This is a genomic window from Streptomyces sp. NPDC050703, from assembly GCF_040654435.1.
In the GTDB taxonomy this organism is placed as follows: domain Bacteria; phylum Actinomycetota; class Actinomycetes; order Streptomycetales; family Streptomycetaceae; genus Streptomyces.
Window position 1 is genome coordinate 57,672 of record NZ_JBFAHX010000011.1, and the last position, 115,343, is coordinate 173,014.

Below are 115,343 nucleotides of genomic sequence, written 5' to 3' on the forward strand. Positions count from 1 at the left end.
GGGCGTGGAGGGACCACCCGGAGTCGGGTGTCCCGCGCGCCATCGACCAGACGTGGTGGCCGTAGAGCCGGGTGACGCCGTCGGAGGCGTCCAGGCGCGCGCGGAGGCCGGCGAAGACGTGCCAGTCGTGGTGCAGCGCCTCGGGGCGGGTGGCGCCCGTGGCCGGGGCCGGGTGCCGGTAGTACTGGCCGCCGGGGCGCGGGGCGGCGTCCAGCAGCGCTACGGAGAGGCCGTGTGCGGCGGCCGTGACCGCCGCGGCGAGGCCGGCCGGGCCCGCGCCGACGACGGCCACGTCGTACGGGTCACCGGGGCTCGGCACGGCCGTGGCCCTTCTGTGTGGTGACCGTGTCGCCCGGCCGGGCGGTCACCAGGCAGGCGCGGCGGTTGGGGCGGCCGTTGACGGTGGCGAGGCAGTCGTAGCACTGGCCGATCCCGCAGAAGGCCCCGCGGGGTCTGGCGGCGCCCCGGGTCTCCCGCCAGGCGAGGATGCCGGCCGTCCAGAGGGCGGCGGCGATGGACTGGCCGGGCCGGGCCGGGACGCGGCGGCCGTCGAAGGTGAAGAAGTGGGTGGCGTCGACCGCGCCCGCGAGCTCCGCGGGCGTCGTCCTGTCGGCTTGCCCCATGGGGGCGGCTCCTCTCGTACGGCGGCTTCTGTCATCGGGCGGCCACGGGTGCGCTCGCCTACGGGGCCTGTCTTGTCTCCGGGGTGCGTGTCGTTTGCGAGGTGGGCTTCGTGTCGGGGGCCGTGTCGTTTCCGGGACGTGCTTCGTCTCCGGGCCCGTCTCGTCTCCGGGACGTGCTTCGTCTCCGGGCCCGTCTCCGCTCCGGGACGCGCTTCGTCTCCAGGGCCCGCCTCGCCTCTGGGACGAGCCTCGCCTCCAGGGCCCGCCTCGCCTCTGGGACGCGCTTCGTCTCCAGGGCCCGTCTCGCCTCTGGGACGTGCCTCGTCTCCAGGGCCCGTCTCGCCTCTGGGACGAGCCTCGCCTCAAGGGTCCGCCTCGTCCCCCGGGCGCGGCTTCGTCGCGGCGAGCCCTGGAGCGGAGGGAGCCGGGCCGCACGGTGGCGTCGCCTCGCGGGCGCAGCGCTGCGGGGCGAAGCGTTCCGGGGCGAACGGGGACGGGTCGAGCGGGGGCGCGGTGCCCGTCAGGAAGCCAGTGATCAGCAGGCCCGTCGCCGGGGCGAGGCCGATTCCCGCGCCCTCGTGGCCGCAGGCGTGCAGCAGACCGGGGACCCGGGGATCGGGGCCGATGGCCGGGAGGTGGTCGGGGAGGTAGGGGCGGAAGCCCGCGTAGGCGCGGATCGCACGGGCCCGGGCGAGGGCCGGGAACAGGCGGGTGGCCTGGGACGCCAGGCGCCGCAGCGCCTCCACCGAGAGCGTACGGTCGAAGCCGACCCGTTCCCTGCTCGCGCCGATCAGGACCGGCCCCGCCTGGGTGCCCTCCACCACGGCGGACGTCTGCAGGGCCGCCGATCCGCTCGCCACGTCGGCGACGTACTCCGCGGAGTACACCTTGTGCCGCACCAGGCGCGGCAGTGGTTCGGTGACCAGGACGAAGCCGCGGCGGGGGCGTATCGGCAGCTCCACGCCCGCCATGCGGGCCAGTTGACCGCCCCAGGTGCCCGTCGCGTTGACCACGCGGGGGGCCCGGACCTCGCCCCTCGTGGTCCGTACGCCGCGCACCGCGCCGCCCGCGTCCGTCAGTACCGCCGTGACCTCCTCGCCGAGCCGCAGCGTCAGGCGTCCCGCGTCGGCCGCCGCGCGCAGCAGATGTGCCGCGGCCAGGGCCGGTTGCACCTGTGCGTCCTGCGGGTAGTGGCAGCCGCCGGCGAGGCCGGGCGCGAGGTGCGGTTCGTGGTCGGCGAGGCGGTCTGCCGGGATGTCGGCCACCGTCACGCCCGCGCGCCGCTGCTCCGCCGCGAAGGCCCGCAGCGCCGTGAGTTCCGCCTCGGTCGAGGCCACGACCAGGCCGCCCTTCCGCTCGTACTCGATGTCCGGCGGGGTCTCCGCGGCCAGCTCGGTCCACAACCGGGCGGAGAGCAGGGCGAGTCGGAGCTCCGGGCCCGGTTCCTTGTCGGACACGAGGAGGTTGCCCTCGCCCGCGCCCGTGGTGCCGCCCGCGACGGGGCCGCGGTCGACGACGGTGACGTGGAGGCCGGCGCGGGAGGCGTAGTGGGCGCAGGCAGCGCCGATCATCCCTGCTCCCACGACGATGACGTCCGAGAGATCCGGTAATCCGGAGGGGTGTCTCGTGAGCACGGCAGTAATATTTCACATGGCACTAAGCCTGCCAAGGGGGCGTGCGCGGCGAGGAGTTGGGGGAGCAGGTGGACGAGAAGTTGGGCGGCAAGGCCGGCGTTCAGTCGCCTCGGTGGTGGGTGCCCGGGGTGTAGCCGAGGGAGCGGCGGAACACGTCGATGAACGCGCTGGCCGACGCCCAGCCGCAGCGGTGCGCGACCGTGGTGACGGGCGTGCCGTCGGCCAGCATGCGCAAGGCGTGGTAGAGCCGGAGCTGGGTGCGCCACTGGGGGAAGGTCATGCCGAGTTCGCGGCGGAAGAGGCGGCTGAGGGTGCGTTCGCCCGCCCCGGCGGCCGCGGCCAGTTCGGCGAGGCCGCGCGCGTCGGCGGGGTCGCGGTGCAGGTGGCCGCAGACGGCGGCGAGGCGGGGGTCCTTGGGGGTGGGCAGCTGGACGGGCTGCTGCGGGGAGACGCGGAGCTGGTCGAGGAGTACCGCGCGCAGGCGTCGGCGCTCCGGGGTGTCGTCGTGCGGGGCGCGCGTGCAGGCGAGGATGAGTTCGCGCAGCAGCGGGCCGACGGTGAGGACGGCCGGGGCGTCGAGGCCGAGCGGGTTGGTGTCCGCGGGCAGGCCGAGCAGGTGCAGCGCGAGGTGGCCGTGGGCGCGGTGGGCGTGGACGCAGCCCGCCGGGACCCAGATGGCCCGGGTGCCCGGCGCGAACCAGGTGCCGGCGTCGGTGGTGACGGCCACGACGCCGGAACCCGCGTAGATGATCTGGTGGTTGTCGTGGCGGTGCGCGTCGATGGACTCGCCGGGTGCCAGTGACCGGGTGTCCGTGGGGGCCTCGGGGGTGTGGCGGATCTTCGGCATGGGTCGGCACTTTATCGGAAGCGCGCCAGGGGTCCGCGTGGCGACGATGGGGCGATGTCAGCGAAGGAATCCACGAACGAGCGCCCGTGCCCGGGGGCCGCGGGGTCCGCTCCAGCCGTGGCGGGAACGGAAGCCACGGCCCCCACACCTCCCGCACCCCAGAGCAAGGCCCCGCCGACCCGCAACCCCATCATGCTCCTCGCCCTGGCCCACGCCTGCGTGGACCTCTACCAAGGGGCCGTCGCCGCCCTCGTGCCGTTCTTCGTGGCCGAGCGCGCCTACACCTACGCCGCCGCCTCCGGCGTCGTGCTCGCCGCCTCGCTGCTCTCCTCCGTGGTGCAGCCGGTGTTCGGGGCGCTCACCGACCGGTGGGCCCTGCCCTGGCTGCTGCCCCTGAGCACGCTGGTGGGCGGAGCGGGGGTCGCTCTCGCCGGGCTCAGCGGCAGCTACGCCCTGACGCTCCTCGTCGTCGGCCTCTCCGGCATCGGCGTGGCCGCGTACCACCCCGAGGCGGCCCGCGTCGCGCGGCGGGCGAGCCGTGGCAGCCACACGGCCATGAGCTGGTTCTCCCTCGGCGGCAACCTCGGCTTCGCGACCGCGCCCCTGCTGGTCGCCGCCATCACCGCCACCGGCGGCCTCGGCGCCTCCCCGCTCCTCGTGGTGCCCGCCCTCGCCGGGGCCGTGCTCTGTGTCGCCGCGCTGCGCGGGGTCAGCGCCATCGAGGCGGCGGCGCCCAAGGGGCCCCGCCGGGAGCCCGGCCCGGACGACTGGCCCTCCTTCCTCCGGCTCTCCGGTGCCATCGTCTGCCGCTCGGTCGTCTTCGTCGGGCTCGCCACCTTCATCTCGCTGTACGCGAGCCGGCGCACCGGCGGCGGCGAAGCCGCGGGCACCGCCGCCCTGTTCGTGCTCTACCTCGGCGGCGCCGTCGGCACCGTCGCGGGCGGCAGGCTCGCCGCACGGTTCGGCCGCATGCCGGTGGTGCGGTGGTCGTACGCCCTGACGGTTCTCGCGGTGGCGGGCGTCGTCCTGGTACCCGGGCCTTCGCTCTACGCCTTCGTCGTGCTCACCTCCGCCGGGCTCTATGTGCCGTTCTCCCTGCACATCACCCTCGGCCAGGACTTCCTGCCCCGCCGGGTGGGCACCGCGGGCGGCGTCACGCTCGGACTCACCGTGAGCGTGGGCGGCCTCGCGAGCCCGCTGATCGGCGCCCTCGCCGACGCCACGTCCCTGCGGACCGCCCTGGCGCCGCTCATCGCGCTGCCCGCGCTCGGCTGGCTCCTCCTGCGCACACTGCGCGAACCGGACGGCGGGGCCGCACCGCCCCGCCCCTGAGGCGCCACGGGAGCCCCTCGGAACTCCGGGGGGCTCCCGTGATTTCGGCGTCTGAGGGGTTGTCAGTGCAATTTCACATTACTACGTTACGCATCACATGGCCCGGACGGCCCACCGTGAGACCGCCGCCCCGGAGCCGCCAACAGCGCGCCCCGGTCGGCCAGTTGAGCCGCCCGGGCCGTCGCCCTCACACCCCACATCCCACCCAGGAGCCCGGATGTTCCGGTTACGCCCAAGAACCCTGCGCAGATCCGTCCTCGCCGGCGTCCTCGCCGCGAGCCTCTGCGTCACGGCCGCCCCACATGCCGCTCAGGCGGCAGAAGGCACCGCATCCCCCCGTGCGTCCGCCGGGCCCGACCCCCGCGACGTCGTCGAGCGCAGGGCGTCCGCCCCCGAGCCCGGCGCCCGCGCGCTGCCGGCACCCGGTGGCCTCAGGGACGGCCACCTCCCAGGGCCCCGTACACCGAGACCCAAGGCGAAGGACCGGCCCAAGGCCCGGCCGGCGACCGCCCCCTGCACCCTCGACGGCGTCACCTCGCTCGGGCCCGAGGCGTTCGCCGACTTCCTCGGCGATCCGGCCGTCACCGCGGAGGGCTGTCTGCGGACGCTCATATGGACCTGGGACCGGCGGCTCGCCCCCGTGATGTCGGACGCGCACGTGCAGGCCGTGTCCGCGCGCGTCAGCCGGCTCGCCGCCGCGCACGACGGCAGGAACGGGAGCAACCTCCTGGAGCTGCTCACGTACCTCCACGCGGTCGCCTACCAGGACTTCTCGCACGACGAGATCGACGTCACCGACGGCCCCACCGTCGACGCCATGCGCCGCGCCGTCGCCTCCTTCGGCGACGCGCCCCGCACCTTCGAGGTGACGGACACCAACGCCGACTCGCTGCGCGAGGCGCTGTACGCGGCGAGCGCCCCGGGGCTGCGGCAGCATCAACTGCCGCTGGTCAAGAAGGTGCTGGCGACCATGGACGCCGCCCACCCCGACACCGCGAAGGACGCGTCGTGGGGCGGGTCCGCGCTCGCCGCGCTCTCACTCAACTACCTCGGCGTGTACCCCGGCAACCGGGACACCGCCTACCGCGCCGCGGTCGAGGCGGACCCCGCCTACCGTGCGCTCTTCAAGGCGTTCGCCGGACACACCCACCTCAAGGGCACGGGCAACGCCTGGGTGGTGCGGGACGCCCTCGGCGAGTACGGCAGGTTCGGGCAGATCGACGGGGTCAGGAGCGAGATCGTGAGCGGTCTCGGCGGTCTCGTCGCCGTGACGGCACGCGACTTCGGCGAGGGCAGCGGGCCCTGGGTGAAGGTCGCGACCTGGCTGAACGAGTACGACGCCTGCGCGCCGTACGGCGTCTGCCGCGCGGACATCGAGCGGCGGCTCTTCCCGCACACGTACACCTACGACAAGGGCGGCATGAAGGTCCGCACGGCGCTGGATCGGGGCACCGTCGACCAGCTCTACTACGCGAGCAAGCAGGTCAAGGCCCAGTTCCACCGCGTCGTCGGCACCGAGGAGCCGTTGGCGGGAGACCCCAACACCGGCCTGACGACCGTGCTCTACGCCTCCCGCGCCGACTACGAGAACTACCACCCCCTGCTCACCGGCATGGGCACCGACAACGGAGGCGTGTACATCGAGCGGGGCGCGACCTTCTACACCTACCAGCGGCGCGTGCCCCAGGACTCGACGCTCACGCTGGAGGAACTCTTCCGCCACGAGTACACCCACTACCTCAACGGCCGTTGGGCGGTCCCCGGGTTCTTCGGCGAGGGCCCCTGGTACGAGAACGACCGGACCACCGCCATGGACGAGGGGACGGCCGAGTTCTTCGACGGGGCGACGCGCGACGACGGCGTGAAGGTCCGCAGATCGCTGGTACGGGGCATCATCGACGACACGGCGAACGACGGGCCCCGCATGACCGTCCGGCAGATCCTGCACGCCACGTACGACGGTGACGGCTTCCGCTTCTACGACTACGCCGGGACGTTCTTCGAGTTCCTGTGGACGGAACGCCCCGGCCTGCTCAAGGAGATGTACCGGCACCTGCGCGCGGACGACCCGGCGGCCTTCGACGCCTGGCGGGACCGGCTCGGCGGCGACAGCGCGGTGCAGCGGGCGTACGACGCCTTCCTCGACGAGCAGATCGCGCGCGTCGACGACCTCTTCGTGCCGGACACGAAGTACGTCCCGGTCGGCGAACTGCGGGACAGCACCGCCGCCCAGGTCGGCGCCTCCTTCAGGGCGGCGACGGGCATCACGCCCACGTGCCGCTCCAACGGGGCGCAGGAGAGGCCGCGCTACGTCTGCACCGGCCGCGTCACCGCGAACCTCAGCGACTCCGGCGACCCGGACGCCGTCTTCGAGGACATGTCGGAGACGGTCGACTACTACCTGCTCGACCGGTCCGCCGCGGGTGCGCGCCACAACAACCTCACCGACATGAACTGCTCGTTCGGTGAGGTGGACATCTGGAGCGACGGCCGCGCGGGCAGCGCCGGCTTCAGCTGTGAGGGCCCGCTGCGCGGCTGACGGTCCCCCGTGGGCGGCGCACGGGCCGGCGTCAGGCGGTCGCGCCGCCCACGAGCAGTTCGGCCGCCGCGATGCCCGAGACCCGGGTCGCCCCGTGGGTGATCAGGTGGGCGGCTCCCGGCGAGTCGCCCGCCGGTACGCCCATCTCGACGACCAGGGCGTCGGGGCGGCTGCGCAGGAGCCGCGTCAGCGTGTCCGTCATCCAGCGGTGGCGCGCCGCGTCCCGGACCACGACCACCAGGGGCCGGCCGGCCGCGGGGCCGAGGACCTCGCGGTCCAGGAGGTCGCCCGCGGGGGCGACATCGGGCTCCGTCAGGCGGACGGAGGTGGTGCCGGGGCGCAGGTCGCGCAGGGGTCCCGCGACGCCCCAGGGGGTGCGGCCGTCCACCGCGAGGTTCATGGTGGGGGAGAGCTCCACCACGTGCGGTGCGCCGGTCAGGGGCAGCGCTGCCGCCGAGCGGTTCCGTACGCGGATCGCGCGGCGCGCCGCGGCCAGGCCGATCCCGGAGTCCTCCGCGGCCGGAGCCACCGCCCGCGAGCGCTCACCCGACCAGGCCGCGAACTCCCGTACGCGCCCGCTCGCCTCGGCGAGGCGCTCCTCGGGGAGCGTGCGCTCGTGGACCGCCTTCACCAGGGCGGTGGAGAGCAGGTCGGCCGTGGCCTCGTCGGCGCTCTCGCCGCCCACGCACACCGCGTCGACGCCGCCCGCGAGCGCCCGTACGGTGGCGCCGTCGATGCCGTAGCGGTCGGTGACGGCGCCCATCTCGATGCCGTCGGTGACGACGAGGCCGTCGAAGCGGAGTTCGCCGCGGAGCAGGTCCACCAGGATGCGGTGGCTGAGGGTCGCGGGCAGGTCCGGGTCGTAGGCGGGCGCGAGCAGATGGGCGGTCATCACCGCGCGGACGCCCGCCTCCATCGCCGCGATGAACGGCGGCAGGGCGGTCAGCGCGATCTCCTCCGCCGAGCCCTGCACCTGCGGCAGGCCGTAGTGCGAGTCGACGACCGTGTCGCCGTGGCCGGGGAAGTGCTTGGCGCAGGCGGCGACGCCCGCCCCCTGGAGGCCGCGTATCCAGGCGGCCGTGTGGCGGGAGACGATGTCGGTGCGGGAGCCGAAGGAGCGGACGCCGATCACCGGGTTGAGCGGGTTGGAGTTGACGTCGGCGCTCGGCGCGAAGTTGAGCGAGACGCCCGCGGCGTGCAGGTCGCGGCCGATGTCGTGCGCGACGCGCTCGGTCAGGTCGATGTCGTCGACCGCGCCGAGGGCGAGGTTCCCCGGGCGCGACGAGCCGGTCCAGGCCTCCATGCGGGTCACGTCGCCCGCCTCCTCGTCGATGGCGACGATGAGGTCGGGGTTCTCCGCGCGCAGGGCCGCGGTGAGCCGGCCGACCTGCTCGACGCTCTCGATGTTCCGTGAGAACAGCACGACGGAGCCCAGGCCCTCGGAGATCTTGCGGCGCACCCAGTCGGGGGCCGTCGTGCCCTCGAAGCCGGGCTGCAGCACGGAGTTGGCGAGGTGCTCCAGAGTCGGGTCACTGCTGGATGCCATGGCGCGACCTCCGAAGTTGCGGTACGTGACTGATGGCGGACGGCGGCTCGTGGTGCGGGTGAGGGGGGTGGGTCTCCTGCTGATTGGTCCAGGCCAATCGGATAGTGGATATTGGCTCGTACCGATCGGGGCTGTCAAGGAGTCCGAACCGGCCGAGGCGCGCGAATTCCGCATGGCGGCCGGGCACTTGCGTAATCCTGGTGACGTCCGCGATCGGTGAGAGGAGAGCCATGCGCAGGTATGAGCTCGTCGGCAGGCGCGACATCAGACTGCGCACCGAGGTGGCGGTGCCCGAACCCGGACCGCTGGAGGTCGTCGTCCGGGTGCGCGCCTGCACCGTCTGCAACCGCAGCGACCTCGCCTACTTCCACTACTACGGACTGCGCGAGCACTGCTCCCAAGGCTGCTTCGGACACGAGATCGCCGGGGTCGTCGAGGCCACGGGCGCCGGGGTCAGCAGGGTCGTGCCGGGTCAGCGCGTCTTCGTGCGCACACCGCTCACCACCGGGTACGCCGACTACGCGCTGGCCCGCGAGATCGCCGTGGGCGTGCTCCCCGACTCCGTCCCCTTCGAACAGGGCGCGATCCTGCAGCTCCTGCCGCTCGCCGTGCACGCCACGCGCGGCGTCCGGCTCGGCGACCGCGTCGTCATCGTCGGGCAGGGGCCCGTGGGACAGCTCGCGCTGCGCGTCGCCGTGGCCCGCGGCGCCGCCGAGGTCGTCGCCGCCGACCTCGACGCCTGGCGGCTCGAACGGTCGGCCGCGGCGGGCGCCGACGCCGTACGGCGCGTGGACGGCGGGAGCGAGCAACTCGCGGCCGTCGGAGCCGACTTCGACGTCGCGGTCGACGCCGTCGGCACGCCCACGACCCTCAACGCCTGTGTGGGCCTCGTCCGCCAGAACGGCCTCGTGGTGCTGCTGGGCACCCACCACATCGACACCCGCGTCTCCGTCGACCTCGTCACCTGGGAGCGCAAGGGGCTGCGCGTGCACAGCTCCGCCGAACCGCTGGACACCGCGCGCGCCGAGGCCCTCGCCGTCGCCGAACGCCTCGCGCACCGCCGCCCCGGGGCGCTGCGCCTCCCCGAACTCCTCACGCACACCTACCCCCTCGAAGAGCTGCCGAAGGCCATGGAGCAGCTCTCCGCGAGCAGCGCGCTGTACCCGGACGCGGAGAACGCCCCCTACGACGGCCCGCCGCGCGAGACCCTGAAGGTGGCGATCGTCCCCTGAGCGGGGTACCGGTGAGAGGGATACCCGTGAGCGGGGCGCCGGCGTGAGGTGGGGCATCGCGGGATACGGCGACATCGTGACGCGCCGGGCCCTGCCCGCCCTGCGCGCACTCGGCGAGGAGCCCGCCGTCCTCTGGGGCCGCGACGCGCGGCGGGCGGCGCGCGTCGCCGAGCGGTTCGGGGTACCGCGGTCGGGCGCCGACCCCGGCGTAATCCTGCGGGGCGTCGACGCCGTGTACGTGGCCACGCCCGTCGCCACCCATGTGCCGCTCGCCGCGGCCGCCCTGGCCGCGGGCCTTCCCGTACTCGTCGAGAAGCCGCTGGCCGGGGGCCTCGGCAGCGAGGACCCGGCCGCCGGGCGTACCGGCACCGGTGGCACGCTCGAACCGGCGGGGCGGTGCGCGGGAGTCGCCTACTACCGCAGGCTCGCGCCCGCCGTCCGGCGCCTGCGCGAGGAGCTGCGGGACCGGCCGCCGGAGCGGGTGGAGGTGCGGTTCCGCTGTGCCTTCGCGCCGGGTCCCGCCGACCCGATGCGCTGGCGCACGGACCCGGCCGTCTCGGGCGGCGGCGTACTGGCGGACGCGGGCAGCCACCGGCTCGACCTGCTGCTCCACCTCTTCGGCCGCCCGTCGGAGGTGAGCGCCCGCCTCACGGACCGCTTCCCCGCCGGCGCGGAACGCCGGGCCGACCTCACGGTGCGCTGGCCGCGGGGACTCTCGGCGCACTGCGTCATCGAGTGGGGGGAGGGCGCGCCGGTGGACCGGATCGAACTCCGGGGCCCCGGCCGCACCGTCGTACTCGACCCGCTGGACGCCGGGCGGCTGACGGGGCTCGGCCCGCGTGGTGACGGGTGGTCGGCGGGGCCCGGCCCGCGCGGCGAGGACAGGCCGGCGGGGACCGACGCGGCGCCGCTGCTCCTGCCGCCGGCCGCCAACCCCCACCAGCCCCTCTTCGCCGACTTCGCCGAAGCCGTCGCCGAGGGGCGTCCGCCGGTCTGCCCGCTCGCCGAGGCCCGCGTCGTCGACGACCTGATCATCGCGGCCGGGCGGTCCAGCGCGGCCGGGGGTGAGCCGGTGCGGCTCGGCGGCGCTCGACGTTGACACCCGTGTGCGCGGCGAGGGCCGGGCTCTCCCCGGTCCCGGAACACACGCGGTCACCGGCGGCGCGGCACGTCCGGCGGCCCGGCCGGATTCCGGGCACCCCGGCACGTACCCGGACGGTGTCTCACGCCCCGTCGTCCGCCGACCACGGCCGCAGCCAGCGGGGGTCAGGGGTGTCGTCGGCGCGGACGAAGCGGACGTCGACGGAGAGGCGCATCGCGTCCGTCGTCGTGTCCAGGGACGCGTGGATGATGCGGGGCAGGTGCACCAGCACGTCACCCGCCGCGAAGTCCGCCCACAGCCAGCGGCGGCCGAGGGCCTTCGCCGTCAGCTCCAGGTCGTGGCAGATCTGCCGGCGGTCGTCCGGGCGGTCGGTGATGCCGCGCAGCGGCTCGTACTCCGCGGGCGGCAGCCGGTGCGAGCCCTCCAGGTACACCAGCGCGCCCGTCCGCGGCGGGCAGTCGCCCACGGGTATCCAGAAGGTGACGACCCGCGGCGAGCCCTCGTCCATGTAGTCGAAGTCGGTGTGCGCGCGGGACGCCCGCCGGGTGCCCCGGTGGAAGTGGCGGAGTATGCGGCGGGGCAGCATGCGCGCCTCGGCGCCGAGGAGCCGGGAGGCCAGCGCGGTCAGCGCGGGATCGCCCACGAAGTCGTCGAAGGGCGCCGAGCGGACGAAGGCGTACGCGGGGTGGCCCGCCACTCCGTACTCCGGGACGCCCTGCGGCACCCGGCCGGAGAACACGCCGTCCTCGGGCTCGCTGCCCTCGGCGAGCAGCCCCGGCGGGAAGAGCGAGAAGTAGCGGCCCCGCAGGCGCAGGACGTCCGCCCGGTCGAGCAGCCCCGGCAGGTACAAGTAGCCGTCCCCGTGCAGCCGTCGGCGCAGCGCGGCGGGGTCCCGCGCCGGCAGCAGGTCCGCGCTGGGGCGCAGCGGGCCGAACAGCTCCGGCGTGAAGGGTACGGGTACGCCGTTCGACGACAGGTTCACGGTGTGTGTCCTTCGGTCGGGAGACGTCAACGGCGGCGGGGGCGGACGTCAGTAGACGCCTTCCACGGCCCCGCCGGTGGCTTCGCCGTCCTCCTGGAAGGGGCGCACCGCGGCCACGCCGTCCCACGGGAACCACGGGTGCGGCCCGGTCCTGACGGCGCTGTCGCGTTCCAGGAGGTTGGGCAGGAAGAGGTCTTCGAGGAGGGTGGTGGCGCGCACCCGGCCGCGCTGTCCGACGGCGACCTCGCGCCAGGGGTCCGCGGGATCGACCACCTTGAGGACCGCGAAGGGCGGCGGCAGATGGTAGGAGTGCCCGGTGCCGCCGGGCACGTCGGGGGCGCCCGCCACCGCGTCGGCCTGGAGCGCGTGCCCGACCAGGGTGTTCCCGTACGTGTCGATCCACTGCACGCCCGGCAGGTGCTCCTCGCGCAGGAACTCCGCCTCGGCCGCGGTGCACGAGGTGCCGCCCGTGCACACCGCCCTGATGCCGTACGTGTGCAGCGGGCGCGGGAGCCGCATCGCCAGTTCGATGAGCAGCCGCGAGGTGGTGAAGAGCAGGGCGGGGCGCTCGGCGGCGAGCAGGGCGAGCGTCTGGTCGAGGAGGTGCGCGGTGTACGCGTCCGCCTCGCCGCCCGCGCGCAGCGCCGCCTTCACCCAGCGCGGGTCGAAGTCGATGGCGTGCACGGCACCGTGCCAGCTGTCCGCGAGGCCCTCCACGAAGTGCCCGTAGGCGTGCGGTCCGCCCGGTGTCATCGCGAGCACGTCACCACCGGCCACTCCGCGCGCCTCCAGCACGGTGCGGTAGATCTCCACGTCGTACGCGAGGCGCGTGACGTTGACGATCCGGCACGGCGGGCCGGTCGTGCCGCCGGTCTCGAAGACGCGGAAGGGGCGGTCGCGGTAGCCGCGGGGGCGCAGGTCGCGGGCGCGCGCGGCACGCAGCTCCGCCTTGTCGAACAGACCGAACAACTCCAGGGCGGCGAAGCCGTCGACGTCCTTGAGGGGGTCGAAGCCGAGCGTCGCGCGCCGGGCGGCCCAGAAGGGGCTCGCGGTCTCCGGCTCGAAGTGCCAGCGCATCATGCGGCGCGTCCAGGTGTCGAGGTCGACCGCCAGCTCGGGCACGCGGTCGCGCAGCAGGCCGGGCAGCGTGCCGAAGGCGGTCGTCATACGGGCCTCACTTCGCTGGGCGGTACACGAACAGGGAGTCGGCGGTGACGGCCCGCACGGTGTCGGGCGTGGCGGTGAGCACGGCGGCGAAGGGGAAGGGCACCTCGTGACCGAGCAGCGGGTGCCCGTCGCCGTCGGCCGGCAGCACGAGGCGGGGCAGGACGCACGGGGCCCCGTCGATCTCGGTGACCGCGGGGCGGCGGGTGAGGAGCCGGTCGCCGGGGCGCATCCGCTCGTGGACCGAGCGCAGGGCCCGGTGTGCGGCCTCCGGCTCCCGGAAGACGGTGAGCGGCCAGGCGGGGCCCGTCGGGTCGGCGGCCACGGCGTCGAGCGCGGCGGCGAGCGCGGACGCCAGGGCCGCGCTCCGCGCACCGGCCACGCCGCCGTCCATGCTCAGGACCGTGCGTACGTTGCTGCAGAACCGTCCCGAGTCGGCCGCGACGAGCGGCAGCAGCCACGCCACGGCCTCGTCGACCGGCATCCCCTCGGGCACCAGCGCGCAGCCGCGGCCGGGGCCGTGCAGGGTGAGCGCGGGGGAGCGGCGCACGGACGCGGCGAGGCCCGCGCCGCCGTAGACGATCTGGCGGTCGGTGCGTTTCACCAGGCCGTGCAGGGTGTGCTGGTCGCCCGGGTACAGGCCGATGCGGGGCGCGGGCCAGCCCGCCGCGAGGAGGGAGGCGACGAGCCGGGCGGCGGAGAGCGGCTCGCGGCGGCTCGGGCGCACCCAGACGCCCGCCGAGCGTTCGGCCTGGTCGAGCACGGAGTCCAGGCAGGTGAAGGTGTTGCCCGGCAGCGCGACGAGGGCGAGCGCGTCGTCGGCGGCCGGCTCCCCCCGCTTGAGCAGGCCGTCCCCGAGCATCCCGCACCAGCGGTCCACCAGCGGTCCCGGGAGGCCGGCCGTCTCCCACAGGGCGGTGCGGAAGTCCTCCGGGCCCTGCGCGCCGAGCCCGCCGACCGTGACGGTGCCGCGGTCGAACAACTCGACCGCCCGGCACAGCAGTTCGCGGCGGCCGGTGAGCGGGGGCAGTCCGCCGCGCGTCGCGTCCCAGCCGCGGCGGTCGGCGTGGACGACGATCTCGGGCACCAGCGCCAGACCGTACGGCGCGCCGCGCGGTCCCGGCAGCGCGGCGGTGTCCGGGGACGTCCGCCACTCGCCCCCGCGGAAGGCGTGCACGACGACGGGGCCCGTGGTGTGCGCCGTCACGACAACTCGTCGCGCAGCGCGTCGACCACCCGTACCTGCTCGGCCTCCGTGAGGGACGGGTAGAGCGGCAGGGCGATGTGGTGGCGGGCGAACCAGCGGCCACGCTCGTACGGTTCACGGGCGGACGCCGGTGCCCCGGCGGCGAAGTAGGGGTGGTCGCAGAGCAGGTGGTCGTAGACCTCACCGGCCAGCGACACGCCGTGCCGCTCCCGCAGCCGCCGCTTCAGCTCCGCCCGGTCCAGCGGGCCCTCCGGGTCCACGTACGCGAGGTACTTGTAGTAGTTGCCGCCCGCTCCGGGGGGCAGGGCGTGCGGGCGGACGCCGGGTACACCGGCGAGCAGCGCGTCGTAGCGGGCGCCCCGTTCCCGCCGGGCCGCCAGGGTGTGGCCGAAGCGCTCCAGGTCGACGGTGCCCACGGCGGCGTGCAGTTCGCTCAGCCGCCAGTTGGAGCCGGGGCGGTCGTGCAGCGTGGCCCCCGGCGCGCGCTTGCCGTGGTCGCGCCAGCGCCGCACCTCCTCCAGGTCGTCCGCGAGCGCGGCGGACAGCAGCCCGCCCTCGCCGCTGACGGCGACCTTGGTGGGGAAGAAGGAGAAGGCCCCGAAGCGGCCGAAGCCGCCCGCGGGGCGCCCGTCGAGCGTGGCGCCGAAGGCGTGCGCGGCGTCCTCCACGACGGGGACCGAGCGCGCGTGGCAGAGCGCGACGACCTCGGTGAGGCCGGGCGCGACGATGCCGCCGATGTGCACCGGGAGCACGGCGGCCGTGTCGGGGCAGCGGTCGAGGGCGTCGCGCAGGGCGGCCGGGTCCATGCCGAGGCCGGTGAGTTCGATGTCGACGAAGCGCACGGAGGCCCCGGCGCGCACGGCGGCAGCCGCCGTGGCGAAGAACGTGTTGACCGGTACGAGCACCGTGCGGCCCGCCACGCCGACGATCCGCAGGGCGATCTCCAGGGCCGCCGAACCCGACGCCACGGCGGCGGTCCCCGTCCCGGTCCAGGTCCGCGCCAGTTCCTCGAAGCGGGCCACCTGCGGGCCCTGGGTGAGCAGGCCGGTGGCGAGCGCCGAGTCGACCCGGTCGAGCACGGCGCGCCGCTGCGACACCTCGAAGCGGACGCGCTGGGCGGGGACGTCGCACGGCGGAGCGGGCGGGCCCTTCAGGACGCGGTCGAAGAACTCCGTCGCGTGGCCCACGTGGGTGCCGTGCCCCATGGGCAGCGCGTGCACGTCGGGAGCGGCGCCGGCCGCCGCGTACGCGCGGCGGACCAGGCCGGCGGCGGCGTCCGCGTCGACGGGGTCGAGGTAGGGATCGGCCGTGCCGTACTGGAGTTGCAGCGGGGCGGGGGCCAGCGCGGCGTAGAGGTCGGGGAGGTCCGCGTACTCCAGGATGCCGGGGAGTACGGCGCCTTCGTGGCCGGTCAGGAGCCGGGCGAAGAGGGCGGGGTAGCCGCCGAGGTGGCTCGCCGCGCAGAGCGGGACGGTCCTGTCATCGGTGAGCAGGGCGGTGTGCAGGGCGACCGCCGCGCCGAGGCTGTGGCCGAACAGGCCCACGCGCCCGGGGTCGACGAGCGGATGCCCCGCGAGGAGGTCGAGGGCGGCCAGGGCGTCGCCGGTCAGGGCGCCGAGCAGGGAGCGTCCGGTGAGGGCGAAGGCGTGGGCGAGCAGCGTCCCCTCGTCGCGTCCCGCCCTGCGCTCGTCGTCGAGGCCGCCGCCGATGCCGTGGTCGATGGAGAGGGTGACGAAGCCCGCGTGTGCCAGTTGCTCGGCGACGTTGCGGTCGGGGTGGTCCGGCGGGACGTCGCCGGTCAGCTGGTCCAGGCGGGCGTTCTTGCCGCCGAGGACCAGGACGGCGGGGCCGTGGGCGACGTCGCGCGGGGCGAGGAGCGTGCCGTGGAAGGTGCCGCGCGGAGGCGATGCGAGCAGCAGGTTCTCGCGGTGCAGGCCGTCGCGGGCCGACGCGGTGGCCTCCGTGATGGTCAGCGGGGCCCGCTCGACGCGGGCGAGCCGCTCCACGACGGAGCGCAGCCGCCGCACGCGCGCGGCCCGGTCGGCGGCGTCCTCGGCGGCGTCCTCGGCGGCGGGGGAACGCAGAGCGGGCTCGGCGGCGAGGAGCCGGCGCAGGTGGCGTGACTGCATGCGCGCTCAGACGAAGTCGCCGTGCAGGGTGCTCGGCACTTCGAGGGCGTAGGCGTCCAATGCCTCGTCGAGTTTGATCTGGCCGCGCTTGAGGAGTTCGAGGAGTTCGTTCTGGGGGCGGTAGAAGCACGATTTGCAGAGATCGGTCCTGCGTGGGTTGGAGGCTTCCCACGCGGCCCGCGGACCGCCGTCGAGCACGTCCGCGTAACCCTTTTCGATGACATTGCCGATCAGATAGCGGCTGTTGAGGTGGACCTGTGGGCACGGGTAGAGGTTTCCGTCGGCGCCGACCGCCGTGACGAAACGGCTGTAGTGGCAGCGCTCGAAGTCGCCCTCCACCTCATCGACCTGATCCATCGGGCCGCGGTCGAGTTTGGGCACCGACACCTCGAAGGCGTCCGTGGCGAGCGCCGCGGCCCGGGTGAGGGAATCGCTGATCTCCGGCATCACGGATTCGATGGTGTCGTGGCCGAGAGCGCTGTAGAACTCCGGCTCGAAACGCACGTAATGGGCGCCGGAATCACGGGCGATATGGGCGGCCTCGATGATCTCCCGGTAATTCTGCAGCGTGATGACGTAGTTGAAGCCGATGCGGAAGTCGGGGTCGACGGCGCTCTCCCGCAGCCTGCCGACCGAGCCGATGAACCGCGAGAACGTCTGCTCGCGGTCGCGGGTGATGTCGTCGAAGGTCGCCTCGGTGCCCGCGTTCAGGCCGATGCGGACCCAGGTGTGGGTCTCGGCGACGCAGTCGGCCGTCTTCGGGCGGCCGAGCCGGGAGCCGTTGGTGATGAGACCGATGCGCAGGCCCGCCGCGTGCCCGGCGCGGCAGATGTCCGTGTAGCCGGGGTGGATGGTGCACTCGCCGCTGCCGCAGAAGGTCACGGCGCGGCCGTCGTTCTCGGCGAACTCGCGGAGCAGCGTGACGGCCTTGTCGGTGGCGATCGAGTCCTTGAACGAGAACAGGTCGTAGAACTGCTCCTCGTTCGGGGAGTGGAAGTTGCAGAAATTGCAGCGCATATTGCAGGCGCCCATGATGCCGATCCGCATGTGGACCGGTTTGATCTCCTGGTCCGCCACGAAGCGCCGCAGCAATTCGCCGTGTGCGAGGACCTTCTGGGGTGAGTGCGCCTGGTCCAGACTGACGATCGGGAGACCTTCCCGGTTCTGGGGGGCCGCCATTCCCATGTCGCCGGCGCCAGCTGTGCTGTCCACGAACCCCCCACGCATGATCGATGTGCGTTGACGTCGTTCGAGCGGTGCTTGCGACATTAGGGAGCGCCCTGAGGGCTGTCAATGGGTCTAGACAACGCGGCGACAAGGCGGCGGAATTGCGTCCGCCGCCTTGTCGCCGCCGCCGAGAAGATCGTGACGCGCGCCTACGCGGAAGGCGCTCCCGCGTTCCGCAGGAACTCGGCGATCGAGGCCGCGAGATCCGCCTTGTCGACGCCGAGGCCGGTGAGCGGCCCCGCGCCGTCCTCGTACTCGACCAGGGCCAGCAGGATGTGCTCCGTGCCGACGTGGTGGTGGCCGAGGCGCAGGGCCTCACGGAACGTCAGCTCCAGCACCTTGCGGGTGTCCGCGTCGTACGGGATGAGTTCGGGGACCTCGGCGGAGGTCGCGGGCAGGGCGTCCGTGGCGGCCCGGCGGACGTCCTCCGTGGAGACGCCCTGCGCGGTGAGCGCCTTGACGGCCAGGCCCTCCGGCTCGGTGAGCAGCCCGAGGAGCAGGTGGGCGGTGCGGATCTCGTCGTGCTCGGCGGCCTTCGCCTCGTTGTGCGCGGCCATCACGGCGTTCCTGGCCCGGGGCGTGAAGCGGCCGAAGCCCTGGCTGGGGTCGAGGTCGGAGGTCTCGCCCGGCTTCTTCGGCACGAACCGCTTCTGGGCGGCCTGCCGGGTGACGCCCATGCTGCGGCCGATGTCGGTCCAGGAGGCGCCCGAGCGGCGCGCCTGGTCGACGAAGTGGCCGATGAGGTGGTCGGCCACGTCGCCGAGGTGGTCGGCGGCGATGACCGCGTCGGAGAGCTGGTCGAGGGCGTCGGAGTGGACCTTCTTGATGGCGTCGATGAGGTCGTCGAGCCGGACGGTCGGCTGGGCCTGGGTGGCCCGCGGAGCCTGCGACGCGCTGTCTTGGGGAGGCGTGGAGCCTTCGGGAAGCGTCATGTGGCAACCGTAGGTTGACAGTTGGGCGAGTGTCAACCGCCGGTTGCCACTTCTCCGGGCGCTGCTCGGCAGCGGTGCTCACCCACACCTCCGCGCCCCTCACTGTGGTGCCCGGGACCATGGGAGATCCCCCCGCCGCCTCTCTAGCGTTCCGGGCATGACGAGCGAACACCCCGGGATTCCGGCCGCGCGCCCCGCACCCCCGCCCACCGATGGCGTGGCACTCGCCGGACGGTCCGCCCTGGTGACCGGGGGCGGCAGCGGGATCGGACGGGCGTGCGCCGAGGCGTTCGCCGCGGCGGGCGCCCTGGTCCACGTCGCCGACATCGACGCCGAGGCGGCCAAGGCCGTCGCCGACGCGGTGGGCGGGGTGCCGCACGCCGTGGACCTCACCGACGCCGACGCACTCTCCGCCCTGCCCGCGGCCGTCGACGTCCTGGTCAACAGCGCGGGCACGCAGTACGTCGCCCCCGTCGAGGAGTTCCCGCCCGCCCGCTTCGAGCTGATCCAGCGCCTGATGGTCACCGCGCCCTTCCTGCTCCTCCGGCACTGCCTGCCGCACATGTACGGGCAGGGCTGGGGCCGCGTGGTGAACATCTCCAGCGTCCACGGGCTGCGGGCCAGCCCCTACAAGTCCGCGTACGTCGCCGCCAAGCACGGCCTGGAGGGGCTGAGCAAGGTGGCCGCCCTGGAAGCCGCCCCGCACGGGGTGACCTGCAACTGCGTCAACCCCGGCTATGTGCGTACCCCGCTGGTCGAGGGGCAGATCGCCCGGCAGGCCGCCGTGCACGGCATCGCGCCGGAGGACGTGGTGACCGACGTCCTCCTGGAGCGGTCCGCGATCAAGCGGCTCATCGAACCCGCCGAGGTCGCCGCCGTCGCCCTCTGGCTCTGCGGGCCGCACACCGGCTACCTCACGGGCGCCTCGATTCCGGTCGACGGCGGCTGGGGCGCGAGCTGAACGCCCGTGCCACGACCTCGCCCGGCCGCCCATGGGAAACCCTGGGTCCGGCCGCCCGCCGCGATGGTTGAAGGGCCGAACCACCGCGGAACGGCCCGCTCACGCGGTGCGCTCCCCCAGGGCCGTGTCCCACCTGCCCCCGACGGCCCGCGGGGCGCGCGCGCCGGCCCCGGCGACCGCCCCCACACCCCAGGGTTTTCACGGTCGCCCGCGCCCCCGTGCGGGGCCAAGGTGGAGCCACGGTCGCGGAGCCGCGGGCGGACCTGGGAACACCGGCAGGGGGGAAGGAAACCGGTGACCGGACGTACTACGGGGGTGTACGCACGGACGGGCCACCCGCGGACGGGGGAGCGACCGTCGCGAGGGCGGGGGACGGGGGTGCCCGGAGGCACCCCCGCTCGGGAACGGGACGTCTCCAGGACCGGGCGCACGCCGCTGCTGCCCGTGCGGCTGCGGGTGGCCGGACGCCGGCGCGCGGCGGGCCCGGAGCTGGAACAGTTCGACCCGGGTGGTCCGGTCGAGGACCGGGCCGCCTACGCCCTGGTGCAGGAACGGCAGCACCGGCAGCACCGGCAGCACCGGCAGGACCGGGGCCTCCCCGGCCCGGGGCCCGCCCGAGCACTGCCGCCGTGCCCGGCGAACGGTCCCGGCCCCGCCGCGTCGACGGGTTCACGAGGCGCCGCCCCGGCGCGCTGTTCCCGCACGGCCTGCCCGCACACCGCGGCGACGAGGTCACCGGGGCAGTCCCCGACGGGCCCAGGCCGGTGGCCCGGACGCAGGTGCCCGTCAAGCCCGGCGGTGCCACGGCCGTCCCGGAGCGGGCCCTGCCGCCTTCTCTAGACCGCCGACACCTCCGAGGCCCGAGCCAGCAGCCGCACCAACTGGGCGCGGCGGTGCACCCCGTCGAGCTTGCGGTAGATGTTGCTCAGGTGGAACTCGACCGTCTTGACGCTGAGGAACAGCCGCTCCGCCACCTCGTGGTTGGTGAGCCCCCGGCCCACCACCAGGGCGACCTGCATCTCCTGCGGGGTCAGGCGCTCCAGCGGGGCACGTTCGGGACGGACCTCGGTGCCGCCCGCCGCGTGCAGCTCGGCGGCCACCCGCGCCGCCCAGCCGGAGGCACCGAGCCGCTCGAACGCGGCGTGGGCCCGCTCAAGGAGGGGGCGGGCCTCGCTGCGCCTGCCCTGCCTGCGCAGTTGCTCGCCCCACGCGAACTCGGTCCGCGCCCGCTCGAAGGGCACGGGACGCTCGGCGAGCAGTGCGAGGGAACGCCGCATGTGCCGCGAGGCGTTCTCGGGGTCGTTCGGTTCGAGCAGCCCCCGGCAGCGCGCCGCCGCCCCCGCGGTGACCGGCCGGTGGCCGCGGGAGCCCTCGTACTCCAGGACGTCCAGGACCTCGCGGGCCTCGGCGGTCCTGTGCAGATGGACGTAGGCGTCCGCGAGGTCCGCCGCCCAGGTCAGGTAGAGGCCGTCGCCGCGGCCGTGCGTACGGGAGAAGGCGCGCACCTCCTCAAGGCGGTGCACCGCCTCCTCGAAGCGGCCGAGGCCGAGTTCGAGCAGGCCGAGCGCGCCGCGGGCGCGGGCCGCGTCCATGGGCAGTTCGGTGGCGGCGGCCCACTCCATGGTCTGCGCCGCGTGCTTGCGGCAGTCCTCCTCGCGGTTGAGCGCGGCCTCCGTCCTGGCGAGGCCCGCGAGGCCGCGCGGCACCTCGATGAGCCTGCCGGTGGCCTCGGCCAGGCGCACCGCCTCGTCGGCGTGCGCGAGCGAGGAGCTCCAGCGGCCCCGCCAGAACTCCACCACGGACAGCGTGCACAGCAGGTGCGAGAGCAGCCCCACGGCGCTGGAGCCGCGGGCCGTGTACGCGGCGCGGTCGAGCAGGCCGTGCGCCTCGTCGAGTTCCTCGGCCGCCAGGTGGCAGAGCCCGCCCACGCCGGAGAGCGGATAGGGGAAGGCGGGGTCCGGGGAGGCCAGCGGCTGGGCCAGCTCGCGCAGGAGCGTGCGGCCCGCCTCGGCGTCACCGCCGAGCAGCAGCACCAGGGTGCGCAGGAGCCGCACCGGCAGCAGCGTCCGGTGGGCGGTGTCGGCCAGCTCCATGGCCGCCTCGGAGGTGCGCTGGGCCGCGGTGAGGTCGCCGACGGCCAGTTCGGTGAGCGCGATGCCGCCCATCATGACGGCGGCGAGCGCGGGGTCGACCTTCTCCGCCTCGTCCACCGCCGACCTGAGCAGTTCACGGGAGCGCGTCGGCCGGCCGCGCTGCACGTCCAGATAGCAGCGCAGCTGGCGGATGTCGAGCCGGGTGCCGAGCTGTTCGGCGTGCTCAAGGGCGCGGTCCAGGATCGCGGCGGCCTCGTTCAGCGATCCGGCGGCCTGGGACGCGCGGGCCGCGCACAGCAGCCGCTCCGCCCTGCGCTGCCCCTCGGGGGTGAACCGCGCGGCCCGCTCGTACAGCCGGGAGGCCAGGGGGTAGGCCAGGGTGTCGGGGGCGCCCGACGCGGCGTTCTCCAGGAGGGAGGCCACGTGCTCGTCGGGCTCGGCGCCCGAGGCGGCCAGATGCCAGGCGTACTGCTCAAGGGCCGGTGCGGTGGCGCCCTGGAGGGAGCGGGCGATGGCGTGGTGGGCCCGGCGCCTGCGCACCGGGGTGGCGCCGTGGTAGACCGCCGAGCGGACCAGCGGGTGCCGGAAGGCGTACCCGTCCCGCTCCTCCACGACCAGGCCCGCGGCCTCGGCGGCCTCCAGGGACTCGTAGCTGAGGTCGTGGGCCCGCAGCGCCGCCTCGGTACCCGCGAGCGGCCGGGTGCCGAGCACCGCGAGCAGCAGCATCGCGTCCTGCGCCTCCTGGGGCAGCCTGGCCACCGCGCTGCCGAAGGTGTGGGCGAGGAGTTCGCCGATGGGCAGCGGGGCCTCGACGTCGTCGCCGTCCGCGCCGCTCCCGGCGAGCAGGGCGGGCAGTTCGATCAGCGCCAAGGGGTTGCCGCGGGCCTCGGCGAGCAGCCGTGCCGCCTCGCGGTCGGTGAGCTCGGCGGTGCCCTCCTCGGCGATGAGGCGGTGCGCGGAGTCGGCGTCGAGGCCGCCGAGGGTCATCGTCTCGATGGACGCGAGCCGGGACGCGGGCTCCTCCAGTTCGTCGCGCGTGGTGAACAGCACGACGACGCCCTCGCGGCCGAGCCTGCGGGTGGCGAAGGCGAGCGCGTCCAGGGAGTACGGGTCGAGCCACTGCGCGTCGTCGACGGTGACGAGGACCGGGCCCTCCTCGGCGATGGCGCCGAGCAGGCTGAGCGTGCCCGCGGCCACCGCGAAGCGGTCCTGGGCGACGGCGGGCCCGAGCGCGAGCGCCCCGGTGAGCGCGGCGGCCTGGCGCTCGGGGATGCGGTCGAGGAAGTGCAGCACGGGCCTGAGCAGGTCCGCGAGGCCCACGTAGGGCAGGTCGGACTCGACCTCGACGCCGCGGGTGCCGAGCCGCAGCAGGTCGTCGGCCTGGTCCGCGACGTAGGAGATGAGGCTCGTCTTGCCGATCCCGGCCTCGCCGCGGATGAGCAGGGCACCGCTCTCGCCCCCGCGTGCCTTGTCGATGAGAGCGAGAAGACGTGCGCATTCCGAGGAACGCCCCAGGAGCATGCGTTCAGCGTACCGGCGGCAGGTGACTTCGGAAGGGGCACGGGACTCGTCGGTTCACGCCTCTGTCAACCGCCGGCGCCCCCCGCTACCCTCCGCGCATGATTCCCACGGTGGTCTGGGGCACCGGAAACGTGGGCCGCGCGGCCGTGCGTGCCGTCGAGGCCCATCCCGCGCTGAAGCTCACGGCCGTACTGGTGCACGACCCGGCGAAGGCGGGCCGGGACGCGGGAGAACTGGCGGGCCTGGGGCGGCCGTTGGGCGTCGCCGCCACCGGCGACGTCGACGCGGTGCTCGCGGCAGGGCCGCGCGCCGTGGTGTACGCGGCCTCCGGCGATCTGCGCCCCGACGGCGCGCTCGCCGACGTGGTGCGCGCGGTACGGGCGGGCGCCGTCGTCGTGACGCCCTCGCTGTACCCGCTCTACGACTGGCGCGGCGCCCCGCCGGAGTTCCGCGACCCGGTCCTTGCGGCCGTCGCCGACGGCGGCGGCTCCCTGTTCGCCTCCGGGGTGGACCCGGGGTGGGGCAACGACGTGCTGCCGCTGCTGGTCAGCGGCCTCGGCTCGACCGTGGACGCCGTCCGCTGCCAGGAGATCTTCGACTACACCACGTACGACCAGGAGGAGTCCGTACGCCATCTGATCGGCATGGGGCATCCGATGGAGTACGAGCCGCCGATGCTCGCGCCCTCGGTCCCCACGATGGTGTGGGGCGGCCAGATACGGCTGATGGCCAGGGCGCTCGGCGTCGCGCTCGACGGGATCGGCGAGAGCGTCGACCGGCGCGCCCTCGACGCGACGGTGCGCACGCGCGCCATGGGGGAGTTCGCCGCGGGCACCCAGGGCGCGGTCCGCTTCGAGGTGCGCGGCCTCGTGGACGGCGCGCCCCGCATCGTCATCGAGCACGTCACCCGCGTCCACGCCTCCTGCGCGCCGGACTGGCCCACGCCGCCCGGCGGCGGCGACGGCGCCCACCGGGTGATCATCGAGGGCCGTCCCCGCATCGAGGTCACGGTCGAGGCCGCCGACGAGGACGAGAACCGCTCGGCGGGCGGCAACGCCACCGCCGCCGGCCGTCTGGTGAACGCCGTCGACTGGCTGGTGGACGCCCGCCCCGGCCTCTACGACGCGCTCGACGTCCCGCTGCGCCCGGCAGCCGGCAGGCTCGGAAGGAAGTGACCCATGCACATCGACATCCCCGAGGGACAGGACGCCATCGCCTACGTGTGGGGCGAGATGGTCCCCGGCATAGGGCGGGCCGCGTCGGACTTCTCCCTGGCCGTGTACGCCCACACCACCCTCGGCCTGCGCGAGTTCGAGGCGGCGCGGCTGCGCGTGGCGCAGATCAACGGCTGCGCCTTCTGCCTCGACTGGCGCACCGAACGGGACGGGCGGAAGGTCGAGGAGGGCTTCGCCGACGCCGTCACCCGGTGGCGCACCACCGACGCCTTCGACGACCGCACGAGGCTGGCCGCGGAGTACGCCGAGCGGTACGCCCTGGACCACCACGGTCTCGACGAGGAGTTCTGGGCGCGGATGACCGCGCACTACGGCCAGGCGGAGATCGTGGAGCTGAGCATGAGCATCGGGTCGTGGCTGGCGTTCGGCCGGCTCAACCATGTGCTCGGCATCGACACCGCGTGCGTGCTGCCCCAGCCGTGAGCGGGGCCCGCCGGCTCACAGGTCCGTGTCGATGATCTTCTCGATGTTGCGTTCGGCGAGCGCGGTGATGGTGACGAACGGATTGACGCTGGTGTTGCCGGGGATGAGGGCGCCGTCGATGACGTAGAGCCCCGTATACCCCTTCAGGCGCCCGTAGTCGTCCGTCACCTTGCCGAGGACCGCGCCGCCGAGCGGATGGTAGGTGAGGTGGTCGCCCCAGATCTTGTGGGTGCCGAAGAGGTCGGTGCGGTAGATCGTGCCCTCCTTGGCGTTGATCCTGTCGAAGATCGTCTTGGCGGCGTCGATCGACGGCTGCTTCCAGGCGGTCTGCCAGTTCAGCTCCGCCCTGCCCGCCGCCGCGTTCCAGGTGAAGCGGGCGCGGTGCGGGTTCTTCGTGATCGACAGGTAGAACGAGGCAAACGTCTCGATGCCGGTGGGCAGCGGCGCCACCTCGGCGAACGCGCCGCCCCGGGCCCAGTTGTCGATGCCGGCGGTGGGGATGGCCGACTGGAGGGCGCCGGTCGGGTCCCACAGGTGGTTGGCGCGCCCGCACATGACGTTGCCGTTGTCGCCCCAGCCCGCGCCCACGTCGCCGTCGAGCCGTGACAGCGCGCCGGTCGCCCTCAGCTTCACCAGGAGCTTGCTGGTACCGACGCTGCCCGCGGCGAAGAACACCTTGTCGGCCGTCATCTCCTTGGTGGCGACGGTGTCACCGGCGGTGTCGAGCCGGTCCATGGTGACGGTGTAGCCGCCGCCCGCGGCCGGGGCCACCGAGGTGACCCGGTGCAGCGGGGCGATGGTGACCCGCCCCGTCGCCCGCGCGCGGGCGAGGTAGGTCTGCTGCAGGGACTTCTTGCCGTGGTTGTTGCCGTAGAGGATCTCTCCGGCCAGCGCCGACCTGGTGGCGGTGCCCGCCTGTTCCCGCTCCATGTAGTCCCAGTCGTAGACGTCGGGCACGAAGACGAAGGGGAAGCCCGAGCGCTCGGCGTGCTTGCGGCCGACCCGGGCGTACTGGTAGCACTCGGCCGTCTCGAACCAGTCCGGGTCGACGGTGGCGGCCCCGAGGCCCGCGTTGGCCCGCGGGTAGTAGGTCCCGTACATCTCGCCCGCGTCGACGGTCGGCAGCACGGCGGCGAAGTTCTCGCGCCTCGGCGTCACGGCCATGCCGCCGTTGACCAGTGAGCCGCCGCCCACGCCCCGGCCCTGGTAGACGGTGATCCCGCCGAACTCCTCGGCGTCCAGGATGCCGGTGTGCCGGGGGACGTCCTTGTCGAGCGGGAAGCCGAGGAAGTTGCTCAGGGGCTGCTTGGTCCTGGTGCGCAGCCAGTAGGAACGCTCGTCGGGACGGGTGGTGTTGGCGAAGACCTTGCCGTCGGAGCCGGGGGTGTCCCAGGACATGCCCATCTCGACCATGTGCACGTCGACGCCGGCCTCGGCGAGCCGCAGGGCGGCGACGGAGCCGCCGTACCCGGTGCCGATCACCAGCGCGGGGACGCGTGCGGCGGCGTCGAGGGCACGCGCCGGGTAGGCCCGTGCGGAGAGCGCGACGGCACCGAGAGCGGAACCGGTTCCAGCGAGGAATCTGCGACGTGATAAGCCATCAGGAGCTGCGTTGTGCGCGGCTGTTGCGTTCATGTGACCCTCTTCACTCGCGGCTGAATGGCAACGAGTTCTACTGCGGAGCCCGTGGGAAGTCACGGCGTACCAAAAAGTAACTTGTGTCCGAATGTCCGGTCGCACCGGGGGTGTCGGGAAGGGCGGTCGCGGAGAGGGCCGTACCGTCGGTTCCGCCGGTGGATGAGCTGTCAACGATCTCGTTAGACTGCCGTCATGGACGCACAGCCGCGCTGGCTCGACCCGGAGCAGAAAGCCGCCTGGGACAGCTTCATCCGCATGCAGGAGAAACTGATCGGACGGCTGTCCCGACGCGTCCAGGCCGACTCCGGCTTGTCGGCGGCCGACTACGTGGTGCTCGTCAGCCTCACCGAGAGGGGCGACGGGCGGATGCGCTTCCTGGATCTCGCCAAGCGCGTGGAGTGGGAGAAGAGCCGGATGTCCCACCAGGTCACACGGATGGCGAAGCGCGGGCTCGTGGCCAGGGAGGAGTGCCCCGACGACGGACGCGGAGCGTTCATCGTCGCCACCCCGGCCGGTTACGAGGCGATCGAGGAGGCCGCGCCGCAGCACGTCGAGCACGTCCGCCGCCTCTTCGTCGACGCCCTCACCCCGCACCAGCTCGACACGCTCGGCCGGCTCTCCCGCCGCGTCCTGGACCACATGGAGAAGCAGCCGGACTGAGCGGAACCCCGGCGTGTCCGCGCGGCACGCGAGGCGCCGCGCCGCGCGGACTCCGCCGGGACGGCCGGGCGGGCCGCCCCGGCGGCGGGGTCAGGCCGCGTTCCCGGCAGGCGTGGCCAGGAGCTGCGTCTCCCAGGCGAAGGCGACACCGCTGGCGCCGCCGTGCCGCGCCTGGACCTCGGCGAGGCCCGCCACGGTCTTCTCGCGGGCCCAGTCGCGCTGCCACTCGCCCAGCACGGCCATCCAGGTGATCGGGACGACGCCGGCCTGGACCATGCGCCGCACCGCCATGTCGTGCGCCTCCTTCGACACGCCGCCCGAGGCGTCGGTGACGACGAAGACCTCGAAGCCCTCTCCGGCCGCCTGTATCGCCGGCATGGCCACGCAGATCTCCGTCCAGAGGCCGGCGAGGATCAGCTTCCTGCGTCCCGTCGCCCTGACGGCGTCCACCACGCGCTCGTCCTGCCAGGTGTTGATGAAGGTCCTGTTGATCGGCTTCTGCTCCGGGAACACCTCCTGCAGGGCCGGGAGGATCAGGCCGCCGCGCTCCTCCAGGACGGTGGTCAGAATGGTCGGGACGTCGAACACCTTGGCGGCCTCGGCGAGTCCGACGGTGTTGTTGACGACCATCGTCGGTTCGTGGCTGTGCAGGTTGGCGAACTGGAACGGCTGGTGGTCGATGAGGGCGAGCACGCTCTCCTCGGGCGTCAGCAGCGCGCCGAGTCCGGTCTTGTCCCCAGTACTCACAGAATTCCCCTTCGGGCACTTCGCGTCCGCGGGGCTCCGGCGGCGCACCGGCACCCCGACGCCCCGAGCGGGGCGGATACGGGATGGCCGGGCCGGCGGCCACGCACCAAGTGGTTGACGCGTCATCTACGCTAGAGGCGGCTGATTGATGCGTCAACCATGCTCGGCCGCGGGTGCTCGCGCGAGCCGCCCGAACGCGGACATCGGAAGCCGCCACGCGCAACCGGGCCGCGGGGGACCGGAGTTGCGGACCCCGGGCCGCCACCGCGCGGCCCACCGGGCTCCGGGCGGGAGGCGGAGGCACGGCCGGCATGGTGGCCGCACGCATAACCGGCCGTCGAACTGTGTCGCCCCGCCACATGTGCGCCCCCACCGCGGATTCCTACGGTTGGCGACACGCAACCGTCCCCGCGGATCACCCAGGAAGTGGTGCCGATGTCGTCGCCCGCAACCGCTCCACCAGCACCGAACAGCATCAAGCGCATCGTCGCCGCCTCCCTCGTCGGCACCACCATCGAGTGGTACGACTTCTTCCTCTACGGCTCGGCCGCGGCACTGGTCTTCAACACCCTCTTCTTCCCGTCGAGCGACCCCCTGGTCGGCACACTGCTCTCCTTCCTCACCTACGCGGTCGGCTTCGCGGCGAGGCCCCTCGGCGGCGTCGTCTTCGGGCACTACGGCGACCGGGTGGGGCGCAAGAAGCTCCTGGTGATCAGCCTGCTGATGATGGGCGGCGCCACCTTCGCGATGGGACTCCTCCCCACCCACGCGAGCATCGGCGCCGGCGCCCCCGTCCTGCTGACCGTGCTCCGCCTCGTGCAGGGCTTCGCCCTCGGCGGCGAATGGGGCGGCGCGGTGCTCCTGGTCTCCGAGCACGGCGGCGACGCGCGCCGCGGCTTCTGGGCCTCCTGGCCGCAGGCCGGGGCGCCCGGCGGCAACCTCCTCGCCACCGGCGTGCTCGCGCTGCTCGCCGCGGTCCAGTCCGACGCGGCCTTCCTCGCCTGGGGCTGGCGCGTACCCTTCCTGCTCTCCGGGCTCCTCGTGATGGTCGGCCTGTGGATCCGCATCTCCGTCACCGAGTCGCCGGTCTTCCTCAAGGCGCAGCGGGAGGCGGAGGCCGCCGCCGCGGCCGGGGCCGCCGAGAAGCCGCCGGTGGTCGAGGTGTTCCGCAAGAGCTGGCGCGAGGTGCTCACCGCCATCGGCACCCGGTTCGGCGAGAACATCTCGTACTACATCCTCACGGCCTTCGTCCTCGTCTACGTCACCGTGCACCTGGAACTCCCCAAGAGCGACGCGCTCAACGCCGTGCTCATCGGGTCCGCGGTGCACTTCGTCACCATCCCGCTCTGGGGCGCACTCTCCGACCGCCTCGGCCGCCGCCCGGTCACCCTGATCGGGGCGGTCGGGATGGCGCTGTGGGCCTTCGCCTTCTTCGCGCTGCTCGACACGGAGTCGTTCCCCGTCATCGCGCTCGCGGTCACCGTCGGACTGCTCCTCCACGGCGCGATGTACGGGCCGCAGGCCGCGTTCATCTCCGAGCTGTTCGACACCAAGGTCCGCTACTCCGGCGCCTCGATGGGCTCCCAGCTCGCCTCCATCGTCGGCGGCGCCCTGGCCCCGATCATCGCCGTGGAACTGCTCAAGGACTACGGCTCCGCGCTGCCCGTCGCCCTCTACATGTCCTTCGCGGCCGTCGTCACCGCCGTCACCGTGAAGCTCGCCCGCGAGACGAGGGGGCGCGACCTCGCCGCGGACGAGACGGGCGGCACCGCCCCGCTGCCCGCGCCCCGGCGCGAGGGTTCCGTACCGCTCGGCGGCTGACCCGCCCGCCGACGGCACCGCCGTGGCCTGCCCCCCGCTCCGCCCTCGCGGGCTTCTCGGGGCAGGCCATCGACCGCACCCACCCCGCCGGGAGACCATCGCCCCATGCTCCCCACCACCAAGGACGCCGGCCACACCGACCTCGGGTCAGGGCTGCGCGGCCTGCTCGACCTGCTCGACCGGGGCGCCCCCGCCGAGGACTTCGCCCGCCCCGCCGCCCTGGCCCGCGAGGCGGGCGCGGGCGCCGACGACCTCGCCGCGCTCGACGAGGCCACCGACGTGGCGCTCCGCGTCCACCGCACCCTCGGCGCGCACCGCCGCCGCGAGGCCGAACTCACCGCGCTCTTCGACACCGCGAGCGACCTGGCCGCGCTGCGCGACCCCGACGCCGTCCTGCGCGCCATCGTGCGCCGCGCCAAACTGCTCCTCGGCACCGACGTCACCTACCTCTCGCTGAACGACGAGGCGGCCGGCGACACCTACATGCGGGTCACCGACGGCAGCGTGGCCGCCGCCTTCCAGCAGCTCAGGCTCGGCATGGGCGAGGGGCTCGGCGGCCTCGTCGCCCAGACCGCCCGCCCCTACGTCACCGGCGACTACCAGGCCGACCCCCGCTTCCACCACACCGACGCCATCGACAGCGCCGTCGGACAGGAGGGGCTGCGGGCGATCCTCGGGGTGCCGCTGCGGCTCGGCGCCCGGGTGATCGGAGTGCTCTACGCCGCCGACCGCGCCGCCCGCGAGTTCGCCACCGAGGAGATCGTGCTGCTCTCCTCGCTCGCCGACCACGCCGCCATCGCCATCGACGGGGCCCGCCTCCTGGAGGAGACCAGGGCCGCGCTCGTCGACCTCAACGCCGCCACCGAGACCATCCGCGCCCACAGCCAGGCCATGCGGCGCGCCGAACAGGCCCACGACCAGCTCACCGACCTCGTGCTGCGCGGCGGCGACGCGGACGACGTGGCCGACGGCATCGCCGCCCTCCTCGACGGCGGCGTCCTCATCCACGACGCGGACGGCACCGAACTGGCCCGCACCGGCACCGGACCGCTGCCCCCGCCCGCGGCCGCCGTCGCCGCGTCACGGGCCAGCGGACGCGCGGTCCCGCAGGACGGCACCTGGGTCTGCGCGGTCCTCGCGGGACCCGAACTCCTCGGCAGCATCGCCCTGACGGGACGCGCCGAACTCGCCGACGCCGACCGGCGCCTCTTCGAGCGGGCGAGCGTCGTCGCCGCGCTGCTCCTGCTGCTGCGCCGCTCCGTGGCCGAGGCCGAGGACCGGGTGCGCGGCGAACTCCTGGGCGACCTGCTCTCCACCACCGGCGACCCGGTCGGCCTGGCGAGCCGCGCCCGCCGCCTCGGCGTCGGACTCACCGCCCCGCACGCGGTGTTCGTCGCCCACACCGAAAGCGCCTCGCGGCAGCGGCTCCTCGCCGCCGCCCACCGCACCGCCCGCGCGCACAGCGGCCTCGCCGGGCTCCACCACGAGGACGTGGTCGTCGTGACGCCCACCGAGGCCCCCGGCGCCCGGGCCAGGGCGCTCGCCACCGAGCTGGGCCGGGCCGTCGGCGCCCCCGTCACGGTCGGTGCGGCGGGCCCCGCCGAGCCCGCCGGACTGCCCGCCGCGCACGCCGAGGCCCTGCGCTGCCTCTCCGCGCTGCGCACCCTCGGCCACACCGGGCACGGCGCTGCCCTCGCCGACCTAGGCTTCGTCGGGCTGCTCATCGGCGAGAGCGCCGACCTCGGCGGCTACGTCCGCGCGACGCTCGGCCCGGTCCTCGACTACGACGCCGAACGCGGTACGGAGCTGACCCGCACCCTGGAGGCGTACTTCGCCGAGGACCGCAGCCTCACCCGCGCCAAGACCGCCCTCCACGTCCACGTCAACACCGTCGTGCAACGCCTTGAGCGCGTGGCCAGGCTCCTCGGCCCCGACTGGAACAGCCCGGCCCGCACCCTGGAGATCCAGCTCGCCCTCCGACTGCACCGGCTCACTCCGGCCCGGTGAGCGGCGGTGCGGGCCGGCGCGGGACCCGCGGCCCATCCGTACCCGAAACCGCCCGTTCCGCCCGCCGGTTGTCACATCCGGACCTGTTGGAACCGTCATACATGCGACCTACGCTGGTAGCGCCTGAAAGGGAGTCGCATGAGCGGAAGCATCGAGCGAACCGGATCACGTGGACGACCGGCGCCCCCGGGGCGGGGGGAGCGCGTCGCCGGCTGGGCGGACGGGCGCCTCGGCATCCACACGCTCGCCAAGACCCAGATGCGCAAGATCTTCCCCGACCACTGGTCGTTCATGTTCGGCGAGATCTGCCTCTACAGCTTCCTGATCCTGATCCTCACCGGCACCTATCTGACGCTCTTCTTCGAGCCCAGCATGGCCGAGGTCACCTACGACGGCCCCTACGTCCCGCTCAAGGGCCTCCAGGTCTCCCGGGCGTACGAGTCCACGGTCGAGATCAGCATGGAGGTGCGCGGCGGCCTGCTGATCCGGCAGATCCACCACTGGGCGGCGCTCGTCTTCGTCGCCGCCATGCTCGCGCACATGATGCGGGTGTTCTTCACCGGCGCGTTCCGCAAGCCCCGCGAGGTCAACTGGCTGTTCGGCTGGACGCTGCTGTTCCTCGGCATCATCACCGGCCTGACCGGCTACTCCCTGCCCGACGACATGCTGTCCGGCACCGGCATCCGCTTCGCGCAGGGCGCCATCCTCTCCCTCCCCGTCGTCGGCACGTACCTGTCGTTCTTCCTGTTCGGCGGGGAGTTCCCGGGGAACGACATCATCGCGCGGCTCTACCCCATCCACATCCTGCTGCTGCCCGGCATCATGCTCGGGCTCGTCGTCGCCCACCTGATCCTGGTCTTCTACCACAAGCACACCCAGTTCGCCGGTCCCGGCAAGACCGAGAAGAACGTGGTGGGAGCGCCGTTCCTGCCCGTCTACATCGCCAAGGCCGGCGGCTTCTTCTTCCTCGTCTTCGGCGTGCTCGCGATCATGGGCGCGGTCGCCTCCATCAACCCCGTCTGGGCGATCGGCCCCTACCGCCCCGACCACGTCTCCACCGGCGCCCAGCCCGACTGGTACCTGGGCTTCTCCGAGGGACTGATCCGCGTGATGCCGAGCTGGGAGATCAACGCCTGGGGGCACACCCTCGAACCGGGCGTCTTCATCCCCTTCATGCTCTTCCCGCTCATCCTCGCCGCGATCGGCGCCTACCCGTTCATCGAGGCCTGGGTGAAGGGCGACAAACGGGAGCACCACATCCTCGACCGGCCGCGCAACGCCCCCGTGCGCACCGGGCTCGGCGTCGCCTGGCTGTCGCTGTTCGCCGTGCTGATGATCGGCGGCGGCAACGACCTGTGGGCCACGCACTTCCACCTCTCCATCAACGTCATCACCTGGTTCGTGCGGATCGGCTTCTTCGTCGTCCCCGTCGTCGCCTACCTCGTCACCCACCGCATCTGCCTGGGCCTCCAGCACAGGGACCGCGACAAGGTGCTGCACGGCCGCGAGAGCGGCACCGTCAAGCGGCTCCCGCACGGCGAGTACGTGGAGGTGCACGAGCCGCTGCCGCAGGGCGAGTTGTACCGGCTGACCGCCCATGAACAGCACACGCCCCTGGAGATCGGCCCGCTGGTCGACGCCAACGGAGTGGCCCGCAAGGTCCCCCGCTCGCTGCGGCTGCGCTCCCGCCTCTCCCGCGCCATGTACGGGCCCAAGGCGCAGGTGGCCAAGGCCACCCCGCAGGAGTACCTGGCGATCCACCGGGGGGAGGGCGATCACCACTGAGGCGGCGACTCGGTTAGCCTCGCACGGTGATGGCATCCGAGAGCACTCCGAAGCTGTTGGCGGTCAGCGACCTGCACGTGGCCTACGCGGAGAACAGGAAGTACGTCGAGACGATCCGGCCGACGACCGACCAGGACTGGCTGATCGTCGCCGGAGACGTCGCCGAGCGCATGGCCGACATCGAGTGGGCGCTGCGCACGCTCGCCGGGCGGTTCGCCCAGGTGGTGTGGGCGCCCGGCAACCACGAGCTGTGGACCCCCAAGGACGACCCGGTCCAACTGCGCGGCGAGGCACGGTACGAACACCTCGTCGCGCTCTGCCGGTCCATGGGCGTGCTGACCCCCGAGGACCCCTACCCGGTGTGGCGCGGCGCGGGCGGCCCGGTCACCGTCGCCCCGCTGTTCCTGCTCTACGACTACTCCTTCCGCCCCCAGGGGACCACCACCAAGGAGGCGGCCCTCGCGGCGGCCCACGAGGCGGGCGTCGTCTGCACCGACGAGTACTTCCTGCACCCCGACCCCCACGCCACCCGCGACGACTGGTCCCGCGCGCGGGTCAAGCTCACCGAGGAGCGGCTCGCCGAGCGGACGCCGGGCCTGCCGACGATCCTCGTCAACCACTGGCCGCTGGTGCGCGAACCCACCCGCATCCTGCGCTACCCCGAGTTCGCCCTGTGGTGCGGCACCGAACTGAGCGCGGACTGGCCCGTGAAGTACGACGCGGCGGCCGTCGTCTACGGCCACCTGCACATCCCCCGCACCACCTGGCACGACGGGGTGCGCCACGTGGAGGCGTCAATCGGCTACCCCCGCGAGTGGCGCAGGGGCTTCCACCCCGACCCGCACCTGCGGCAGATCCTGCCGGTGCCCGAGGGGGAGGAACGGGAGCCGCGGTAGCGGCGCGGGGGACCGGGCCGGGCCGCATGGGCCCGGCCGCGTGCAAGGGTTCCGCAAGCGCGGACATACCGGTGGACAAGCCGCGTCCGTGAAGCTCGGGGCAGGACGCCGCGTCCGGCCGGGCCGCCGGCCCGGCGGCCGGCCCCCGGGAGGAGGCGGACCCCATGCACCTGCTCGACCTGCTCGCGGCGCGCCCCCGGCCCGCCGCCGCGCTCCTCATGACGCTGACCCGGCGGTGCCCGCTGTCCTGCGCGCACTGCTCCACCGCCTCCGCGACGGACTCCGAACAGCTCGACGCGGCACCGCTCACCGCCTTCGCCGAGACCTTCCGCCCCGCCGACCGCCCCGACTTCCTGCTGCTCACCGGCGGTGAACCGCTGCTCAGGCCGCGCCTGGTCGAGACGCTCGCCGGGACGGCACGCGCGGCGGGCGTCCGCACCCAGCTCCAGACCGGCATGTTCTTCGCGCGCGACGCGGCGGGCGGCGGCCGAGTCCCGCCGCCGGTCGCGGACGCCCTCGCCGCCGTCGACCACGTCTCGGCCAGCCTCGACGTCTTCCACGAGGCCGAGGTGCCGCGCGCCCGCGTCCTCGACGTCCTGCGCGCGCTCCACGAGGCGGGCAAGGACGTCAGCGTGCAGCTCACCGGGCGCGGCCCCGACGACCCCTACCTGGCCGAGGCCACCGGGGACATCCGCCGCGCCCTCGACGACCGGGTGCCGATCCTGGTGGCCCGGGTGCGTCCCGCGGGCCGGGCCGCCGCATGGCTGCCGGACGCGGGCCCCGCCGCCGTGCCGCACGGCGCCGCGCCCTGCGCGATGGCGGCCTGGCCCGTCGTCGCCTTCGACGGGACGGTCGTCGCCTGCTGCAACCAGAACGTCGTCGACGGCCTCGGCGGACGGCTCCCCGGCCATCTCCGCCTCGGCCACGTCGCCGACGACGACTGGCCGACGATCCGCCGCCGCCTCCTCGGACGCCCGCTGCTGCGCGGCATCAGGACCCTCGGCCCGGTCCACCTCGCCGGCGCCCTGGCCGCCGCACCCGGGGGCGCCGGTCCCTCCGGCCAGGGGGACGCCGGGTACTGCGGTACGTGCGTGGGCGCGCTCGGCACCCCCGACGCGGCCCGCGCGGCCCGTGCCCGGCTGCGGCACGCGGGCGCCCGCGTCCTCGAACGCGAGATCGGCGGGCTCGTCGAGCGGGGCGGGGCGGACGGCTTCCTCGCCGGGCACGGCGTCGACGGCTACCGCGACCTCGCCCGCCTCGGCGCACCCGGGCACACCGCGGGCGCCGGGCCCGGCCGCGCCGGGGGTGTCGCGTGACCGGGGCGGGGACGCGCGTCGAGACCGCCGTCGGGCTGCTCGTGCCCGGCCTGCGCGCCACGCTCGAACGGATCTGGACGGCGCCCGAACCCGCCCGCGTCTACCCGGAGTTCCTCGTCCTGACCCACCAGATCATCAGGGCGTCCGTACCCCTCATGGAGACCGCCGTGTCCCGCTGCGGCGAGCTGGCGCGCCGGGACGGCGACCCGGTGGCCGCCGCGCTGATCCCCTACTGGGAGCGGCACATCGAGGAGGAGGCGGGCCACGACACCTGGGTCTGCGAGGATCTCGCCGCCCTCGGCCACGACCCCGCGCGGGTATGGCGCGGCGTGCCGCCCGCGGCGGTCGCCGGGCTCTGCGGGGAGCAGTACTTCTGGATTCACCGGCTCCACCCCGTCTGCCTCCTCGGCTACCAGGCGGTGCTCGAAGGCAGCCCGCCGCGCCCCGACGTCGCCGCCGTGCTCAGCGCGCGCACCGGCCATCCGCGCGGCGCCTTCCGCACCCTCGCACGGCACGCGGCGGCCGACGTCGGCCACGGCGCGGAGCTGCGCGCGCTCCTCGACGCACTCCCGCTGGGCGAGCGCCTGACGGCCGCGGTCAGCAGTTCCGCGCTGCACACGGTGCGGTCCGTGATGCGGGTCTTCGAAGGGCTCGTCGACGCGTACGGCCTCCGGAAAGGGGTCCTGTGATGGCGAAGCCGCCCGCGATGGCCACGGCGCTGCGGCACCGGCGCTTCCGCACCCTGTTCGCGAGCCAGGTGGTCTCCTGCGTGGGCGACTGGCTCGACTACCTCGCCCTGATCGTCCTGGTGACCTACGTCTGGGACCAGGGCGCGGGCGCCCTCGCCGCCGTCAGCGTGGCGACGGCCGTGCCGCTGGTGCTGCTCGCCCCCGTCGCCGGCGCGCTCGCGGACCGGGCACGCGACCGCAAGGCCGTCCTGATCGGCTGCGACGTGGCGCGCGCCGCCCTGGTGCTCGGCTACCTCGCGGCACCGGGGCTGCCGGCCCTGCTCACCCTCGTGGTGCTCAAGGTGTCGTTCTCGGCGGTGTTCAACCCGGCCTACCAGAGCACCCTGCGGTCGGTGGTGCCCGAGCGGGACATGCTCTCCGCGATGTCCCTGACCGTCTTCGCCAACCAGGCGGCGAAGGTGGCGGGCCCCGCGCTGAGCGGTCTGGTCGTCGCCGTCTGGGGAGTGCGTGCCGCCTTCGTGGCGGACGCCGCCACGTTCGTCGTCTCCGGTCTGCTGCTCTGCGCCGTGCGGCTGCCCCGGCGGACCGCGGACGAGGAGGAGGCGGGGCGGGCGGCCGAGCGGCGCGGGCGGGGCAGGCTGTGGGCCGAGACCGCCGAGGGCGTGGCGTTCATCGTCCGTACGCCGGCGCTGATCGCCGTGATCGGCAGCATGGCGGCGACGCTCTTCCTCGTCCTCGCCTTCGACACGCTCTCCCCGCTCGCCATGCGGGAACTCGCCGTCGGCGAACGGGACCTGGGGTACGTGGTCGCGGCCGTCGGGCTCGGCGCCGTGCTCGGCACGCTGGCCATCAGCCAGTGGGGCACGCGGGTACGCCCCTTCGTCCTCCTCGGCCTCGCGCAGGTCACCGTGGGGGCGCTCGTCGGCGGCATCGGCATCGGCCTCGGCGCGGGGGCCGACGGCCTCGCCCCGCTCTGGACGGCCGTCGCGTTCGGCATCGGCTTCGCGGCGGCCGGGATCATGGTCGTCTTCCCCTACGTGCTGCACCGGGAGACACCGCAGGAACTCATCGGCCGCGTCACGTCCACCGCGAACGCCTTCCCCGTCCTGCTCCAGCTCGCGGCACCGCCCCTGGGCGCGCTGCTCGCGGGCTGGTTCAGCGTCGGCTTCGTCTTCCGCACGGCGGGAGCGGCGCTCTGCGTCGTGGGCGTGGTGGTGTGGATCTACGGGAGGGGCCAGAAGGTGGAGCGTGACGAACGCGCGGTGCACGGCGGCGAACAGGCCGAGGACCCGGAGACGGGCCCGGAGACGGACTGGGAGGCGGGCCCGGAGACGGACCCCGAGAAGGATCTGGCGAAGGACCTGGAGAAGGGCTCGGACAAGGCCCCGGACAAGGCCCCGGACAAGGCCCCGGCCGAGAACCTGGAACTGCTGCGCGACGCCGGCTTCCCCGTCGACCACCTGCCCGACGGGCGGCGCGAGGCCCTGTCGGAGCTGTCCGACGAGGAGCTGCGGACCCTGATCGACGTACAGGCCCGCATTCAGGAGCGGGCGCCCGAGGTCGAGGCGCACAGCGTGGAACCGATCATCGGGGGCGTCCTGTTCTGACCGCCCCGCGGGGCAGAGAGGGCCGGGGCGTGATGGGGGAGGGAGAACGAGGGTGCGCGAGCGAACCACCCAGAGCCGCAAGACCGTCACCATCGTCTTCTGCGACATGGTCGGTTCCACGGCGCTCGGCGAACGCCTGGACGCCGAGGCGCTGCGCCACCTCATGCTCCGCTACTACGCCCTGCTCAGCGACTGCCTGGAACGCCACGGCGGCACCGTGGAGAAGTACATCGGCGACGCCGTGATGGCCGTCTTCGGCATCCCGGCGCTGCGCGAGGACGACGCGCTGCGGGCGGCCCGCGCCGCGCTCGACATCCTCGCCGCGGTCGAGACGTTCGCCGAGGGCGCGCGGGGCGCCCACGGCGTACCGGTCGCCGTGCGCATCGGCATCCACACCGGCGAGGTCGTCACCTCCGGCGCCGCCGACGCGGGCCACGCCCTGGTCTCCGGCGAGGTCGTCAACGTGGCGGCCAGGCTGGAACAGCACGCCCCCACCGGGCAGATCCTCATCGGCGCCGACACCCACCGGCTGATCGCGCACGCCGCGGAGACCGTGCCGGTGCCGCCGCTGGCCGTGAAGGGCAAGCGCGACCCGGTGCCCGCCTGGCGCCTGCTGGCTGCGGGCCCCCTGGAGCACGGCGCGGCGCGCGGCCCCGGGGTCGCCCTGGTCGACCGCCACGACGAACTCGCCCAGCTGAAGCTGGCGTTCACCCGCGTCCGCAGGGACCGCGCCTGCCATCTGGTGACGCTGTACGGCGACCCGGGCGTCGGCAAGAGCAGGCTCGCCCGCGACTTCGCCGCCGCGGCACGGGACGACGGGGCGGCGGTGGCCCGCACCGGCTGCCCCCCGTACGGCAGCGAGGGCTCCCTCGCGCCCCTCGCCGACATGCTGCGGCGGCTGCTCGGCGACGCCCCGGACCAGCGCCTCGCGGAACTCCTCGGCACCACGGGCCCCGACGCCGCCGTCGCCACCGCCCTGGCCCGCCTCGCCGGCACCGGACGCTCGGGCACCTCCTTCGACGAGACCTGCTGGGCGCTGCAACGGCTGTGTACCGCCCTCGGCGGCGAACGCCCGCTCGTCCTCGTCATCGACGACCTCCAGTGGGCGCACGAGGACCTGCTCGCCGCGCTCGACCACATCGCCGACTGGGTCAAGGACGCCCCCGTCCTCCTGCTCGGCCTCGCCCGCCCCGAACTCCTCGAACGGCGCCCGAGCTGGGGCAGCGGCAAACTCGACGCGACAGCGCTCGTGGTGCCCCCGCTCGGCGGCGACGACTGCCGGGAACTCGTCCTGCGGCTCGGCGACCGCGGTCCGGCGGGCGGGGACGTGCGGGCGCACCTCGTGCCGCCGCCCCTGCCGGGGCCCGCCGTGGACCGGCTCGTCAGCCGCTCCGAAGGCAACCCCCTCTTCGTCGAGCAGATCGTGGAGATGGTCGCCGAAGGCGCCGACCCCGACGACGTACCGCTCTCGGTACGCGCCATCGTGGCCGCCCGCCTCGACCGGCTGGCCCCCGCGGAGCGGGCCGTACTCGAACACGCCGCGGTGATCGGCGGCGACTTCACCACCGACGACCTCGCGGCGCTCGCGGAACCCGGCGCGAAGGAAGCGGGACCCATCGTCCGCGACCTCGCACGGCGGCGCCTCCTGGAACCCGCGGACCCCGGCCCCGCTGGCCGGCCCCGCTGGCGCTCCGCGGGCCAGCTGATCCGCGACGAGGTCTACACCGGCATGTCCAAACTCCTGCGCGCCCGGAGCCACGAGCGCTTCGCCGCCCACGTGGAGCACCACGGCCCCGACGACCACCACACCATCGGCACCCACCTCGAACACGCCGCGCGGCTGCGCGCCGAACTCGACCCCGGCGACCCGCGGGCCCGGCACGCCGCGGAGTCCGCCGCCGCGCACCTCGGCAGGGCGGGGACCGAGGCGCTCGCGCACGGCGACATCAACTGGGCGGTCGGACTGCTGCGCAGGGCCCTAGCGCTGACCGGCGACCACCCCGCCGCGCTCGCCGTACGGACCTCCCTGGCCGAGGCGCGGCTCGCCGCCGGCGACGCGGAGGAGGCGGTCACCGAGCTGCGCGCGCTGCTCACCGAGGCGGACGAGGCGGGAGACGGCAGGACAGCGGCCAGGGTCCGCCTCCAGCTCGGCTACCTGGACCCGGGCACCGAGGGCTTCGGGGCGCTCCTGGACGCGGCGCGCGCCGCGGTCCCCGTCTTCACCGAGGCCGATGACGCGCTGGGCCTCGCCCGCGCCTACCTCGCCATGGGCCAGGAGCGGCAGAGCCGCAGCCGCCACCGGGAGGCGGCGGCCCACCTGGAGCGGGCGCTTGACGCGTCGGTGCGGGCGGGCGCCGAGCTGGAGCGCGCGGGCATCCTCGGCGCCCTCGCCGTCTCCCTCTGGCTCGGCCCCGAGCCGGTCGGCTCGGCGCTCGACAGCTGCCGCGCCTTCCGCGGCGACCACCTCGCGGGACGCCTCGTGGGGCGGGCCACCGTGGGGTGCCCGATGGCCGTCCTGCTCGCCATGCGCGAGGAGTTCGACGCGGCCCGCGGCCTCCTGGACGACGCGCTGCGCACCCTGACCGACCTCGGGCACCACTTCGCGGTACCCGCAGTCGTCCTCTTCCGGGCCGGCGTCGAAGAGCTCGCCGGGCGGTGGCCGGAGGCCGAGCGGCTGCTCCGGAAGGCCGCCGACGGCATGGAGCGCCTCGGCGACCCCCAGCTGCACGCCACCGCCGTCCGCGACCTGGCCCGCGTCCTGCTCGCCAGGGGAGCGCCTGCCGACGCCGTGCGCGCCCTGCTCGACGTACTGGAGCGCGACGGGGTCACCGTGATGCCGGCGGCGGCCTGCGAGGTGTACGGCATGCGGGCCCGCCTCGCCGCCGCCGAGGGCGACGCGACGGCGGCCGACGCGCACCTCACCACCGCCCTGGGCGCCGCCGCGCAGACGGACTCGCCCGCCTGCCGGGCCACCGCCGAACTGGACCGCGCGCACTCCGCGCTGCTGCTCGCGCGCCGCCGCGAGGCCGAGCTGGCGGCCCGCGAGGCCGAGCGGCACTTCACCGCCAAGGGGCACCTGGTGGGGGCCCGCAGGGCCCGCGCGCTGCGGGACGGCCTGCGGTGACCGCCGCGCCCGAGGGGCTGACCTGGCATCTGCTCGGCCGCGACCGCGACGCCATCGAGGTCCGCACGGACTGGGCGGGCGCGGGGACCGCGGGGGAGGAGGACGACGGCGCCGCGTGGGCGTGGGGCGGCGCGAGCGGCCGTGGCGTCCGGGTCTGCGTGATCGACTCCGGCGTGGAGACCGCCCACCCCCTGATCGGCCCCGTCAACGCCTCCTACCTCGTACGGGAGGTGGCGGACGCCGGAGCACAAGGGGGGCACGAGGTCGTACGGGTGGCGGGCGGCGACTCCACGGGGCACGGCACCGCCTGCGCCTCGATCATCCGGGGCCTCGCGCCGCAGTGCGAGCTGGACAGCGTGCAGGTACTCGGCTCCGGCTTCCGCGGCTCGGGCGACGTGCTGATCGCCGGGGTGCGCTGGGCCGTCGAGCAGGGCTACGACGTCATCAACATGAGCCTGTCCACGACCCGCAGGGCGTTCGCGCCGGTCCTCCACGACCTGGCCGACCAGGCCTACTTCGGCCGCAGCCTCCTCGTCGCCTCCGCGCACAACATGCCGGTGGAGAGCTTCCCGTGGCGGTTCTCCTCCGTGATCTCCGTGGGCAGCCACGACGTCGACGACCCCGGGCTGCTGCTCTACAACCCGCGCCCTCCGGTGGAGTTCTTCGCGCGCGGCGTGCAGGTCCCCGCGGCCTGGCCCGGCGGCGGCACCCGGCGCTGCACGGGCAACAGCTTCGCCACCCCGCACGTGGCGGGGCTCTGCGCCCGCATCGTCGGCAAGCACCGCGGCATGACCGCGTTCCAGGTCAAGCAGGCGCTGTTTCTCGCCTCGGCCAACGTCAGGAGCCAGTAGATGAACCACAGCGGGCCGCCGGCACACACCGGCACGGGGGAGGACCAGGGCCACCACGCGCTGCTGCTCTCGGTGGTGCGCACGGCGGTCGCGATCTTCGACGCGCGGGCCGGCTCCATCGCCCTGCTCGACCAGGACAGCGGGGAGCTGGTCTTCGAGGCCGTGGCGGGAAAGGGCGAGGACGCCCTCGTGGGCCGGCGCTTCCCCGCGGAGCGGGGGATCGCGGGGTGGGTCCTGCAGTCCCGCCAGCCCGTCGAGGTGCACGACGTGGACAGCGACGCCCACTTCGCGCGCGACATTGCCGAGTCCACCAGCTATGTGCCCCAGGCGCTCATGGCGGCGCCGCTGCTGTGCGGCGACGAACCGCTCGGGGTGCTCGAAGTCCTCGACCGCAGCGCGGAACTGCGCACCCCGCTGGCCGCGATGGAACTCCTCGCCCTCTTCGCCGACCAGGCGTCCCTCGCCCTGGTCCTCGTGCAGCGCGCGCGTCGCGCCCGGCCCGCAGGGGCGGTGCCCGCGGGGCCTGCGGAGGCCGCCGCCCAGGCGCTGGCCGGGGAGATCAGCGCGCTGGACGGCGGCCGTCGGGAGCTCGCCCTGCGGATCGTCAGCGATCTGACGGAGGTCCTGCACAGACGGCCGTGACCGGACAGCCCGCGGAGACTGCCACGGGCGGCGGCGCCTGCTCCTGGGCGAGGTCGTGCACGAAGGCGCCGAGCCGGAACAGGCACGTGCCGTCGGGGCCCTGGGGCCGCACATGGGTCAGCGCGTGCGCGTCGCACAGCCGGTTCAGTGCCTGCGCGGCGTCCGCGGGCTCCCCGCCCAGGCGCAGCCAGGCGTCCATGAAGGTGAAGTCGCGCCCCACGTCCAGGAGTTGCAGCATGCCCCAGTCCTCGCCGGTGAGGCTGTCGTACCCGCGCCGCAGGCTGCGGCGGAGATCGACGTCGCCGACCGTGAACCAGTCGAGGCCGCAGGAGGACTCCACGTGGTCGGCGAGCTTGGCCAGCGGCCAGAACCTGCGCGGCGCGAGGCGGGCCCCCGCGATGCGCAGGGCCAGCGGGAGCCCGCCGCAGAACCGGGCGATGCGCAGGGCCGCCTCGGGCTCGGCGTCCACGACGTCGGCGCCGGTGATGCGGCGCAGCAGCTCCAGCGCGTCGCGGTCCCCGAAGGGCCCGAGTTCCAGCGCCTCCGAGCCGTCGAGGCCCGCGAGGCGCGAACAGCTCGTCACCACGGTGTGGACCGGCGGGGCGCTCGGCAGCAGCGGTCTCACCTGGGCCTCGCAGACGGCGTTGTCCAGGATGAGCAGGGCGGGCACCCGCAGCACGAACCGCGCCCGGTAGCGCCGCACCAGGCCCGGCAGATCGGGCGGCAGCAGCTCCGCGGGCTCGCCGAGCTGCTGGAGGAGGTCGGCCAGCGCCTCGGCCGGGGTGCGCGGCAGCCCCCGCCCGTCGACGAGGTCGACGTGGAAGACACCGCCCGGATACGCCTCGGCCGCCGTGTGCCCCGCGGCGACGGCGAGCGTCGACTTCCCGACGCCGGGCGGCCCCGTCACCACCGTCACCCGCCAGCACGCCGACGGCCCCGCGTGCGCCTCGACCTCGGGGACCAGCGCGTCCAGTTCCCGTGCGCGCCCGGTGAAGTCCGGCAGCCCCGGCGGCAGCTGCACGGCCGCGGGCACCGGCTCCGGGCCGCGGACGGGGGCGGGGACGGGGGCCGCGTCCTGCCGGGGGACCGCCACGGCCGTCGGCCCGCAGGACGCCGCGGGCCCGCCCTCCAGGATCTCCCGCTGCAACCGCTGGAGCACCGCGCCCGGTTCGAGGCCGAGCTCCAGGGAGAACAGGCGCCGCGTCTCGTCGTACGCGATCAGGGCGTCGTTCTGCCTGCCGACGCCGCACAGCGCCCGCATGTGCTGCGCCCGGAACTGCTCGCGGAAGGGGTGCTCGGCGAGCAGTGGTTCCACCTCGTCGAGCACCTCGTGGTGCAGGCCGAGCCGGAGGCGGGCGGTGAACCCCACCTCAAGGCCCGTCAGGCGCCGCTCGTCGAGGCGTGCCGCCTCCGCGTCCAGCGGTGCCACGCCCTCCATGCCCCCGAAGGGCCTGCCGCGCCAGAGCGACATGGCCTCGCGGATCAGCTGGTCGACGCGGACCGCGTCGCTCTCGGCGGCGGCCCGCCTCGCCATGTCGATGCCCTGCTCGAAGCGGACCATGTCGATGGACCGCGGGTCCACCGCGAGCCGGTAGCCGGGCCGCTGGTGCAGCAGCCTGGCGTCCACCTCGTGCCCCTCGTGCGCCAGCGCGCGGCGCAGGTGGTGCACGTACACCTGGAGGTTCTTGCCCGCGCTGCGAGGTGGGTCCTCGCTCCACAGGGCGTCCACCAGGCGGTCCACCGGGACCACCGAGTCCGGCCTGCACAGCAGCACCGCGAGCAGCACCTGCTGCTTGAACGGCCCCAGCGCGAGCTGCCCCGACCCCGTGACCGCGGCGAGCGGCCCGAGCACGTTGAACTGCAACACGGTTGAATCCTTCCCCCTGTGTGCGTACCTCTCGTGGTCGCGCCGCAGGGCCCAGGCGGGAAAGCACCTGGGCCCTCATGGTGTTCAGCCGGCGTACGGCGGGTGGTCCTTCGGGCGTGGGACTACCAGACGAAGGCACCGCTCAGCGGGCTGTTGCTGTGCGACACGACGTCCTCCGCGGCGTCGAGACGCGACTTGACGGAGTTCAGCAGCGCGACCTCCTCCTGGCTGAGGGAGGCGATCGCGTCGAGCTGCTGCGGGTTGGCGCCCTTGAAGTTGTGACCGGCGGCGGCGAGTTCCTTGAGAGCGTCGAACGACATGGCGTTCCTCCTTGGTTGACTGGTGGTCCGTCGGTCGGCGGACCACCGGTTGTGAGGGGAATGGGCGTCCCCTCACGCTCGGGTGGCCGCCGGGACAGGAGCCCGGCGGGAGGCCAGCACCGCCCGGAGGGCGGCGTCGGCGGCATCGACGGAGTGCAGCGCGCTGAGGCCGACGGCGGTGGCCAGATCGTGCGTCAGCGGCATTCCGTCGATGGTGCGCAGAAGTTCTTCACGGTGTTTCACGTCGAGCGCGGCATGGCGCTCCAGGGTGCGGAAACCGGTGCGTGGATATCCGGTGCGGCGCATCAGTTCGTCGACGAGTCCCGGTGCGGGCGGATTTCCCTCCAGGACCGCGATGTGGCCCAGCAGGCAGGCCGGGTGGTAATGGCGTATCCAGTAGTACTGGGCACCGACCAAATTGGCGACGGCCGCCTCCGGCACCCGGCGGAGCGGTTCCCGCGGGTCGAATCCGAGCGCGTCGAGATCCTGCCTCAGCCATTCGTCGTGGCCCTGTTCCTCGCGGATGTGCCGGGTCAGATATGTGGCGAGGACATCGGCCGCGGGGTCGCCCGTACGCTTCTCGGCCTCTTCGAGAGCGCATTCCATCAGGGGCACCGTCGAACGGATCGCGGTGTGCAGCATGCAGAGATACTCGGGATAGAGGTCGCGGAGCCGCGGTGAATCCCACAGCTCCCGCGAGGTCGCGGCGAGGCGGGGCAGCAGCAACTCGACTTTCGCGAGGAGCACACGGCTGTGCCGGGTGGTCATGGAACATCTCCTAGTCTCGCGGTGCGCGAAGTCCGTGGTGACGGCCCGGCAGGTAGGTGCGCGGTCCCGGGGTCAGCGGTTCACTCGGTGAGGCCGGCGAGGGCGGCGAGCAGCGCGTCGTGCCTGTTCCCGCCGGTGCGCCGCTTGGTCATCGCCCAGCAGAGCCCGCAGATCGAGGAGAACTCGCGGTCCGCCAGGTCGCGGTGGAGCGGGAGCGCCGTGAGGGCGCCGGGGCCGACCGAGCCGATGGCGCGGAAGAAGTCGTCGTCGTGGAATTCCCGTACCGCGCGGCCCACGGCCGGGCCGTCGGTGGCGTCGCGGCGCAGGGCGGCAGGGCCCGCGCCCATGATCACGGACTCGTTGCAGCAGACGGTGACGCGCCCGTCGTAGCGCACGACGGTGGCGTCCACCACGTCACAGGGCCCGAAGTCCCGCCCCGCGGTGCGCTGCTGCCAGGCGTAGTGGGCGGCGCCCCTGCCGTGCGGCAGCCCGTGGGTGGGGATCAGCTCGGCCCGCTCGGGCCAGCCGGGGCCCAGCGCCTCGGTGAGCGAGGCACGCGTGGCGGCCAGGCTGTCGCCCTCGTCGATGCACTGCACGACGATGGGTACGCCGGTACGGGCGATGACCCGCGCGGCGTTCACGAACCGCTCGGGGCCCTGCCCGTTCACGTGGTGGGCGTCGGTGCTGAGGTAGATGGCGGTGGTCAGCGGCAGCAGGCGGTCGATCCACTCCGGGGCGCGCGGCGAGGCCGCCCAGAACCCGCTGGTGTAGATGACCACGTGCTTGCCCGCGTCGGACAGCCGGCGCACGGCCAGCGTGAGCCCGCGGCGCTCGACGAACGGCTCGCCCCCCGAGATGCCCACCATGGTGAGTTCCGGCATGGCGGCCAGCTCGTCGACCAGGGATTCGAGCAGGGCGAAGTCGGTGATGCGGGGGCTGTCGGGGCGCGAGTCCACCGAGCAGTGGGCGCACCCCACGGGGCAGCGGTCGGTGAGGAACAGCAGGACCGACGAGCCGCGGTTCCGGCGGATGGCGAGGATGTCCCGGTGCGTGAGCGCGGTCATGGCGTGCTCCCGGCGGTCTGCTGGGCACCGGCGCCCGCGGTGGCCTCGTCCAGGCCCAGGGTGACGAGTTCGGCGTACTCGGTGATGCCGTACTGCTGGGCGAAGGAGACCGCGCCGGCCCCGACGAGCATCTCCTCGGTGCGTTCCTCGACGAGGCGGGTGGTGGGTTCGATGGCCAGTTCGCGCACCCGGCGCGGGATCGCCGGGTCCTTGGACAGCACCCAGCAGGTCTGGCAGTAGCCCTCGGTGCCGCAGCCGCCCCCGGAGCCGTGCCGCTCCGCCAGGTACTCGGGTCCGGCCGCCCGGATCGCCCGCACCATCGGGTCACCGATGGCCCGCGCCTTGATCGTCGGCCAGTCGTCCTTGGCGATGTGGCCGAGGTAGAGGTGGGGCGGCAGCGGCACCTTGCCGTCCATCACGTCCTGGTTGCCGCAGGCCGTGACCTGCCCGTTGAAGCCGATCACCGGCCAGGCGGAGACGGCGCAGGGCGCCGGCGCGACCTCGCCGCGGGGCAGCGGCGCCTGCTTGAGCCAGGCGTCCGCGCGGCCGTGCGGGCTGACCGGGGCGACCAGCATCGGCACGCGGTCGTCGAAGACCCTGCGGACCTCGGCGGTCAGATCGGCCAGATAGGGATCGCCGGGGCCCGTACCGGTCAGCTGGAGGCTGACCTGCTTGCCCTCGGCCATGAGTTCTTTCAGGACACGGAAGACCGCCGCCCGCGGGACCTCCTCCTCGTGGAAGACGTCCAGACTCGCCGAGAAGTGGTCCACCGCGTCGATGGCCCGCTTGACGGGGCGCGGAATGCGCCCGTGCTCGGCGAAGTACAGGCCGGACAGGACGTGGCTGCGCGCGCCGACCGCGCGGGAGAGTTCCGCGATGTCCTGCACGAGGCGGGGGCGAAGGAGTGCTTCGCCGCCCGACATGAGGACGAATTCAGGCCGGTTCTCCGCGGTGAAGGTCTCGGCGAAGCCGCGGAAGAGCTGTTCGGGGTATTCCTCGCTGTCAAGCAGGGAACTGGTCGAACAGTGCTTGCAGTGGAGAGGGCACCTGCGTGTGATCCCGAAGAACACCGCAGCCGCGGGCACCGGGCGATATCGCAAGATCTCCATGAGGTGCACCGGAATCCCCCTCCGTTGACACGTTCTCTCGGCTTCCGTGCCGTTCTGCTTCGAGTATGGAGTCTCGTACTTTCGTTCGTCTTTGAAGCTGGTTGAGAACCGGTTCTACCGGTTCTCAACCAGCTATTCAGACGGAAGGAAGCACCCCGTCGGGGCGATTGCGCAGCGCCAGTGCCGCCGGCAGAGCGGTGGAAATCAGCGCCAATGCGGCAACTCCCGCGAGGATGAGGGAGTAACCGAGCGGTGGAATGCTGAAATCGGTCGATCCCGTCAGGGCGCCGTTCGCCCCCGCGAGACCCGTGACGGCGATGGCCGTCCCCGTCGCGGCCCCGATGAGCACGGCGATCAGCGTCTCCAGATAGAGCATGGCGGTGATGTGCCTGCGGCCCGCGCCGAGCAGCCGCAGCAGCGAGACCTCCTTGGCACGCTCGGCCGTCCCCATGAGCAGCCCGTTGATCATCGACACCGCGGTGAAGAGCACCAGGACGGACAGGACGAGGTAGGTGCCCGTGGTGTTCCGCGCGAGCGAGGTGCGCAGCCCTTCGGCGTACGCGTCGACGTCCGTCACCTCGACCGTCGGATGGTCCTTCACCAGCGCGGCGGCCGCCGCCCGCAGCCGGTCGTCCTGGCCGGGCGCGGCGCGCACCAGGACCGAGTCGGCGAGGTCCTCGTGCAGATGCGGCCGCAGATAGCGCTCGGACAGCAGGATGTCGCCGAGCCCCAGCGGCCGGTCGAAGACGGCGCCGACGGTCAGCGTGACCTTCGTGCCGTCACCGAGCCACCCCCGGAAGCGGTCCCCGACGTCGAAGTCGCGCTGATCGGCGTAGGTACGGCTCACGGCCGCCGTGCCGTCCCGCTCCAGGCTGCGCAGCGAGCCCGCGCGCAGACCGAGGTCCATGACCTCGCCGGCCGCCTCGGGGTCGAGCGCCTGGGCGCCGAGGACGTCCGGGGTGCCGAGGACGTCGGAGATCACCGTGGTGGAGCGGGTGGCCGCCACGGCCTCCGCCCCGTCCAGGCCGCGCGCCGCCTCGGTCACGTCACCCGGCAGGCCCGGCGAGTCCTGCGGCAGCAGCACCAGGTCGGCCCGCGTGCGGCGCTCGGTCTGCTCGGCGGTGATGCGGTTCAGCGAGCCGGTGACCAGCAGCACCGTGCAGGCCATCGCCACGGTGAGCATCAGCGCCGAGGCCATGGAGGCCACCCGGCGCACCGAGAAGCGGGAGTTGGCGTGCGCCAGCCACCCCGTGACCCCGCCGAGCGCCGACACCAGGGCGCCCAGCGGCGGTTCGAGCAGCCGGGCGAGGAGCGGCCCGAGGAGCGCGGCGGCGCCCATCAGGAGCAGCACGATCAGGTACTGGAAGGCGACCCCGACCTCGCCGCCGATGTGCTGCGTGGCGAAGAACAGGGCGATGCCGCCGCCGAGCGGGAGCAGCGCGAGCAGGACCCGGGTGACGGTGACCGGCCTGCGCGGGGACACCGCCTCCCGCAGGGCGTCGGCGGGCCTGATCCGGGAGATCCGCCCGGCCGCCGCGAGCGCCGCGACCAGCGCGAGCAGCAGGGTGGCCGCCGCCGCGAGCAGGAACGGCAGGGGGCCGAGACGGAGTTCGTACGCCTCGGGAGCGGTGCCGCCCTCGTGCAGGCGGTCGAGGATCAGCCCCGACAGGGGTACGGCGAGCAGGAGGCCGGGCAGCAGACCGGCCGCCGCCGCGAGCAGGGTCTCCGCGGCCACCATCCGCCTGACCTGCCAGGACGTCGAGCCGACGGCGCGCAGCAGAGCGATCTCCTGGGTGCGTTGCAGCACCCCGAGCGCGATGGTGCCGCCGAGCACGAACACCGCGAGGAAGCCGCCGATGCCCGCCATGGGCCCGAACAGCAGTGTCGTCGCGGCGATCCGCTCGGTGGTCCCGGGCGCCCCCGCCTTGGCGCGCGCGTCACCGGTGAGCACCTCCAGATGCGGTACGTCCAGGACCTCGCGGACCCGCCGTTCCACCGCGGCGGCGGAGGTCCCGTCGGCGAACACCCCCGCGTAGGCGGCCTTCCCGCCGGTGCCCGCGAGCCGCTCGGCGGTCCTCGCGGCGAAGAACAGCGAGGCCTGGTCGGGGAGTCCTTCGCCGCCACGCGACGCGGCGATCCCGGAGACCCGGTAGGCCGCGGCGCCCCGGGCGGTGACGACCCGCACCTCGTCGCCGACCCGGTGGCCGCCGCGCGCGGCGGTGCCCGCGTCGAGGACCACCTCGTCGGCGCCCGGCGCCTTCCCCGAGGTCAGGGTGAACGGCGTCAGCGCGGCGGCCTCCCACGCGTGCCCCTCGGTCACCCCGTCGTCGGGCCCGGCCTGGGCGGTGCCGTCCTCGGTGAGGGCCTGGGCGTAGAAGGGCGTGTCCGTCACCACGCGCCGCACCCCCGGCACCTCGCGCACCTGCCGCACCTGGCGCTCGGTCAGGCGGGGCGGCTGGTCGAGCGGGTAGCTCTCGTGGTCGACGTTCTGTCCCGAGCCGGTGCGGATCACGACGTCCGGGTCCATCCGCACCACCGCCGTGGTGGCGCCGAACCGGTCCTCCTCCGGCGTCGACCGCAGCCCCGATTCCACCAGGATGCCGCAGGCGGCGATCAGCATGGCGGCCATCGCTGCGGCGCAGAGCGCGCCGATGAACCCGTACCGGTGCTGGCGGATGCCCGTGATGGCGAGCCTGAGCACCTCAGGACCCCAGCCGCGACATGCGCTCGGAGACGCGCTGCGCGCTCGGCCGGTCCATGGCGTCGACGATCGTGCCGTCGGCGAGGAAGAGGACCTGGTCGGCGTAGGACGCGGCCTGCGGGTCGTGCGTGACCATCACCAGCGTCTGGCCGGTGGTGTCGACGACCTCGCGCAGCAGCTTGAGCACCTCCTGCCCGGAACTCAGGTCGAGGGCGCCGGTCGGCTCGTCCGCGAAGATCACCTCGGGCCTGGTGACCAGGGCGCGCGCCACCGCGACACGCTGCTGCTGCCCGCCGGAGAGTTCGGCGGGCCGGTGCCGCAACCGGTCGGTGAGCCCGGTCCGCGCGATCACGTCCCGCATCCAGTCGCGGTCGGGGCGCCGCCCGGCGAGCCGGAACGGCAGCAGGATGTTCTCCCGCGCGGTCAGCGAGGGCACCAGGTTGAACGACTGGAAGACGAACCCGATCCGCTCCCTGCGCAGGATCGTCAGCTTCCGCTCCCGCATCCCGCTGATGTCGGTGTCCCCGAGGAACACCTGTCCTGAGGTGGGCCTGTCGAGCCCGGCCGCACACCGCAGCAGGGTGCTCTTGCCGGAACCGGAAGGGCCCATCACGGAGGTGAAGGACCCGGCGGGCAGGGAGACGGAGACCGCGCGCAGCGCGTGCACGGTGCCGTTCCCGTGGCCGTAGGACCGGGTCACTTGGTTCAGGCGCAGGGCGGAGCGCGTGAGCGGCGCGGACCGTCGTGCCTCCTGATCGGGCAGGGTCATGGGGATGTCCTCCGGAGTGGGTACGTTCACGGGGTTCGGTCACGGAGCAGCCGCGCGGCCGGTATCAGCGCGGCGAGCAGGGTCAGCAGGACGGCGCCGGCACCGGCGCCGACGAGGAACGGCGCGGGCCCCGCGAGGTCGACGCCGCCGCTCAGCGCCACGCTGGTGGCGGCGAGCACGACGGCGGCGACGCCACCGCCGAGCAGCAGCCCGCAGACCGCCACCACCGCGCTCTCCCCGGCGACCAGCGTGAGCACGTCCCTGCGCGTGGCGCCCGCGAGCCGCAGCACCGCGAACTCGCCGCCGCGCACCAGGGTCGCCATCACCAGGGTGTTGGCCAGGGCGAGCGCGGTGAACACCGCGATCAGCGCGCTGAAGACGTACGCGGGCCAGGTCTGGGACGCCGCGTCCTCGGCGCCCGCGGCCCGCACCGCGTCACGGTCGGCACCGCGCGCCATCGGCCAGTCGCGGGTGAGTCCGGCCAGCTCCTCGCCGACCGCCCGCCCCTCGGCGCCGGACGCCCGCTTGACGTACACGGCGTCGAGCAGCGGGTCGGGGGTGTGGGCGCGCAGCACCCGGCTGGGCACGATCAGGTCGGCGAAGCCGAGGGAGCGGTCGTAGCGCGCGCCGACCAGCAACTCGGTCCGGGTGCCGTCCGGCAGACGCATCCGCACCCGGTCGCCGACGCGCCAGCCGTACTCCTTGGCCTGCTCCTGGCTCACCGCGACGGCGGTCCCCGCCACCAGTCCCTTCAGGCCGCCCTCGCGCACATGCAGGTCGAGGACGTCCGGCAGCTTCGGATCGGCGGCCAGGGCACGGGCGTTGACGCTCTCCGCCTCGTCGGTGCGGACCTCGATCCGCACCCAGGCGCTGCTGGTCGCCGACACCTCGGCCACCCCGGGCAGCCGGGCGGCGTCCTCGGCCACCGCGGGCGGCAGCCCCGTCGCGTCGTGCGGGACGAGGACGTCGTCGGCCACCAGCCGCTCGGCCGCCCACTCCTCGGCCGTCGACTGCTGCGAGGTCTGCATGAACAGCGCCGACACCGGAAAGCCGATCATGAGGATCAGCGGCACGGCGGCGGCGGCGACCCGGCGCGGCCCCGCCGCGCTGTTGGCGAGCGCGAGCCGGCCCGTGCGCCGGAACAGCAGCCGCAGCAAGGTGCCCGCGAGCGGCACCAGCGGCCGTACGAGGAGGGGCCCGAGCACGGCCGCCGCGATCAGCAGCGTCAGCACCCCGCCGAACGCGAGCCCCGCGCCCTGCACCCCGCCCATCGCGATGCCGAAGAACAGGAAGCACCCGGTGAACAGCAGGAACGCCAGCCCCGTCAGGACGCGGGACAACGGCAGCCCCCGGTCGGCGAGTTCGGCCTCGCGCAGCGCCTCCTCCGGCCGCACCCGGGCCGCCCGCCGCGCGGCGGCCACCACCGCGAGCCGCGTGATCAGCACACCGACCGCCGCCGCCCCGGCCAGCGGCGGCCACGACACCCGCACCTCCAGCTCCTCGGGCGCGATGCCGAGATCCACCAGGCCGCGGGCCAGCGGCCCGGCGGCGACCGCGCCGAGCGGCACCGCGACGGCCGCCCCGGCCACCGCCACGCAGAGCGTCTCCCAGCCCAGCATCCGCTTGACCTGGCGGGGCGTCGCGCCGATCACCCGGAGCAGCGCGATCTCGCGGTGCCGCTGCAGCACCGCGAAGGCGAAACCGCTCGCCATGACGAACAGCGCCACGAAGACCGCGAGGGAGCCCATGCTCACCACGAACACCAGCGTGTCGAGGAAGAGCACGTCACTCGCGGAGATCTCGGCCCGCGCCGTGTCGGTCAGCACCCGCACGCCCGGCCCGTCGCCGAGCGCGTCCCGCACCCGGGAAGCCACCGCCTCCGGGTCCGCCCCGGCGTCGGTGGTCACGGCGATGGCGTGCACGTCACCGCCCGGCGGCGCGAGGCGCCCGGCGGTCGCCGCGTCGAAGAAGAGCGCCACCTGGTCCTTGGTCAGGCCCGCCCGCGGCGGCGCCGCGACACCGCTCACCCGGTACGAGCCGCTCCCCTCCGCGCTCGTGTACACCCGCACGCGGTCCCCGACATGAATCCGGCCACGCGCCGCCGCCGCGGCGTCGACCACCACGTCCTCCGGACCCTTCGGGGGTGTGCCCTCCCGCAGCCGGAAGGGCGTCAGCCGCGCGCTGTCCCAGCCGTGGCCGAGCGAACGCTCCCCGAGGGCCGGCCGCACGAGCCGCCCGTCCCCGCCCCTGAGCTGAGCGGAGAAGGCCAGGTCCGACACGGCGTCGCGGACACCGTCGACCCGCTCGACGCGCTCCCTGAGCGAACCGGGCAGCGGCGGCCGGGGCACCAGGGGGGCCTCCACGTCACCGAAGCCGGGGGAGTGGGCCCTGCCGTCCAGGCCCTCGTCGCGGTCGCCGGTCACCACCAGCGACGCGCCGTCGAAGCGGTTCGCCTCACCTTCGCCGCGCAGCGCGGACTCCAGCAGCACGCCCGCCGCCGTCAGCAGGACGAGGGCGAGCGTGACCGCGGCGAGCGAACCCGCGAAGAGCGCACGTCGCGTGCGCAGGGTCTGAAACGCCAGCCTCAGCACGAAGGCCTCCTCATCACGCGACAAGGATCACGTGCGGCCCTGTCCAAAACCTGTCCGCCCGATGTCCCCGCAGCGCATACGGCGGACAACGCTGTCCAAAGAACCGGTGGCACCCCACCGCACGGCGTGATCCGATGGCGGCCATGGAGTTCGAGTTACTGGGTGAGCTGGTGGTGCGCGACGACTCCGGGCGGCTCGTGCCGATCCCGGGAGCGCTTCAACGGGCGCTCCTGGCACTGCTGTTGCTGTACGCACCGTCCGCCGTCGGCGGTGGACGCATCCTCGCCGAACTGTGGACCGGGGCGCGCGCCAAGGACCCCACGGCGGCCCTGCACACCGCCGTCGCCAAACTGCGCCGCGCCCTGCACCCGCACGCCCCCGGCCTCATCGTCACCGGGCCCGCCGGCTACCGCCTCGACCTGACGGGGCACACCTTCGACGTACGGCGCTTCGAGGCGGAGCTGGCCGCCGCGCGCGGCGGCGGCGGGCCCGAGCGGCGGGCCGCCGCCCTGCGCGAGCTGCTGCGCAGGCACCCGGGGCCGCCGCTCGCCGGGCTGCCCCCGCTGCCCTTCGTCCAGCAGGAGCGGGCCAGGCTCGACGCGCTGCGCCTGACCGCGCTGGAACAGCGGGCCGAGGCCGAACTCGACGTCGTCGCGCACGGGGGCCTGCCCGGCGCCGAGACCGATCCGCCCGCCCTCGTCGAGGAGCTGCGCGCCGCGGTCCACGAGGAACCCGACAGGGAGCGGGTGCGCGCCCTGCTCATCAGGGCCCTGCACGCCGGTGGCCGCCAGGCCGAGGCCCTTGAGGTCTACCGGGTCGCGCGCGCCGACCTCCGCGAGCGGCTCGGCATCGAGCCGGGCCCCGAACTGCGGGCCGCGCAACGCGAGGTCCTCGGCTCCGCGTCCGCCCGCGCCACGCCGGGAGCGGTGGCCGCGCCGAGGCCGAGGGCGCCGCGGCCGTCCGCGCCCGCGACGCTGCCGGAGGCCGGGGCAGGGGCCGGGGCCGGGGCCGCGCCGGAGTCCGAGGAGCACTTCATCGGCCGCGGCGCGGAACTGCGGGAGCTGCCCGCCCGCCTGGCGGCGCCCGGTCTCGTGACGGTCGTGGGGGCGGCGGGGCTCGGCAAGACGCGGCTCGCCCTCGCCGTGGCGGCGCGCGAGGAGCGGGCGGGCGCGGAGGTGTGGCGCGTCGACCTGGTGCCCTGCGCCCCGGGCGGCGTGACGGCGGCGGTCGCCGACGCCATGGGGATCGCCGCGGGGGGCATCGGACCGCGCGCCGCCCGCCGCCGGGTGCGCGCCGCCGTCGAGCGCGCGGGCCGGCCCCTGCTGGTGCTCGACAACTGCGAGCACGTCCTCGCCGACGCGGGCGAAGTGGCCGCCGAACTCCTCGCCGACTGCCCCCGGCTGCGCGTCCTCGCGACCAGCAGGGAGTGCCTGGGCGTCGCGGGGGAGACCCCGTACGCCCTGCGCCCGATGAGCCACGGCGACGCCACCCGGCTGTTCCGCACCCGGCTGCACCGGCTCTCGCCCGGGGCCGCCGACGCCGCGCTCGACCACGAGATCGGCGAGGTCTGCGCGGCCGTCGACCACCTGCCGCTCGGCATCGAACTCGTCGCGGCCAAGGCGGCGACCGCGCCGATCGGCGCCATCGCGGGCCAGCTCCGCGCCCGGCGCGGCTCCCTCGACACCCGCCTGTGGTCGGCCGACGCCCGCCACACCACGCTCCGCGCGGCCGTCGACTGGAGCTATCGGCTCCTCACCCCCGACGAGCGGGCCGTCCTGCGGGCGGTGTCCGTCTTCGCCACCGGCTTCACCGCCGAGGCGGCGGAGGCGGTCGCGGGCCCCGGCGCGTCCGCGACGCTCGCCTCCCTCGCGGGCAAGTCCCTGCTGGTCTTCACGCCGTCGGCGGACCGGCCCACCTACCGGATGCTGGTCTCCGTACGCCAGTACGGCCGCGAAGCCCTCGCCGAGCACGGCGAGGAACACACGATCCTGCGCCGGCACGCCGAGTGGGTCGCCGCCCTCGCCGAACGCACCGCGCACCGCATGCGCACCGGCGGCTTCCGCGAGGCCTGCACGGAGATGGGCGCGGCCACCCCGGAGGTCACCGCCTGCCTGGACTGGCTCCAGGGGGCGGAAGCGGCGGGAAGGGCGACGGGGGCCCACGAGGCCGTGACGGCCGCCGCCGGGGACACCGCCGGCCCCGACGGCCCACGGGCGGCGGGGCCCCCGGGCGGCGGCGTCGCGCCCCGCGACGGCCGCACCGCCGACGCCCTGCTCGCCTCCCGCATCGCCACCCGGCTCGCCCTGTACTGGACCGCCGCGGGCCGCCAGGCCGAGGGCAGGGAACGGCTCGCCCGCGCCCTGGAGACCACGGGGCCGCGGACCCCCTGGTACGCCGAGACCCTCGCCTGGTGCGGCTGGCTCGGGGTCAACATCCGCCAGGACAGCGGCGACGAGGAGCTGCTGCGCCGTGCGGCCGAGGAGGCCGAGGCGGCGGGGGAGGCGGCCGTGGTGGCGTTCGTGGGCGCCCTCGCCCTGACCGTGCACGTGCGCCAGGAGCGGCTGGCCGAGGCCCGCGCGGTGGCCGACCGCACCGAAGCCGCCCTCGACCCCTACCGGCACGGCTGGGAGACCGGCATCTGGCAGCTCTTCCACAGCGAACTCCTCGTCGCCGAGGACCGCGCGGAGCCCGCGCTGACCGCCGCCGTCACCGCCAGGGAACTCCTGACCGGCGTCGACCCGCACTCGGCGGCCACCGCGCGGATCATGACGGGCATGGCGGAGGAGCGCCTGGGCCGCCGCGACGCCGCCCTGCGGTCCTGGCGGGACGCCCACCAGGAACTGTTGCTCATCGGCTCCGAGCACGAGGCCGCCTGGGTCAAGGCCCTGCTCGGCTACGCGGCGGCGGGCGACCGGGACACGGCGGCGGCGGAGTCCTTCGCCCAGGGCATGGAGGCGTACGCCGAGGAGACGGGCGAGGCCTACCTCCGGGCCAAGGCGGCGACGCTGCGGGCCCTCGTCGCGGGCGCGCAAGGCGACCTCGACGACGCCGAGCGGCTGCACCTGACGGCCGTCTCCGCCTACCAGGAGGGGCGCCGCCCCGAGTGCGTCGCCCATGAACTCGCCCTGCTCGGACGGATCGCGGCCGAGCGCGGCGATCCGGTGCTCGCCCGCATCCGCTGGTCGCACGCGCTGCGCGCCGCGAGGCTCTCGGGCCGCGCGTACGCGGAGATCCTGCCGCTGCGCGGGCTCGCCGGGCTCCCGCAGGACGACCCGGACGCGGCCAGGGAGCTGCGCGTCCGCCTCGGCGAGGTGCTGCGCGACGCCCCGCCGCCCCGCGGCACGGAGTGCCCCTTCCACCTCGCGGTCCCGACGGCGGCCCGCGCGGTGACGGTCGCCCCCGCCTCCCCGCTCATCGCCCGCCTCACTGACTGAGGCATCAGTCAGTATCGCAACACTGGGCGATAACTGCTGTTCAATCCCGACTCTTGTGCGCATGCATGTGCCGTTGTGTTGTGCTCACCGCAACGGGCCTGTACGGTGGCGCACCATGCAGTCAGAGCAGGGGGACGCCGTCCCCGAGCGGGTGCGCAAGGTGATCGCGGACGCCGGCGTGAGCCAGCGGGAGTTCGCGCGCCGCATCGTCATGGACCCCTCCAAGCTGTCCCGCTCCCTGGGCGGCACCCGCCGCTTCACCGCGGCCGAGCTGTCCCGTATCGCCGCCATCGGCGGGGTCGACGCGGGCTGGCTCATCGGCGCGCCGGCCGCCGCGCCCCCGGCCAGGCGGCAGCGCGCGGGAGGCGCCACGGAGGGCGGCAGGCCCCTGCAGATCGTGCGCGAGACGGTGCGGCTCATCGCCGAGCGCGGCTTCCACGCCGTACGCGTGCAGGACATCGCCGAGGCATGCGCCACCAGTACCGCCGCCATCCACTACCACTTCCCCGGCCGCGACGACCTCCTCGAAGCCGCGGTGCGCTGGTGCATGGACGAGGACACCGCGCGCCGCGCCGCCCGCGTCGCGTCCGCCGCCGACACCGCCGACGAGCTGCGCCAGCTCATCGCGCTGCAGATCCCGCGCACCCCCCAGCAGCGCTGGCAGTGGAGCGTCTGGCTGGACCTCTGGGCGGAGGCCGCCCGCTCCACCGCCGTGGGCCGGCTGCACGCCGACTACTACCGGCAGTGGCGCGCCACCGTCGCCGACGTCCTGCGGCGCGGCATCGCCGACGGCGTCTTCCGCCCGGCCGACCCCGAGGCGGCGGCGCTGCGCCTGACCGCCCTCATCGACGGCCTCGCCACCCAGGTCCTGGCCTCGGGACCCGACGCGCCGGGCACGGGACCCGACGCCATGCACGAGGCGCTCACCGCCTACGTCGACGCCACGCTCACCGCGCACTGACCTCCCGTACGACCGCGTCCCATTCCCCCGCAACACCCCGCCCCCGCCCACCCCCGAGGGAGAGTTCCGCATGCCCGTGAACGACAACGTGATCATCACCTGCGCCCTGACCGGTGCCGGTGACACCGTCCGCAAGAGCCCGCACGTCCCCGTCACGCCCGAGCAGATAGCCACCTCCGCCGTGGAGGCCGCGGAGGCGGGCGCCGCCGTCGTGCACATCCACGTCCGCGACCCCGAGAGCGGCGCCCCGTCCCGCGACCCGCGGCTGTACCGCGAGGTCGTCGAGCGCATCAAGGAGACCGGCACCGACGTCGTCATCAACCTGACGGCGGGCATGGGCGGCGACCTCGTCATCGACCCGGACGAACCGCTCAGGCACCTGCCGGGCACGGACCTCGTCAGCGGGCTCGACCGGCTCCCGCACGTCGAGGACCTGCTGCCGGACATCTGCACGCTGGACTGCGGCTCGCTCAACTTCGGGGACGGCAGCAACCTCTACGTCTCCACCCCCGACATGCTCCGTCAGGGCGCCAGGCGCATCCAGGAGCTGGGCGTCCGGCCCGAGCTGGAGATCTTCGACACCGGACAGCTCTGGTTCGCCAAGCAGCTCCTCGCCGAGGGACTGCTCGACGACCCCACCGTCTTCCAGCTCTGCATGGGCGTGCCGTGGGGCGCGCCGGCCGACCCCGGTGTCCTGCAGTCCATGGTCAACATGCTTCCCGAGGGCGCCCAGTGGGCCAGCTTCGCGCTCGGCCGCATGCAGATGCCGTGGGTCGCCCAGTCCATCCTGCTCGGCGGCCAGGTCCGGGTGGGCCTTGAGGACAACCTCTACCTCGGCAAGGGCAACAAGGCCACCAACGCGCAGCTCGTCGAGCGTGCCGTGCGGATCACGGAGAACCTCGGTTCCCGCGTGGCCACGGCGGACGAGGCCCGCCAGAAGCTCGGGCTCAAGCCGCGCGTGTAGCGCCCGCACCCCGCCAGGCCACGAAAGGAAGCCCCACCACCATGACCACCACCCCTCCCGAGAACGTACGCCGCGTCGCCTGCGTCGGCGCCGGAGTCATCGGCGGCGGCTGGGTCGCGCACTTCCTGGCGCGCGGCTACGACGTCACCGCCTGGGACCCCGCGCCCGACGCGGGCCCGCGGCTTCGCCGGCTCGTCGAGGCCGCCTGGCCCGCGCTCACCCGGCTCGGCCTGGCCGAAGGCGCCTCGCGGGACCGCCTCACGGTCACCGCCACCCTCGAAGAGGCCGTCGCCGACGCCGAGTTCGTGCAGGAGAGCGCCCCCGAGAAGCTGGAGCTCAAGCGCGACCTGCTCGCGAAGCTGGACGCCGCCACCCCGGCCGGGGCCGTCATCGCCTCCTCCACCTCCGGCTACCCGATGACCGACATGCAGACCGGGGCGGCCACCCCCGGGCGCCTCGTCGTCGGCCACCCCTTCAACCCGCCCTACCTCATCCCGCTCGTCGAAGTCGTCGGCGGCGAGCGGACCGACGCCGCAGCCGTCGCGTGGGCGTCCCGCTTCTACGAGGTCGCGGGCAAGTCCGTGATCACCATGAAGAGCGAGGTGCCCGGCTTCATCGCCAACCGGCTCCAGGAGGCCCTGTGGCGCGAGGCGCTGCACATGGTCGCCAACGGCGAGGCCACCGTCCAGGAGATCGACGACTCGATCACCGAGGGCCCCGGCCTGCGCTGGGCGTTCATGGGCCCCATGCTCACCTTCGCGCTCGCGGGCGGCGAGGGCGGCATGGCGCACATGCTCGACCACTTCGGCCCGTCCCTGAAGTCCCCCTGGACGCGGCTGGAGGCGCCCGAACTCGACAAGAGGCTGTACGACGCCGTGGTCGCGGGCTGCGACGAGGAGGCGGCGGGACGCACCATCGCGGAGCTGGTCGCCGAGCGCGACCAGGGAGTCATCGACGTCCTGCGCGCCACGGGCCGGCTGCCGCACCAGCGCGGGGAGGCGAAGTGAGCCACCCCGAGCCCCACCGCACGGCCCGGCCGCTGCCGCTGCTCCACCGCGACGTCCGCGCCGAGTGGATCGACTACAACGGCCACATGAGCGAGGCCTTCTACGTCCTCGTCTTCGGCTACGCGACCGACGCCATGATGATCGGGGCCGGCCTGCACGCGGGCTACCGCGACACCACGGGCTGCTCGCTCTACACGGTCGAGGCGCACATCCGGTACCTCAGCGACGTCCCCGAGGGCACGCACCTCGCCGTCCGCACCCGCGTCCTGGGCGCGGACGCGAAGAAGGCGCGCTTCACGCACGAGATGTACGTGGTGGAGGAGGCCGGTGCCGAACCCGCTCCGGACGCCGCCCCCGTGGCGACCACGGAGCTGCTCGCCCTCCACGTCGACCGGAACGCGGGCCGCGCGGTCCCGTTCCCCGACGAGGTCCGCGAGCGCCTGACGGCCCTCGCGGAACCGGCGCCGGAGTGGGCGGGCCGCTCGATCGCCGAGGTGCCGAAGGCCGCCTGAGCGGCATCAGCGTTCCAGCTCCTTGTGCGCGGTCTCCGGCAACCGCAGATACACCGCGGAGGACACCACGCAGAGCACGGCCACGTACCAGGGGAACAACCCCGGAGAACCGATCTCCTTGAACAGGGTCCCCACGTACGGGGCCGTGCCGCCGAACAGCGCCACGGTGAGCGAGTAGGGGAAGCCGATCCCGGCGGCCCGTACCCGCGCGGGGAAGACCTCGGCGTTCACCGCGGCCGAGATCGACGTGAAGCCGGTGAGCAGCACCATCCCCGCGCACTGCACCAGCAGCAGCGAGGCGAACGACCCGTTCAGGAGCGAGAGCAGCGGCACGCTCAGGACCGCGAAGCCGACGCCGAAGAACAGCAGCGGCGGACGCCGCCCGAACCGGTCGGAGAGCAGCCCGCCGACCGGCTGCAGCAGGGCGAAGAACGCGAGCGACAGGGTGCCGGCCAGCAGCGCCTGGCTCTTGCTGATGCCGGTGTTCAGCTCGGCGTACGTCGGCAGGTACGACGTCCACGTGTAGTACGCGAGGGTGCCGCCCGCGGTGATGCCGCAGATCAGCAGCGACTGGCGCGGATGGTGCCGCAGCGCGTCGAACAGCCTCGGCCGCTCGGCCTCGTCGGCGGGCCCCCGGTACGTCTCGTGGGCGCCCCGCCGAATCCAGAAGCCGACCAGGCTGAGCAGCGCGCCGACGACGAACGGCAGCCGCCAGCCCCAGCCGTCCATCTGCCCCTCGGAGAGCGTGGCGACGAGGAGGGCGGCGACGCCGGAGGCGGCGAGCTGCCCCGCGGTGGTGGAGACGTACTGGAAGCTGGAGAAGAGGCCGCGCCTGCCGGGGCCCGCGGACTCCACGAGGAACGTCGTCGACGCGGCGAACTCGCCGCCCACGGAGAGCCCTTGCAGCAGCCGCGCGAGGACGAGGACCACCGGCGCGAGCACGCCCGCGGAGGCGTACGTCGGCGTCAGGCCGACCAGCAGGCTGCTGCCGCCCATCAGGAGGATGGTGACGGTCAGCGCGGCCCGCCTGCCGCGCCGGTCGGCGACCGCGCCCATGAGCAGGCCGCCGACGGGCCGCATGAAGAAGCCGACCGCGAAGACCGCGAAGGTGGAGAGCAGCGGCACCAGGGAGTTGCCCGAGCCCTCGGGGAAGACCTGACCGGCGATGTACGTGGCGAGGAAGGTGTACGCGTACCAGTCGTACCACTCCACGGCGTTGCCGACCGAGGCGGCGAGGAGCTGCCTGACGGGGCGCCGCGGGGCGGGGCCGGCGGTGGTCACCTGCTGGTCGTGCTGTGTCATGATCACGACCTTCCCCGCATCCGCGGCGCCCCACACGTACCGTCCGTCAGGCGGACCGTCCCTCGGGCGGACCGTCCCTCGGGCGGACCGCCCGGCGCTCAGCCCGTCGTCGGCTTGTACGAGTAGACCGTCGTCGTCACCAGGCAGGGTGCGGGCGGTACCACTTCCACGCGCAGGGTCCGGCGCGTCGAGTCGTAGTCCACGCCCTCCGTCTCGAAGGACCCGGAGCAGACGCTGCGCTGCGGCGAGGCGAAGAGGCTGGAGACGCGGCCGGTCACGGGGCTGCCGTCCAGCGGGCGGTCCAGGTCGACCTGGAGGACGGGCCTGTCCTCGGGGAAGAGCTGCTTCGAGGCGTCGTTGGACGCGCACACCAGCCGCGTCGCCGAGGCGAAGTCGCAGCCCTGGATGTCCCGTACCGGCTTGTCGAGCGAGATCTGCCCGGCCTGGGCGAGGGTGCCGCCGGTGGGCGGGGTCGAGGGGTTGAGCAGCGGCGCGGGGAAGACCTGGAGGCGGTTCTGGTCGCCCCACTCCCCGGAGACCAGCCACTGGGAGTCGGGGGAGACGGCCGCGAAGGAGTTGTTCAGCTTCTCGCCCGGGTCGAGCGGGTGCTCGTAGAGGTGGCGCTCGCCGCCGGGCGTGGTGACGGCGTACATCTTCGACTTCGCGTCGTCACCGGCCTGGTAGGCGTCGAAGGTGTGGCCCTCGGCGATGTCCGGGTCGCCTATGTGGTTCCAGCCCTTGACGCGCAGGTCCAGGGGTATCGAGGCGAGTCCTCTGTAGAGGAGCCCGCCGTCCGCTCTGCTCGCCAGGCCCTGGCCGCCGGTGAGTGAGCCGACCCGCGCGGTGCCGGTCTCCTGCCAGCCGCCGGGGGACGCGGGCGCGGCGGACGCGCCGCCGCCCGTCACCACCGCGAGCGCGACGGCGCCGAACAGGGCGGTTGATGCCTTCCAGAGAGTCATCGGGGCGCTACCTCCGTGGGGGGTCGGGACGCTGACGCGTCATCGTACGTAACGTGGGCCCCGGTGATAACGGTCCGACGGAAGGCGGTTCAGACGTGCAGCTCACGATCCTGGGCGGAGGAGGGTTCCGCGTTCCGCTCGTGTACGGGGCGCTCCTGCGCGACCGCGCCGAGGGCCGCGTCACCGAAGTCGTCCTGCACGACCTGGACGCGGGGCGGCTCGACGCCGTCGCCCGCGTCCTCGCCGAGCAGGCCGCGGGTGTCGCGGACGCACCCGTCGTCACCGCGACCACCGACCTCGACGCGGCCCTGAGCGGCGCCGACTTCGTCTTCTCCGCGATCCGCGTCGGCGGCCTGGAGGGACGCGCGGCCGACGAGCGGGTGGCCCTGGCCGAAGGTGTGCTCGGGCAGGAGACGGTGGGTGCGGGCGGCATCGCGTACGGGCTGCGGACCGTGCCCGTCGCGGTCGACATCGCGCGCCGCGTCGCCCGCCTCGCGCCCGACGCCTGGGTCATCAACTTCACCAACCCGGCGGGGCTCGTCACCGAGGCCATGTCCCGGCACCTCGGCAACCGCGTCATCGGCATCTGCGACTCGCCGGTCGGCCTCGGCCGCAGGGTCGCGCGGGTGCTCGGCGGCGACCCCGACGAGGCGTTCATCGACTACGTGGGGCTCAACCACCTCGGCTGGCTGCGCGGGCTGCGCATCGCGGGCCGGGACGAACTGCCGCGCCTGCTCGCCGACCCGGCACTCCTCGGCTCCTTCGAGGAGGGCAGGCTGTTCGGCGCGGACTGGCTCCGCTCACTCGGCGCGATCCCCAACGAATACCTGCACTACTACTACTTCAACCGCGAGGCCGTCGCCGCCTACCGCGCGGCCGAGCAGACCCGCGGCGCCTTCCTCCGCGACCAGCAGGCCCGCTTCTACGAGGCGTTGGGGCGCCCCGGAGCGCCCGCCCTGAAGACGTGGGACGCCACCCGCGCCGAGCGCGAGGCGACGTACATGGCGGAGAACAGGGAAGCGGCGGGCGTGGGGGAGCGGGCCGACGAGGACCTGGAGTCCGGCGGCTACGAGAAGGTCGCGCTCGCGCTGATGCGCGCCATCGCGCGCGACGAGCGGGCCACGCTGATCCTCAACGTGCGCAACGGCACCACGCTCGCCGCCCTGGACGCGGACGCCGTCATCGAGGTCCCGTGCTCGGTCGACGCCAACGGCGCCCACCCCATGGCGGTGAGCCCTCTGCCGGGCCACGCCACGGGCCTGGTCTGCTCGGTCAAGGCGGTCGAGCGGGAAGTGCTCGCCGCGGCGGACAGCGGGTCGCGCGCCACGGCCGTCAAGGCGTTCGCGCTGCACCCCCTGGTGGACTCGGTGGCGGTGGCGCGCCGGCTGGTCGAGGGGTACCGGGAGGCGCACCCGGGGCTCGCCTATCTGCGCGGCTGACGGGCGGGCACCTGGTCCGCCGGGCGCGGGCGCGGCCTGCGATGATCGCGGGATGAGTCCCGTCGTCTCCATCGGTGCCGCCGCCCGCCGCCCCTGCACGCTCGTCGTGTGCCGGGGCTGCTGCTGCGGCGACGCCCGCAAGAACCCCGGCATCGACCACGACTGGCAGCTGGAGCGGCTGCGCTCGGCGGCGGCGGCCTCGCGCGGCCGCTTCACGGTCCGCACGAGCGACTGCCTCGGCCCGTGCGGCCAGGCCAACATCGTCGTCGTCCAGCCGTCCCACGAGGGCCGCAGGAGGGGCGGCAGGGCGGCCTGGATCGGCTTCGTCACGGACGAGGAGTCGCTGGACGGCATACTCACCTGGGCCGAGGCGGGCGGCCCCGGCCTCGCCGCGCCGTCCCCCGCGCTGGAACTCCAGATGGTGGACCCGCGGAAGGTCTAGCGGGGCCGGGGTGCGGCGGGGCCGGGGCGCGGGGCCCCTCCCCTCAGCCCGTCACCTCGATGACGATCTTGCCGCGGGCGTGGCCGTCCTCCACCGCGCGCAGCGCCTCGTCCGCGCGGTCCAGGGGGTACGTCGCCGTCACGTGCGGGCGCAGGGCGCCGGTCTCGGCGAGCCGGGCCACCTCGGCGAGGACCGCCGCGTTCCTGGCCCGCGCCACCGGGGCGCCGCCCAGCTCCGCGACCGTGTCCTTGGCGGCGGCCGTGATCAGCCGCCCGCGGCGGTCGGCGAGCAGCCCGGCCGCCTCCGCGAGGACGTCGCCGCCCACCAGGTCGAAGACGGCGTCGACACGGCCGCCGGGCGCCGCCTCGCGCACCCGCTCGGCCAGCCGGGGCCCCCGCGCCACATGGACCGCGCCGAGCGACTCCACGAACTCCTTCTTGGCGGCGCTCGCGGTGCCCACCACCCGCAGCCCGAAGTGGTGGCCGAGCTGTGCCGCGGCCACGCCGACACCGCCGCCGACGCCCGTGACCAGGAGCGTCGCCCCGGCCGGCAGCGCGAGCTGGCGCAGCCCGTCGTACGCGGTGGCCGCCGCGACCGGCAGCGCGGCCGCGTCCGTGAAGGGGACGGTCCCGGGCTTGTGCGCGGCGGTCTCCGTGGGGACCAGCGTGTACTCGGCGTATCCGCCCGCACCGGCGACCGGGTTGCCGAACACGGCGTCGCCCGGCGCGAACCCCGTCACCCCGGCGCCGACCCGCTCCACCACTCCGGCGACCTCACTGCCCAGGACCTCGGGGCCCGTCAGCGGCCCCTGCCCCGGCCTGCGCTTGCCCGCCCGCAGCTTCCAGTCGACCGGGTTCACGCCGGCCGCCCGCACCGCGACGAGCAGCTGACCGGGACCCGGTTCCGGCACGGGCAGGTCGAGGAAGGTCTCGACCTCGGGTCCGCCGTGCTTCTCGTACGCGTACGCCTGGTTCATCTCGGGCTCCCTCACTCGGTCCGGACCGGACCGGACGACTGCACCTCACAACCCCGCGACCCCGCCGGTCCGTTCCCGCAGCGCCTGGTAGAGGGCGTCCACCAGGTGGTAGCTGCGCAGGTCCTCGCCGGACGTGCCCGCGCCCATGCGGTTCATCACGTACGCGTACGCCACACGGTTCTCCGGGTCCGCGAAGCCGTACGAGCCGCCCGCGCCGCCGTGCCCGAACGCGCGGGGGTTGGGGCCCGCCTGCCCGTACGGGTTCAGCATGAAGCCGAGGCCCCACGGCCAGGACGCGCCGAACGGGCTGCCCGCTGCGAGCACCAGGTCCGGTTCGCCGTCCGCGCTCTGCGAGGTGCGCAGCCGCTCCACGGCACCCGCGCCCAGCAGCCGGCCGCACGCCAGTTCCGCGTAGACGGCGGCCATGCCGCGGGCGGTGGCGTGGCCGTTGGCGGACGGTATCTCCGCCCGGCGGTAGGCGGGGGCGTTCACGTCGCCGAGCGGCAGGTACCGCAGGGCCAGCGTGACCGGCGCCATCGGATGCTCGTCGAGCCCGCCGACCGGCGGCCCCGGTGCGTCGCCGAAGACGGTGCCGCCCGGCGCCGCCCCCTCGGGACGGGCCATGTCCGCGCACCGTCCGTGCTCGCTGTCCGGGGTGCCGACCCGGACGTCGGCGCCGAGCGGCCCCGTCACCTCCGCGCGCAGGAACGCGCCGAGCGAGAGCCCGGTGATCCGCCGTACGACTTCGCCGACCAGGAAGCCGAAGGTCACCGCGTGGTAGCCCTGCGCGGTGCCGGGCCGCCACCACGGCTCGGTGGCCGCCAGCGCCTCGGTGACCTTCTCCCAGTCGTACACGGCGCCGGACGGCATCGGCTCGCCCGGCGCGATCAGCCCGCTGCGGTGGCTCAGGAGCCAGCGCACCGGAACGTCCTCCTTGCCGGCCCGCGCGAACTCCGGCCAGTAGCGGGCGACCGGGGCGTCCAGGTCCAGCTCCCCGCGGTCCACGAGCAGATGGGCGCAGAGCGCCGTCAGGCCCTTCGTCATGGAGTAGGTGTTCACCAGCGTGTCGCGCTCCCAGGGGCGGGTGCCCGCGCGGTCCGCGGAACCGCCCCACAGATCGACGACGAACTCCCCGTCGACCGAGACGGCGACGGCCGCTCCCAGGTCGCCGCGCTCGGCGAAGTTCCTCGCGAACTCCTCGCGGACGGGCTCGAAGCCGGGGGCGCAGGTGCCGTGGACGCGTACGGACATGGACTCTCCTTGGCGGTGGGCCGGGCGGACCGCATCGTCGAGCATGGTTGCCTCCAGCACCTACCCGGGGAGCGCGCCTCCCGTGTCCCCGGATGTGAGGGTGCCGTGAAGAAGACACCCGGCGCGGCGCCCCGGTACACCCCGCGCCGGGGCCTCGTGCCCCCCGCCGCCGGGGGTCGGACGCCCCTTCACACGCCGCTCACCGCCCCTTCCGCAACGCTTGCTCCCCTTGGCACACTTCACCCCGCTCGCGTCCCCCACAGATCACGAGGTCGGAACAGCCATGCCAGAACTCAGTCGGCGCCGCTTCCTGCGGTTCGCCGGTGGCACCGCGACCTACGCCATGCTCGACCAGAGCATCGCGCGCGCGGCCTCGCTGCCCGCGAGGCGCGTCACCGGCACCATCGAGGACGTCGAGCACGTCGTGGTCCTGATGCAGGAGAACCGTTCCTTCGACCACTACTTCGGGACGCTGAAGGGCGTACGCGGCTTCGGCGACCCGCGCCCCGTGACGCTCCCCAACGGCAGACCCGTCTGGAACCAGCCGAACGGCGCCAAGGAGGTCCTGCCGTTCCACCCGGACGCCGAGGACCTTGGCATGCGGTTCATCGCGGGCCTCGACCACGACTGGGCCGGCGGCCACAAGGCGTTCAACAACGGCAGGTACGACCAGTGGGTACCCGCGAAGTCCGAGCGGACGATGGCGTACCTGCGACGGGACGACATCCCCTTCCATTACGCGCTCGCCGACGCCTTCACGGTCTGCGACGCCTACCACTGCTCGTTCATCGGGGCCACCGACCCCAACCGCTACTACATGCTCACCGGACACGTCGGCAACGACGGCAAGGGCGGCGGCCCCGTCCTCGGCAACCAGGAGGCGGGGTACGACTGGACGACGTACGCCGAGCGCCTCCAGGCGGCGGGCGTCTCCTGGAAGGTCTACCAGGACATCGGCGACGGCCTGGACGCCGGCGGCCACTGGGGCTGGATCGAGGACGCCTACCGGGGCAACTACGGCGACAACTCCCTGCTGTACTTCAACAAGTACCGCGACGCCGAGCCGGGCGACCCGCTGTACGACAGGGCCCGCACCGGCACCGACGCCACGGCGGGCGACGGCTACTTCGACCTCCTCAGGGCGGACGTCGAGGCCGGCACGCTGCCGCAGGTCTCCTACATCGCCTGCCCCGAGGCCTTCACCGAGCACCCCAACTGGCCGGTGAACTACGGCGCCTGGTACATCTCCCAGGTCCTCGACGCCCTCACCGCCAACCCCGAGGTGTGGGCGAGGACGGCGCTGTTCCTCACCTACGACGAGAACGACGGCTACTTCGACCACGTCGTGCCGCCCTACGTCCCGAAGGACGCGGACCAGGGCAAGTCCACCGTCGACACCACCCTCGACCACTTCCCCGGCAACGCCTCCTACGCGGCCGGGCACTACGGCCTCGGCCAGCGCGTGCCGATGATCGTCGTCTCGCCGTGGAGCACCGGCGGCTTCGTGGACTCCGAGGTCTTCGACCACACGTCGATCATCCGGTTCATGGAGCGCCGCTTCGGCGTCGGGGAGCCCCACATCTCGCCGTGGCGCCGCGCCGTCTGCGGCGACCTGACCTCCGCGTTCGACTTCGGGCGGCGGGACACCGCACCGGCCGGGCTCCCCGGCACCGCGGCCTACGAGCCGCCCGACGGCGACCGCCATCCGGACTACGTCCCGAAGGCGCCCGCCGATCCGGCGCTGCCCGGACAGGAGCGCGGCTCGCGGCCCGCGCGCGCCCTGCCGTACGCCCCGCTGGTGGACGGCGCCGCCGACGCCGCCGCCGGGAAGTTCACGCTGACCTTCGCCGGCGGCGACAAGGCGGGCGTCTGCTTCCACGTCCGCTCGGGGAACCGCGCCGACGGGCCCTGGACGTACACCACGGAGGCGGGCAGGACGCTCTCCGACACCTGGAACTCCGCGTACTCGAACGGCTCGTACGACCTCTCCGTCTTCGGGCCCAACGGATTCCTGCGCACCTTCAGGGGACCGGGTAAGAAGGCGGGCCCCGAGGTCACCGCCCGCCACGACGCCACCACGGGCGACATCGAGCTGACCTTCACGAACGCCGGCAGCACCGACGTGCACCTGAAGCTGGCCAACGCCTACGGCGGAACCGCCCGGGCCTTCGAGGTCGAGGCGGGCGCCACCGTGCGGCACACCGTCGACCTGCGCCGCACCCGGCGCTGGTACGACCTGACGGTGCGGTCCGACGCCGACGCGGGCTTCCTGCGGCGGTTCGCGGGCCATGTGGAGACCGGCGCGCCGGGCGTCAGCGACCCCGCCCTCATCACCGCCTGACGCGCGCCTCCCGTTCCCCCCGCCGCGACCGGTGGGGGGAACGGCGGCCGGGAAATGGGGAGGCAGCGGGCCCCCGCACCTGGCTAGCATCCTCATGCATGGCCTTCACCCGTCGCCGCGCAGGCGTCCCCGACAGGCCCGTCCTCGACGGGCTCGAAGACACGTGGTCACGGCGATGGGCCGCGTCGGGCGTATTCGCCTTCGACCGGTCGAAGACGCGGGAGGAGGTCTTCTCCGTCGACACCCCGCCGCCCACCGTCAGCGGCTCGCTCCACGTCGGCCACGTCTTCTCGTACACGCACACCGACGCCGTCGCCCGCTACCAGCGCATGCGCGGCAAGGGAGTCTTCTACCCCATGGGGTGGGACGACAACGGGCTGCCGACCGAGCGCCGCGTCCAGAACCACTTCGGCGTCCGCTGCGACCCCTCCCTCCCGTACGACCCCGGCTTCACCCCGCCGGACCATCCGGGCAAGCGCCAACTTCCCGTCTCCCGGCGGAACTTCATCGAGCTGTGCGAGCGGCTCACCGTCGAGGACGAGAAGGTCTTCGAGCGGCTCTGGCGCAGGCTGGGCCTGTCCGTCGACTGGTCGCACACCTACCAGACCATCGGCGCCGACGCCCGTGCCGCCTCGCAGCTCGCCTTCCTCGACAACCTCGCCCGCGGCGAGGCGTACGTCGCCGAGGCGCCCACGCTGTGGGACGTCACCTTCCGCACGGCGGTCGCCCAGGCCGAGCTGGAGGACAGGGAGCGCCCCGCCGCGTACCACCGGCTCGCCTTCCGTGGCGCGGACGGCCGCCCGGTCGAGATCGAGACGACCCGGCCCGAGCTGCTGCCCGCCTGCGTCGCGCTGGTGGCCCACCCCGACGACGAGCGCTACCGCGAGCTGTTCGGCACCACCGTCCGCACCCCGCTCTTCGGGGTCGAGGTCCCCGTCGTCGCCCACCGCCTCGCGGCGCCCGGCAAGGGCACGGGCGCCGCGATGGTCTGCACGTTCGGCGACACCACCGACATCACCTGGTGGCGTGAGCTGCGGCTCGCCACCCGGCCGGTCATCGGCCGGGACGGCCGCCTCCTCGCCGAACCGCCGAGCGGCGTCGAGACGCCGGACGCCGTCGCCGCGTACGCCCGGCTCGCGGGCGCCACCGCGCACACCGCGCGCGAACGGATCGTGGAGCTGCTGCGCGAGAGCGGCGACCTGCTCGGCGAACCGCGTCCCGGCACGCACGCCGTCAAGTTCTTCGAGAAGGGCGACAAGCCCCTGGAGATCGTCACCACCCGCCAGTGGTACGTCCGCAACGGCGGCCGCGACGCCGGGCTGCGCGACGCACTGCTCGCGCGCGGCGCCGAGGTGGAGTGGCACCCGCCGCACATGCGGGTCCGCTACGAGAACTGGGTCGGCGGCCTCAACGGCGACTGGCTGATCAGCCGCCAGCGGTTCTTCGGCGTCCCCGTCCCCGTCTGGTACCCGCTGGACGGCGCCGGACAGCCGGACCACTCCCGCCCCATCGTCCCCGACCGGAACGCCCTGCCCGTCGACCCGAGCGCCGAGACCCCGCCCGGCTACACGGCCGACCGGCGCGGCGAACCGCACGGCTTCACCGGCGACCCCGACGTCATGGACACCTGGGCGACGTCCTCGCTCACCCCGCAGATCGCGGGCAAGTGGCGTACGGACCCCGATCTGTTCGCCCGGGTCTTCCCCATGGACCTGCGCCCGCAGTCCCACGAGATCATCCGCACCTGGCTGTTCTCGACCATCGTGCGCGCCCACACCGGGCACGGCTCGGCGCCGTGGAAGCACGCGGCGATCTCCGGCTGGATACTCGACCCCGACCGCAAGAAGATGTCGAAGTCGCGGGGCAACGTCGTCACCCCCGACGACCTGCTCGTCCGGTACGGGTCCGACGCCGTCCGGTACTGGGCGGCGAGCGGGCGGCCCGGCACGGACACGGCGTTCGACGCCGGGCAGATGAGGATCGGGCGGCGCCTGGCCACGAAGCTGCTCAACGTCGGCAAGTTCGTCCTGGGCCTGGGCGGGGCCGAAGCGGACGCCGCGGCCGGCGGCACGGCGGGCGGAATCGAGGCCGCCGCCGTCACCGAGCCGCTGGACCGGGCGCTGCTCGCCGCGCTCGCCACGGCCGTCGACGAGGCCACCGCCGCCTTCGACGCCTTCGACTACGCGCGCGCCCTCGACCGTACGGAACAGCTCTTCTGGCGCTTCTGCGACGACTACGTGGAGCTGGTCAAGGCCAGGGCGTACGGCGACCACGGCGACACCGCGGCCACCCGGTCGGCGCGGGCCGCCCTGCGCACGGCGCTCGACGTCCTGCTGCGGCTCTTCGCACCGGTCCTGCCGTTCGTCACCGAGGAGGTCTGGTCCTGGTGGCGCGACGGGTCCGTGCACCGCGCCGCCTGGCCGAGCGCCGACGAGCTGCGCCGGTACGCGGGCGACGAGGCGCTGCTCGGCACGGCGTCGGAGGCCGTCGCGGCCGTCCGGGGCGCCAAGTCGCGGGCGAAGCTGTCCATGCGGGCCGAGGTCGCGCGGGCCACGGTCTCGGCGCCTCGCGCGGTCCTCGACCGGTTCGCGCTGGCCGAGGGCGACGTGCGGGCGGCGGGCCGCATCGCGGCGGTGGAGCTGCGGGAGGAGCAGGGGCCGCTGCGGCTGGACGCCGTTTTCCAGCGGGACGGTGCGCCGTGAGGGGCTGGCGGGACACGTGTGGCCGGAAGGTAGGGCCCGGCGGGGATCACGAAGACCTGGGAGGGCCTCGCGAAGACCATGTTCACCACCGCGGACAACCACGTCCCGCAGATCCACTGCCAGCTGCCCGAGCCGCTCCTGAGCCTGGTCGTGGCGACGGCCCCGACCGTCGACACCGCCCTCAAGCGGGACTCCCGCGGCTTCGGGTGACCGGGCCGCGGGCCCTCAGGAGCGCGTCAGGCCCAGCGTGGCCGGCTCCACGGCCTGGCCCGGGATCGCCGGCAGGTACTCCGGCGCGGGGACACCGGCGGCGGCGCGGGGCGAGCGCGTGAGGACGAGCACCCCGTAAGCGGCGACCGCGGCGCCCGCCACCGCGAGGAGGATGCCCACGACGCCGCCCCGGAGGCGTTCGCCGAGCAGCGCCACGCCGATGACCGAGGCCGCGACCGGGTTGGAGAGCGTCACCACGGCGAGCGGGGCGCCGAGGCCGCCGCGGTAGGCGGTCTGCGAGAGCAGCAGACCGCCGGCGGCGAAGGCGGCCACGAGCAGCGCCACGACGACGACCTGCGGGGTGAGCAGCGGCCCCGAGCGGTCGGTGACGGCGACCGTGACGGTCTGCGTGAGCGCCGACGCGACGCCGGACGCGAAGCCCGACGCGGTCGCGTGCCGCAGCCCCGGCCGGGTGCCGGGCCGCGAGAGCACCCCGATGACGACCATGGTCCCCGCGGCCACCACCAGCGCCTCGGGCACGGTCAGGGTGTCGTCGGGGGCGGGCCCCGAAGCGGTCAGGAGCAGCGCGCCGAGGCCGATGAGCGTGAGACCGGTGCCGCGCCACTCCAGGCGCGTGACCCGGCGCCCCGCGAGGCGCGCGCCGAGCGGCACGGCCGCGACGAGGGTGAGCGCCCCGAGGGGCTGGACCAGCGTGAGCGGACCGTACTTCAGGGCGGCCACGTGCAGCAGCGCGGCGGCGGCGTTGAGCCCGACCGACGACCACCAGACGCCGTCGGCGAGCATCCGCAGGGCCCCGCTCTCGCCCTCGGTGACCCGGGCGGCGAGGCGTTCCTGGGCCACGGCCGCCGCCGCGTACGCGGCGGCCGAGACGAGGGAGAGCGCGACGGCGAGGAGCGTGGCGTTCACCGTCCGGCCCCCGTGGCGGCCAGCTCGGGCACGTCGGCCCGGCCGGGCGGTGCGGCGGCGGGCTCGTGCGCCGTACCGGGGGAGTGGGCCACGACCAGGGACCGGCGCGGGCGCGGCAGGCGGATCACCGCGAGCGCGACGCCCAGCAGGGCGGTCGCCACGAGCGCGTCGAGCCAGTAGTGGTTCGCCGTGCCGACGATCACGAGCAGGGTCAGCAGGGGGTGCAGCAGCCACAGCCAGCGCCACCGCGTCGAGGTGGCCACGATCATGCCGATCGCCACCATCAGGGCCCAGCCGAAGTGCAGCGAGGGCATGGCCGCGAACTGGTTGGCCATGGTGTCCGTCGCGGGCCTGGCGGCGTACACCGAGGGCCCGTACACCTGCGCCGTGTCCACGAGGCGGGCGGCGTCCAGCATCCGCGGCGGCGCCAGCGGGAAGCCCAGGTGCAGCACGAGCGCCGCCGCGGTCAGGGCGGCGAGCACCCGGCGGGCCCAGACGTAGTGCCGGGGGCGGCGCGCGTAGAGCCAGACCAGGAAGAGCAGGGTCGCGGGGAAGTGCACGGTCGCGTAGTAGGTGTTCGCGACGTGGATCAGCGGTTCGCCGTGCAGCAGGAGGTCCTGCACGGCGCCCTCGCCGGGCAGGCGCAGGGTCCGCTCGGCGTCCCACACGTGGTGCGCGTTGCGGAAGGCCTCGCCGGTGTGTCCGTTGGCGAGCTGCCTGCCGAACTTGTAGACGAGGAAGAGTCCTATGACGAGGAGGAGCTCGCGGACGAGGGGCGGTCGGGCAGAGATGTCCGGCTCCCGGACGCGTGAGTCCGGCTCCCGTTCGGCAGGCTCGGTGCGGGATTTCATCCCCCGGCCCCTTTACGTGACGACTGGGTGGTGCGGTGCTGAGCGGGGGATCGCCCCACTCATCGATACGCCAGTGTACCGATACGGAGGCGTACCGGTACACTGGCGTATCGACAGGGGCCGATGGCACCGGTTCGGCCGCCGTACCGAGGAGAAGAGTCATGACGTCGACGTCGAGCCGCTCGAAGATCACGCCGGAGCGTGAGCAGGAGTTCTACGACGCCGTCCTCGACCAGCTCCGCCAGTGCGGGTACGAGTCCCTGACCATGGAGGGCGTGGCCGCGACCACCCGGTGCAGCAAGTCCACGCTCTACCGGCAGTGGAAGACCAAGCCGCAGTTCGTGGCGGCGGCGCTGCGGGCCAACCGCTGCGTGCGCTTCGCGCACATCGACACCGGCAGCCTCGCCGGGGACCTGCGGGCCGCGGCCCGGGCCGCGGGCGAGCAGTCGGGGCGGGACACCATGCTGGTCCAGGCGCTCAGCCACGCGGTCCTCCAGGACGTCGACCTGCAGCGGGCGCTGCGTGAGACGCTGGTGGAGCCGGAGCTGCAGGCCATGGAGGCGATCATCCGGCGGGGCGTCGAGCGCGGCGAGATCGCGGCGGGGCACCCGGCGGTGGAGTTCCTCACGGTGCAGCTCTTCGGCGTGCTGCGGGCCAGACCGGTCATCGAGGGCGAACACGCCGACGAGGAGTATCTGACCCGCTTCGTCGAGACCTGCGTGCTGCCCGCGCTCGGCCTCACCTGAGATCGTGGGCCCGGGTCCGCCGGATGACGTGACCCGGGTCTGCCCGCGCCGCACCGTGGGGACGGGGGCGGCGCGCACCCCCGGGCCGGACGGGGTTCCTCCTGAGCGGCGAGGAACCCCGCCGGCCCGCTGGTCCGGCGGCCCGTGGGCGGTGCTTGGGGGCACCGCCCGGGCGCCGGCCCAGAAGTCCGGACGGCCGTCAGGCCGGGTCAGACGTCCTGGCCCGTGCCGCCTCCGCCGCCGGCGGGCCCGGCCTTGATGCCCTTGGCGATCGTGTCCATCGCCGACACGGACGGGGCCTTGTCGTTCACGTCGATGCCCATGCGCACGACGACGATCTTGTCCTTGTCGGCGGGCGAGGGGAAGGCCAGCGACTCGACGTACCCGTCGTCGCTCTTCTCCGTGACGGCCTTCCAGCGGACGTGGTAGCCCTTCTGCCCGGCGACGGTGATCGCCTTGGAGGCCAGCACCTTGTGCGAGGTGATCCGGCCGTAGGTCTTGCCGCCGTACCCCTCCTTCGCGTTCCGGGCGATGTCCTGCTTCGCGGCCTCCTCGGGCGTCTCCGCGTCGAGCTTCAGCTCCTCGGCGGACTGGGAGAACGCGCTGCCGCGGGTGCACTGCTCGCCGCTGTTGCCCGGACACGGGATGGGGTCCGTCTGTACCCCGGCCCCCTTCAGCGTGGTGCCGCCCTTCCAGCCGTCGGGGATCGGGATCTTGATGCCGTTGACCGGGTCGGTCGCGAAGCCCGCCTCCTGCCCGGGCGCCCGCGGTGCCCGCGGTTCCTCGGACCCGGGCGACCGGGGCGCGTCGGGGGCCTCCGAGTTCCCCGGCGCCCGCGGGGCCCCGGACGACGCCTCGTCGGAAGCGGAGCCGCCGTCGCCGTCGTCGTCGGAGGTGAGGGCGTACACGCCGCCGCCGATGCCGGCGAGTACGACGAGCACGGCGCCCGTGGCGATCGCGACGCGCAGGCCGCGCCGCCGCGGCGCCGGAGGCTGTGCCGGATACGGCGGGAAGGCGGTCGTGGCCGGCTGCGTGTACGCGCCGCCGGCGGCGCGCACCTGATCCGTCCAGGCGTTCCCGTCCCACCAGCGCTCGGTGGGAGGGGCGCCGGCGGCCTGGCCGGGATCGGGGTACCAGCCGGGGGGAGTCATCTGCGTCATGGGCGCCAGAGTATGAGCCCACCGTGAAAGCGGGATGAGAGGGGCGGTCCTCAGTGGCCCCGTCCCGCACGGACCCCCACAGGACCCCCACCGACCTCGGCCGGTCGGGCACTTCCGCGGTCATTTCTCCGGTCTCCGGCGAAAGGGTCGGCCCGCGGGAGGCTTCGTGAGGGGGCGGGAGGGGCGCCGCCCTACCGGCGCCCGCCGCCGCTCCCCGTCCCGTCGATGACCAGGCGCACCGGCCCCTCGCTCTCCTGGACGGGTTCCGGCCACGTCGTCCCCCGGCGGCCGGGAGTGATCGAACCGAGCACGCTGGCGTGCCGTGCCCCCGTGCTCGCCGGGTCGGTGCCGGGCAGGCCGTGCAGGGTCAGGAAGCCGAGGACCGCGAAGGCGTACGCCTCCTTCGCCGCGGACGGCAGGCCCAGCTCGTCGGAGGTGCGCAGCGCGGCGGCGCCGCCCAACTCCGCCCGCAGCGCGGCCATCAGAGCCGGGTTGCGCGTACCGCCGCCGGAGGCGATGACCTCCGTGGCGCGCACCGAGCGGACCGCGTCGGCGACCGTGCGGGCGGTGAGGCGGGTCAGCGTGGCGACGACGTCCTCTAGGGGCAGTGTCCCGAACCCCCGCAGCGCCGCATGGAGATAGGGCAGGTGGAAGAGTTCCTTGCCGGTCGTCTTCGGCGCGGGCAGCGCGTAGTACGGCTCGGCGAGCAGCCGGGCGAGCAGCGGCTCGTGGACGGTGCCGCGGGCGGCGATGTCGCCTTCCGCGTCGTAGGCCAGGCGGCCGTCCGTGGCCTCGCTGACCGCCGCGTCGATCAGGGCGTTGGCCGGGCCCGTGTCGAAGGCCGTGCCGTCGGGGGCGGTGATGTTGGCGATGCCGCCGAGGTTCAGCGCGGCGGGGGCGCCGGGCCTGCCGCGCAGCCACATCCGGTCCACGAAGCTGACCAGGGGCGCGCCTTGGCCGCCCGCCGCGATGTCGCGCGGGCGGAAGTCGGCGACCACCGGCAGCCCCGTCGCCTCGGCGATCCACGCGGGCCGGCCGATCTGCAGGGTGCCGTGCACCTGCCCGTCGGCCACCCAGTGGTAGACCGTCTGGCCGTGCGAGGCGACAAGCCCGGCCTGGCCGTCGCACAGCTCGCGGTCCGCCTCGACCGCCGCGGCGGCGAACGCCCGGCCGATCTCCGTGTCGAGCCGGCAGACATCGGCGAGCGTGGTGGCCGCGGGCGGCAGCGCGGCGGCGAGCCGGGAGCGCAGTCCCTCGTCGTAGCCCCTGCTGATCGACCCCAGGGGAGTGAGCGTCAGACGGTCGCCGTCCAGGTGGAGATCGGCGGCTGCCGCGTCGATCGCGTCGTACGAGGTCCCTGACATGAGCCCGATCACGCGCACGTGGGGCCTCCTTCCCGGTCGGCTCACCCGTGCGCTTGATCATCGCATCCCGTGGCCCGCGGGTGACCCCCCTTACTCGAACACGTCATCGGGCTCCGTGCTCCGCCACTCCGGCCCGGCCTCCGGACGTGCGCTTTTCCCCCCGCGGCGGGCCGGGCACCGCCACCCCGCGCGCTGGGTCACGGGGGGCGCGGACCCGGTACGGCGGGCTCATTCCCGCGCGGCGACGACCCGCCCCCGCCACCACCCCGGGTCCCCGAAGGCGCTCCGCAGCACCCGCGCCCTGGTCAGCCACAGGGAGAGGTCGAACTCCGCGGTGTACCCGATCGCCCCGTGCAGCTGGAGTGCCGCGCGCGCCGCCCCGTACGCCGCGTCGGCCGTCGCCACCTTGGCCGCCGCGACGTCCCCCGGAGCCATGGTCAGCGCGGCCCCGAACACCAGCGGCCGGGCGAACTCCAGGGCCACGAGGACATCCGCGAGGCGGTGCTTGACCGCCTGGAACGCCCCGATCGGCGCGCCGAACTGGGTGCGCCGTCCCACGTACGCCACGGTGCGGTCGAGCAGCGCGAGTCCGACGCCGAGGCTCTGCGCGGCCGTCGCGAGCGCCGCCCAGTCCGTCGCGTGCCGGGCGGCCTCGGCCACCGCCGGGCCCGTGGCGAGCGGCTCACCGCCGGGCAGGGGCGCGGCCAGACGCCGCGCGGGGTCGAGCGACCGGCGCACGCGCGCGTGGCCGGGCGCACGGCGCAGCCCGCCCTCGTCCACCGCCAGGATGAGGTCCGCCGCCTGCGGGTCCACGGCGTACGGGCCGCCGTCGGGGAGCGTCAGCGTGGCGCTCGACCTGCCCGAGGCGAGCGCGGGAAGGAACCGCTCGGCCGGTGCGGGATCGCCCAGCGCGGCCAGGCGGGAGAGCAGCGCCGCCGCGGCCACCGTCTCGACGGCCGGGCCCGGCACGGCGTGCCTGCCGAGCTCCACGAAGGCGACGGCCGTCTCGGCGGGCAGCGGGCCGAACCCCTCGTACTCCCGGGGAACCGCCAGCGCGAACACCCCGGCGTCCGCGAGCCGCTGCCACACGGCCCGGCCGGGGGCATGGTCGCCCGAGCCCCACGCGCGCGTGGCGGCCACGGTGTCGGCCGCCGTCAGCATCGCGTCCAGCGAGCGCGCGAACTCCCGCTGCGCGGCGTCGAGAAGGAACCGCATCAGCGTCGCCCCTTCGGCAGCCCGAGCAGCCGCTCGGCGATGATGTCGCGCTGGATCTCGTTGGTCCCGGCGTAGATGGTCCCGGCGAGCGAGAAGACGTACCCCTCGGCCCAGTCGTACGGACAGCGGGCCGCGCCGTCGTCGGCTCTCCCGGCCCCGTCGGCCAGTTCCCCCTCCGCCCCCAGGAGGTCGAGCGCCGTCTCGTGCGTGGCGATGTCGTGCTCCGACCAGAACACCTTGTTCAGGCTGGACTCGGCGCCGAGCGTCTCCCCGGCCGCGAGGCGCGACGCGCTCGCCCAGGTGAAGAGTTCGTACGCCCGCGCCCCGATGACGGCGTCGGCGACCCGGTCGCGCAGGGCCGTGTCCGTCGGGTCGCCCCGCGCCCGCCACTCTCGCGCGAGGCGGTCGGCCGTGGCGAGGAAGCGGCCGGGGGAGCGCAGGGTCAGACCGCGTTCGCTGCCCGTGGTCGACATGGCGATGCGCCAGCCCTGGCCCGGCTCGCCGATGACGTCCTCGTCGGGCACGAAGACGTCGTCGAGGAAGATCTCGGCGAAGGCGGGCCTGCCGTCGAGACGCCGCACGGGACGGACCGTCACCCCGTCCGCGCGGAGAGGGAACATCAGGTACACCAGCCCCTGGTGCCTGGCCCCGGTCCTGGCCTCGGCCCCGGTCCTGGCCTCGGTCCCGGCGGCCTCGGTCCCGGGCGGCTCGCAGCGGAAGAGGCCGAACGCGCGGTCGGCGAAGGCGGCCCGTGACGACCACGCCTTCTGCCCGCCGAGCAGCCAGCCGCCCTCCGTCCGCCGCGCGGTGGACCGCAACGACGCCAGGTCCGAGCCCGCCTCCGGCTCCGACCACGCCTGCGCCCAGATCACCTCGCCGGTGGCCATGGCGGGCAGCACCCGGGCGCGCTGCTCGGCGGTGCCGTGGTCGAAGAGGGTCGGCGCGAGCAGGCTGATGCCGTTCTGCGAGACCCGGCCCGGCGCTCCCGCCGCGTGGTACTCCTCCTCGAACAGCAGCCACTCGACGAGGCCGGCGCCCTGCCCGCCGAACTCCTCGGGCCAGGAGACCACCGACCAGCGGTCCGCCGCCAGCTCGCGCTCCCACTCCCGGTGGGCCGCGAAGCCCTTCTCCGTCTCCAGGGACGGCAGCGGGGCCGCCGGCACGTGCGCGGCCAGCCAGGCGCGCGCCCGCCGTGCGAACTCGCGCTCCCGCGCGGTGAAGTCGAGATCCATCGGCGGTCCGCCCCCTGTCTCCCGGCGCAGGCGACTTCCCTGCCCCCCTGCTTCCCTAACAAGTGTTTGGTAGATTACCCTGGGTGGCGTCGAGGAGTCGAGAGCGAGGAGTCCGGAGCCCGATGGCCGTTCCGCACGGCCGCGGCCCCGGACGGGAGGGCAGCCCATGGACGCATCCGCTCGGCCGCCGGACACGCCCGTCTGCCCGCCGGGCCACGACCTGCTCGTGGGGCGCACCGCCGTGGTGACGGCCGCCGCGGGGGCCGGCATCGGAGGCGCCACCGCCCGCCGCTTCCTCGAAGAGGGCGCCCGCGTCGTGATCGGCGACGCCCACCCGCGCCGCACCAAGGAGACGGTGGCGGCGCTCGCCGACGAGTTCGGCGCGGACCGCGTGGCCGGCATCCCGTGCGACGTGACCGAAGAAGCACAGGTGCAGGGCCTGTTCGACCTGGCGGAGGCGCGCCACGACCGCCTGGACATCGTGGTGAACAACGCGGGCCTCGGCGGCACCGCACAGCTCACGGAGATGACCGACGAGCAGTGGGACAAGGTCATCGACGTGACGCTGACCGGCACGTTCCGCTGCACTCGCACGGCCCTGCGCCGCCTGCGGGCGACCGCGCGCGGCGGCGTCATCGTGAACAACGCCTCGGTGCTCGGCTGGCGCGCCCAGGCCGGCCAGGCCCACTACGCCGCCGCCAAGGCGGGCGTCATGGCCCTCACCCGCTGCGCCGCGGTCGAGGCGGCCCCGCACGGCATCCGCGTCAACGCGGTCGCGCCGAGCCTCGCCATGCACCCCCACCTCGCGAAGGTCACCCCGCCCGGGCTCCTCGAAGAGCTGACGGCCCGCGAGGCCTTCGGGCGGCACGCGGAGCCGTGGGAGATCGCCAACGTCATCGTCTTCCTGGCCGGGGGCTACTCCTCGTACATGACGGGGGAGACGGTCTCGGTCAGCAGTCAGCACGCGTAGGCGGAGAATGGGCACGTGTCGAAACCGAAACAGCGCACCAGCACACCGTCGCGGAGCACCGGCGCCCCGCGGCAGAGCCCCTCGCCCGAGCGGCGCCACGAACTGCTCGGCATCGCCGCCGACGTCTTCGCCGAGCAGGGGTACGACGCCACCACGGTCCGCAAGATCGCCGACGCCGCGGGCATGCTCGCCGGCAGCCTCTACTACCACTTCGACTCCAAGGAGTCGATGCTCGAAGAGATCCTGCGCACCTTCCTCACCGAGCTGTGGGACGGGTACGACACCGTGCTCAGGGCCGAGCTGGACCCCAGGGCCACGCTGGAGGCCCTGGTCACCGAGTCCTTCAGGGAGATCGACCGGCACCGCGCCGCCGTCGCGATCTACCAGAAGGAGGCCAGGCACCTCGTCGCGCAGGAGCGCTTCCAGTACCTGTCCGACTCCCAGCAGCGCTTCGAGAAGGCGTGGCTGACGACACTGGAGCGCGGCGTCGCCGAAGGCGTCTTCCGCGACGACCTGGACACCCGCCTCGCCTACCGCTTCGTGCGCGACACCGTCTGGGTCGCCGCGTCCTGGTACCGCCCCGGCGGAGGCCACAGCCCCGAGGAGATCGCCCGCCAGTACCTGTCGATGGTCCTGGACGGCATCTCCGTACGCACCTGAGCGACGCGCCGGAGTGCGGCGCGTCCTACGACCGACGCGTTCCACGACCGAGGAGAGCACGCCATGGCCGAGGCCTACATCGTCGAAGCGGTCCGCACGCCCGTCGGCAGGCGCGGGAAGGGGCTCTCCGGGGTCCACCCCGCCGACCTCGGCGCCCATGTCCTGACGGCGCTCGTCGAGCGCTCCGGCGTCGACCCTGCGGCCGTCGAGGACGTCGTCTTCGGCTGCCTGGACACCGTCGGCCCGCAGGCCGGTGACATCGCCCGCACCAGCTGGCTGGCCGCCGGGCTGCCGGAGGAGGTGCCCGGCGTGACGGTCGACCGGCAGTGCGGATCGTCCCAGCAGGCCGTGCACTTCGCCGCGCAGGGCGTCCTCTCCGGCACCCAGGACCTCGTCGTGGCCGGCGGCACGCAGAACATGTCGATGATCCCCATCGCCTTCGCGTCCCGCGCCGCCGCCGCACCCCTCGGCCTCACCGAGGGCCCCTACGCGGGCAGCGAGGGCTGGCGGGCCCGCTACGGCGACCGGCCCGTGGACCAGTTCCACGGCGCCCAGCTCATCGCCGCCAAGTGGGGCATATCCCGCCGCGCCATGGAGGAGTTCGCGCTCCGCTCCCACCAGCGGGCCGTCCGCGCCATCGACGAGGGCCGCTTCGCGCGCGAACTGGTCGCGTTCGGCGACGTCACCACCGACGAGGGCCCGCGCAGGGACACCACCGCGGAGAAGATGGCGGGCCTCGCGCCCGTCCTGGCCGACGGCACCATCACCGCCGCCTGCTCCTCGCAGATCTCCGACGGCGCCGCGGCGATGCTCCTCGCCAGTGAACGGGCGGTGCGGGAACACGGGTTGACGCCGCGCGCCCGTGTGCACCACCTCTCCGTGCGCGGCGAGGACCCCATCCGGATGCTCTCCGCGCCGATCCCCGCCACCGCGTACGCCCTGAAGAAGACCGGCATGAGCATCGCCGACATCGACCTGGTCGAGATCAACGAGGCGTTCGCGCCGGTCGTCATCGCCTGGCTGAAGGAGACGGGGGCCGACCCCGAGAAGGTCAACGTCAACGGCGGCGCGATCGCCCTCGGCCACCCCCTCGGCGCGACCGGCGCCCGGCTGATGACGACGCTCCTGCACGAACTGGAGCGCACCGGCGGCCGGTTCGGCCTCCAGACGATGTGCGAGGGCGGCGGCCAGGCCAACGTGACGATCATCGAACGGCTCTGACACCGGCTCTCCCCCGCGCCTCGCCCACCCCGTGGGAGTACGTGTCGTGACGGCGCTCCACGGCGGCCCCGACCCGGCTAGGCTCGACTCAGTACGTCGATTGAGCGACCCCGGGAGGAAGCGATGACGCAGGGACGGCCCGGAGGAGCCGCCTGGGCCCCGCTGTGGGAGCGCGACGACGAGCTCGCCGCCGCGTCCCGCGCCCTCGACGAGCTCTGCATGGACTCCACGAGCGCGGGCGGCCTCCTGGCCTTCAGCGGCGAGGCGGGCATAGGCAAGACGGCGCTCCTCGCCGCGGTGCGCCGCATGGCGGAGGGCCGCGCCACCGTCTGGTCGGCGCGCGGCGGCGAGACGGTGACCTCCGTCCCGTTCAACGTCGTACGCCAGCTCCTGCAGCCCGCCCTCGTCGCCCTCTCGCCCGAGCAGGGCCGCGACTACCTCGGCGACTGGTACGACATCGCGGGCCCCGCCCTCGGCCTCACCGAACCGGGCGGGCGGCAGGTCGACCCGCAGGCCGTCTGCGACGGCCTCGTCGAGGCGGTCACGCGGCTCGCCCACTGGAAGTGGCCGCTCGTCCTCATCATCGACGACGCGCACTGGGCCGACCAGGAGACGCTCCAGTGGCTCGCCGCGTTCGTCCGCCGCCTCGACGAACTGCCCGTGCTCGTCGTGGTCGCCCACCGGCCGGGCGACGCCGCACGCGAGAGCGCCCGCCACATCGCCTCCGTCGACGCGAGGGCCCGCACCTTCAGCACCCTGCGCGCGCTCAGCCCCGAGGCCGCCGCGGGACTGACCCGCGCCACCCTCGGCGAGCACGCCGACGCCCCTTTCTGCCGCGAGGTGTGGGCGGTCACCGGCGGCAACCCGTACGAATCGGTGGAGCTCCTCGCCAAGGTGCAGGACAGCGAACTCGAACCGGTCGAGAGCTCCGCGGACGGCCTGCGCGCCCTCAACCGCACCGCCAAGGGCAACGGCCTGGTGGCCCGCCTGGCGAGCCTCGGCCCCGACGCCAACCGCTTCGCCTGGGCGGCGGCCGTCCTCGGCACGGACATCTCCCTCGACCTGGCCGCCCGGCTCGCCGGAATGCCCCGCGGCAAGGCGGAGGACTGCGCGGACCGGCTCTGCGCCGCGCGCATCCTGCTGCGCGACGCCGAAAGCCTGGAGTTCGTCCACCCGCAGATCGCGAGCACGGTCTACCGCTCGATCTCCGGGGCCACGCGCACCGCCCTGCACGGCAGGGCCGCCTCCGTCGTCACCCAGTCCGGGCTCGGCGCCGCCGCGGCCTCCCGGCACCTGCTCGAAGTCCACCCCGACGACGACCCCGAACTGGTCGAGCAGATGCGCCAGGCCGCCGCCGAACACCTCGCGGTGGGCGCGCCCGACGCCGCCCGGCGCTGCCTCGAACGGGCCCTGCGGGAACCACCGCTGCCCGAGATCCACGCGCGCGTGCTCTACGAACTGGGCTGCGCCACCCTGCTGACCTCACCCGCCACCACCATCGCCCATCTGCGCGAGGCGCTCTCCATGCGCGGGCTCGACCAGGACCTGCGCGTCGACGCGGTCTGCCGCCTCTCCCAGGCGCTCGTCCACAACGACCAGCTGGAGGAGGGCCTGCGGGCCATCGCCGAAGAGGCGGGCCGGCTGGCCCCCGGCCCCGCGCGGCTGCGGCTCCAGGCCGTGCACTACATGTGGGAGGGCATCCACGCGGGCGAGGAGGACTCGCCGGGGCGTTCGCGGCGGCTCGCCACCCTGGCGGGGCCGCTCACGGGCCGGGACAACTCCGAGCGCGCCCTGCTCATCCTGCGCGCCTTCGACGCCATGACCCGCGGGGAGAACGCGGAGCTGGTCGTCGAGCTCTGCGACCGCGCCCTCGTCAACGGCCGCCTCGCGCCGGGGCTCGGCTGGACCGACACGGAGTGGAGCTTCGAACTCCGCCTGATGCTCGGCGGGTGCTACGCCTTCTCCGACCGGCTCGACCGGGCGGAGAGCCTGTTCACCGAGGCCGTGCGTGCCTACGACCGCGCCGGGTGGAGCGGCGGTCACCTCGCGCTCTCGCACGCCTTCCTCGGCTATGTGCACCGCAGGCGCGGACGGCTCGCCGACGCCGAGCGCTCGCTGCGCGAGGGCCTGCGCCTCGCCGACCGCGTCGGGGAGGGCCTGCCCATGCACTGGGAGGTGGCCAGCATGCTCGTCGACACGCTCCTCGCGCGCGGGCACGTCCAGGAGGCGGGCGCGATCGCCGGCCGGTACGGCTTCGCGCCGCCCTCCGCCTCGACGATCTACGTGCCCGACGCCATGTCGGTGCGGGGCAGACTGCTGCTCGCCCTCGGCCGCACGGAGGAGGGGCTCACCCAACTGGAGGCCACAGGGAAGGCGTTGACCGCGCGCGGCCAGTACAACACCGTGCTCGCCCCGTGGGCGTACGACCTGGCGCGTGCCGTGGCGCCGGAGGACCCCGAGCGGGCGGCGCACCTCGTCTCCGACGCGCGCAAGCAGGCCGAGCGCTTCGGCACGGACACCGCGATCGGTGAGGCCCTGCGGTGTGCGGCGGCCCTGGAGACGGGCCCGCGCGCGGTGGCCCTGTACCGCAAGGCGGCGACCTACCTGGAGTCCTCACCCTCCGCGTACGAACACGCCGTGGCCCGCGTCGAGTACGGCATCGCGGCGGAGTCCGCCCCGGAGCTGGAGCGGGGCCTCACCCTGGCCCGCATCTGCGGCGCGGACGGCCTGGTCGACCGCGCCCTCGACCACTTGTCCCCGGCACGCCACTAGGCCCTGGCGGGGGCGCCTCGGACCAGACCTCGCTTCCGGACCGGCGCGGGTCATGGGCTCGGTCAGGCGGGAGGACCGGCTCCGGCCACCCCCGGTCCAGGGCCGCCGGCGGCTTTTCGCGGGGGCGCCTCGGGGTCGGTCGGGCTGGCGGGCCGGTGTGGGGTGTGGCCTTGGTCGGGCCGGGGGGTTCGGTTCTGGTCGGTCGGGTGTTCGGGTCAGGGGCGGGGGGTGGCTTCGGGTGGGCGGTCCGATGGCCCGGGCACGGCCGGGCACCGGCTTCCGTGCAGTCCGCCCAGGACCCAGTCCGCCTCCCGCATCACCCTCTCCACCAGCTCCGCGCACGAGGGGACGTCGTCGAGCACGCCCGCCACCTGGCCCGAAGCCATCACGCCGAGGTCGGGGCGGCCGTCCACCATCGCGGCTCTGAGCATCATCGGGGCGTTGGCCGCGAGCAGCACCTGGCTCCACGTCAGCTCCCTGCCGTGCCGCATCGCCAGGCCGTCGCGGAGCATCCGGGACCAGCTCATGCCCGAGACCTCGCGGAAGGCCGCCGCGTGGCGCACCGCGCGTACCAGCGAGGCCGCCCTGCCCGACTTCTCCAGGGCCGCCACGAACTCCGTCCGCAGCATGCGGTGCGGGAGGCCGTCCACACGCGTGGTCACCGTGACGTCCTTGACCGACGCCGCCAGATAGCGGGCCTTGACCGCGTCCGGCACCGTCGACTCCGCCGTGAGCAGGAAGCGCGTGCCCATGGCCACCCCCGCCGCCCCGAAGGCGAGCGCGGCGGCCAGGCCGCGGCCGTCGTGGAACCCGCCCGCCGCCACCACCGGTATGTCCACCGCGTCGACCACCTGCGGCAGCAGGACCGTCGTGGCGACCTCACCGGTGTGGCCGCCGCCCTCGCCGCCCTGCACGATCACCGCGTCCGCGCCCCACGCCGCGACCTTCTCGGCATGGTGTCGCGCGCCGACCGAGGGGACCACCACCACCCCGGCGTCCTTCAGCTCGGCGATCAGCTCCCGGGACGGCGCGAGCGCGAAGGACGCGACCCGCACCCCCTCGTCGACGATCACGCGGACGCGGTCCCGCGCGTCTCCCGCGTCGGCCCGCAGATTGACCCCGAAGGGCGCGTCCGTACGGGACTTCACCTCCCGCACCGCCGCGCGCAGCCGCTCGACCGACATGGTCGCGGAGGCGAGGATGCCGAGCACCCCCGCCTCGGCCGCGGCCGAGACCAGGCGCGGCCCCGCGACCCAGCCCATGCCGGTCTGCACGAGGGGGTACCGCACCCCGGCCAGCCGGGTCAGCGGCGTCCCGATGACGGGCGGGTCCGCCGTCACGCCCGCACCTCGCGCTCGCGCAGCCCCCGCGGGTCCACCACGTCGCGGATGAGCCGCAGTTCCCCGGCGGTCGGCTCGCGGGTGCACGGGATGTCGTCGGGCACGGCCAGGGCGAACCCGGTGGCCTCGCGCACCCGGCCGGGCGTCACCCCCGGGTGCAGGGACACGGCCCGCATGCGGTGGTCCGGCGTGGCGAAGTCGAAGACGCCGAGGTCGGAGACGACGCGGCGCAGCTCGTGGAAGCGGGTGGCCGCGGGCCCCGCGGCGGCGGCGCTGTCGTACCCGACGCCGCTGATCATGTCGACCTTCGGCACGAAGACCCGGGGCGAGTGCTTCGGTATCCAGTAGCTCACCGGGTTGTTGACCGTGTTGGCCGGGGCCCCGCGCACCCCGAGCAGCTGCCGCGTGGGCCGCTCCCAGTCGCCGACGCAGGAGATGTTCTGGTTGCCGAAGCGGTCGATCTGGCTCGCCCCCATCATCACGTGGCGCCGGCCGCCCGCCACCATCGTCAGGTGCCTGCGGTACGGCAGCCAGCCCTCCGTCACCCCCGAGGCGTCGCCGACGGCGGGCACGTCACCGATGAGCAGGGCCTCGCCGTCCGTCAGCAGCAGGTCGGGGGAGAAGGTCAGCTTGGCGAGGCGGGCGGCGACGGAGGGGATCGTGCCCATGGCGGCGGCCAGGATCTCGCCGTCGTCCCGCCAGGCGTCGGCGCAGGCGATCACGCAGTACTCCGCGCGGGTCGTCGTCCGCCCGTCCGTCGGGCCGGTGTGCGTCATCGCTGCTCCTTGTGCCATGTCCGGACGGCCGAGTGGTAGTCCCGCTCGGTGCCGGAGAGGAAGCGGTCGCAGAAGGCCCGCCAGCCGCCGGGCTCGGCCGCCGCGGCGGCGTAGGCCCGCTGGAAGGGCTCGTCCCGGCCGTAGTCCGGCGCGCACGACGTGAAGTGCGCGCCCCCGGGTGTCTCGGTCACGCCCGTCACCGCGTGCCGCGAGACCAGCAGCGTCTGCGGCGCCGCGTGCGCGGTCAGCTCGGCGGAGTGGACGATCCGCTCGCACGACACGTACGCGGTGTCGGCGGCCTCGCAGAACAGGTCGTCGACGTACGGGTCGGGGCCGAGGTACTGGCCGTTGCCGAAGCGGTCGGCGCGGTTCATGTGCACCAGGGCCGCGTCCATCCGCAGGGCGGGCACCGCCACCAGCTCCTCCCCGTCCTCGTAGGGCGAAGTGACGGTGCGCAGGCCGGGGTTGACGCGCAGGACGTCGGAGCCGAGGCCCGCGCGGGTCGGCAGGAACGGCAGCCGCTGGGCGCCCGCGGTGAGGCCGTGCAGGAACATCGCCTCGTCCAGCTCGACGAGCGGGAAGGCGCCGCGCTCGCGTGCCGCCCGGAAATGCGGCTCCAGGGGGATCGAGTCGAGGGTGGTGAAGGCCGTGACGAGCTTGCGGACGCGGCCGGCGGCGGCGAGCAGGCCGACGTCCGGGCCGCCGTACGACACGAGGGTCAGGTCCGTGACGTCGGACCGCAGCAGGGCCCGCACCAGGGCCATCGGCTTGCGGCGCGAGCCCCAGCCGCCGATGCCGAGGGTCATCCCGCTCTCCAGGCGCCCCACGACCTCGTCGGGCGTCATGACCTTGCCCGCGCGGGCCGTCACGCCCGCCACGCCCGCCCCGGTCGTCGTCCCGTCGTCGCTCATGCCCCGCCTTCCCCTCGCGTGCCGAAGTCGTCGCGGATGCGGTCGGCCAGGCCGCTGAGGTTCGCCTCGAAGGTGAATCCCTGCTCGAAGCGGTAGCTGCGGTGCACGTCGACCGGGTCGATGCCGTTGATCGCGGCCTTCGCGAAGCGCAGCAGCGTGCCGTCCTTGCGGGCGATCTCCCTGGCCAGGCCGAGCGCGGCCTCGCGCAGCCCGGCGCGCCCGACGACCCGCCAGACGGAACCGTGCGCGTGCAGTTCGGCGGCGGTCGCCGTGCGCGAGGTGTAGTACAGGGCGCGCATCAGGTGCTGCGGGACGAGGCGGGCCAGGTGCGTGGCCGCGCCGAGCGCTCCCCGGTCCAGCTCGGGCAGGCCGAAGGTGGCGTCCTCGCTCGCCACGATCGCGTCCGCGTTCCCCACGAGGCCGATGCCGCCGCCCAGGCAGAAGCCGTGCACGGCGGCGACGACGGGCACCTCGCACTCGTACACCGCCGAGAACGCCGCGGCGCAGCCGCGGTTGGCGCCGATCAGCGCGCCGTGCCCGCTGTCGCGCCGCATCTCCTTGATGTCCACGCCCGCGCTGAACCCCCGCCCCTCGGCGGCCAGCACGACGCAGCGGGTGGCGGGATCGCGCCCGGCGGCGCGCACGGCGTCGGCCAGGGCGAACCAGCCCCGCACGGGCAGCGCGTTGACGGGCGGGTGGTCGACCGTCACGACGGCCACGCCCTCGTCGGGGACGGAGGTGGAGACAGACATCAGAGCATCCGCTACCTTTCACCCACGCGCCTTCAACCAAACATTTGTTAGTCGGAAAGGTAGCAGCGATGACTGACACCCGACAGGTGGTCGTCGTCACCGGCGGCACCCGCGGCGTCGGCGCCGGTATCGCCCGGAGTTTCCTCACCGCCGGCGCCCGCGTCGTCGTCTGCGCCCGCAGACCGCCCGAGCGGCCGGTCGAAGCGGTGGGCGCCACCGCCGAGTTCCGCCCGCTCGACGTGCGCGACGCGGCGGCCGCGCACGCCGTCCTCGCCCGGGTCGCCGCCGACCACGGCTCGGTGGACGCCCTCGTGAACAACGCGGGCGGCACGCCCCACGCGTCCCTCACCGGCACGGACCCCGCCCGCCAGGCCAAGATCGTCGAACTGAACCTGCTCGCCCCGCTCTACGCCTCCCTCGCGGCGTACGAGGTGATGCGCGCCCAGGGCTCCGGCGGCAGCATCACGATGATCGGCAGCGTCAGCGGCGCCCGCCCCTCACCCGGCAGCGCGGCCTACGGCGCCGCCAAGGCCGGTCTCGACAGCCTCGCGCGGACCATGGCGGTCGAATGGGCCCCGGCCGTGCGCGTCAACACGGTCGTGCTCGGCCTCGCCCGCACCGAGAGCGCCCACGTCCACTACGGCGACGCGGCGGGCGTCGCACGGGTCGCCCGCACCGTGCCGCTCGGCCGCCTCGCCGAGCCCGCCGACGTCGGCGACGCCTGCGTGTTCCTCGCCTCCGACCGCGCCGCGTACATCAGCGGCGCCTCGCTCCAGCTGCACGGCGGCGGCGAGCGCCCCGCGTTCCTCGACGCGGCTTCCACGGACCGCACGACGCACGGAGGAGCGGCAACATGACGTCAGGGATCTGCGCGGGCCGCGTCGTGGCCGTCACGGGCGCGGGGCGTGGCCTCGGCCGCGCGCACGCGCTCGCCCACGCCGCCGAGGGCGCGCGTGTGGTCGTCAACGACCTCGGCGTACGGGCCGACGGCTCGGGCGCCTCCGACGGCGGAGGAGAGGCGGGGAACCCCGCGTACGCCGTCGTCGACGAGATCCGCGCGGCCGGCGGCGAAGCCGTCGCGCACGGCGGTGACATCGCCACGTCCGAGGGCGCCGCCTCGCTGGTGGCGACGGCCGTCGGCACGTACGGCCGCCTCGACGCGCTCGTCAACAACGCCGGGTTCCTGCGCGACCGGATGCTGGTCAATCTCGACGAGGACGACTGGGACGCCGTGCTGCGCGTCCACCTCAAGGGCCACTTCCTGCCCCTGAAGCACGCGGCCGCGCACTGGCGGGCCGAGGCCAAGGCCGGGCGCGTGCCGCACGCGTGCGTGGTCAACACCAGCTCGGGAGCGGGCCTGCTCGGCAGCGTCGGGCAGGGCAACTACAGCGCCGCCAAGGCCGGGATACTGGGCCTGACCATGGTGGCCGCCGCCGAACTCGCCGCCTACGGAGTGCGCGTCAACGCCATCGCCCCCGCCGCGCGTACGCGCATGACCGAGCGCGCCTTCGCCGGCACCATGGCCGCGCCGCGGGACGGCGGCTTCGACGCGATGGCGCCGGAGAACGTGTCGCCGCTCGTCGTGTGGCTCTGCTCCACCGCCTCCGCGGGCGTCACCGGACGGGTCTTCGAGGCCGAGGCGGGCCGCATCACCGTCATGGAGGGCTGGCGCCCGGGGCCGACCATCGACAAGGGCGCACGCTGGACCCCGGCCGACGCGGGCGAGGCGGCACGGGGACTCCTCGCCGACGCCGAGGCGCCGGGCCCGGTCTACGGCGCGCGCTGATCCGCGGCCGGGTGCGACGCAGGTCACATCCGGCCGTGTCACAGGCGCCCGGGCTGTCTCGTCTCAGGGGTCGTAGGGCACGACGATCACGGAGGAGCACCCCATGGAAGCGCGACTTGACTACGTCACGAACCTGGCCGGCAGCAAGGCCGTCAAGTACCTGATGTCGGCGGGCAGGACGCTCCAGGAGTCGACGCTGCCGCAGGCCACCCAGGAGCTGGTGGCGCTGCGCGTCAGCCAGATCAACGGCTGCGCGGTCTGCCTCGACATGCACACCAAGACCGCCGCGGCGGCCGGGGAGAGCTCGGTGCGGCTGCACCTGGTGGCGGCGTGGCGGGAGGCCACGGTCTTCACCGAGGCCGAGCGCGCCGCGCTGGAGCTCGCCGAGGAGGGGACCCGGGTCGCGGACGGCGCCACCGGCGTCAGTGACAGCGTGTGGGCCAACGCCGCCAAGCACTACGACGAGGACCAGCTCACCGCCCTGGTGTTCATGGTGTCCTTCATGAACATGGTGAACCGGCTGAACATCATCACCCAGCAGCCGGCCACCGGCGCCTTCGAGCCCGGACACGGCCACTGACCCGGGCATCTCCACGGCATGGCGTACGCTCCGGGGCTCCGGGAGAAGGGATGCGGAAGTGAGCAAGGTCGAGGAATTCGAGGAGCTGCGGCCACTGCTCTTCTCCATCGCGTACCGGATTCTCGGCAGCGTGGGCGAGGCGGAGGACGCGGTGCAGGAGACCTGGCTGCGCTTCGACGCCTCGACGACCCGGCCCGACTCGGCCAAGGCGTTCCTCTCGGCGGCGGTGACCCGCGTCTCCATCGACGTGCTGCGCTCCGCGCGGGCGCGGCGCGAGCGGTACGTGGGCCCCTGGTTCCCCGAACCGCTGCTCGACGACCCCTACGAGGACCCGGCGCGCGCGGCGGAACTCGCGGACTCCGTCTCCATGGCGGCCCTGCTGCTGCTCGAACGGCTCAGCCCGCTGGAGCGGGCGGTGTTCGTGCTGCGGGAGGTGTTCGGCTTCGGGTTCGACGAGGTGGCCGCCGCGGTGGGTCGCTCGGAGCCGGCGTGCCGGCAGCTCCTGGTGCGGGCGCGGGGGCACATGCGGGCCGGGCGCCCCCGCTTCGCGGCGGACCGCGAGGAGCGGGAGGCGCTGTCGGCGCGGTTCTTCGACGCCCTGCGCGAGGGCGACGTCGGCGGTCTGCGGGAGCTGCTCGCCGCCGACGTGTCGCTGGTCGGCGACGGGGGCGGCAAGGCGCCGCAGCTCGCCAGGGCCGTCATGGGGGCGGACAACGTGGCGCGGCTGCTCGGCGCCGTCCTGCCCCGGATGGCCGGGATCGACATCACCTTCGCGCCGCACGAGGTCAACGGCCAGCCCGGCGCGGTCTTCCGCGACCGGGGCGGCCGGGTCCTGCACACGTGGGCGCTCGACGTGGCCGAGGGCCGGGTCCAGGCGATCCGCATGGTCATCAACCCCGACAAGCTCGGGCACGTCGGGCCGGTGGCGGACGCGTGGGCCGTCCACGACGAGCTGAGGCGGACGGGCCGCATGCCTCCGCGCTGACCCGTCCGAACACCCGGCCCGCGCCCAGGGCCCGTCGTGTGGATCTGCCCGGCGTCGCGCGCCCTGGCACGCACGTCTGCGGCGCTGTCGTCAGTTGCCGACGCTCCGCGTCGTCGCCCTCCTCCGCCTTGCAGCCGCACGCACCAGACCCCGCTCGGGCCCGGCCGGCAAGGCAGCGCCCTCCAGCCGGCCTGTTCCAGACGACAGGCCCTAGACGTCCTCCTCGTCGAGGACCCGCCGGGCCACGGCGAACGCCGAGTTGGCGGCGGGGACCCCGCAGTAGACCGCCGTCTGGAGCAGGACCGCGCCGATCTCCTCGGGGGTGAGACCGTTGCGCCGGGCGGCGCGCACGTGCAGCGCCAGCTCGTCGAGGTGGCCGTGGGCGACCAGCGCCGTCAGCGTGATGATGCTGCGCTCGCGGCGGGGCAGCGTCGGGTCGGTCCAGATCTCCCCTCAGGCGTAGCGGGAGATGAAGTCCTGGAACCGGGCCGTGAAGGCCGTGGTGCCCGTCAGCGCGCGGTCCACATGGGCGTCGCCGAGCACCGCGCGCCGCACGGCGACGCCGCCCTCGGGCGCGGGCCCCGTGAAGTGCGCGCGCAGGGCGGCGGCCACGGCGTCCGGGCGCTCGGCGGGCGCCAGATGGGAGGCCCCCGCCAGTTCCACGAGGGACGCGCCGGGCACCGCGTCGGCGATCTCCCTGGCGTGGGAGGGCGGGGTCGCGGGGTCCTCGCGCCCGGCGACCACCAGGGTCGGCGCGCCGATCGCCGCCAGGGACCCGCGCAGGTCGTACGCGGCCAGGGCGTCGCAGCACGCGGCGTACGCGTCCGGGTCGGCCGCCCGGTGGTCCGCCACCAGGGCGGGCACCGTGAAACCGGGCGTGAACCAGCGCCCCGGGGCGGCGTCCGCCAGCGCGGCGAGGCCCTCGCGGCGTACGGTCGCGGCCCGCCGCTCCCAGGGCTCGGAGCCGCCGAAGTGCGCCGATGAGCAGAGTACGGCGAGACCCGTCACCCGCTCGGGATGGTGGACGGCGAGGTGCAGCCCGACGGCGCCGCCGAGCGACACCCCCGCGTACGCGAAGCGGTCGATGCCGAGCGCGTCGGCGAGGCCGAGCACGAGCCCCGCGAGGCCGGCGACGCTCGCCCCGGCCCCGATCGACCCGGCGGGGGAGCGGCCGTGGCCCGGCAGGTCCCACCGCACGACGCGGTGGGCGGTGGACAGCGCGGGCGCGACACCGTCCCAGAGGCGGCTCGACGTGCCGAGTGAGGAGCCGAGCAGCAGCGGGGGCGCGCCGTCGGCGCCCTCGACGGTGTGGTGCGGCAGGTTCCGCGAGGTCAACGTCGCTCCAGGGCGCGGTCGGTGAGGGGGCCGGCGGAGCCGGTGTAGCGGGCGGGGTCGGTGAGCCCGGTGAGGTCGACGCCTCGCAGGGCGGGTTCCGCGCCGAGGGCGTCGGCGAGGGGCGGCCCCCCGGTCCGCGCACGCCGTGCCGCGTCGGTCACCAGCTCCTTGGCCCGTGCCCTGCCGACCCGTGGCGCGAGCGCCGCCACGAGCCGCTCCGACACGATCGACCCGCCGGTCAGGCCCAGGTGCGCGTGCATGGCCCCGGGGTGGACGCGCAGCCCCTCGGCGAGTTCGGCCGCGTCGCGGGCCGCGCCGCCCACCAGGCGCAGCAGGTCACGCAGCGGCTCCCACTCGGCGTGCCAGGCGCCGGGGGGCCGTTCGTCCTCGGCGGCCAGCGAGCCGAGCAGGGTGGCCGCGAGGCCGGGCGCGCGGCGCGCGGCGGCGGCGATGAGCGTGGCGCGCACGGGGTTGGCCTTGTGCGGCATGGCGGACGAACCGCCCCCCGAGCCCTCGGAGACCTCGGCGATCTCGGTGCGGGAGAGCGTGAGCACGTCGATCGCGGCCTTGCCGAGCGCCCCGGCGGCGACGGCGAGGGCGGCGGCCAGGTCGGCCACGGGGGTGCGCAGGGTGTGCCAGGGCAGTGACGGCTCGGCGAGCGGCAGTTCCCGCGCGTAGGCGGCGAGCAGGGCCTGCCCCACGTCGCCGTCCGGCACGACCGGCGGCTCCGCCGACGAGGCGTACGCGTGGAACGCGGCCAGCGTCCCCGCGGCTCCGCCCAGCTGCACCGGCAGCCCCTCGCGCGCCCGCACCAGCCGGTCCCTGGCGTCGAGCACCAGGGACCGCCAGCCCGCCGCCTTCAGCCCGAGCGTCGTCGGCACCGCGTGCTGGGTGAGCGTGCGGCCCGGCAAAACCGTGTCCCTGTGCTCCGCCGCGAGGCGGGCCAGGGCGCGTTCCGTGCGGGTGAGATCGGCGAGGAGCGGGGCCAGCGTCCGGGCGGAGACCAGCATCAGCGCGGTGTCGAGGACGTCCTGGCTCGTCGCGCCCCGGTGGACGTAGGGCGCGGCCTCCGCGGGTACCGCCGCCGTCAGGTCGGCGACCAGGGGGATCACCGGGTTTCCGCCCTCCCGCGCGCGGAGCGCGAGCGAGCGGGCGTCGAAGCGGGCCGTGTCGCGGGCCGCCGACGTGACGGCCGCCGCGGCCTCGCGCGGGGCCAGGCCCACCGCGGCCTGAGCGCGCGTCAGGGCCGCCTCCGCGTCGAGCAGGGCCCGTACGAAGGCGTCGTCGCCGGTCGTCTCCTCGGCCGCCGAGCCCGCCCAGCCGGGGGAGAGGAGGCCGCTCACGAGAACTCCAGGAAGACCGTCTCGCCGGGCCCCTGGAGACGGATGTCGAAGCGGTACGTACGGTCGGGCCCGGCCTCGGCGACGAGCGTGGCACGCCGCTCCCCGGCCAGGGCGCCGAGGAGCCTGTCACCCGGCGCGTCCACCAGGTACGCGCGCGTGTGGAGGTGGTGCAGCAGCCCCCGCGCGAACACGGCGAGCGAGATGTACGGGACGCCTCCCGGTGGCAGCGTCCGTACCGCCCAGTGGCCGTCCGGGTCGGTCGGCACCCGGCCGAAGCCGGTGAACGCGACTCCGTCACGCCCGATGACCCGTCCGGTGACGGGGTCGTGCCGCAGCGAGCCCGGCGCGCCCGACCGGGAACCGTCGGGTCCGGGCTGCCAGGTCTCGATCAGGGCGTCGGGCACCGGCAGTCCCGCGCCGTCGTACACATACCCGTGCAGTGTGATCGTCTCCGGGTGTCCCGCGGGCGCCACGTCACCGCCGCCGGGGAAGGGCAGCGCGTAGCCGTAGAAGGGGCCGACGGTCTGGGAGGGCGTGGGGGCGTGGGCGGACGCGGGGGACGCCGGCCGGGGGGAGGTCATCAGCGGGGACCGCCTTCCTCGAAAAGGGTCGCGCGGGGGCCGTCGAGGACGATGTCCCAGCGGTGGCCGAGCGACCACTCGGGGACGGACAGGTCGTGGTCGTAGGAGCAGACGAGGCGCTGCCGCGCGGCCTCGTCCGCGACCGAGCGCAGGACCGGGTCGTGGGGGAGGAGCGGGTCACCCGGGAAGTACATCTGCGTGACGAGGCGCTGGGCGAACGCCGTGCCGAAGAGGGAGAAGTGGAGGTGCGCGGGCCGCCAGGCGTTGACGTGGTTGCGCCACGGGTAGGCGCCGGGCTTGATGGTCGTGAAGGAGTACCGGCCCTGGTCGTCGGTCAGGCACCGGCCGAAGCCCGTGAAGTTCGGGTCGAGCGGCGCCGGGTGCCGGTCGAGCCGGTGCGCGTAGCGCCCCGAGGCGTTGGCCTGCCAGAGTTCGACGAGCTGGCCGCGCACGGGGCGCCCGGCGCGGTCGATGACCCGGCCGCTGACGGTGATCCGCTCGCCGAGCGGCTCGCCCGGGTGCTGCCGGGTCAGATCGTGGTCGAGGGCGGTCACGTCGGTGACGCCGAACGCGGGGCCGCTCAGCTCCACCGCCTCGGGGTCCCGCAGTGGCACGAGCGGCTGCGCGGGGTGGCGGAAGTGGCTGCTGCGGTAGGGCGGGTAGGCGCGGGGCGGATGGTGCGCCCCCGGCTCCGACGCGGCCTGCGCCGCGGCGACCTCGGCGTCCATCGCGCCCTGCGTGAGCCCCTCGGGCAGCGGCTCCGCGGATTCGCGCGGGCTCATGACAGGAACCCCTCGGGGACGCGGACCTCGGCGGCGGTCCGCGCGGTCAGCTCCCCGACCGTGACGGACGGGGCGAGTTCGACGAGCCGCAGGCCCCGCTCCGTGACGTCGAGGACGCCGAGGTCGGTGATGATCCGGTCGACGCAGCCCTTGCCGGTCAGCGGCAGCGCGCACTCGTCGAGGATCTTCGGGGAGCCGTCCTTGGCGGTGTGGGCCATGACGACGATGACGGTGCGGGCGCCGTGCACCAGGTCCATCGCCCCGCCGATCCCGGTGATCATCTTGCCCGGCACGGCCCAGTTGGCGAGGTCCCCGCGCGCCGAGACCTGCATGGCGCCGAGCACGGCCACGTCGATGTGGCCGCCGCGGATCATCCCGAAGGAGAGCGCGGAGTCGAAGCAGGAGGCGCCCGGCAGCACGGTCACGGTCTCCTTGCCCGCGTTGATCAGATCCGGGTCGACCGCGGACTCGGTGGGGTAGGGCCCCACGCCGAGGACGCCGTTCTCCGACTCCAGGACGACGTGCACGTCCGGCGGCAGGTGCTGGGGGATCAGCGTCGGCAGACCGATGCCGAGGTTCACGTACTGGCCGTCCTTCAGCTCGCGCGCGGCGCGGGCGGCCAGCTGCTCACGGGTCCAGGACATCAGCCGCTCACCGTCCGCTTCTCGATCCGCTTGTCCGCCGCCTGCTCGGGGGTGAGCGCGACCACGCGCTGCACGAAGACGCCGGGCAGGTGCACCGCGTCCGGGTCGATCCCGCCGGGCTCCACCAGCTCCTCCACCTCCGCGACGGTGACGCGGCCCGCCATCGCCGCGAGGGGGTTGAAGTTGCGGGCCGACCTGTGGAAGACGAGGTTGCCGTGCCGGTCGCCCCTGGCCGCGCGGACCAGCGCGAAGTCGGTGCGGATGCCGTGTTCGAGTACGTACGCGGTGCCGTCGAACTCCCGTACCTCCTTGGCGGGGGAGGCCAGCGCGACGCCGCCCTCGCCGTCGTAGCGCCACGGCAGACCGCCCTCGGCGACCTGGGTGCCCACTCCGGCGGGGGTGTAGAACGCGGGGATGCCCGCGCCGCCCGCCCGCAGCCGTTCGGCGAGCGTGCCCTGCGGGATCATCTCGACCTCCAGTTCGCCGCCGAGGTACTGCCGGGCGAACTCCCTGTTGGCCCCGATGTAGGAGCCGGTGACGCGGGCGACGCGGCCCGCCGCCAGGAGCACCGCGAGGCCGGAGTCCATCGCCCCGCAGTTGTTGGACACCACCCGCAGGTCCGAGACGCCGGAGGCGTGCAGCGCCCGTATCAGCTCGTTCGGCACGCCGCTGAGGCCGAAGCCCCCGACGGCGAACGACGCCCCGTCCCGGGCGTCGGCCACCGCCTCGGCGGCCGTGGCCACCACCTTGTCCATCCGCGCGGCCCCTCTCTTCCGGCCCCTGTCAACCAGGGAATCAATCAGGGCACTGACTATTTCGGCGAGGATAGGAGAGCGCGAATGCCCTGACAAGAGGTGAGACGCACCACCGGATGTCCGGGTATCGTTCAGTGCACCGATGAAAACGCCGATGGACGCGGCGACGCACACGGACGACGCGGAAGCGGAGGACCCCATGGCCGCGGCGGATCTCACCACCCACCCCGGGCACCTGGCCAGGCGCCTGCAGCAGGCGCACTACCTCCTGTGGAACACGATGGTCTCCGAGGAGATCACCTCGCCGCAGTTCGCCGTGCTCAACGCCCTCGTCGCCGAACCCGGCCTCGACCAGCGCACCGTGGGGGAGCGGGTGGGCCTCGACCGCTCCACCATCGCCGAGGTCGTCGGCCGGCTGATCCGCCGCGAACTGCTCGACAAGGTCCGCGACCCGCGGGACGGCCGCCGCTGCGTGCTGCGGCTCACCGACGAGGGCCGGCGCGCGCACGCCAGGCTGACCGTGCGCACCGCCCGGATGAACCAGGTCTTCCTCGGCCCGCTCTCCGCCGACGAGCAGACGGTCTTCCTCGACCTGATCCGCCGCGTCGCGGACGCGGCGGAGGGCCTGCGCCACCCCGCGGAGCCGCTGGCCAGGGCCTGAGCCGCGCTCACGCCTTCGCGTACACGACCCACACCTGGCCCTCGGCGAACGGCAGTGGTTCGCCGCCGGGCGTCGTGAACCGCGTGCCGTCCCCGGCCGACGGCCGCTCCCAGCGCGCGTCGTAGCCCCGACCGTCCCGCAGGACGCGCGCCCTGCCCTCGCCCACCGTCTCCGTGAACGGCGTGACGCTTCCCGAGCGGTCGTGGAAGCGGGAGGGGCGCACCTTCACGTACTGCACGACCACCGTGGCCGGGCGCAGCTCCTTTCCGCCCGGCGTACGCGCACGCGTCCCGTCCATGGCCACGCGCCAGCGCCCCTCGTACTCCACCCAGTCGAAGGTGAAGCTCGCCGCGGGGAACCGCACCGTCCGCCGGGTCTCCGGTGTGCCGCCGGAGGGGCGGGGACCGAACCGGAACCCGGTGCTCTCCAGCGCCCCCGCGCGCGCACCGGCGTCCAGGGCCTTCGGCCGCACGAAGAGGTTGTGCGGCGCCGCCCGGCCGGCGTCCCGGTAGTAGGCGTCGCCGGGCGCCTTGCCGGGCGGCAGCGCCCGCAGGGGCGAGCCGTCGATCAGCGGCAGGAGCTTCGACTGCGCCCCGGAGAAGGCCAGTGCGGGGCGGTCGAACTGCCGCAGGAGTTCGAGGTCCGTCTCGCGCGCGCTGCGCACCGGGCCCACCACCGGGGGCAGCCCGGTGGCGAACACCGCCATCAGACGGCTGAGCCCGGCCTCCACCTGCTCGGCGTAGACGACGTCGGCGGCGTCGATGCCGGTCTGCGGGCGCGCGGCACCCACGTTGTCGATCTTCACGGCGAGCACCGAGCCGCCGCCGCCCCGGGGGTCCTGGCCGGCCCCGCTCCCGTCGGCCTGCACCGTGCAGCCGGCGGCCAGGGCGGCGAGCGCCACCGCCCCGGCCCCTGCCCGTGTCCGCGCCCACCGTCTCATGCGTACGTCATACCCCGTACGGTGCCGGTCTCAGCCCAGATCGAGGGCGTTGCGCAGGCCGAGCCGGTGGCGGGTGCGGTCGTGGCGCTTGGCCGCGTCGAGCGCCGGGGGCCGGAACAGCGGCGTCACGGTGCACGGCTCCTGGCCGGAACCGGACTGCCGCAGAAGGGCGTTGACCGCCTCGCGGGCCGAGGCGTTGGCGCCCTCCATCGTGGCGAGGTCGATGTCGACGGAGACGTAGTCGCCGGCGAGGAACAGATTGGGGATCTTGGTCACCGCCGTGGGGCGGGCGTGGAAGGTGCCGACGGGGTGGATGAGGAGTTCGTCCTCGTTGGTCGGGTGCGGCGTGCCGAGGCCGTCGACGCCCGGGTCGAGGAACCAGGAGTGCAGCTTGCCGTCGCTCAGGACCGTCTTGCCCGTGTCGTTCAGGGCGGCCTTGAGCTGCGCCCACACCTCCTTGGCGACCTCGTCCCTGGTGCACTGCTTGGCCGTCTTGCCGTACAGCATCCCCGGCTCGTCCCACTCGGAGATGTCCACCGACAGGCACTCGACCGCGACGCCGTCGCCGTAGTCGGCGGCGAAGTCACGGTCCGGCCAGTGGCCCGCCTGGGCGATGCCGGTCAGCGACCAGGGCGAGTCGACGCAGTTGAAGTGGCCCTTCACCACCGGCGGCCGCTCGGTCAGATAGAACTGGATGCCGGTCATCCAGTCCGTGCGGAGCTTGTCGCAGCGCGCGAGCTGCGGGTCCGCCGCCCGCAGCGCGGCGCCCCACGTCCTGCGGGCGTGCTCCACCGGCATGGCCTGCACGTAGTGGTCGGCGGTGACGACACGCCGCACGCCGTCCGGGTCCTCGACGACGGTCCCGGTGATCCGGCCGCCGCCGAACGCCAGCTCGCGCACCGTCCACCCGATCTCGAACCGCACGCCGAGCGAGGTCAGAAGGGTCACCCACGGGTCGATCCACGCCTCGTTCGTGGGGGCGTTGAGCAGCCGGTCGGGCGGGCCGTCCGCGCCCTGTCCGAGCGCGTTGAGGACGAAGGCCTCGCCCAGCGTGCCGACGGTGCGGGTGCTCGCCTCCTCGGCCTTGGTCGCGACGATGTTGCGGGTGACGCCGATCGCGAGGATGCGCTGGTAGTCCTTCGACATCCGCTCGGCCCGCACGAAGTCCCACCACGGCGTCGACTCCCAGTCGTCGTCACGGCGCTCGTCGCAGCTCGTGAGGAAGACCAGGGCGCGGTTCACGAAGTACGCGACCTCGTGGGCCGGCAGGTTGAGGGCCGTGTCGAGCAGGGCGGTCAGGGCCCGCGCGATGTCGTCGAGGGTGAGCCGCTCGGGCCGGGTGCCCGGCCACGGGATCGGCATGCGCAGGTCCTCGCGGCCGGTGCGCGCGAACGACATCTCGCGCGGGGCGACGAGGTTGTCCCAGACGCCGTGGGCGTTGCCGGGGAAGGGGATGCGCCGCATGGTGTCCGGCAGGTTGTGGTAGATCCCGGGGATGAACCGGAAGCCGTGCTCGCCCGGCAGCGGCTTCCGCCCGCCCTTCGCGCTGTCCGGCACGTCCATGCTGCGGGCCTTGCCGCCGAGCGCCCTGCGCTCGTAGACCGTGACGTCGAAGCCGCGCTCGGCCAGCTCGTGCGCGGCCGTCAGCCCCGCGACCCCGCCGCCGAGCACGGCCACGGACTGCTTCGCCCGCGAGCCCCCGGCCCCGGCCGCCGCCGCGGTCCCCGCCGCGGTCCCCAGGCCCGTCGCGGCGGCCCCGCCGACCGCCGCGGCCCCCACGACGAACCCCCGTCTCGTACTCCCCCCGGCACCGCCGCGCCCCATGCCCCGTCCCCCTTACCGTAGGTAACTGACGTGTCAGGCGGTGGAGCATACGGTCGCGCCCCCTGGGGCGGAAGGCACGGGGGAGCGTGGTCGCAGGTTGGCGTGATTGCGGTGCTAGGCGCCGGGCCGCGGCCCGCCGAGCACGTCCGTGAGGGAGTAGGAGACCGGTTCCTCCAGTTGGGCGTACGTGCAGCTCGTCGCGGTGCGGTCGGGGCGCCAGGTGCGGAATCTCGCCGTGTGGCGGAAGCGCTGCCCGTTCTCCATGTGGTCGTACGCCACCTCGCAGACCCGCTCGGGGCGGAGCGGCACCCACGACAGGTCCTTCTTGCCCGTCCAGCGGCTCGGCGCGCCCGGCATCCGCGCCCCCTCGTGCGCCGCCTCGTCGCCCCAGGCCGCCCAGGGGTGGTCCGCGGCCGACTCCATCCGCAGCGGCTCCAGCTCGTCGATCAGCTCCGCCCGCCGCGCCATGGAGAACGCGGCGGCGACGCCCACGTGCTGCAGGGTGCCGCCGCCGTCGTACAGGCCGAGGAGGAGCGAGCCCACGACGGGCCCGCTCTTGTGGAAGCGGTAGCCGGCGACCACGCAGTCCGCCGTGCGCTCATGCTTGATCTTGAACATGGAGCGCTCGTTCTGGCGGTAGCGCAGGTCGAGCGGCTTGGCGATCACGCCGTCCAGGCCCGCGCCCTCGAACTGGTCGAACCAGCGCCGCGCCACGTCGACGTCCGTGGTCGCCGGCGCCACGTGGACCGGCGGCGCCACACCGTCCAGCGCCTCCACCAGGCGGGCGCGGCGGTCCGCCATCCGGGTGTCGAGCAGGGCCTCGTCGCCCAGCGCGAGGACGTCGAAGGCGACGAAGGACGCGGGCGTGCGCTCGGCGAGCGTCGCGACGCGCGAGGCCGCCGGGTGGATGCGCTCGCTCAGCGCGTCGAAGTCGAGGTGCCCGTTCCGCGCGATCACGATCTCGCCGTCCAGCACGCAGCGCGCGGGCAGCCGCTCCCGCAGGGCCGCCACCAGCTCGGGGAAGTACCGGGTCAGCGGCTTCCCCGTCCGGCTGCCGATCTCCAGCTCGTCCCCGTCCCGGAACACGACGGCCCGGAACCCGTCCCACTTGGCCTCGTACTGCATGCCCGCCGGAATCTTCGCCACCGGCTTGGCGAGCATGGGCTTCACGGGCGGCATCACCGGCAGATCCATGATCCCAACGTACGAGGGACCGGGGAGGGGCGCCTGTTCGGCGGGGCTCGCCGAGGGGAGGGATGCGGCGCATGTCCACCCCGCTTAGCGTGGCCCCATGGGTGCAGCCAAGGGCAAGAGCGCGGCCGTGGAGATCGACACGGGGGAGCGGACGGTGCGGCTCTCCAGCCCCGACCGGGTCGTCTTCGCCGAGCGCGGGTTCACCAAGCTGGACGTCGCCCGGTACTTCGTGGTCGTGGGGCCCGGCATCCTCCGCGCGCTGCGGAACCGGCCCACGACCCTTCAGCGCTACCCGGAGGGCGCGGCGGGGGAGTTCTTCTACCAGAAGCGGGTCCCGAAGAACCACCCCGAGTGGATTCCCACCGCCACCATCGCCTTCCCCAGCGGCCGTACCGCCGACGAGATGTGCCCGACCGAGCTGGCCGCCGTGCTGTGGGCCGTCCAGTACAACGCCCTCACCTTCCACCCCTGGCCGGTCCGGCGCGACGACCTCGACCACCCCGACGAACTGCGCATCGACCTCGACCCGCAGCCCGGCACCGACTACACCGACGCGGTGCGGGCCGCGCACGAACTGCGCGCCGTCCTCGACGAGCACGGCGGGCTCGTGGGCTGGCCCAAGACCTCCGGCGGACGCGGCCTGCACGTCTTCGTGCCGATCGAGCCCCGCTGGACCTTCACGCAGGTGCGGCGCGCCGCCATCGCCGTCGGCCGGGAGCTGGAGCGCAGGATGCCGGACGCGGTCACCACCGCCTGGTGGAAGGAGGAGCGCGGGGAGAAGATCTTCGTCGACTACAACCAGACGGCCAGGGACCGCACCATCGCCTCCGCCTACTCGATCCGCGCCCGCCCGCACGCCCCCGTCTCGGCGCCGCTGCGGTGGGAGGAGGTCGAGGACGCCCGCCCCGAGGACTTCGACGTCGCCACCATGCCGGGGCGGTTCGCGGAGGCCGGCGACGTCCACGCCGGCATGGACGACCGGGCCCACTCGCTCGACGCCCTCCTCGACCTGGCCGACAGGGACGAGCGCGAGCACGGGCTCGGCGATCTGCCGTACCCGCCGGAGTACCCGAAGATGCCCGGCGAGCCGAAGCGCGTGCAGCCGAGCCGGGCCAGACACGAGGACTGACCCGGCCGGCGCTCGGCGAACGGCTCCCGCGCTCAGTCCGTGAAGCGGATCAGGACTCCGCCGAGGGATTCGAAGCCCTTGACGCTCGGACCCCACGCCTTGCCGTCCCACCACTTGTGGTGGAGCGCCGAGTCCGTGCCGCGCACGAACACGTCGAGCCGGTTCTGCTCCCAGGCGACCGCGTCGGGCGAACTGGTGCAGATGCCGCCGAGCGACTCCCAGCCCTTGACGCCCGGGCCCCACGCCTTGCCGTCCCACCACTTGTGGTACAGCGCCGAGTCCGTGCCGACCACGAAGAGGTCCAGGCGGTCGGCGCCCCAGGAGACGGCGGCCGGGGTGCTCTCACACACGCCGCCGAGGGATTCCCAGCCCTTGACGCTGGGGCCCCACGCGTTTCCGTCCCACCACTTGTGGTAGAGCGCGGAATCGGTGCCGACCACGAAGAGGTCCAGCCTGTTCTGGCCCCAGGAGACGGCGACGGGTTCGCCCATGCAGATGCCGCCGAGGGATTCCCAGCCCTTGACGCCGGGGCCCCACGCGTTTCCGTCCCACCACTTGTGGTAGAGCGCGGAATCCGTGCCGACCACGAAGACATCGAGCCGGTTCGCGCCCCAGGACACCGCCTTCGGCTTGGTCGTGCAGATGCCGCCGAGGGACTCCCAGCCCTTGACGCTCGGGCCCCACGCGCTGCCGTTCCACCACTTGTGGTACGTCGCCGAGTCGGTGCCGGTCACGAAGAGGTCGAGCCGGTCCGGGCCCCAGGAAACGGCCTCGGGTTCGCTGACGCAGATGCCGCCGAGGGACTCCCAGTCCTTGACGCTCGGGCCCCACGCGCTGCCGTTCCACCACTTGTGGAACAGCGCCGAATCCGTGCCCACGACGAAGACGTCGAGCCGGTCGTGCGCCCACGCCAGCGCCGTCGGCGGGCTCTTGCAGATGCCGCCGAGGGATTCCCAGCCCTTGACGTCGGGCCCCCAGGCCCTGCCGTTCCACCACTTGTGGAACAGCGCGGAGTCGGCGCCCACACCGAAGACGTCGAGGCGGTCCGACTCCCAGGACACCACGGGCCCCGACGCGGGCGAAGGCCCGTACATCGCGTGCACGGCGGCGACGTCGTCCGTGCTCAGACCGCTGCGCTGGCCGATGGCGACGCCCTGCACGGTCGGCACGATCGTGTCCTGGCCGTTACTGGAGAAGGCGTCCCGCGGGTAGTGCATGATCGAGCCGTAGTCGTACGGGCCCACGTCGTCGCCGTCGGTGATGTGCTGGTCGAAGTTGTGCTCGAAGCCCTGCGTGATGTTGGCCCAGACGATCGTGACGAACTGGTCGCGGTCCTCACGGCTCTGCTCGTGCCACAGACCGATCGCGTGCCCGATCTCGTGGATGCAGTTGCCCGTCGAACACCCCGTGGCCAGCGTGATGTTCTGCGCCCCGCCCTGCATGCCCACGAACGACGAACAGCCGCCGCCGGGCACGAAGCGCACGTAGTTCGGGTACTGCGCCTGGTTGGCCGGGGTGCGCCGCACGAAGCGCATCCGGGTGCGGGACTGCCAGTGCGCGATCGCGTCGGTGACACGCTGCTGGTTCGGCAGATTGCCGTCGATCTCGAAGGGCACCAGGGCGTTGGGCCAGCGGAACTGCCTCCCGGAGATGACGACCGCCGACTGCGGCGCCTTCCCCTCCGATTCCGCCTGCAATTCGACCGTGCGGCGCTCGACCTCCGCGACCGTGCCGAGAACGATGTCGCCCTCGAAGACCGCGAGCCCCTCGATGTCCACGTACTGCACCGGCTTCGTCCGGAAGCCGATGCCGTCGATCAGACCGGTCTTCTTGTCCCGGGAGGAGCGGAACTCCCCGTGTCCCTCACCCGCGACTCGCGACTCGGAAGCAGCCATCCTGTCTCTCCCCTCGGTCCCGACTCCCCGCCCCGCCGTAAAGGGCGCTACGTTGCGGAAAATAGAGGGGCACCACACCGCCAACAAGGGATGGGCGAGCGTATGCGCAACGTAGAAATCGCTGTCCGTCTCGCGTCGGGCACACCGCCGCCGCGAGGAACCGTGACCCTGCGCGCGCAGGTCGAGGAGATCACCGCCGCTGACGCGCCGGCCCGGGTGGTCTCGCGCGCGACCGAGCGCGGCGTCGACCTCACCGCGGCCCCCCGGCTGACCCTTGAGGTCCCGCCGCCGGACCCGCGGGCGCGCTACACCGTCCGCGTCCACGCCGACGTCGACGGCTCCGGGGCGGTGGCCCCCGAGGACTTCGTCTCGGTGCGCGACAACCCGGTGTCGGCCCGGGGCTGCCCGGACGCCATCGTGGTCGAGGTGCGGCCGGCCGGCTGAACGCGGAGGCGCCCCCGCCCCGAGCGGGGCGAGGGCGCCGGAGGGAGCCGGTGACCGCGGGCCTACAGCTCCTTGACCCGGATGTCGCGGTACGAGATCACGTCCGTGACCCCGTGCACCTGGACACCGACGTAGCCGGACGCGTAGCGCCGCCCGTCCGTGCCGGGGTCGTCGCTCCGCGGCGGCGTGAAGTCCTGGCCGCCGGTGTTGTCGAACTCGTTGATCAGGACGCCGTTGCGGTAGACCGAGTAGTGCTGGTCGACCACCCGGATCTCGTAGTCGTTCCACGTGCCCTTCGGGGTGACGCCGGCACCGGCGAGACCCACCCGGTCGAAGCCGTAGACCGACCCCGTCTTGTACATGTCGCCGTCAGGCCGGTCGAGCGCCTGGATCTCGTGCCCGTACTTGATGGCGACCCACTCCGGACGTGACTCCTCCGGGTGGTCGTGGACCTGCGGGAAGCGCACGAAGACACCGCCGTTGGCGTTGCCGTTGCCCGGCGCGTCGTCACGCCACTGGAGCTTCAGCGAGAAGTCCCCGTACTTGCGCTCGGGGAACCAGAGCATGCCCATGCCCTCGACGCTGGTGCTGCTCGTGATCGAGCCGTCCTCGTTGAGCCCGAACCTGCCGCCGCCGACCTGCTCCCACTTGTCCAGGGACGCCTGGGTGCCGTCGAAGATCTTGCGGTAGCCGTCCGTCTGGCCCGGCTTGCCGATGCCGGACTGCTTGGCGGCACGGTTGATCCTGTTGTACTCGCGCTTGTCGATCTCACCGTCCTTCTTCAGCTCGTCGGTGACGGTCTTGACGTGCTTCAGGAAGAGGGCGTGGGACGTCCACTCCTTCTCGTCCTCGATCAGCTCGTTGATGCGGCACCGGCTGTTGGTGACCCGGTTCGGGATGCCCGTGTCGACGGTGCCGACGACGACCGTCAGCCGCTCGTCGAACTCGGGGCAGTCCGGGGCGGGCACCCCGCCGCCCCGCGCGACCGTGAACGCGACGTCCTTGGCCGCCGCGGTGTTGCCAGCCTTGTCGCTCGCCCGGTACGCCACCGTGTGCCGGCCCGCGCGGTCGACGGTGACCGGCGCCTCGTAGGCGAGGTAGGGGCCGCCGTCCAGCGAGTACTCGACCTTGTCGACGCCCGAGTCGGCGTCGGTCGCGGTGACCGTCACCTTCGCCCTGCCGAGGTAGGCGCCGTCGGAGTTCCTGGTCCCCTCGACCTTCGCCGACGTCTGGGGCGGCGTCCTGTCCTGCGCCGGCGGGGCGACCACGGTGAACTCGACGGACTTCTCCGCCGCCTGGTTGCCCGCCTTGTCGGCGGCGCGGTAGCGGACCTTGTGCGTGCCCGTCTCGTGCACCATGACCGGGGCGCCGTACGTGGTCCACGCGCCGTCACCGACCGCGTACTCGATCTTGTTGACGCCGGAGCCCGTGTCGGACGCCGTCACCGTGACCGTCGCCATCGCGAGGTACTGCCCCTGGTCGTTCTTCTCGCCCGTCACCGTGGCCGAGGTCTCCGGGGGCGTCCTGTCGTCCGTGTCGGGCGCGACCACCTCGAAGTCGGCGGACTTCTCCGGGGCGACGTTGCCCGCCTTGTCGGTGGCACGGTAGCGGATCGTGTGGCTGCCGACCCGGTCGACGACCACGGGCGCGGTGTACGGCTGCCAGGCGTCGTCCGCGCCGATCGCGTACTCGACCCGGTCCACGCCGGAACCCTCGTCCTCCGCGGTCAGCGCCACCGTCGCCGAACCGACGTACGCGCCGTCGGCGTTGGTCTGGCCCTCGACCTTCGCGGAGACCTCGGGGGCGGTGGTGTCCTCGCCGCCGCCCTCGGTCACCACCAGGATGCCCTGCATGGCACCGTGGCCCGGGATGGTGCAGTGGTAGCGGTAGCGGCCCGGGGTGAGCGTGACCTCGGCGGTGTGCTTGCCGCCCTGGTCGTCGTTGGGGTTGGCGAGGATGTTCAGCGGGACGTCGTTGTTGTACTCCGGGTCGGAGACGTCGAACGTCAGCGTGTGCGGCATGCCGGTCGTGTTGCCGGTCGCCTCGCTGTTCTCGAAGACGATCGTCGTCGGGCCCGCCACGGCCGTCGTCGGCGCCGACTTGTACTCGGCGATGTCGTTGTCGGCGGTCCAGGTGAGTGTCTGCGCCCGCGTGGAGAGCCCGGTGCCGTCGGGGCGCGCCACGGCCGCCGTCGACGTGAGGCCGAGCACCATCAGGAGCGAGGCGAACAGCGCCGTGTACAGTCTCCGTCTCCGTAGGGACCTTCGTGCGCGCGTGGTGCGCCGCGTCGGAGAACGCATCATCCCGCCTTCCTTGCCAGGTCGCCGGCGGCCGGGGTCGCCGCCTTGCCCTTGTAGGTCACGCGCCACAGCGCCGACCTGGAGTCCGAGGTGAAGAAGCCGCGGCCGTAGTCGAGGACGTACAGCGAGCCGTCCGGCGCGAACTTCCAGTCCATGAGGTTCTTGATGCCGTCGTTGCCGATCGGGATGATCTTCTTGAGCGATTCGGCGTGGACGGGCGGACCGCCCTTGCCGACCGTCTTCGGGTCGGTCACCACCGCGTGCCGCGGCTGGTCGGAGTCGTAGAAGTCACCGACGAACCACTTGCCGTCCCAGTACGCGGGCCACTTGCCGGCGCTCGTGCTCGCCGCGTCGTAGCGGTAGACGGGGCCGTTCATCGTGGCCTGGCCGCCGCCCTTGAGCCACGGCAGGAGGATCTTCTGCTCCGCCGTCTTGTAGCTCGGCACGCCCTTGGCGTCGCGCGGGTAGTCGACGCCGCCGCCCTGCGGCGAGTACCAGATGTTGTTGGGCTCGGCCGGCGGGATGTCGACCAGGCCGTCGTTGTTCGGCGACTCGTTCTTGAGGTTCTTGCAGTCGTACCAGCCCAGGGGCTTCGACGGGTCCGGCAGGTTGCGGTCGCGGTAGGGCTGGTTGTTGCCCATGCAGTACGGCCAGCCGCGGTTGGAGGCGTGGGTGATCGCCGCGAACGTGTCGTACTTGGCCGGGCCCCACGTCGTGGAGGGCGAACCGGCGTCCGGGCCGACCCAGCCCGCGTACAGCGTGTCCGTCTTCTTGTCGACGCTGATGCGCGCCGGGTTCCTGACACCCATCACATAGATCTCGCCGCGCGTCTTGCCGCCGCCCTCGGCCTGCTCCTCGCCGGTGAAGAGGTTGCCTTCGGGGAGCGTGTACGTCCCGTCGGGCTCGGGGTGGATGCGCAGGATCTTGCCGTTGAGGTTGTTGGTGTTGCCGGCCGTGCGGCGCGCGTCGGCGAACGAGACGCCCTTGAAGTTCGGCTGCGGGTTGTTGCCCGAGTAACCGTCGGAGAACTGCGAGGAGTTGTTGTCACCCGTCGCGATGTAGAGGTTGTCCTTGGAGTCCCAGGCCATGCCGCCGCCCGCGTGGCAGCAGCTGTGGATCTGCACCGGCCACTTCAGGAGCACCTTCTCGCTGCCCATGTCGAGCCTGCCCGTGCCCTGGTCGTAGGTGAACCGGGAGACGTAGCGCTGCGCCATGTGTGTCTCGCGGTCGATCTTCGAGTGGGGCGTGTAGTGCAGGTACACCCACCCGTTCCGCTCGAACTGTGGGTCGAGCTCGATGCCGAGCAGGCCCTCCTCGACCTTGGTCAGCTCATCGCCGCCGCCCTTGTTGCCGAAGACGGTCAGCGCGCCCGCGAGCGTCGACTTCCCGGTCTCGGGGTCGTAGACGTGGATCTCGCCCGTGCCCTTGCCGATGTCGGGGTCGTTCCAGTCCGTGACCACCGGGCGGGAGGAGTCCGCGCCGCCGCGGCCGATGTGGAAGACCTTGCCGTCGGGCGCGGTGACCAGGCCGTGCGGCTCACCGATCTGGTCGTTCTCGCCCGGCTTGTTGGCCTGGGTGAGGCGCTCCGCCCGGTAGTTGGCGGTGATCGTCGACTGGCAGTCGGCCCGTGCGATGCGGGTGGTCCACAGCAGGGCGCCGCGCAGATGACTGCGGAAGTCCGCCTCGTCGTACGACGCCGCCGTGCCGCCCATGCCGGTGTAGAAGGAGCGGCCGCCGTCGTAGTCGCGGCACCAGGACACGGGGTGGTCCCAGCCGTTCTTGCCCGCGCCCGGCCGGTAGGTCGACTCCCGTACGCGGGCGACCGTGTGCACCTCCCCCGAGGGGTTCTTGGTCCAGTTCAGCCAGCGGTCGGGCCGCTTCCACTCCAGGGGCAGGTCCTTGGTCGCCGGGTTCTGGCGGTCGCCGACCTCGACGGTGGCGCGCTGCACGTCGCCGGGGCTCGCGTCGGCCGGGCGGGCGCCGATCAGCCCGGTGAACCACGAGGAGTACGGCTCGGCGCGGGCCGCGTCGTGGATGCCGAGGAAGCCGCCGCCGGCCTCCATGTAGGTCTCAAGGCCCGCTTCCTGCTCGGCGTCGAGGACGTCGCCGCCGCCCGTCAGGAAGGCGACGGCGTTGAACCTGCCGAGCTTCTTCTCGTCGGTGAAGACGGACGCGTCGTCCGTCGCCACGATCTTGAACCGCTGGGCCTCGGGGCCCGTCAGGCCGATCCTCTCGATGGCCTCGATGCCGGCGTTGACGACGGGGGACTCGTCGCCGCCCGCCGCCGAGCCGTGGAAGACGAGGACCTTGACGTTGGCGCCGCCCGGGGGCGACGGAAGGGACATCGTTGTCATGGGCGGTTCCGGGTACGGCCGCGCGGACGCGGCCGGTGCCGAGAGCGCGCCGGCGGTTAGGGCTCCGGAGAGCAGCGCGGCCGCCACGGCGCGGCGCGAGCGTCTCGTTCCGCGTCGTGCTCTGTTCGGTCCTCGTACGGCCAAGGGCCCTTGATGCGGTGAGAGCCGCATGAGTACACCCACCCCTCGTCGGTCACAGCAACAGCGCCGACGAAGCTAGACCTCTTTTCGCGACTCGCCAATAGGTATCACCGGGATGGCACCAACTTTGTCCTGAGTGTGGATAAACGAAGGTGCGGTCGTTACCGTATGGCCGTCCCCGGGGCTCCCGCGCCCCGTCATTCTCCGTAGGGCAGTGGGGAGTTCAGCATGGGTGGACGCGGCATGGACGGATTCCGCTCGGCGGCCACGTTCCGCATGGACAGGCGGAGCTTCAACAAGAAGATGCTGGCGGGCGGCGCGGTCGCCGCGGCCGGGGTGACATCGTTGTCGATGGTGAACGCGCCCGAGGCGAGCACCGCCGAGACCCCGCGGACCGCCCCCGCGGGCGGTGAGGTCAAGCGCATCACGATGTACGCCGAGAAGCTGCCCGACGGGCAGTTGGGCTACGGCCTGGAGAAGGGCAAGGCGTCGATCCCCGGCCCGCTCATCGAACTCAACGAGGGCGACACCCTGCACATCGAGTTCGAGAACACCACCGACGTGGACGCCAGCCTGCACGTCCACGGCATGGACTACGAGATCTCCAGCGACGGCACCCGGCACACCAACAGCCACGTCGAGCCGGGCGGCAAGCGCACCTACACCTGGCGCACGCACGCCCCCGGTCGCCGCAAGGACGGCACGTGGCGGCCCGGGACCGCCGGCTACTGGCACTACCACGACCACGTCGTCGGCACGGACCACGGCACGGGGGGTGTGCGCAAGGGCCTCTACGGGCCACTGATCGTGCGGCGCAAGGGCGATCTGCTGCCCGACAAGACCTTCACAATCGTCTTCAACGACATGACGATCAACAACAAGTCCGGCCACGACAGCCCGACCTTCGAGGCCACGGTGGGTGACCGGGTCGAGTTCGTGTCGATCACCCACGGCGAGTACTACCACACGTTCCACGTGCACGGTCACCGCTGGGCGGACAACCGCACGGGCATGCTGACCGGCCCCGACGACCCCAGCCAGATCCTCGACGACAAGATCACCGGGCCCGGGGACTCCTTCGGCTTCCAGGTCGTCGCGGGCGAGGGGGTCGGGGCCGGGGCCTGGATGTACCACTGCCACGTCCAGAGCCATTCGGACATGGGGATGGCGGGCCTGTTCCTGGTGAGGAAGAAGGACGGCACGATCCCGGACTACGAGCCGCACCATGCGGCCAAGTCCGCGAAGGGCGCGAAGGCCGGGAAGGACGCGGAGGACGCGAAGGGTTCCGGTGGGGGCGGGGCCTCGTCCGGGCACCACCACTAGGCTCCGGGCGGCACCGCTGGACGGGGCGGGACGGCGGCGGCCGGGCGTCACCGCCTGCGCCACCGGCCCCCGCCGGGCGGCCGGCGCGCGCTGCTGTCCGACCAGTTCCACCGCACGGTCGCAGTCCGCGTCCAGGCCGGTCGGCCGGCTCCGCGGCGCGGTCAGAACGCCCAGGTAGGAGGGGTCGCACTCGCGGTACACGCGGCTCGCCGGATACAGGCCGCGCAGTAGCTCCGGGGCCTGGGGAAGCGGTGCCCCCAGGTGATCGTCTGCACGACGAGCCGGCCCCCAGTGCGAGCAATTCGCGGGCCCGCGTGAAGAACGCGGTAGCCGCGGATCCTGGCGCGGCCGGACATCCCTAAGCGGGCGAAGTCTCCATCGCCCCCACGGTGGTGATCACGTCGGGGGATCTCCAGGTTCCGTGTCCGGTCGGCCGCGGCGGCGCCAGGACAGTACCCGGTGGGCACGCTGGGCGCCGGCTCCCGATGCCGACGACCGTCACGAACCGGTCCGGGCCCGGCGGCTCGGCGAGGACCCGAGCAGCGCCGTGCACGCCGGCACCGCGCTCACCGCCATCGCCACCGGCGCCAGGGCCGAGACGAGGACACCGGACGAGAGCCGCAGGGCGAGCAGCGCGACCGGGATGCCGCTCGACCGGCCGCCCCCGGGCCGCGTCCCGGCGGCCTCGTCGGAGCGGTCGGAGAGGCCGGCGGCCATCGGGAACGCCGCCACCGCGGCATGGCCGTCCTGCGAGATCCGCCCCCGTGGGCCGCGGGGCCGGTCGGCCGTGCCGTGTCCGCGGGGAGCGCGGCGAGGACGTGTGCGACCGACCGGCGGTACGCGGGGTCGGCGGCGGTCAGCCGCTCCGAACGGAACACGACCACACCGTGCTCCGCCCCCGAGTACGGAGTCCCTGGGTGGTGAACTAGTCGTTCCGCGGTCCGACGCCGCCGCCCCGAGGCCCCCGCCGGGTGTCAGGTTCGGCCCCGTGCCGACGGCCGTCGGGGCCGATGCGGAAGGATGGCCGTGAGGCGGTGGTCGCGGACCGCCGCCCAGCGTGACCCCCAAGCATCCGCCGCCGAGAACGGAGCGTCGAAGGTGACCGAGGAGCCGAGCGTGGCACAGCGCCCCACCCTGGAGGCCGTGGCCGCCCGAGCGGGGGTCTCGCGCGCCACGGTCTCGCGCGTCGTCAACGGCGGGCCGGGGGTGCGCCAGGAGCTGGCCGACAAGGTCAGGCACGCCGTCGACGAACTCGGCTACGTCCCCAACCACGCCGCCCGCAGCCTCGTCACCCGCCGCCACGACGCGGTCGCCGTGGTGATCGCCGAATCGGGGACCCGGGTCTTCGCCGACCCCTTCTTCGCCCTCCAACTCCGCGGCATCAGCAAGGAGCTGACGGCTCGTGACGTACAGCTCGTCCTGCTGCTCACCGAGGGCAGGGACGACCACGAGCGGGTCGGCCGCTATCTGTCCGGCGGCCACGTCGACGGCGCCCTCGTCTTCTCGCTGCACCTGGACGACCCGCTGCCGGGCATCATCCGCGGGGCGGGCCTGCCCACCGTGTTCGGCGGCCGGCCAGGGTGGCGGGACGCGGGCGCGGGGGAGCGCGCCGCGCCGTACGTCGACTGCGACAACCGCGGGGGCGCGCGCGAGGCGGTGCGCCATCTGGTCGGACTCGGGCGGCGCCGCATCGCGCACATCACCGGGGCGCTCGACCAGACCTCCGCGGTCGACCGGCTCGACGGCTTCAGGGACGTCACCCCCGACGCCGACCCGCGGCTGATCGAGGAGGGCGACTTCACGTTCGCGGGCGGCGAGCGGGCGATGCGGCGCCTCCTGGACGCCGAGCCGGAACTCGACGCCGTCTTCGCCGCCAACGACCTGTCGGCGTCCGGTGCCCTGCGGGTCCTGCGGGAGCGGGGCAGGTCGGTGCCGGACGACGTGGCGGTGGTCGGCTTCGACGACATGCTGCTCGTGGCCGAGCAGACGGAGCCGCCGCTGACGACGGTCCGCCAGGACATCGAGGAGATGGGCCGGCTGATGGCCCGCATGCTGCTCAAGGGCAGGGGCGGGGACGGCCTCGCCGCGGGCCCCGCGAGCGTGGTGCTGCCGACCGCCCTGGTGCGCAGGGCCTCGGCGTGACCGCCGGCCACGGCCCGGCCCGCGGTGAGGCACGGGGGGCGACCGGCGGCCCCGCCGGGCGGGGCTACGGCCTCATGAACCGACGCTCACCGTGAACCGCCGAGGGTTGCCGTCGTGGGCGGCTCCCGAGACGTCCGGCTCGCCGTCGGGGCGCACGTCGTCGTACGGGAAGGCGTATCCGATCGGGGAGTTGGCGTGCACCACGCGTGAGTAGTGGTTGGTCACCGCGTCCCGGTAGTAGTCGCCGGAGCCGGTGCCGTTCGGCTGCTGGGGGTGGGTGAGCATGATGCTGCGGTTGAACCCGGCGGCGAGCCGCGCGAGGAGCCCCTTCTTGTCGTCGGGGTCGCCGGGGTTGTTGGCGAAGGGCCCGTGGTTGCAGGTGAAGATGTCCTTCGACGTCGGCTTGGCGAAGGAGTGGCCGCCGCCGAACGTCAGGACGTCGCCGCTGACGCGCCCGGTGAGGACGCCCCGGCCGCCCTGGAGGTCGATCTTCAGGTCGGTGGAGCGGTACTTGTCCCACACCCGGTCGATGTAGCTGTCCCACACGTCGCGGAACGGCATCTGCTCGGGCCGGTCGAAGAAGGGCGCCATGAGGTTCTGGGGGGAGATCACGCGCAGCACGCCGTCGTCGCCGCGGATGACCAGGTCGTCCCACGGCTGCCCGTCCCTCGCCGCCTGCGCCGCGAGGTCCGAGGCGATCCTGTCGACGGCGCCGTCGGGCAGCGGGGCGACGGTGTGGGTGCCGTCGCCCTCCAGGGTCAGGCCGATGGGCAGGGCGGTGACGAGGTCGACGTAGCTGATGTTGGCGTAGAGCTGCTGGGTGTTGAAGGTGAACTCGCAGAATGACCAGGTCCGGCCGTAGTTGGGGTCCTCCTTGGTCGCGAAGGCGGGCTCGACCAGGGAGGGGCCGGGGTTGAGGAAGAAGTCCAGCTTGTCGTCGCGCACGAAGTAGACGCGGGCACCGTACATCTGGGGCAGCGTCAGGATTTTCGGCGCGGAGCCCGCGGCGCCGAGCGGGATGGCGCAGTCGACGGGCAGCGGGGTCCGGGGGGCAGAGGGGGAGTCGGGGCGGTAGACGCCGCCGTCGGGCTTGAGCAGGACCCAGCG

90 protein-coding genes and 2 pseudogenes (2 of these 92 cut by a window edge) are annotated in these 115,343 nt (G+C 74.1%); 42 read left to right on the forward strand and 50 right to left on the reverse strand.

Going from position 1 to position 115,343, the window contains the following annotated elements; translation table 11 throughout:
- From AB0I16_RS13300 to AB0I16_RS13315, 4 genes are all read right to left on the reverse strand, one after another.
- Positions 1-319, reverse strand: partial view of an NAD(P)/FAD-dependent oxidoreductase gene (locus tag AB0I16_RS13300; protein ID WP_363249466.1) — the beginning only. The gene continues 1,199 nt to the left of window position 1, outside the view; 319 of the gene's 1,518 nt are visible here — the first part of the coding sequence; it begins with the start codon at positions 317-319; its stop codon lies beyond the left edge, outside the window.
- Positions 303-623, reverse strand: coding sequence for a (2Fe-2S)-binding protein (locus AB0I16_RS13305; protein WP_363249467.1), 321 nt, complete (start codon positions 621-623; stop codon positions 303-305). The genes AB0I16_RS13300 and AB0I16_RS13305 overlap by 17 nt, the downstream gene beginning before the upstream one ends.
- A 362-nt stretch (positions 624-985) precedes the next feature.
- A complete protein-coding gene (locus AB0I16_RS13310) occupies positions 986-2,212 on the reverse strand; it encodes an FAD-binding oxidoreductase (protein WP_363249565.1) in 1,227 nt (408 codons plus the stop codon).
- A 145-nt stretch (positions 2,213-2,357) separates the two neighbouring features.
- The gene (locus AB0I16_RS13315) at positions 2,358-3,104 is read right to left on the reverse strand and encodes a helix-turn-helix transcriptional regulator (RefSeq protein WP_363249468.1); all 747 of its coding nucleotides are present in this window, start codon (positions 3,102-3,104) and stop codon (positions 2,358-2,360) included.
- A gap of 192 nt (positions 3,105-3,296) precedes the next feature.
- Here AB0I16_RS13315 and AB0I16_RS13320 point away from each other — a divergent pair, with 192 nt between their 5' ends.
- Both AB0I16_RS13320 and AB0I16_RS13325 read left to right on the forward strand, forming a co-directional pair.
- Positions 3,297-4,436: an MFS transporter gene (locus AB0I16_RS13320; RefSeq protein WP_363249566.1), complete on the forward strand. Its 1,140-nt coding sequence runs from the start codon at positions 3,297-3,299 to the stop codon at positions 4,434-4,436.
- Positions 4,437-4,653: 217 nt separating this feature from the next.
- Entirely contained in the window at positions 4,654-6,975 is a 2,322-nt protein-coding gene (locus AB0I16_RS13325; protein WP_363249469.1) for a collagenase, read from the forward strand.
- 31 nt (positions 6,976-7,006) lie between these two features.
- Here AB0I16_RS13325 and AB0I16_RS13330 read toward each other — a convergent pair whose 3' ends face one another.
- Positions 7,007-8,521 (reverse strand): glycoside hydrolase family 3 N-terminal domain-containing protein, encoded by a 1,515-nt coding sequence (locus tag AB0I16_RS13330; RefSeq protein WP_363249470.1) that lies wholly within the window; start codon positions 8,519-8,521, stop codon positions 7,007-7,009.
- Positions 8,522-8,751: 230 nt separating this feature from the next.
- Here AB0I16_RS13330 and AB0I16_RS13335 point away from each other — a divergent pair, with 230 nt between their 5' ends.
- Together AB0I16_RS13335 and AB0I16_RS13340 are read left to right on the forward strand one after the other, a co-directional pair.
- Positions 8,752-9,753: a zinc-binding dehydrogenase gene (locus AB0I16_RS13335; protein WP_363249471.1), complete on the forward strand. Its 1,002-nt coding sequence runs from the start codon at positions 8,752-8,754 to the stop codon at positions 9,751-9,753.
- Between the two features lie 43 nt (positions 9,754-9,796).
- On the forward strand, positions 9,797-10,852 hold the full coding sequence (locus AB0I16_RS13340) for a Gfo/Idh/MocA family oxidoreductase (RefSeq protein ID WP_363249472.1): 1,056 nt from the start codon (positions 9,797-9,799) through the stop codon (positions 10,850-10,852).
- A gap of 124 nt (positions 10,853-10,976) precedes the next feature.
- On the opposite strand, the gene AB0I16_RS13345 is transcribed toward AB0I16_RS13340, so the two are convergent.
- The 6 genes from AB0I16_RS13345 to AB0I16_RS13370 all read right to left on the reverse strand — a co-directional run bounded on the left by AB0I16_RS13345 (position 10,977) and on the right by AB0I16_RS13370 (position 18,496).
- Positions 10,977-11,837, reverse strand: a complete 861-nt coding sequence (locus AB0I16_RS13345; RefSeq protein ID WP_363249473.1) for a phytanoyl-CoA dioxygenase family protein — start codon at positions 11,835-11,837, stop codon at positions 10,977-10,979.
- A gap of 48 nt (positions 11,838-11,885) precedes the next feature.
- Positions 11,886-13,004, reverse strand: coding sequence for a hypothetical protein (locus AB0I16_RS13350; RefSeq protein WP_363249474.1), 1,119 nt, complete (start codon positions 13,002-13,004; stop codon positions 11,886-11,888).
- 7 nt (positions 13,005-13,011) lie between these two features.
- Positions 13,012-14,208 (reverse strand): hypothetical protein, encoded by a 1,197-nt coding sequence (locus tag AB0I16_RS13355; protein ID WP_363249475.1) that lies wholly within the window; start codon positions 14,206-14,208, stop codon positions 13,012-13,014.
- Positions 14,205-16,337 carry a DegT/DnrJ/EryC1/StrS family aminotransferase gene (locus tag AB0I16_RS13360; protein WP_363249476.1) on the reverse strand — a complete coding sequence of 711 codons (2,133 nt, stop codon included), beginning with the start codon at positions 16,335-16,337 and terminating at the stop codon, positions 14,205-14,207. The genes AB0I16_RS13355 and AB0I16_RS13360 overlap by 4 nt, the downstream gene beginning before the upstream one ends.
- 6 nt (positions 16,338-16,343) lie before the next feature.
- The gene (locus AB0I16_RS13365; protein WP_363249477.1) at positions 16,344-17,549 is read right to left on the reverse strand and encodes a radical SAM protein; all 1,206 of its coding nucleotides are present in this window, start codon (positions 17,547-17,549) and stop codon (positions 16,344-16,346) included.
- 164 nt (positions 17,550-17,713) lie between these two features.
- Entirely contained in the window at positions 17,714-18,496 is a 783-nt protein-coding gene (locus AB0I16_RS13370; protein ID WP_363249478.1) for a Clp protease N-terminal domain-containing protein, read from the reverse strand.
- 157 nt (positions 18,497-18,653) lie between these two features.
- On the opposite strand from AB0I16_RS13370, the gene AB0I16_RS13375 reads away from it, so the two are divergent.
- A complete protein-coding gene (locus AB0I16_RS13375) occupies positions 18,654-19,457 on the forward strand; it encodes a 3-hydroxybutyrate dehydrogenase (protein ID WP_363249479.1) in 804 nt (267 codons plus the stop codon).
- An 836-nt stretch (positions 19,458-20,293) separates the two neighbouring features.
- Here the strand turns inward: AB0I16_RS13375 and AB0I16_RS13380 are convergent.
- The gene (locus tag AB0I16_RS13380; protein WP_363249480.1) at positions 20,294-23,071 is read right to left on the reverse strand and encodes an AAA family ATPase; all 2,778 of its coding nucleotides are present in this window, start codon (positions 23,069-23,071) and stop codon (positions 20,294-20,296) included.
- A gap of 98 nt (positions 23,072-23,169) precedes the next feature.
- On the opposite strand from AB0I16_RS13380, the gene AB0I16_RS13385 reads away from it, so the two are divergent.
- Both AB0I16_RS13385 and AB0I16_RS13390 read left to right on the forward strand, forming a co-directional pair.
- Positions 23,170-24,246, forward strand: a complete 1,077-nt coding sequence (locus tag AB0I16_RS13385) for a dihydrodipicolinate reductase (protein WP_363249481.1) — start codon at positions 23,170-23,172, stop codon at positions 24,244-24,246.
- Between the two features lie 3 nt (positions 24,247-24,249).
- Positions 24,250-24,729: a carboxymuconolactone decarboxylase family protein gene (locus AB0I16_RS13390; RefSeq protein WP_363249482.1), complete on the forward strand. Its 480-nt coding sequence runs from the start codon at positions 24,250-24,252 to the stop codon at positions 24,727-24,729.
- 15 nt (positions 24,730-24,744) lie between these two features.
- Here the strand turns inward: AB0I16_RS13390 and AB0I16_RS13395 are convergent, their stop codons facing one another.
- Entirely contained in the window at positions 24,745-26,364 is a 1,620-nt protein-coding gene (locus AB0I16_RS13395; RefSeq protein WP_363249483.1) for a GMC oxidoreductase, read from the reverse strand.
- A 195-nt stretch (positions 26,365-26,559) separates the two neighbouring features.
- Here AB0I16_RS13395 and AB0I16_RS13400 point away from each other — a divergent pair, with 195 nt between their 5' ends.
- Complete coding sequence (locus AB0I16_RS13400) at positions 26,560-27,027, forward strand: MarR family transcriptional regulator (RefSeq protein ID WP_363249484.1); 468 nt, start codon at positions 26,560-26,562, stop codon at positions 27,025-27,027.
- Positions 27,028-27,117: 90 nt separating this feature from the next.
- Here the strand turns inward: AB0I16_RS13400 and AB0I16_RS13405 are convergent, their stop codons facing one another.
- Complete coding sequence (locus AB0I16_RS13405; protein ID WP_363249485.1) at positions 27,118-27,774, reverse strand: hydrolase; 657 nt, start codon at positions 27,772-27,774, stop codon at positions 27,118-27,120.
- 435 nt (positions 27,775-28,209) lie between these two features.
- On the opposite strand from AB0I16_RS13405, the gene AB0I16_RS13410 reads away from it, so the two are divergent.
- The 10 genes from AB0I16_RS13410 to AB0I16_RS13455 all read left to right on the forward strand — a co-directional run bounded on the left by AB0I16_RS13410 (position 28,210) and on the right by AB0I16_RS13455 (position 42,512).
- Positions 28,210-29,595 (forward strand): MFS transporter, encoded by a 1,386-nt coding sequence (locus AB0I16_RS13410; RefSeq protein ID WP_363249486.1) that lies wholly within the window; start codon positions 28,210-28,212, stop codon positions 29,593-29,595.
- A 105-nt stretch (positions 29,596-29,700) separates the two neighbouring features.
- Positions 29,701-31,602, forward strand: a complete 1,902-nt coding sequence (locus AB0I16_RS13415; protein WP_363249487.1) for a GAF domain-containing protein — start codon at positions 29,701-29,703, stop codon at positions 31,600-31,602.
- Between the two features lie 138 nt (positions 31,603-31,740).
- Entirely contained in the window at positions 31,741-33,387 is a 1,647-nt protein-coding gene (locus tag AB0I16_RS13420; RefSeq protein ID WP_363249488.1) for a ubiquinol-cytochrome c reductase cytochrome b subunit, read from the forward strand.
- A 29-nt stretch (positions 33,388-33,416) separates the two neighbouring features.
- Positions 33,417-34,283 carry a metallophosphoesterase gene (locus AB0I16_RS13425; protein WP_363249567.1) on the forward strand — a complete coding sequence of 289 codons (867 nt, stop codon included), beginning with the start codon at positions 33,417-33,419 and terminating at the stop codon, positions 34,281-34,283.
- 164 nt (positions 34,284-34,447) lie between these two features.
- Complete coding sequence (locus AB0I16_RS13430; RefSeq protein WP_363249489.1) at positions 34,448-35,599, forward strand: radical SAM protein; 1,152 nt, start codon at positions 34,448-34,450, stop codon at positions 35,597-35,599.
- On the forward strand, positions 35,596-36,288 hold the full coding sequence (locus AB0I16_RS13435) for an iron-containing redox enzyme family protein (RefSeq protein WP_363249490.1): 693 nt from the start codon (positions 35,596-35,598) through the stop codon (positions 36,286-36,288). The genes AB0I16_RS13430 and AB0I16_RS13435 overlap by 4 nt, the downstream gene beginning before the upstream one ends.
- A complete protein-coding gene (locus AB0I16_RS13440; protein WP_363249491.1) occupies positions 36,288-37,895 on the forward strand; it encodes an MFS transporter in 1,608 nt (535 codons plus the stop codon). Before AB0I16_RS13435 ends, AB0I16_RS13440 begins: the two co-directional genes overlap by 1 nt.
- A 52-nt stretch (positions 37,896-37,947) precedes the next feature.
- Positions 37,948-41,019, forward strand: coding sequence for an adenylate/guanylate cyclase domain-containing protein (locus AB0I16_RS13445; protein WP_363249492.1), 3,072 nt, complete (start codon positions 37,948-37,950; stop codon positions 41,017-41,019).
- Complete coding sequence (locus AB0I16_RS13450; protein WP_363249493.1) at positions 41,016-41,870, forward strand: S8 family serine peptidase; 855 nt, start codon at positions 41,016-41,018, stop codon at positions 41,868-41,870. The genes AB0I16_RS13445 and AB0I16_RS13450 overlap by 4 nt, the downstream gene beginning before the upstream one ends.
- A complete protein-coding gene (locus tag AB0I16_RS13455) occupies positions 41,871-42,512 on the forward strand; it encodes a GAF domain-containing protein (protein ID WP_363249494.1) in 642 nt (213 codons plus the stop codon).
- On the opposite strand, the gene AB0I16_RS13460 is transcribed toward AB0I16_RS13455, so the two are convergent.
- The 8 genes from AB0I16_RS13460 to AB0I16_RS13495 form a co-directional block, all read right to left on the reverse strand.
- Entirely contained in the window at positions 42,475-44,379 is a 1,905-nt protein-coding gene (locus AB0I16_RS13460) for a BTAD domain-containing putative transcriptional regulator (protein WP_363249495.1), read from the reverse strand. The two genes, AB0I16_RS13455 and AB0I16_RS13460, sit on opposite strands and share 38 nt — an antisense overlap.
- Positions 44,380-44,501: 122 nt before the next feature.
- On the reverse strand, positions 44,502-44,699 hold the full coding sequence (locus AB0I16_RS13465; RefSeq protein WP_062783374.1) for an aroma-sacti cluster domain-containing protein: 198 nt from the start codon (positions 44,697-44,699) through the stop codon (positions 44,502-44,504).
- A 72-nt stretch (positions 44,700-44,771) separates the two neighbouring features.
- Positions 44,772-45,467 (reverse strand): iron-containing redox enzyme family protein, encoded by a 696-nt coding sequence (locus tag AB0I16_RS13470; protein WP_363249496.1) that lies wholly within the window; start codon positions 45,465-45,467, stop codon positions 44,772-44,774.
- An 80-nt stretch (positions 45,468-45,547) separates the two neighbouring features.
- Positions 45,548-46,531, reverse strand: a complete 984-nt coding sequence (locus AB0I16_RS13475; protein WP_363249497.1) for a radical SAM protein — start codon at positions 46,529-46,531, stop codon at positions 45,548-45,550.
- On the reverse strand, positions 46,528-47,640 hold the full coding sequence (locus tag AB0I16_RS13480) for a radical SAM protein (RefSeq protein WP_363249498.1): 1,113 nt from the start codon (positions 47,638-47,640) through the stop codon (positions 46,528-46,530). The genes AB0I16_RS13475 and AB0I16_RS13480 overlap by 4 nt, the downstream gene beginning before the upstream one ends.
- 136 nt (positions 47,641-47,776) lie before the next feature.
- A complete protein-coding gene (locus AB0I16_RS13485) occupies positions 47,777-50,341 on the reverse strand; it encodes an FtsX-like permease family protein (protein ID WP_363249499.1) in 2,565 nt (854 codons plus the stop codon).
- Position 50,342: 1 nt separating this feature from the next.
- The gene (locus tag AB0I16_RS13490; protein ID WP_363249500.1) at positions 50,343-51,110 is read right to left on the reverse strand and encodes an ABC transporter ATP-binding protein; all 768 of its coding nucleotides are present in this window, start codon (positions 51,108-51,110) and stop codon (positions 50,343-50,345) included.
- 26 nt (positions 51,111-51,136) lie between these two features.
- On the reverse strand, positions 51,137-53,701 hold the full coding sequence (locus AB0I16_RS13495; protein WP_363249501.1) for an FtsX-like permease family protein: 2,565 nt from the start codon (positions 53,699-53,701) through the stop codon (positions 51,137-51,139).
- Positions 53,702-53,844: 143 nt separating this feature from the next.
- Here AB0I16_RS13495 and AB0I16_RS13500 point away from each other — a divergent pair, with 143 nt between their 5' ends.
- The 5 genes from AB0I16_RS13500 (at position 53,845) to AB0I16_RS13520 (ending at position 60,579) form a co-directional block, all read left to right on the forward strand.
- A complete protein-coding gene (locus AB0I16_RS13500) occupies positions 53,845-57,135 on the forward strand; it encodes a BTAD domain-containing putative transcriptional regulator (RefSeq protein WP_363249502.1) in 3,291 nt (1,096 codons plus the stop codon).
- 115 nt (positions 57,136-57,250) lie between these two features.
- Positions 57,251-58,096, forward strand: a complete 846-nt coding sequence (locus AB0I16_RS13505; RefSeq protein ID WP_363249503.1) for a TetR/AcrR family transcriptional regulator — start codon at positions 57,251-57,253, stop codon at positions 58,094-58,096.
- A gap of 70 nt (positions 58,097-58,166) precedes the next feature.
- On the forward strand, positions 58,167-59,060 hold the full coding sequence (locus AB0I16_RS13510) for a 3-keto-5-aminohexanoate cleavage protein (protein ID WP_363249504.1): 894 nt from the start codon (positions 58,167-58,169) through the stop codon (positions 59,058-59,060).
- 41 nt (positions 59,061-59,101) lie between these two features.
- A complete protein-coding gene (locus AB0I16_RS13515) occupies positions 59,102-60,067 on the forward strand; it encodes a 3-hydroxyacyl-CoA dehydrogenase NAD-binding domain-containing protein (protein ID WP_363249505.1) in 966 nt (321 codons plus the stop codon).
- Positions 60,064-60,579: a thioesterase family protein gene (locus tag AB0I16_RS13520; RefSeq protein WP_363249506.1), complete on the forward strand. Its 516-nt coding sequence runs from the start codon at positions 60,064-60,066 to the stop codon at positions 60,577-60,579. The genes AB0I16_RS13515 and AB0I16_RS13520 overlap by 4 nt, the downstream gene beginning before the upstream one ends.
- A gap of 6 nt (positions 60,580-60,585) precedes the next feature.
- Here the strand turns inward: AB0I16_RS13520 and AB0I16_RS13525 are convergent, their stop codons facing one another.
- Both AB0I16_RS13525 and AB0I16_RS13530 read right to left on the reverse strand, forming a co-directional pair.
- On the reverse strand, positions 60,586-61,881 hold the full coding sequence (locus AB0I16_RS13525; RefSeq protein ID WP_363249507.1) for an MFS transporter: 1,296 nt from the start codon (positions 61,879-61,881) through the stop codon (positions 60,586-60,588).
- A 98-nt stretch (positions 61,882-61,979) separates the two neighbouring features.
- Positions 61,980-62,840 (reverse strand): hypothetical protein, encoded by an 861-nt coding sequence (locus AB0I16_RS13530; RefSeq protein ID WP_363249508.1) that lies wholly within the window; start codon positions 62,838-62,840, stop codon positions 61,980-61,982.
- 95 nt (positions 62,841-62,935) lie between these two features.
- On the opposite strand from AB0I16_RS13530, the gene AB0I16_RS13535 reads away from it, so the two are divergent.
- Both AB0I16_RS13535 and AB0I16_RS13540 read left to right on the forward strand, forming a co-directional pair.
- Entirely contained in the window at positions 62,936-64,279 is a 1,344-nt protein-coding gene (locus AB0I16_RS13535; protein WP_363249509.1) for a 6-phospho-beta-glucosidase, read from the forward strand.
- 52 nt (positions 64,280-64,331) lie between these two features.
- Positions 64,332-64,721 (forward strand): (2Fe-2S) ferredoxin domain-containing protein, encoded by a 390-nt coding sequence (locus AB0I16_RS13540; protein WP_363249510.1) that lies wholly within the window; start codon positions 64,332-64,334, stop codon positions 64,719-64,721.
- Positions 64,722-64,764: 43 nt separating this feature from the next.
- On the opposite strand, the gene AB0I16_RS13545 is transcribed toward AB0I16_RS13540, so the two are convergent.
- Positions 64,765-65,697 (reverse strand): NADP-dependent oxidoreductase, encoded by a 933-nt coding sequence (locus AB0I16_RS13545; protein WP_363249511.1) that lies wholly within the window; start codon positions 65,695-65,697, stop codon positions 64,765-64,767.
- A 45-nt stretch (positions 65,698-65,742) separates the two neighbouring features.
- Positions 65,743-66,948 (reverse strand): serine hydrolase domain-containing protein, encoded by a 1,206-nt coding sequence (locus tag AB0I16_RS13550; protein WP_363249512.1) that lies wholly within the window; start codon positions 66,946-66,948, stop codon positions 65,743-65,745.
- Positions 66,949-67,231: 283 nt separating this feature from the next.
- Here AB0I16_RS13550 and AB0I16_RS13555 point away from each other — a divergent pair, with 283 nt between their 5' ends.
- From AB0I16_RS13555 to AB0I16_RS13565, 3 genes and pseudogenes are all read left to right on the forward strand, one after another.
- Positions 67,232-69,289, forward strand: coding sequence for a phosphocholine-specific phospholipase C (locus AB0I16_RS13555; protein WP_363249513.1), 2,058 nt, complete (start codon positions 67,232-67,234; stop codon positions 69,287-69,289).
- A 98-nt stretch (positions 69,290-69,387) separates the two neighbouring features.
- Positions 69,388-71,991, forward strand: coding sequence for a valine--tRNA ligase (gene valS, locus AB0I16_RS13560; RefSeq protein WP_363249514.1), 2,604 nt, complete (start codon positions 69,388-69,390; stop codon positions 71,989-71,991).
- A gap of 45 nt (positions 71,992-72,036) precedes the next feature.
- Positions 72,037-72,201, forward strand: a pseudogene (locus tag AB0I16_RS13565) (scramblase); the annotation flags it as partial.
- A 15-nt stretch (positions 72,202-72,216) separates the two neighbouring features.
- Here the strand turns inward: AB0I16_RS13565 and AB0I16_RS13570 are convergent.
- Together AB0I16_RS13570 and AB0I16_RS13575 are read right to left on the reverse strand one after the other, a co-directional pair.
- Positions 72,217-73,128 (reverse strand): DMT family transporter, encoded by a 912-nt coding sequence (locus AB0I16_RS13570; protein WP_363249515.1) that lies wholly within the window; start codon positions 73,126-73,128, stop codon positions 72,217-72,219.
- A complete protein-coding gene (locus AB0I16_RS13575) occupies positions 73,125-73,979 on the reverse strand; it encodes a phosphatase PAP2 family protein (protein WP_363249516.1) in 855 nt (284 codons plus the stop codon). The genes AB0I16_RS13570 and AB0I16_RS13575 overlap by 4 nt, the downstream gene beginning before the upstream one ends.
- 161 nt (positions 73,980-74,140) lie before the next feature.
- On the opposite strand from AB0I16_RS13575, the gene AB0I16_RS13580 reads away from it, so the two are divergent.
- Positions 74,141-74,725 carry a TetR/AcrR family transcriptional regulator C-terminal ligand-binding domain-containing protein gene (locus tag AB0I16_RS13580; protein WP_363249517.1) on the forward strand — a complete coding sequence of 195 codons (585 nt, stop codon included), beginning with the start codon at positions 74,141-74,143 and terminating at the stop codon, positions 74,723-74,725.
- A gap of 209 nt (positions 74,726-74,934) precedes the next feature.
- Here AB0I16_RS13580 and AB0I16_RS13585 read toward each other — a convergent pair whose 3' ends face one another.
- From AB0I16_RS13585 to AB0I16_RS13600, 4 genes are all read right to left on the reverse strand, one after another.
- Complete coding sequence (locus tag AB0I16_RS13585; RefSeq protein ID WP_363249518.1) at positions 74,935-75,885, reverse strand: DUF2510 domain-containing protein; 951 nt, start codon at positions 75,883-75,885, stop codon at positions 74,935-74,937.
- 191 nt (positions 75,886-76,076) lie between these two features.
- Positions 76,077-77,267 (reverse strand): anhydro-N-acetylmuramic acid kinase, encoded by a 1,191-nt coding sequence (locus AB0I16_RS13590; RefSeq protein ID WP_363249519.1) that lies wholly within the window; start codon positions 77,265-77,267, stop codon positions 76,077-76,079.
- Positions 77,268-77,477: 210 nt separating this feature from the next.
- Positions 77,478-78,464 (reverse strand): acyl-CoA dehydrogenase family protein, encoded by a 987-nt coding sequence (locus tag AB0I16_RS13595; RefSeq protein WP_363249520.1) that lies wholly within the window; start codon positions 78,462-78,464, stop codon positions 77,478-77,480.
- The gene (locus AB0I16_RS13600; RefSeq protein ID WP_363249521.1) at positions 78,464-79,696 is read right to left on the reverse strand and encodes an acyl-CoA dehydrogenase family protein; all 1,233 of its coding nucleotides are present in this window, start codon (positions 79,694-79,696) and stop codon (positions 78,464-78,466) included. Before AB0I16_RS13600 ends, AB0I16_RS13595 begins: the two co-directional genes overlap by 1 nt.
- A 166-nt stretch (positions 79,697-79,862) precedes the next feature.
- Between AB0I16_RS13600 and AB0I16_RS13605 the strand changes: the two genes are divergently transcribed.
- From AB0I16_RS13605 to AB0I16_RS13620, 4 genes are all read left to right on the forward strand, one after another.
- On the forward strand, positions 79,863-80,666 hold the full coding sequence (locus AB0I16_RS13605; protein WP_363249522.1) for an SDR family oxidoreductase: 804 nt from the start codon (positions 79,863-79,865) through the stop codon (positions 80,664-80,666).
- Between the two features lie 102 nt (positions 80,667-80,768).
- Positions 80,769-81,326, forward strand: a complete 558-nt coding sequence (locus AB0I16_RS13610; RefSeq protein ID WP_363249568.1) for a TetR/AcrR family transcriptional regulator — start codon at positions 80,769-80,771, stop codon at positions 81,324-81,326.
- Between the two features lie 63 nt (positions 81,327-81,389).
- Positions 81,390-82,547 (forward strand): acetyl-CoA C-acetyltransferase, encoded by a 1,158-nt coding sequence (locus tag AB0I16_RS13615; protein WP_363249523.1) that lies wholly within the window; start codon positions 81,390-81,392, stop codon positions 82,545-82,547.
- Between the two features lie 123 nt (positions 82,548-82,670).
- Positions 82,671-85,319 carry an AAA family ATPase gene (locus AB0I16_RS13620; RefSeq protein WP_363249525.1) on the forward strand — a complete coding sequence of 883 codons (2,649 nt, stop codon included), beginning with the start codon at positions 82,671-82,673 and terminating at the stop codon, positions 85,317-85,319.
- Between the two features lie 215 nt (positions 85,320-85,534).
- Here AB0I16_RS13620 and AB0I16_RS13625 read toward each other — a convergent pair whose 3' ends face one another.
- The 4 genes from AB0I16_RS13625 to AB0I16_RS13640 all read right to left on the reverse strand — a co-directional run bounded on the left by AB0I16_RS13625 (position 85,535) and on the right by AB0I16_RS13640 (position 89,098).
- Positions 85,535-86,638, reverse strand: coding sequence for a nitronate monooxygenase (locus tag AB0I16_RS13625; RefSeq protein ID WP_363249569.1), 1,104 nt, complete (start codon positions 86,636-86,638; stop codon positions 85,535-85,537).
- Between the two features lie 17 nt (positions 86,639-86,655).
- Positions 86,656-87,435 carry a CoA-transferase gene (locus AB0I16_RS13630; RefSeq protein WP_363249526.1) on the reverse strand — a complete coding sequence of 260 codons (780 nt, stop codon included), beginning with the start codon at positions 87,433-87,435 and terminating at the stop codon, positions 86,656-86,658.
- On the reverse strand, positions 87,432-88,280 hold the full coding sequence (locus AB0I16_RS13635) for a CoA-transferase (protein ID WP_363249570.1): 849 nt from the start codon (positions 88,278-88,280) through the stop codon (positions 87,432-87,434). The genes AB0I16_RS13630 and AB0I16_RS13635 overlap by 4 nt, the downstream gene beginning before the upstream one ends.
- A gap of 62 nt (positions 88,281-88,342) precedes the next feature.
- Positions 88,343-89,098 carry an enoyl-CoA hydratase family protein gene (locus AB0I16_RS13640; protein WP_363249527.1) on the reverse strand — a complete coding sequence of 252 codons (756 nt, stop codon included), beginning with the start codon at positions 89,096-89,098 and terminating at the stop codon, positions 88,343-88,345.
- 68 nt (positions 89,099-89,166) lie between these two features.
- Between AB0I16_RS13640 and AB0I16_RS13645 the strand changes: the two genes are divergently transcribed.
- From AB0I16_RS13645 to AB0I16_RS13660, 4 genes are all read left to right on the forward strand, one after another.
- The gene (locus AB0I16_RS13645; protein WP_363249528.1) at positions 89,167-89,955 is read left to right on the forward strand and encodes an SDR family oxidoreductase; all 789 of its coding nucleotides are present in this window, start codon (positions 89,167-89,169) and stop codon (positions 89,953-89,955) included.
- Positions 89,952-90,884 (forward strand): SDR family oxidoreductase, encoded by a 933-nt coding sequence (locus AB0I16_RS13650; protein WP_363249529.1) that lies wholly within the window; start codon positions 89,952-89,954, stop codon positions 90,882-90,884. Before AB0I16_RS13645 ends, AB0I16_RS13650 begins: the two co-directional genes overlap by 4 nt.
- A gap of 103 nt (positions 90,885-90,987) precedes the next feature.
- A complete protein-coding gene (locus AB0I16_RS13655) occupies positions 90,988-91,464 on the forward strand; it encodes a carboxymuconolactone decarboxylase family protein (protein WP_363249530.1) in 477 nt (158 codons plus the stop codon).
- A 58-nt stretch (positions 91,465-91,522) separates the two neighbouring features.
- Positions 91,523-92,449 carry an RNA polymerase sigma-70 factor gene (locus AB0I16_RS13660; protein ID WP_363249531.1) on the forward strand — a complete coding sequence of 309 codons (927 nt, stop codon included), beginning with the start codon at positions 91,523-91,525 and terminating at the stop codon, positions 92,447-92,449.
- 210 nt (positions 92,450-92,659) lie between these two features.
- Here the strand turns inward: AB0I16_RS13660 and pcaD are convergent.
- From pcaD to AB0I16_RS13690, 6 genes and pseudogenes are all read right to left on the reverse strand, one after another.
- Positions 92,660-93,784 (reverse strand): annotated as a pseudogene (gene pcaD / locus AB0I16_RS13665) (3-oxoadipate enol-lactonase).
- A complete protein-coding gene (gene pcaB / locus AB0I16_RS13670; RefSeq protein ID WP_363249532.1) occupies positions 93,781-95,127 on the reverse strand; it encodes a 3-carboxy-cis,cis-muconate cycloisomerase in 1,347 nt (448 codons plus the stop codon). Before pcaB ends, pcaD begins: the two are co-directional and overlap by 4 nt.
- Positions 95,124-95,708, reverse strand: coding sequence for a protocatechuate 3,4-dioxygenase subunit alpha (gene pcaG / locus AB0I16_RS13675; RefSeq protein WP_363249533.1), 585 nt, complete (start codon positions 95,706-95,708; stop codon positions 95,124-95,126). The genes pcaB and pcaG overlap by 4 nt, the downstream gene beginning before the upstream one ends.
- The gene (pcaH, locus tag AB0I16_RS13680) at positions 95,708-96,436 is read right to left on the reverse strand and encodes a protocatechuate 3,4-dioxygenase subunit beta (RefSeq protein WP_363249571.1); all 729 of its coding nucleotides are present in this window, start codon (positions 96,434-96,436) and stop codon (positions 95,708-95,710) included. The genes pcaG and pcaH overlap by 1 nt, the downstream gene beginning before the upstream one ends.
- Positions 96,437-96,486: 50 nt before the next feature.
- Positions 96,487-97,134, reverse strand: a complete 648-nt coding sequence (locus tag AB0I16_RS13685; protein ID WP_363249534.1) for a CoA transferase subunit B — start codon at positions 97,132-97,134, stop codon at positions 96,487-96,489.
- Positions 97,134-97,889, reverse strand: coding sequence for a CoA transferase subunit A (locus tag AB0I16_RS13690; RefSeq protein WP_363249535.1), 756 nt, complete (start codon positions 97,887-97,889; stop codon positions 97,134-97,136). The genes AB0I16_RS13685 and AB0I16_RS13690 overlap by 1 nt, the downstream gene beginning before the upstream one ends.
- A 199-nt stretch (positions 97,890-98,088) precedes the next feature.
- Between AB0I16_RS13690 and AB0I16_RS13695 the strand changes: the two genes are divergently transcribed.
- On the forward strand, positions 98,089-98,550 hold the full coding sequence (locus tag AB0I16_RS13695; RefSeq protein ID WP_363249572.1) for a MarR family transcriptional regulator: 462 nt from the start codon (positions 98,089-98,091) through the stop codon (positions 98,548-98,550).
- Between the two features lie 7 nt (positions 98,551-98,557).
- On the opposite strand, the gene AB0I16_RS13700 is transcribed toward AB0I16_RS13695, so the two are convergent.
- The 3 genes from AB0I16_RS13700 to AB0I16_RS13710 all read right to left on the reverse strand — a co-directional run bounded on the left by AB0I16_RS13700 (position 98,558) and on the right by AB0I16_RS13710 (position 102,508).
- A complete protein-coding gene (locus tag AB0I16_RS13700; protein ID WP_363249536.1) occupies positions 98,558-99,490 on the reverse strand; it encodes a DUF3048 domain-containing protein in 933 nt (310 codons plus the stop codon).
- Positions 99,491-99,520: 30 nt separating this feature from the next.
- Positions 99,521-101,314: an FAD-dependent oxidoreductase gene (locus AB0I16_RS13705; protein WP_363249537.1), complete on the reverse strand. Its 1,794-nt coding sequence runs from the start codon at positions 101,312-101,314 to the stop codon at positions 99,521-99,523.
- Between the two features lie 114 nt (positions 101,315-101,428).
- The gene (locus AB0I16_RS13710; RefSeq protein WP_363249538.1) at positions 101,429-102,508 is read right to left on the reverse strand and encodes an ATP-dependent DNA ligase; all 1,080 of its coding nucleotides are present in this window, start codon (positions 102,506-102,508) and stop codon (positions 101,429-101,431) included.
- 97 nt (positions 102,509-102,605) lie between these two features.
- Between AB0I16_RS13710 and ligD the strand changes: the two genes are divergently transcribed.
- On the forward strand, positions 102,606-103,637 hold the full coding sequence (gene ligD, locus AB0I16_RS13715) for a non-homologous end-joining DNA ligase (protein WP_363249539.1): 1,032 nt from the start codon (positions 102,606-102,608) through the stop codon (positions 103,635-103,637).
- A 32-nt stretch (positions 103,638-103,669) separates the two neighbouring features.
- Here ligD and legP read toward each other — a convergent pair whose 3' ends face one another.
- Positions 103,670-105,532 (reverse strand): Dot/Icm T4SS effector Zinc-dependent metalloprotease LegP, encoded by a 1,863-nt coding sequence (gene legP / locus AB0I16_RS13720; protein ID WP_363249540.1) that lies wholly within the window; start codon positions 105,530-105,532, stop codon positions 103,670-103,672.
- A gap of 102 nt (positions 105,533-105,634) precedes the next feature.
- On the opposite strand from legP, the gene AB0I16_RS13725 reads away from it, so the two are divergent.
- Entirely contained in the window at positions 105,635-105,976 is a 342-nt protein-coding gene (locus AB0I16_RS13725; RefSeq protein ID WP_363249541.1) for a hypothetical protein, read from the forward strand.
- 62 nt (positions 105,977-106,038) lie between these two features.
- On the opposite strand, the gene AB0I16_RS13730 is transcribed toward AB0I16_RS13725, so the two are convergent.
- Complete coding sequence (locus tag AB0I16_RS13730; RefSeq protein ID WP_363249542.1) at positions 106,039-108,189, reverse strand: family 16 glycoside hydrolase; 2,151 nt, start codon at positions 108,187-108,189, stop codon at positions 106,039-106,041.
- Positions 108,190-108,275: 86 nt separating this feature from the next.
- Entirely contained in the window at positions 108,276-110,630 is a 2,355-nt protein-coding gene (locus tag AB0I16_RS13735) for a ThuA domain-containing protein (RefSeq protein ID WP_363249543.1), read from the reverse strand.
- Positions 110,631-111,047: 417 nt separating this feature from the next.
- Here AB0I16_RS13735 and AB0I16_RS13740 point away from each other — a divergent pair, with 417 nt between their 5' ends.
- The gene (locus AB0I16_RS13740) at positions 111,048-112,094 is read left to right on the forward strand and encodes a multicopper oxidase domain-containing protein (RefSeq protein ID WP_363249573.1); all 1,047 of its coding nucleotides are present in this window, start codon (positions 111,048-111,050) and stop codon (positions 112,092-112,094) included.
- Positions 112,095-112,592: 498 nt separating this feature from the next.
- Here the strand turns inward: AB0I16_RS13740 and AB0I16_RS13745 are convergent, their stop codons facing one another.
- Complete coding sequence (locus tag AB0I16_RS13745) at positions 112,593-112,826, reverse strand: hypothetical protein (protein ID WP_363249544.1); 234 nt, start codon at positions 112,824-112,826, stop codon at positions 112,593-112,595.
- Between the two features lie 384 nt (positions 112,827-113,210).
- On the opposite strand from AB0I16_RS13745, the gene AB0I16_RS13750 reads away from it, so the two are divergent.
- Positions 113,211-114,236: a LacI family DNA-binding transcriptional regulator gene (locus AB0I16_RS13750; RefSeq protein WP_363249545.1), complete on the forward strand. Its 1,026-nt coding sequence runs from the start codon at positions 113,211-113,213 to the stop codon at positions 114,234-114,236.
- A gap of 72 nt (positions 114,237-114,308) precedes the next feature.
- Here the strand turns inward: AB0I16_RS13750 and AB0I16_RS13755 are convergent, their stop codons facing one another.
- Positions 114,309-115,343: the 3' portion of a glycoside hydrolase family 64 protein gene (locus AB0I16_RS13755; protein ID WP_363249546.1), read on the reverse strand. Its footprint extends 201 nt past the window's final position; the window shows 1,035 of its 1,236 coding nt (coding positions 202-1,236); the start codon falls outside the window, past its right edge; it ends in the stop codon at positions 114,309-114,311.

Bases quoted from the DNA above. Each gene is read 5' to 3' on its own strand.
- AB0I16_RS13305 (WP_363249467.1), bottom strand. From the start codon at position 623: ATGGGGCAAGCCGACAGGACGACGCCCGCGGAGCTCGCGGGCGCGGTC.
- AB0I16_RS13315 (WP_363249468.1), bottom strand. From the start codon at position 3,104: ATGCCGAAGATCCGCCACACCCCCGAGGCCCCCACGGACACCCGGTCA.
- AB0I16_RS13320 (WP_363249566.1), top strand. From the start codon at position 3,297: ATGCTCCTCGCCCTGGCCCACGCCTGCGTGGACCTCTACCAAGGGGCC.
- AB0I16_RS13325 (WP_363249469.1), top strand. From the start codon at position 4,654: ATGTTCCGGTTACGCCCAAGAACCCTGCGCAGATCCGTCCTCGCCGGC.
- AB0I16_RS13330 (WP_363249470.1), bottom strand. From the start codon at position 8,521: ATGGCATCCAGCAGTGACCCGACTCTGGAGCACCTCGCCAACTCCGTG.
- AB0I16_RS13335 (WP_363249471.1), top strand. From the start codon at position 8,752: ATGCGCAGGTATGAGCTCGTCGGCAGGCGCGACATCAGACTGCGCACC.
- AB0I16_RS13350 (WP_363249474.1), bottom strand. From the start codon at position 13,004: ATGACGACCGCCTTCGGCACGCTGCCCGGCCTGCTGCGCGACCGCGTG.
- AB0I16_RS13360 (WP_363249476.1), bottom strand. From the start codon at position 16,337: ATGCAGTCACGCCACCTGCGCCGGCTCCTCGCCGCCGAGCCCGCTCTG.
- AB0I16_RS13370 (WP_363249478.1), bottom strand. From the start codon at position 18,496: ATGACGCTTCCCGAAGGCTCCACGCCTCCCCAAGACAGCGCGTCGCAG.
- AB0I16_RS13375 (WP_363249479.1), top strand. From the start codon at position 18,654: ATGACGAGCGAACACCCCGGGATTCCGGCCGCGCGCCCCGCACCCCCG.
- AB0I16_RS13380 (WP_363249480.1), bottom strand. From the start codon at position 23,071: ATGCTCCTGGGGCGTTCCTCGGAATGCGCACGTCTTCTCGCTCTCATC.
- AB0I16_RS13385 (WP_363249481.1), top strand. From the start codon at position 23,170: ATGATTCCCACGGTGGTCTGGGGCACCGGAAACGTGGGCCGCGCGGCC.
- AB0I16_RS13390 (WP_363249482.1), top strand. From the start codon at position 24,250: ATGCACATCGACATCCCCGAGGGACAGGACGCCATCGCCTACGTGTGG.
- AB0I16_RS13395 (WP_363249483.1), bottom strand. From the start codon at position 26,364: ATGAACGCAACAGCCGCGCACAACGCAGCTCCTGATGGCTTATCACGT.
- AB0I16_RS13400 (WP_363249484.1), top strand. From the start codon at position 26,560: ATGGACGCACAGCCGCGCTGGCTCGACCCGGAGCAGAAAGCCGCCTGG.
- AB0I16_RS13410 (WP_363249486.1), top strand. From the start codon at position 28,210: ATGTCGTCGCCCGCAACCGCTCCACCAGCACCGAACAGCATCAAGCGC.
- AB0I16_RS13415 (WP_363249487.1), top strand. From the start codon at position 29,701: ATGCTCCCCACCACCAAGGACGCCGGCCACACCGACCTCGGGTCAGGG.
- AB0I16_RS13420 (WP_363249488.1), top strand. From the start codon at position 31,741: ATGAGCGGAAGCATCGAGCGAACCGGATCACGTGGACGACCGGCGCCC.
- AB0I16_RS13425 (WP_363249567.1), top strand. From the start codon at position 33,417: ATGGCATCCGAGAGCACTCCGAAGCTGTTGGCGGTCAGCGACCTGCAC.
- AB0I16_RS13430 (WP_363249489.1), top strand. From the start codon at position 34,448: ATGCACCTGCTCGACCTGCTCGCGGCGCGCCCCCGGCCCGCCGCCGCG.
- AB0I16_RS13440 (WP_363249491.1), top strand. From the start codon at position 36,288: ATGGCGAAGCCGCCCGCGATGGCCACGGCGCTGCGGCACCGGCGCTTC.
- AB0I16_RS13455 (WP_363249494.1), top strand. From the start codon at position 41,871: ATGAACCACAGCGGGCCGCCGGCACACACCGGCACGGGGGAGGACCAG.
- AB0I16_RS13465 (WP_062783374.1), bottom strand. From the start codon at position 44,699: ATGTCGTTCGACGCTCTCAAGGAACTCGCCGCCGCCGGTCACAACTTC.
- AB0I16_RS13470 (WP_363249496.1), bottom strand. From the start codon at position 45,467: ATGACCACCCGGCACAGCCGTGTGCTCCTCGCGAAAGTCGAGTTGCTG.
- AB0I16_RS13475 (WP_363249497.1), bottom strand. From the start codon at position 46,531: ATGACCGCGCTCACGCACCGGGACATCCTCGCCATCCGCCGGAACCGC.
- AB0I16_RS13480 (WP_363249498.1), bottom strand. From the start codon at position 47,640: ATGGAGATCTTGCGATATCGCCCGGTGCCCGCGGCTGCGGTGTTCTTC.
- AB0I16_RS13490 (WP_363249500.1), bottom strand. From the start codon at position 51,110: ATGACCCTGCCCGATCAGGAGGCACGACGGTCCGCGCCGCTCACGCGC.
- AB0I16_RS13500 (WP_363249502.1), top strand. From the start codon at position 53,845: ATGGAGTTCGAGTTACTGGGTGAGCTGGTGGTGCGCGACGACTCCGGG.
- AB0I16_RS13505 (WP_363249503.1), top strand. From the start codon at position 57,251: ATGCAGTCAGAGCAGGGGGACGCCGTCCCCGAGCGGGTGCGCAAGGTG.
- AB0I16_RS13510 (WP_363249504.1), top strand. From the start codon at position 58,167: ATGCCCGTGAACGACAACGTGATCATCACCTGCGCCCTGACCGGTGCC.
- AB0I16_RS13515 (WP_363249505.1), top strand. From the start codon at position 59,102: ATGACCACCACCCCTCCCGAGAACGTACGCCGCGTCGCCTGCGTCGGC.
- AB0I16_RS13525 (WP_363249507.1), bottom strand. From the start codon at position 61,881: ATGACACAGCACGACCAGCAGGTGACCACCGCCGGCCCCGCCCCGCGG.
- AB0I16_RS13530 (WP_363249508.1), bottom strand. From the start codon at position 62,840: ATGACTCTCTGGAAGGCATCAACCGCCCTGTTCGGCGCCGTCGCGCTC.
- AB0I16_RS13540 (WP_363249510.1), top strand. From the start codon at position 64,332: ATGAGTCCCGTCGTCTCCATCGGTGCCGCCGCCCGCCGCCCCTGCACG.
- AB0I16_RS13545 (WP_363249511.1), bottom strand. From the start codon at position 65,697: ATGAACCAGGCGTACGCGTACGAGAAGCACGGCGGACCCGAGGTCGAG.
- AB0I16_RS13550 (WP_363249512.1), bottom strand. From the start codon at position 66,948: ATGTCCGTACGCGTCCACGGCACCTGCGCCCCCGGCTTCGAGCCCGTC.
- AB0I16_RS13555 (WP_363249513.1), top strand. From the start codon at position 67,232: ATGCCAGAACTCAGTCGGCGCCGCTTCCTGCGGTTCGCCGGTGGCACC.
- valS (WP_363249514.1), top strand. From the start codon at position 69,388: ATGGCCTTCACCCGTCGCCGCGCAGGCGTCCCCGACAGGCCCGTCCTC.
- AB0I16_RS13575 (WP_363249516.1), bottom strand. From the start codon at position 73,979: ATGAAATCCCGCACCGAGCCTGCCGAACGGGAGCCGGACTCACGCGTC.
- AB0I16_RS13580 (WP_363249517.1), top strand. From the start codon at position 74,141: ATGACGTCGACGTCGAGCCGCTCGAAGATCACGCCGGAGCGTGAGCAG.
- AB0I16_RS13585 (WP_363249518.1), bottom strand. From the start codon at position 75,885: ATGACGCAGATGACTCCCCCCGGCTGGTACCCCGATCCCGGCCAGGCC.
- AB0I16_RS13595 (WP_363249520.1), bottom strand. From the start codon at position 78,464: ATGCGGTTCCTTCTCGACGCCGCGCAGCGGGAGTTCGCGCGCTCGCTG.
- AB0I16_RS13600 (WP_363249521.1), bottom strand. From the start codon at position 79,696: ATGGATCTCGACTTCACCGCGCGGGAGCGCGAGTTCGCACGGCGGGCG.
- AB0I16_RS13605 (WP_363249522.1), top strand. From the start codon at position 79,863: ATGGACGCATCCGCTCGGCCGCCGGACACGCCCGTCTGCCCGCCGGGC.
- AB0I16_RS13615 (WP_363249523.1), top strand. From the start codon at position 81,390: ATGGCCGAGGCCTACATCGTCGAAGCGGTCCGCACGCCCGTCGGCAGG.
- AB0I16_RS13620 (WP_363249525.1), top strand. From the start codon at position 82,671: ATGACGCAGGGACGGCCCGGAGGAGCCGCCTGGGCCCCGCTGTGGGAG.
- AB0I16_RS13630 (WP_363249526.1), bottom strand. From the start codon at position 87,435: ATGACGCACACCGGCCCGACGGACGGGCGGACGACGACCCGCGCGGAG.
- AB0I16_RS13635 (WP_363249570.1), bottom strand. From the start codon at position 88,280: ATGACGCCCGACGAGGTCGTGGGGCGCCTGGAGAGCGGGATGACCCTC.
- AB0I16_RS13640 (WP_363249527.1), bottom strand. From the start codon at position 89,098: ATGTCTGTCTCCACCTCCGTCCCCGACGAGGGCGTGGCCGTCGTGACG.
- AB0I16_RS13645 (WP_363249528.1), top strand. From the start codon at position 89,167: ATGACTGACACCCGACAGGTGGTCGTCGTCACCGGCGGCACCCGCGGC.
- AB0I16_RS13650 (WP_363249529.1), top strand. From the start codon at position 89,952: ATGACGTCAGGGATCTGCGCGGGCCGCGTCGTGGCCGTCACGGGCGCG.
- AB0I16_RS13655 (WP_363249530.1), top strand. From the start codon at position 90,988: ATGGAAGCGCGACTTGACTACGTCACGAACCTGGCCGGCAGCAAGGCC.
- pcaG (WP_363249533.1), bottom strand. From the start codon at position 95,708: ATGACCTCCCCCCGGCCGGCGTCCCCCGCGTCCGCCCACGCCCCCACG.
- pcaH (WP_363249571.1), bottom strand. From the start codon at position 96,436: ATGGACGCCGAGGTCGCCGCGGCGCAGGCCGCGTCGGAGCCGGGGGCG.
- AB0I16_RS13685 (WP_363249534.1), bottom strand. From the start codon at position 97,134: ATGTCCTGGACCCGTGAGCAGCTGGCCGCCCGCGCCGCGCGCGAGCTG.
- AB0I16_RS13690 (WP_363249535.1), bottom strand. From the start codon at position 97,889: ATGGACAAGGTGGTGGCCACGGCCGCCGAGGCGGTGGCCGACGCCCGG.
- AB0I16_RS13695 (WP_363249572.1), top strand. From the start codon at position 98,089: ATGGCCGCGGCGGATCTCACCACCCACCCCGGGCACCTGGCCAGGCGC.
- AB0I16_RS13700 (WP_363249536.1), bottom strand. From the start codon at position 99,490: ATGAGACGGTGGGCGCGGACACGGGCAGGGGCCGGGGCGGTGGCGCTC.
- AB0I16_RS13705 (WP_363249537.1), bottom strand. From the start codon at position 101,314: ATGGGGCGCGGCGGTGCCGGGGGGAGTACGAGACGGGGGTTCGTCGTG.
- AB0I16_RS13710 (WP_363249538.1), bottom strand. From the start codon at position 102,508: ATGGATCTGCCGGTGATGCCGCCCGTGAAGCCCATGCTCGCCAAGCCG.
- ligD (WP_363249539.1), top strand. From the start codon at position 102,606: ATGGGTGCAGCCAAGGGCAAGAGCGCGGCCGTGGAGATCGACACGGGG.
- legP (WP_363249540.1), bottom strand. From the start codon at position 105,532: ATGGCTGCTTCCGAGTCGCGAGTCGCGGGTGAGGGACACGGGGAGTTC.
- AB0I16_RS13725 (WP_363249541.1), top strand. From the start codon at position 105,635: ATGCGCAACGTAGAAATCGCTGTCCGTCTCGCGTCGGGCACACCGCCG.
- AB0I16_RS13730 (WP_363249542.1), bottom strand. From the start codon at position 108,189: ATGGTGCTCGGCCTCACGTCGACGGCGGCCGTGGCGCGCCCCGACGGC.
- AB0I16_RS13735 (WP_363249543.1), bottom strand. From the start codon at position 110,630: ATGACAACGATGTCCCTTCCGTCGCCCCCGGGCGGCGCCAACGTCAAG.
- AB0I16_RS13740 (WP_363249573.1), top strand. From the start codon at position 111,048: ATGGACAGGCGGAGCTTCAACAAGAAGATGCTGGCGGGCGGCGCGGTC.